The following is a 112,679-nucleotide window of genomic DNA, read 5'->3' as shown; positions in this document are numbered from 1 at the left end:
GCCAGGAGCCTGCTCACCGAGGTCGGGCTGGCCGACACCGATCGGATCATGGCGCTCTATCCGCACCAGATGTCCGGCGGCATGCAGCAGCGCGTGATGATCGCCATGGCGCTGATGTCCGACCCCGACGTCCTCATCGCCGACGAGCCGACCACCGCCCTCGACGTGACCACGCAGGCCGAGATCCTGGCGCTGTTCCGCCGCGTGCAGCGTGAGCATCGGACCGCCTGCGTGTTCATCACCCATGACATGGGCGTCGCCGCCGAGATCGCCGACCGGATCGCCGTCATGTACCGGGGCAGGCTGGTGGAGGTCGGCGACAAGATGGACATCCTCCGCAAGCCTACGCATCCGTACACCAAGGCGCTGCTGGAATGCGTGCCACAGCTGGGTGTCAGCCGCCGTACCGGATTCCCGACGATCTCGGAGACCAGGCTGCGGGCCGCGACCGAAGCCGACGGCGTGCCCGCCGGCGGGAGCGTGACCGAGACGCCGGCGCTCGGCGACGAGCCGGCGCCGGTGACCGGCACCCCGCCCCTGGTCATCGAGGACGTCACCAAGGTCTACCGGATCGGCCGCCGGGCGAGCGTGCGCGCGGTCGGCGGCGTCTCGCTGGAGATCGCGCCCGGCGAGTTCTTCGGCCTGGTCGGCGAGTCCGGCTCGGGCAAGACGACGCTCGGCCGCATGGTCAGCGCCCTGGAACGGCCGACCTCGGGCAGCATCTCCTTCGGCGAGCACCGCATCACCGAGGCGGGGCTGCGCGGCGACGAGCGCGCCTTCCGCCGCGCCACCCAGCTGATCTTCCAGGACCCGCAGAGCTCGCTCGACCCCCGGCACACCGTGGCGCGCATCATCGCCGAGCCGCTGCGCGAGCTGACCCCGCTGCGCGGCGCGGACCTCGACCGGCGGGTGGCCGAGCTGATCGACGAGGTCGGCCTGCCCGCCGACTGCGCCCGCAAGCTGCCCTCGCAACTGTCCGGCGGCATGCGCCAGCGCGTGTCCATCGCGCGCGCGGTCGCCGCCGAGCCGAAGCTCATCGTCGCCGACGAGCCCACCTCCGCCCTCGACGTCTCCGTCCAGGGCCAGGTCATGAACCTCCTCCTGCAGCTGCGCCGCTCGCACGGCATCAGCTTCCTGTTCATCACGCACAACCTCAGCCTGGTGCTGTCGGTGGCCGACCGCGTCGGCGTGATGTACAAGGGCGACCTCGTCGAGGTCGGCGCCCCGGAAACCATCGCCTCCTCCTCCACCCACGAGTACACGCGCCGACTCCTGGCCGCGAACCCCGACTTGTCGGCATACGTGGGATAGCCCCGGGCCGACCTTCTCCTTCTGTCCCCCCTTTTAGAGCAAGAGCGAGAACCCATCATGAACGTGCTCAAGAGCCTGAGGGCCGGGCTCGTCTCCGCCGCCGCGGCGAGCGCCCTGCTGCTCTCCGGCTGCGCGGGCGGCGCGACGTCGTCCTCCTCGTCCTCCTCCGCCGACGCCGGCACCCCCGTACGCGGCGGCGACCTCGTGGTCGCGGTGCCGACCGACCCGCAGTCGCTGGACATGGTCGCCAACCCCGGCCAGGTCACCGCCCACATCGGCAACATGCTGTACGAGAAGCTCTTCGAGGTCGACAAGACCTTCGCGGCCAGGCCGATGCTGGTCGACACCTACAAGCGCAGCGACGACCGGCTCACCTACACCTTCGAGCTGCGCGCCGGTGTCACGTTCCAGGACGGCGCCCCGCTCACCGCCGCCGATGTGGTCGCCAGCCTGGAGCGCTGGCTGAAGAGCCACGTCACCGGCCAGCAGGTGGCCGCCGACGTCAAGAGCCTCAAGGCCACCGGCGACCGCACGGTCACGCTGGAGCTGAAGAAGCCGCGTTACCCCCTGATCGACGAGCTGGCCAGCCCCGGCGCGGAGATCTACGAGGCCAAGAACCTCAAGGACGTGCCGGCCACCGGCTTCGCCAAGGAGGGCGCGGTCGGCACCGGGCCGTACAAGCTGAAGAGCTGGGACATCGGGCAGCAGGTCGTGCTGGAGCGTTACGACGGCTACAAGTCGCGCGCCGAGGAGGACTGGGGCGGCCAGGCCGGCGCCAAGCACGCCTACCTCGACACGGTCACCTACAAGGTCGTCGCCGACCAGGACGCCGTGGTCAACGGCCTGCAGACCGGCCAGTGGGCGCACGCCATGCCGGGCGACGACCAGTACACCCCGCTGAAGAACAACCCCGCCGTGGTCGTGTCGAACCTGGCCGGGGCCAACCAGAACGTGCTGATCCCCAACTTCAACAAGGGCTCCAAGTTCTCCGACGTGCGCGCCCGGCAGGCGCTCAACCTGCTGATGGACAAGCCCGCGCTGAACGCCGCCACCGGCGGCGGCCCCGACCTCACCGTCGAGGTGGGCGCGCTGGTCTCGCAGGACAACAAGGGCCTGTACTCCACCGCCGGCGACGACGTCTACAAGCAGCACGACCCGAACCGGGCCAAGGAGCTGTTCGCGCAGGCCGGCGTCAACGCCGGGGACACCGTGCGGATCCTGACCTCCAGCAGCTACCCGCAGTTCAGCCAGTGGGCGGTGCTGCTGCAGGACCAGCTCTCCAAGATCGGCATCAAGACGAAGATCGACACCTACGACTTCCCGACGATGCTCGGCACGATCACCAAGGACCCCGGCGGCTGGGACGTCACCACCCTGTTCTTCAACGCCGCGCTCACCTCGCCCTCGCAGATGCCCGCGCTGACCCTCGGGGCGTTCAACGGCTCCGGCTCGCCCGAGATGGCCAAGCTGATCGAGGACTACAACGCCGCGACCTCCCCCGAGACCGCCAGGACGCTCATGGACCAGCTCCAGGCGTTCGTGTGGCAGCAGCTCCCGGTCATCACGATCAGCCAGTCGAAGCTGTACGCCGCCTACTCGCCCAAGCTCAAGGGGTACGACACGTTCTACCGCGTGTTCTGGAACTCCTGGCTGCGGAAGTGAGGGGGGAACATGGCGGGACTCCTGCTCCGGCGGCTGCGTGACCTGGTCGTCATCCTGCTGATCGTGGGCACGATGATGTTCTTCGTCATCCGCCTGATCCCGGGGGACCCGGCCATCGCCATCCTCGGCCCGACGGCCAGGCCGCAGGACGTCGAGGCGCTCCGGCAGAGCATGGGCCTGACGGGCTCGCTGTGGGAGCAGTACCTGAGCTGGCTCGGCAACGTGGCGGGCGGCGACTTCGGCTCGTCGATCACCTACCACGCGCCGGTGGTGGGGGTGGTGGCCGAGCACTTCGTCCCGACGCTGACCCTGGCGGTGCTCAGCACCGTCCTCAGCTTCGTCGTCGCGGTGCTGGTCACCTCGTGGAACGCGGTCTCGCCGCGCAACCCCGTGGCCCGCGCGCTCAACCTGCTCTCCTCGCTCGGCATGGCGATCCCCGACTTCTGGATCGCGCTGATCCTGGTGCTGGTGTTCGCCGTGTCGCTGCGCTGGTTCCCCTCCAGCGGGTACGCCGACCTCTTCGCCGATCCGGTCGCCGGGGTGCCGATGCTGGTGCTGCCGGTGGTGTGCCTGGTCATCGGGCAGTCGGCGCTGTTCACGCTGACCCTGCGGGAGAGCGTGCTCGGCGAGCTGCCGCAGACGTACCTGCGCACCGCGCGGGTCAAGGGCCTGTCGGAGCGGCAGGTCATGCTCAGGCACGTGCTGCCGAACGCGCTCATGCCGCTGATCACCCAGCTCGGCAGCAACTTCGCGATGATGGTCGGCGGCATCGTGATCATCGAGTCGATCTTCGTCATCCCCGGGCTGGGCTCGTTGCTCATGGGCGCGGTCTCGACCCGGGACTTCCCGCTCGTCCAGGGCGTGACGCTGTTCGTCGCGCTGATGTTCGTGGTCGTCAACCTGGTCGTCGACCTGTCCTACGCCCTCCTCGACCCCAAGGTGCGTGTTTCGTGACTTCCGAGGCCGTCGCCGGGCGCGTCGGGACGGCCGGGCGGCCCTCCGCGGCCTCCCGCGCCTGGCGCCGCAACCGGGTGCTGATCACCGCCACCGCGCTGCTCGTCCTCGTCGTGCTGGCCGTCGTGCTGCTGCCGGTGTTCCTGCCGGACGCGAACGCGACCGACCCGGTGCACCGGCTGCTGCCGCCCTCGGCCGACCACCTGCTCGGCACCGACTCCTACGGCCGGGACGTGCTGAGCCGCCTGGTCTCCGGCGGCCGGGCCTCGCTCGGCCTCTCGGCGCTCATCACGCTCTGCGCGGCGTTCACCGGCATGGTGATCGGCCTGGTCAGCGGCTTCTACCGGACCGTGGACGCGATCGTCATGCGGATCATGGACGCCTGGATGTCGTTCCCGGCGATCATCCTGGCCATGGCGCTGGCCATCGGGCTCGGCGCCAGCATCTGGACCGAGCTGATCGCGCTGACGGTCATCTTCACGCCGTTCACGGCCCGGGTGATCCGCAGCCGGGTGCTCGGCGTGGCGGCGCGGCAGTACATCGGGGCGGCGCGGGTGTCCGGCATGCGGCCGGCGAAGATCCTGTTCGTGCACGTGCTGCCCAACGTGCTGCCGCTGGCGCTGGTGCAGGTCGTGATCCTGTCGGCCTCGGCGATGCTGGTGGACGGCGCGATGAGCTTCCTGGGGCTGGGCATCGCGCCGCCCACGCCGACGTGGGGCAACATGATCGCCGAGGGGCGGTCGTACCTGACGCAGGCGCCGTGGCTGATCGTGCTGCCGGGTGCGGCGATCATGTCCTGCGTGCTGCTGCTGAACCTCATCGGGTCGAGCATGCGCAACGTGGTGGACGCGCGCGCTCGGTCGATGAGCGACCTGCAGAAGCTGCGCACCCGCCGTCCGGCACAGTGACGGCACTGTGACGGCGGGCGCGCGCGGGGACCCCGGCGATCGCCGCCGGGCGTCCCCGCGCCCGCGTCAAAAGCTCCCGACCCGGCAAGTCGCAGGTCAGTGGCTCCCGGCCCGGCGAGTCGCAGGTCAGGGGGTCCAGACGCCGTCGGCGCGCACGTCGCGGTCCAGCCACAGGTCGGCCAGGGCCGCGCGCACCTGCGGGCCGTGCTCGCTCCACAGCCGCAACGCGCCCAGGTTGTCCTCCAGCTGGGCCATCCTGCTCACCCCGAACAGCACGTTGGCCACCGCCGGATGCTCCAGGCAGAACACGATCGCGACCTGGGCGGGCGTCGCGCCGAACTCGTCCGCGACCCGGGCGACGGCGTCGGCGGCCTGCCTGACGGCCTCCCGGATGCCGCCCGGGTCCGCGCCGATCTTCCGTTCGGGGAACTTCCTGCCCACCAGGATGCCGCCCTCGAAGACGTCGCTGGCCTGCAGCGCCAGCGCCCCGGAGGCGAAGTGCCGGCCGTAGAAGCCGCCCTCGGCCATCGAACGCCGGGCGATGCTGTACTTGAGCTGGGCGAAGCTCGGCGGCGTCAGGCCCTCCTCGGCGGCGAAGCTCAGCGCGAGGTCGACGTCCTCGGCGATCCAGTTGTTGACGCCCCAGCTCGTGAAGCGGCCGGCCGCGATCTGCTCGGCGACGTCGGTCACGATCCGCCGGATGTCGGGTCGCTGCAGGTAGTCGCCCACCACGACGGTCTCGGCGCTCTCGACGCCGACGCGGTCGAAGCTGACGTCGAGCTGCTCGCGGAAGCCCGTGCGCGGGTACTCCCACAGCCACAGCTTGCCGCAGAGCTGCCAGTCGTCCCGGCTCGCGCCGGCCTCGCGCACCGCCCGGCCGAAGATGAGGTCCGTACGGGCCTGCTCGGCGTGCGGGCCCATGTTGTAGTGGGCGACGTCGAAGAGCGTCACCCCGGCGTCGAGCGCCGCCCTGATCAGGGCCACCGCGTCGCCGAACTCCATGCGGTCCCAGGTGTTCCAGGAGCCCAGCCCGAACAGGGACGTCGTCGTGCCGCCCGGTCCGAGGCGCCGTGCCGGAACCCGCTGTGTGTCGCTCACGTCGATCCACTCCTGCCGGATGAAGCTTTTTTTGTCTACGCTTGTATAATAATAAACCCAGGACGCCCGCGCAGCCCCGTCTGCGAAGGCCCGCACCGAACAGGAACCCCCACATGAGCGAACCTGTCGTTCCCAGGAACGTCCTCGTCACCGGCGGCGCGAGCGGCATCGGCCGCGGCGTCGCCGAAGCCTTCGCCGCGGCGGGCGATCGGGTCGTCATCGCCGACCTCGACGAGGCGCGGGCCAGGGCGGTCGCCGCCGAACTCGGCGCCCACCACGTCCAGGTGGACGTCGGGGACGCCGCCTCCGTCGAGTCCGCCGTCGCGGCCGTCGCCGCCGAGCACGGCGACATCGGCGTGCTGGTCAACAACGCCGGGCACACCGCGGGCGGCGGCCCGCTCATCGGGCTCGACGTGGACGTCTTCGACGCCTGCGCCCGGGTCAACTTCCGCGGCACGTTCCTGATGACCCGGGCCGTCGGGGCGCACATGGTGCAGCGGGGCGTCCGCGGCTGCATGGTCAACATCTCCTCCATCGGCGCCCGCCAGCCCACGCCCGGCCTCGGCCACTACGAGGCCACCAAGGCCGCCATCGACGCCCTGACCCGCTCGGCCGGCATCGAGCTCGCCCCCCATGGCATCCGCGTGAACGGCGTCGCCCCCGGGCCGGTGCTCACCCCGATGACGGCCATGTTCGCCACCGACGACGCGGCCAGGAAGGCGTGGGAGGCCCGGATCCCGCTGGGCTCGATCGCCCAGGTGGCCGACATCGTCCCCGCGGTGCTCTTCCTGGCCTCCGACGGCGCCCGCCACATCACCGGCGTCAGCCTCCAGGTGGACGGCGGCCAGCTCCTGGCCTGACCCCGTGGCCGCCGGGACCGGACGCGATCGGCCCCGGCGGCTACGCGGGCGCGACGATCCCGCCGGTCCGCCAGCGGGAGTAGGTCGAGGTGAACGTCGAGGTGAGCACGTCGTACCGCCAGGTCAGGACGAACGCCTTGGGACGGTTGCGCTGGTCGAGATCGAGGTGCCAAAGGATCGTGGTCTCCTTGAGCCGGCTCTCCTCCCATTGGGCCATGTCCAGCAGCTCGCTCTTGAGCGTGTCGGGAGCGTCGGGCGTGCGGAGGGCGCCGGAGTAGCGGCGGCCCGCCCTGCTCACCTGCCCGGTGGCGGACACCAGGTTCAGGACGACGCCGACGCCGCCCGTGGCGACGATCATCTTGAGGTAGTCGACGACGACACGTTCGGAATCGGTGGGCACGCGTTTCCGACCGATGTAGACCGTGTCGCCCGCGTCGGAGAGGTACGTCACGTCCGGGCTCTGTCCTCCCAGATCCGGCCCGGTGATCCGCAGCGCGAAGTCGCAGGAGCGGGAGGGCAGGTCCGACTGGAAGCGGAGCCTTCCCCTTGCGTCCGCGGCGAAGGAACTCTGGGACAGCCCGCCGGAGAAGGACAGGTCCGCCATCTGGGTCACCGTGACCGCGGTCTCCACCGCCATGGCGAGCGCTGTCGGGTCGGCGGGCGGGGGCGGGGTCGGGGGATCGCTCTCGTGGGCAGGGGAACGCGTGGCGGACGCGGCGGGCGTCCCGGAGGCGGCCGGCGTCCCCGAGCCCGTTGGCGTTTCCCCCGGTGACGAACCGCCGGACGCGCCCGGACTCGCCGTCCCGCCATCCGCCGCACTCGTCGCCCCCTTGGCCGCCGGGCTGCCCGTGTCTCCAGGGCCGCCGGTAGGCAGCCGTCGCCACCACAACACCCCACCGGTCAGCGCGGTCCCCGCCAGCGCCGCTCCCGCGCCCAGCAACCCACGCCGCGAAAACCCGCCGGCACCGCCCTGCCCCCGGCCGCCTTCGGCCCCCGTCCCGGTCCTCTCGCCCTCACTCCCGGTCCCGACCACGGCGACGCTGTCGCCACCGGCCCCGGCGCTGTCGCCGCCGGGTTCGGGGCCTTCGTCGCCGGAGGGGGGAGCGGCGGCGCGGGCGCCCGCGCCGAGGGCTTCCAGCTCGCCGGGCGCCATCTCACCGCCCTCCGCCGCGCCTGTCGCCGCGGGCCCGCGTTCGGTCGCGTCCGGCGTCACGGGGGCGGGTGGGGAGGAGGTCGGCGGGGGGAGGGCGGGGGTGGGGTCGCCCAGGAGGTGGAGGAGGAGGGAACGGGCCGTGGGGCGGGCGTCGGGGGGTTTGGCGAGGCAGTGGGACACGATCGAGCGGAGCGGTTCCGGCAGGTCGCCGAGGTCCGGTCGCTCGTGCAGGATGCGGTACGCCACCGCCGCGAAGGGCGACGTCCCGAACGGGGGACGCCCGGTGCCCGCGTACGTGATCGTCGCCCCCCACGCGAACACGTCCGAGGCCGGGCCGGCCGTCTGCCCGGAGAACTGCTCGGGCGACATGTACGGCGGCGTGCCCACCGCGCCGCCCCGGGTGGCCGTGGCGTCCGTGAGCCGGGCGATGCCGAAGTCGATCACGCGCGGCCCGTCCGGCCCGAGCAGCACGTTGCCCGGCTTGAAGTCCCGGTGGACGACCCCCGCCCGGTGGATGGCGGCCAGCGCGGTGGCGGTGCCGATGGCCAGCCGGGTCAGCGCGGCCCCGCGCAGCGGCCCGGCCGTCCCGACCGCGCCGTGCAGCGTCGGGCCCTCGATGTACTCGCTCGCCACGTACGGCGGGTCGTGGTCGAGGTCGGCCACCAGCACCCGCGCGGTGCAGAACTCGTCCACCTTGCGCGCGGCGGCCAGCTCCCGGGCGAAGGACCTGTCGATCTCCCCGGTCATGACCTTGACCGCGGCGCGCCCGCCGTCGGCGTCCTCGCCGAGGTAGACCACTCCCTGGCCGCCCTGCCCCAGCCGGCCGGCCAGGCGGAAGGAACCCATCTGCCGGGGATCTCCCGGACGAAGCGGACCGAAAGCCACGTAAGCCTCGCAAGATCGGGTGTGAGCCGAGAGTAACCCACGGGCCGGGCCGGTGGTGTGGGGGCCGCGTCACGACCGGGGATCAGTCCAGGGACACCCCTTCGCGCAGGTGGACGATCCGGCCCGCGGTCACGGTGGCGTCGACCGCGACCTGCGGCAGGTCCGCCGGCGCGACCTCCAGGGGGTCGCGCTCCAGCACGCAGAAGTCGGCGGCCTTGCCCCACTCCAGCGACCCCTTCCACGTCTCCGCGCCGTCCTGGACGGCGGGCGCCGTGGTGTAGCAGCGCAGCAGGCGGGCCATCAGCCGGGGGCGCGGCGCCCGCTCGCCGAGCAGCCCGCACGCCGCCGCCACCTGCGCCCGCCAGTCGGGCGTGGTCACCGGCCCGTCGCTGCTCAGGGTGAACGTCACCCCGCCGGCCAGCAGCTCCTGCAGCGGCCAGGCCGTCCCGGCGACCTCCGGGCCGAGCGCGCCGGCCACCCAGTCGGCGGTGGCCGCCGCGATCATCGGCTGCGTGGTGAGGCCCATGCCGAGCCCGGCCATGCGGGCGATCTGGGCGGGGTTCACCAGGTCGCCGTGGATGACGTAGTGCCGCCTCGCGGGCCCATGCTCGCCCGCCAGTTCAGCCACGGTGTCCACGAACGCGTCGATGGACCGGTCGCCGGTGGCGTGCACGCCGACCTGGAGGCCCGCGCGGTGCGCCAGCCGGATCATGGCGCGCAGGTTGTGCTCGCGCGCGGCGTCGTCCGCCCCCGCCACCAGCAGCGATCCGTGGCCGCCCGAGGTGTAGCGGTGGCAGGTCCAGGCCGAGCCCATGGGCGGGATGCCGTCGGCGAAGATCTTGAGCCCGGTCACGTTGAGCCAGGCGGGGTCGGTGCGGGGGAGGGGCGCGTCCAGGCCGGCGGCGACGTCCTCCAGGGTGCTGGGGCCGTCGAGGGTGCCGAACAGCCGCAACGCGGTCACCCGTGCCCGCAGCTCGCCCTCCTTCGCCAGCGTCGCGTAGGTGTCCAGGACGGCCTGCGAGAAGCAGCCGGTCTCGCCGTCGTCCTCGCCGGGGCCGAGGCCGGGCTCGGTGTAGCTGGTGATGCCGAGCGAGGCGCAGATCCGCCCGGCGCGCAGGATGGCGGCCCGCCTGGACTCCTCGTCGGCCAGCAGCCGGCCCTGGTGGGCGGACAGGCCGTTCTCGCTGATCAGCGTGTCCGGCCAGACCGCTCCCAGCCAGGCGGCGTGCAGGTGCGAGTCGTTGATGCCGGGCAGGACCGTGCGGCCGGCCAGGGAGAGCACCCGGGTGCCGGGGCCGGCGTGCGCCAGGGCCTCCTCGTCCGTGCCGACCGCCACCAGGCGGCCGGCGCGCGCCGCCAGGCCGCTCGCCCGCCCGTCGCGGGCGTCGAAGGTGAGCACGTTGCCGCCGACCGCCACGAGGTCCGCGTACTCGTCCGCTGACACCGGGTTCCTCCTGAGGGGCTGTAATTGTTTGTCAACGAGTGTAGATTAACCACACTTAACGGTCGAAAGCCACGAAGGTGACCATGCCTACGAGAACCGCCGCCGCCGTCCTCACCGAGCACGGCAAGCCCCTCAGCCTTCAGGACGTCCCGCTGCCCGACGCCGTCGAGCCCGGCGCCGCCCTGGTGCGCATCACGTGCACCACCCTGTGCGGCACCGACGTGCACCTGTGGGCCGGCCAGATGACGTTCCCCGGGATGCTGCCGATGATCCTCGGCCACGAGATGGTCGGCGAGGTCGTCGAGGCCGGGCCGGGCACCACCGACGCCCTCGGCCGCCCGATCGCCCCGGGCGACCGCATCGGCTGGTCGGAGTCCACCTGCGGCCACTGCTACGGCTGCGCGGTGCTGCGCCAGCCGGTCGCCTGCGCCAACCGCGGCTACGGCTTCACGCAGCGCGCCGACCGCCCCCCGTACGCCACGGGCGGCCTGGTCGAGTACTGCTACGTGACCCCGGGCGCGGCCAAGCTGCTGCTGCCCGCCGACGTCAAGGACACCTGGGCCTCGATGTCGGGCTGCGCGGCCAAGACCGTGCTGCGCGCCGTGGACCGGGCCGGCGGCATCAGGACCGGCTCGACCGTGGTGGTGCAGGGCGCGGGCGCGCTCGGCATCTTCGCCACGGCCGTCGCCAGGATCGCCGGGGCGGGCACCGTCATCACCGTGGGCGGCCCGGACGACCGGCTGGCCGCCGCCCGGCGCTTCGGCGCCGACGCGACCGTCTCGACCGACCTGGGCAAGGACGAGCGCGTCGCGCGGATCAGGGAGCTGGCCGGGGAGCGCGGCGCGGACTACGTGTTCGACCTGGCCGGCGCGCCCACCGTGGCCGAGGAGGCGGTCGCGGTGGCCGCCCAGCGCGGCACCGTGGTGATCGTCGGCTCCACCGGCTTCGAGCTCGCGCCCGTGCCGCTCGGCGCGGTCATGGGCAAGGAGCTGACCGTCGTCGGCTCGCTCAACGGCGACATCGCCGACTACCACCGCTCGATCGAGTTCTTCCAGACCTTCGCCGCCCGCATGCCGTGGGACGAGCTGTTCAGCGAGCCCGTCGGCCTGGCTCAGGCCACCGCCTGCGTCGAGTCGATGTCCAGGCTCGGCGAGATCAAGGCCGTCGTCGACCCCCGCCTGCCCTAGGAGACCTGCCGTGCAGACCATCCCGCGCCGCCGCATCGGCCGCACCGGACCGGAGACGGGCGTGCTCGCGCTCGGCTCCTGGCACACCTACGACCGCATGGACTTCCACGACGCGGTCGCCATGATCCGCGAGGCCGTGGACCGCGGCATCGACCTGTTCGACGTCGGCGTCTACGGCTTCCCCGGCATGCCGCCCGTGTTCACCGACGTGATCTTCTCGGCCCTGGTGCGCGCGGCCGGGCTGCGCCGCGAGGACTACCTGCTCTCCTCCAAGCTGTGGCTGGAGGGTTATCCGGAGCACAGCCTGCGCGACCAGCTGCTCAACGCCCTGTTCCGGGCCGGCGCCGACCACGCCGACCTCGTGGTGCTCGGCGACCTGCGGCACGACGGCGTGGACCTGCACCGGCTCGTCCTCGACCTGGCCGGCCTGGCGAAGGAGGGCCTGATCCGGAGCTGGGGCGTCAACAACTGGTCGGCGTCGAACGTGCAGACGCTCATCGACGCCGCCGCCGGCGAGGGCGTCGAGGGCCCGGCCATCGCGCAGCTGAAGTACAGCGTCTCGCGCCGCTCGATCCCCGACGGCGTGCCGTTCGCCCGCATCTTCGCCCAGGGCGTCACGCTGCAGTCCTCCGACGTGCTGGAGGGCGGCGTGCTGCTGGGCAAGGGCGTGGACCGGCAGGTCGGCCGCGACCCCGGCGGCATCAGGGAGCGCATCGCGGCCTCGGCGGCCGAGCTGGCCGCGATCGCCGCCGACCTGGACGCCACCCCGGCGCAGGTGTGCGTGGCCTTCACGCTCACCCACCCGGCCAACACCACCACCCTGTTCGGCGCGACCAGCCTGGAGCAGCTGCGCGACAACCTGGCGGCCGTGGAGCTGGTCGAGCGGGTCGGCGCCGAGGAGCTGCGGGCGCTGGTGGCGCCGCTGTGGGCCGACCGGGACGCCGTCGATCCGGAGGGGCCGTGAGCACGCCGCCGAGCAGGGGGTACGAGGGCTTCGGCGGCACGGCCCGCGAGCTGGCCTCGCAGTCCACGCCCTGGTGGCCGCGGCCGCGGCGGGCGCGTCCCGGAGCGCCCAACGTGGTGGTCGTGCTGGTGGACGACCTGGGGTTCAGCGACCTGTCGCCGTTCGGGTCGGAGATCGACACGCCGCACGTGCAGGCGCTGGCCGAGTCGGGCTACCGGTTCAGCAACTACCACAGCACCCCGCTCTGCTCGCCCTCCAGGGCCGCCCTGATGACCGGGCTCAACCCGCACCGGGCCGGGTTCGCGATGGTGGCCCACGTCGACCCGGGCTATCCCGGCTACCGGATGGAGATCCCGCGGGAGGTGCCCACGCTGGCCGAGTCGTTCCGGGCCGGCGGGTACGCGACGTTCATGGTCGGCAAGTGGCACCTGACCATCGAGTCCAAGCTGCACGACGGCGCCGACAAGAGCTCCTGGCCGCTCCAGCGCGGCTTCGACCGCTACTACGGCTCCATGGACGGCTTCACGTCCCTGTTCCACCCGCACCGCCTGATCAGCGACAACGGCCCGATCCCCGACGAGGGCTTTCCGGACGACTTCTACCTGACCGACGCCCTCACCGACCGCGCCATCGGCATGATCAACGGCCTGCGCGCCAACGACGCCGACAAGCCGTTCTTCCTCTACTTCGCCCACCAGGCCGTGCACGGCCCGGTGCAGGCCAAGCCGGCCGACGTCGCCAAGTACCGCGGCCGCTACGACGCGGGCTGGGCCAGGATCCGCGAGGAACGCTTCGCCCGCCAGCTCCGCGACGGCCTCTTCCCCGAGGGCACCCGGCCGTCCGACCCGGACCTGGCGCCGTGGGAGGAGCGCACCGAGCTGTACGCCCGCCACATGGAGGTCTACGCCGCCGCCGTGGACGCCGTGGACCAGAGCCTCGGCCGGCTGGTCGAGCACCTCAAGCGCATCGGCGAGTACGACAACACCGTCATCGTCGTCACCAGCGACAACGGCGCGACCGCCGAGGGCGGCCCCGAGGGCACCCGCAGCTACCTCAGCCGCTTCGTGCGCCTGGCCGGCCTGCCCGACGACTGGTGCCACGACGTGCCGCGCGACCTCGACCTCGTCGGCGGCCCCCAGGTCCACGGCCACTACCCGCGCGGCTGGGGGAACGTCTCCAACACCCCGTTCCGCCTTTACAAGGGCCACGCCTACGCGGGCGGCATCCACGTGCCGTTCGTGTTGTCGTGGCCGGCCGGGCTGCCCAGGCAGGCCGGCGACCCGGGCGTGCGCGACCAGTACGCCTACGTCACCGACGTCGCGCCCACCCTCCTCACGCTGGCCGGCCTGGAGCTTCCCGAGGACGTGGACGGCGTGCCGTTCGACCACTTCCTGCGCGAGCGCGACCGGCCGAGCCGGCACCGCTCGCAGTACGTCGAGAGCGGCGGGCAGCGCGGCTACTTCGAGGACCACTACAAGCTCATCGCCCCGCACCTGCCCGGCACGCCGTTCACCGACGACGGCTGGGAGCTGTACGACATCGCCCGCGACCCGGCCGAGACCACCGACCTGGCCGCCGAGCAGCCGGAACGGGTGGCCGACCTGGCCGCGAAGTGGCGGGCGGCGGCCTGGCTCAACACGGTCTTCCCGCTGGCCGACACGCCGGACATGCTCAACACCCGGCCGCCGGCCGAGCTGGCGCTGTCGGAGCCGGTCACGATCCACCCGGGCACCCCGGTGCTGGAACGGTTCCGGTCGAGCAGGCTCACCGCCCTGCGGTCGTTCACGATCGAGGCGTGGCTGGAGCGGCGGCCGGGCGACGAGGGCGTGATCGTGGCCCACGGCGACCAGGGCGGCGGCTACGTCCTGTACGTCGAGGACGGCGAGCTGCGGCTGACGTACAACGCCTACGGCGTGCCGGTGCGGGCGGCCGGTCCGATCCCGGCGGCGGGGCCGGTGACCGTCACGGCCCGCTTCACGGCGCTGCCGGAGGTGCGCTGGGACGTCGAGGTGCTGGTGGACGACAAGCCGGTGCTGGCCGTCGAGCGGGTCCCGCAACTGCTCGGCATGGCCCCCTTCACCGGCATCAGCGTCGGCTTCGACTACGGCGGCCCGGTGGACTGGGAGCTGCACGAGCGCCGGGGCGTGTTCCGCTACCGGCGCGGCCTGGACCGGGTGCGGTACGTCCCGGGGGAGAAGGCGCCCTACAACCCGGAGATCATCGCGCTGGCCGAGGACCTGGCGCAGCGCGCGATCGAATGACGGGTCACAGGTGGTAGGCGTACTCGCCGAACTCCCAGTCGGTGACGTGCCGCTGGAAGCGGGCGACCTCGTCGCGCTTGTAGGCCAGGAAGGCGGCGGTGAAGTCCTTGCCGAGCAGCTCGGTGAGCTCGCCGTCGGCCTCCAGGGCGTCCAGGGCCTCGGGCAGGGTCATCGGCAGCACCGGGGCCTTGGAGGCGTCGTAGCCGTACCCGACGAGCGGCGCGGGCGGCTCCTGGGCCGCCCGCACCCCCAGCAGCGCGGCGGCCGCGGTCCCGGCGACCAGCAGGTACGGGTTGGCGCTGGCGTCGCCGAGCCGCAGCTCGAAGCGGGCGCCCGCGCCGCGCTCCGGCGGGACGCGGAGCATCGCGCTGCGGTTGTCGAGCCCCCAGTCGACGAGCCAGGGGGCCAGCGTGTCGGGGCCGAACCGCTTGTAGGAGTTGACCGTCGGGTTGGCCAGCGCCGCCAGCGCGGGGGCGTGGGCCAGTACGCCCGCGATCGCGTGCCGCGCGGTCGCCGACAGCCCGTACGGCGCGGCCGGGTCGTCGAAGGCGTTGCCGCCGTCCTCGCCCAGGCACGACAGGTGCAGGTGGAACCCCGACCCGCCCTCGTCGTTGAACGGCTTGGCCATGAACGTCGCCAGCCTGCCCTCCACCCGCGCCAGCTCCTTGACCGCGGCCTTGAACCAGAAGGCCCGGTCGGCCGCGTCGAGCGCCTCGGAGTGCCGCAGGTTGATCTCGAACTGGCCGCTGCTGAACTCGTGGTTGCCGGCCGTCACGCCGAGGCCGAGGTCGCGCAGGTGCCGCAGCGTGCGGGTGAGGTGGCTGTCGGGGTCGCCGCGGCGGCCGGCGGTGTAGACGTTGCCGGTGGCCTCGGCGTAGCGCTGCCAGCCGCCCGCGGGGGCCGGGTCGCACAGGAAGTACTCCAGCTCGGGCCCGACGACCGGGCGCAGGCCCTGCTCGGCGCACCGGGCCAGCACGGCGCGCAGCAGGTCGCGGGGCGACTCGGGGGCCGCGGCGCCGGTGGCCGGGTCGACGACGTCGCCGTGGCACCAGGCCACGCCGGGCTCCCACGGCAGCGGCGCGAGCGTGGCCAGGTCGGGAACGACGGCGATGTCGGGCAGCCCCGCGTCCAGGCCGCCGCTGATGTCGGCGGTGCCGCCGCGCGGGGTGGAGTGGTAGACGGCGCGGCAGAAGGCGAGGCCGTGACCGAGGGCGTCGGGCAGCGCCTCCAGCAGGACGTCGCGGGCGCGGTCGGTCCCGGTCAGGTCGGGGTAGGTCACGCGGACCACGTCGACGCCCCGCTCGGTCAGGCGGTCGATGTGCTGCTGCACCGGTCTCTCCTAGGGTCGTTTGACGCCAAACGTAACGGCCCCGTATTGGCTGCCGCAAGAGCTGTTGACCGATCGGCCTGGATGTTCATATTTTATTTGGGACCAAACGAGTTCCAGGAGGACCATCTTGGCCGGCGTCCGCGGCTACTTCCATCCCAAGACGGCCACGGGCCGCTCGTCCCTCGTCCCGGAGCCGCCCTGGCACTACTCCGGCGACCTGCTCACGATCGAGTACCGCACCGACCCCGGCCGGGTGCGTGAGCTGCTGCCCGAGCCGCTGGAACTCGCCGCCGAGGACCCGGGCGCGGTCGCGCTCATCTGGGCCGACTGGCAGTCCTGCGCCGCCTCCGGCGAGGAGCTGCTGGACCCGGTGCGCTCGCAGTACAAGGAGGCGTTCGCCGTCGTCCGGTGCTCCTACCGGGGGCGGACCTACTCCAGGTGCGTCTACATCTGGGTGGACAAGGACTTCGCCCTCGCCAGGGGGGTGCACCAGGGCTATCCGAAGAAGCTGGGGTCGATCCACCAGACCAGGCCGCACCCGTACGGCCCCGCGCCGCGCATCGAGGCGGGCGCCCGGTTCGGCGCGACGCTGGCCGCCGCCGACCGCCGCCTGGCCCAGGCCGTGGTGACCCTGCGCGAGCCGTCGCCGCACAACGGGTTCGTCAACGGACACCCCATGGCCCACCACCGCTGGCTGCCCGCCATCGGCAAGGGCGGCGGGCTGGCGCTCGACGAGCTGGTCGAGTCCGGTGCCGCCGCCTTCGAGGCCGGCCAGGCGTGGGCGGGCGACGCCGAGCTGGAGCTGTTCGACGCCCCCACCGAGGAGCTGTCCCGGCTGGCCGTCCGCGAGCCCATCGGCGCCTACTTCCGCCAGGTCGGCGTGGTGTGGGACGGCGGCACGCTGCTGGAATCCGGCACCTCCGGCGCGCACTAGCCCCTTGAGATTGGAAGCACCCGACATGTCCGAACAGATCACCGTCGCCGGGGTCACCGTCGACACCCGCCACTGGATCGGCGGCCGGCGCGTCGCCTCCGCGCGCACGTTCACCGACCTCTCGCCCATCGACGGCGCCGCGCTCGGCGAGATCGCCCGCGGCGGCCCCGACGAGGTGCACGCCGCCGTCACCGCCGCCCAGGACGCCTTCCCCGGCTGGGCCGCCACCCCGCGCGCGGGCCGGGCCGCCGTGCTGCGGGCCATCGCCGACGGCGTCGAGAAGCGGCTGGAGGAGCTGGCCGCCGTCGAGACCCGCGACAACGGCGCCCTGCTGCGCTCGCACCGCCGCGGCGTCATGCCGCGCGTGGCGCACAACTTCCGCTTCTTCGCCGACTGGCTGGAGGGCCTCGGCCATGACGACTTCGACACCCGCGGCCACGCCAACCACGTCTCCTGGGACCCGGCCGGCCCCTGCGCCCTGATCACGCCGTGGAACGCGCCGCTCATGCTGGCCACCTGGAAGATCGCCCCCGCGCTCGCCGCCGGGAACACGGTGGTGCTCAAGCCCGCCGAGTGGTCGCCGCTCACCGCCTCCCTGCTGGCCGACGTCGCCGCCGCGGCCGGGCTGCCGAACGGCGTGTTCAACGTCGTCCAGGGGTTCGGCGAGGAGGCCGGGCAGGCCCTGGTCGAGCACCACGGCGTGCGCCGCGTCAGCTTCACCGGCTCGGTGCCGACCGCGCGGCGCATCGCCCGCTCGGCCGCCGCCAACCTCACCCCGCTCAGCCTGGAGCTGGGCGGCAAGTCGCCGCTGCTGGTCTTCGCCGACGCCGACCTCGACCTCGCCGTGGACCTGGCCGTCGAGCAGTACGACAACGCCGGGCAGGTCTGCCTGGCCGCCACCCGGCTGCTGGTCGAGGCGCCGATCGCCGAGGAGTTCGTCCGCCGTTTCACCGAGCGGGCCACGGCCCTGGTCCAGGGCGACCCGCGCGACGAGGCCACCGACGTCGGCCCCAACATCCACCCGCGCCAGGTGGAGAAGATCGACGGGTTCGTCCGGCGGGCCCTCGCGGCCGGGGCGCGCGCCGTCATCGGCGGCGAGCGCGGCGACGGCCTGTACTACCGGCCCACCCTGCTCACCGACGTGGCCCAGGACAGCGAGATCGTCCAGGAGGAGGTCTTCGGCCCGGTGCTGACGCTGCAGACGTTCGAGACCGAGGAGGAGGCCGTCCGGCTGGCCAACGACACCCGCTTCGGCCTGGCCGCCACCGTCGCGACCGGCGACCGCGACCGCGCCCGCCGGGTCACCGGACGGCTGGTGGCGGGCACGGTGTGGGTCAACTGCTTCTTCGTGCGCGACCTGCGCGCGCCCTTCGGCGGCTCCCGCGAGTCCGGCGTCGGCCGCGAGGGCGGCACCTGGAGCTTCGACTTCTACTGCGACCTGAAGAACACCGTCACCGCGCCGAAGGGCTGGAACGACCATGGGTGAGATCGTCGGCGCGGGCCTGCTCGCGCACGTCCCCACCATCGTGCTGCCCGAGCCCACCCGGCTGGAGCTGAACGAGGGCAAGGAGATCACCCTCGTCACCGGCCTGCGCGAGCTGCGCCGGGACGTCTTCGAGCGCGACGACTACGACACCGTCGTGGTGCTGGACTCCCACTGGGCCACCACGGTCGAGTTCGTGGTCACCGCCCAGGCGCGCCGGGCCGGGCTGTACACCTCCGAGGAGCTGCCGCGCGGCATGTGCCGGATGCCGTACGACTTCCCCGGCGACCCCGAGCTGGCCCGCAACGTGGCCTCCTTCGCGGGCCGGCACGGCACCTGGATCACCCCCATCGACGACGAGTACCTGCCGATCTACTACGCCACCACCAACCTGTGGAAGTACCTCGGCGAGGGCCTGCCCGGCAAACGCTGGGTGAGCATCGGCGTCTGCCAGACCGGCGACATGGAGGACCACCTGCGGCTCGGCCGCGCGCTGGCCGACGGCGTCGCGGCCACCGACCGGCGGGTGCTGGTGATCGCCTCCGGCGCGCTGTCGCACACGTTCTGGCCGCTGCGCGAGCTGCGCGAGCACGAGTCCAGCGACCCGCGGCACGTCTTCACCCCCGAGGCCCGCGCCGCCGACCTGCGACGCATCGAATGGTTCCGGCAGGGCCGGCACGACGAGGTCCTGCGCACGATGCCGGAGTTCCGGACGTACAAGCCCGAGGCCCGCTTCCACCACTACGTCATGCTGGCCGGCGCCCTCGGCGAGGAGCGCTGCACGGCCCCCGCCCGCCAGTACGGCCAGTACGAGAACTCCGTCGGCACCGGCCAGGCCCTGCTCTGGTTCGACCGCCCGTCCGGCGGCTGGACCGCACCCCGACAGGAGAACGCCCATGCCTGAGTACCGCCGCGTCCTGCTGGACGGCGCCGTCACCGAGACCGTCCGCGACGGGGACGAGCTCGTCGCCGCGGACGGCCGCCGGATCGGCGCCGACGAGGCCGCGCACCTGCCGCCGGTCGTCCCCACGAAGATCATCGCGGTGCACCTGAACCACCGCAGCCGGGTCGAGGAGTTCCGGACCCGGCTGCCGGACGCGCCGACCTACTTCCACAAGCCCACCTCCTCGCTCAACTCCCACCGGGGCGCGGTCGTGCGGCCCGAGGGCTGCAAGTGGCTCAACTACGAGGGCGAGATCGCCATCGTCATCGGCCGGACCTGCCGCAACATCGCCCCCTCCGAGGCCGGCGCGCACATCGCGGGCTACACCGTGGCCAACGACTTCGGGCTGCACGACTTCCGCGACACCGACGCCGGCTCGATGCTGCGCGTCAAGGGCTCCGACACGCTCTGCCCGCTCGGCCCCGGCCTGGTGACCGGCTGGGACTTCCGCGGCAAACGCCTGCGTACGTACGTCAACGGCGAGGTCGTCCAGGACGGCAACACCGACGAGATGACCTGGGACATGCACTACCTGGTCGCCGACATCGCCCGGACGATCACCCTCTTCCCCGGCGACGTGCTGCTGTCGGGCACCCCGGCGGGCTCGCGGCCCGTCCGGCCGGGGGACGTGGTCGAGGTCGAGGCCGAAGGGCTCGGCCGGCTGACCAACCACGTCGTGACCGGGCCGGTGCCGATCCGCTCCGACGTCGGCGCGCAGCCGACGGAGTCGGAGGAGGTGCGCTCGACCGCCCTCGGCGGCGACTGGGAGTTCCGCGGCATCCGCCCACCACACCGCCCGTAGCGTCGGGGGCGGCGGCCCGCCGCTGGTGAGCCGCGGGGCGCCTGTGAGCGTCCGGGAGGCGGCGGCCCGTCGTCCCCCGGAGGTTCACAGGGGGTGGCTGAGGATGCGGCGGCCCTCGTCGCGGAAGCCGCGCCTGCCGTAGTAGGCGAACAGGTGGCTCACGTCGGCGCCGTTCGGGGCGATCACGATCTCCAGGGCCGTGCAGCCCTGGGCGGCGGCCCACCGGCGGCTGTCCTCGATCAGCCGCTCCGCCTCGCCCCGCCGCCGCGCCTCCGGCACGACGAACAGGTCCTCCAGCTCGGCGTACAGCCCCTGCTCCAGCCCGAACGTGGTCGTGGTGATGCCGAACGCGACCAGCCGGCCCTCGCCCCCGCCCCCGCCTTCGCCCTCGCTCTCGCTCACCGCGACCCGGACGCCGGGCGCGGCGATCAGCCTGGCGAGGTTGGCCTTCAGCGTCTGCGCCGGGGTGGTGAAGCCGTCCTCGGCGTAGAAGGCGACGGCGAGGTCGTGGAGTGCGGGCAGGTCCTCAGGGACGGCGGCGCGGATCATGACAGCCATGATGCCCCGACTCGCGGACGAGCGCGTCGAACAGGGCCTGCTGGGCCGGATCGCGATGTGCGGTGTCCTCGGGATGCCACTGCACGGCGGCGAACCAGCCGGGCGCGCCGTCGAGCTCAAGGGCCTCCACCGTGCCGTCGGCGGCGTGCGCGGCGGGGGACAGGCCGTCGCCGAGCCGCTCGACCCGCTGGTGGTGGAAGCAGGACGCCTCCACCTTCGCCGTCCCGGCCGCGCGTTCCAGCAGGGTGCCGGGGCGCAGCGACACCGGGTGCACGACGTGCCGGTGGCCGCCCTCGGGGCCGCCCATGTCCTGCTCCAGCGTGCCGCCGAGGGCCACGTTGACGACCTGGAGGCCGCGGCAGATCGCCAGCGTGGGCAGTCCGGCGGCCAGGGCGTGGCGGGCCAGGGCCAGGTCGAAGGCGTCCTGGTCGTCGTCCACGTCGTAGACGTCCTGGTGGGTGTCGGGGGCGCCGTAGCGGTGGGGGGCGACGTCGCCGCCGCCGGGCAGGAGCAGGCCGTCGAACCTGGCCATCCGGGCCGCCGCGCCGTCGGTGCCGTCGGTGCCGTCGGTGCCCGCCGGGTGGATGGTCGCCGGTTCGCCGCCCGCCCGCCACACGGCCTCCACCAGGGCGCGGGCGCTCACCTCGGCGGCATAGCGCAGGGCCGAGGCGGTGGCGGAGAAGCGGGCGGGGATCGCGATCAGCGGTCTCACAGCTGGATCCAGGTGGTCTTGAGCTCGGTGTACTTCTCCAGCGCGTGCGCCGACTTGTCGCGGCCGTTGCCCGACTGCCGCATGCCGCCGAAGGGCACGGTCAGGTCGCCCTCCTCGTAGCAGTTGACCCAGACGGTGCCCGCCCTCAGCGCGCGGGCGACGCGGTGCGCGGTGCCCAGGTCGGAGGTCCACAGGCCGGCCGCGAGGCCGTACTCGGTGTCGTTGGCCAGGCGGACGGCCTCCTCGACGTCGTCGAAGGCCAGCACGGACAGCACCGGGCCGAAGATCTCCTCCCTGGCCAGCCGGGAGCCGGGGTCCACCCGGTCGAAGACGGTGGGTTCGAGGTAGGCGCCGCCGGTGCCGGCCAGGATCCGGCCGCCGCCCGTACGCAGCCGCGCGCCCTCGGCGAGACCGGCCTCGACGTGGCCGCGCACCCGTTCCAGGTGGGCCTCGCCGACCAGGGCGCCCATCTCCGTGGCCGGGTCGAGCGGGTCGCCGACGCGCAGCGCGCGGGCGCGGGCGATCACGGCCTCCGTCACCCGGTCGGCCACCGACCGGTGGACCAGCAGGCGGGACGGCGCGGTGCACATCTCGCCCTGGTTGAAGAAGATGCCCCAGGCGGCGGTGGCCGCGGCGGCCTCCAGGTCGGGGGCGTCGGGAAGGATGATGTTGGGCGACTTGCCGCCCAGCTCCAGCCACACGCGCTTGAGGTTGGAGTCGGCCGAGTAACGCAGGAAGTGCCGCCCGACGGCGGTGGAGCCGGTGAAGGCCAGCACGTCCACGCCGGGGTGCAGGCCGAGCGCCCGCCCGGCGGTGGGGCCGTCGCCGGCGACCACGTTGAGCACGCCCGGCGGCAGCCCCGCCTCGGTGGCCAGCCGTCCCAGCTCCAGGGCCGACAGCGGCGACAGCTCCGACGGCTTCAGCACGACCGTGCACCCCGCGGCCAGGGCGGGGGCCACCTTCCACGAGGCCAGCGTGAGCGGGAAGTTCCACGGCACGACCGCGCCGACGACCCCGGCGGGCTCGCGGGTGACCAGGGCGAGGGCGTCGGCGGGCACGTGCGGGGCCTCGTCGGCCAGCTTGCCGGCCAGCTCGCCGTACCAGCGGAAGGTGGTGATCGCGGCGCGCAGCTCGATGTCGTGCGCGTCGGTGATCGGCTTGCCCATCTCCAGGCTGACGAGCAGCGCCAGGTGCTCGCGCCGCTCCTCGATCAGGGACGCCAGCCGCACCAGCGCCCGCCCGCGCTCGGCGGGCGCCATCCGCGGCCACGGCCCGGAGTCGAACGCCCGCCGCGCCGCCGACACCGCGAGCCCGACCTCCGCCTCGCCGCCGTCGGCCACCTCGGCCAGCACCCGGCCGTCGCGCGGCGAGCGCACCGTGAAGGACGCGCCGCCGGGCTCGTCGGCGCCGTCGATGTGGTGCGCGGACGGCGGCGTGACCGCCGCGGCCCGGCTCAGCCACTCCTCGTGGGTCACGACGCGCCCCGCTCCCCGGCGGCCACCGCTTGTTCGGTGGCGAACGTCTGGTCGAGCGTCGGCATGTCGCCGTTGACCGGCATCGTCGGCCCTTCTGTCGCGGACGGGTGCTCCGAAAATGTACGGTCCCAAACGATTAGTCGTCAATGGCCCGCCGCCGCGTGCGGGGAACCCGGCCCGGTGGCCCGCTCGTTGGCCGGTCGTCACTCCGAGTCCGTGGAGGATCCTTGTTACGACTCGCCTGCCTCGCGCTCGTCGCCGTCCTGGCCACCGGCTGCACCGTCGCCGACACCGGTCCGCCGGCCGCGCCGGAGGAGACCGAAGAGGTCATCGACGACGAGCCCGACGGCGAGTCCGACGCCGCGGCGCAGGACGAGTCCGCCCGCATCGCCGTCTGCGTGGACACCGGCACGCAGGCCAGGGCCGACTACCGCCCGTGCGAGGACGAGCGCCGGGGCTACGCCTGGTACTTCTACGCCGGCGACGCCACCGTCCCCGCGGTGGGCGAGCGGGCCGACGGCGGCACCTACGAGGACCCCGGGGACGACGAGCTCACCAAGGCGTCGCCGCAGGGCGGCCCCGGCGCGGAGACCGCCATCGAGACGCCCTCGGAGTGGGTCGAGGTGTGCGTCGCGAAGCCGTCCCGGCGGCGCGTGGTCAACAACTTCTGCGAGGACCGGCAGGGCGGCTACGGCTGGTACTACATCGCCATCGACGGCCGCGTGCCGCCCGTCGGCCAGCGGGCCGACAACGGCGCCTTCAGGTTCTACGGCGGCGACAGCTACCGGGCCCGCGAGTCGGGCGGCGACGCGGCGGACGCCGCGATCGGCTACGAGGAGACCGTCGAGGAGTAGGGCCCACCGGCCGAGGGGCGAGGGGCGAGGGGCGAGGGCCGGGACGCGCCCGCCTACCTGGGGCCGCCGGAGAGCCGGCGGGCGTTGTGGACGACCTTCGGCGGCCGGCCGCCGAACAGCTCGCTGACCGTGACGAACCGGTAGCCGCGGGCGGACAGGCCCTTCAGCACCCGCGGGAGGGCCTTGACCGTGGTCGGGTGGATGTCGTGGAACAGGATGACGCTGCCGGGGCGGACCCGCTTGAGCGAGACGCGGGCCACCCTGGCGCTGTCGCGGTAGCGCCAGTCGAGGGTGTCCACGCTCCACAGGACCAGCGGCCGGTGCGCCTGCCGCCGCACGTCGCCGTCCGTCGCGCCGTACGGGGGGCGCACCAGGCCGGGCACGACGCCCGCGGCCGACTTCACGGCCTGGTCGGTGCGGGCGAGCTGGGACCTGATCGCGGCCGGCGACAGCCGGGTCAGGTCGGGGTGGGACCAGGTGTGGTTGCCCAGCTCGTGCCCCGCCTCGGCCGTGCGCCGCACCACGTCGGGGTGGACGCCGACGTTCTGTCCGACGACGAAGAACGTGGCGTGGGCCTGGTACTTCGCCAGGTGACGCAGCAGCGTCCCGGTGTAGGGCCCCGGGCCGTCGTCGAAGGTGAGCGCCACACACTTGACCTTGCGGCAGTCGGGCTTGCCCGCCTCGGCGGGTTCGGCGGGTTTGGCGGGCCCCGTGGGCTCGGTGGTCTCGGTGGGCTCGGCGGACGGCCCGGTCCGGTCCGGCTTGTGGCCGGGCTTGTGGTCCTGCTTGTGGTCCTGCTTGTGGTCGGGCTTCGGCTCGGGGGAGGCCGACGGCGCAGGGTGGGTGGGGGAGGGCGTGGGATGGGCCGGGGTGGCCCCCGTGAGCGCGGTCGTGACGGCCAGTGTCGCCGCGGTCATCCCGATACCGGACAGGTACCGCTTCATGCCGCCGTTCATGACGTTCCCCCTCATGCACCACCCCCGGTGCGTCATCCCCTGAGAGCGGCCCAGAAGGACCGTTCCAGAGAGTTGGACACCAGATCCGCCCGCAAGGTTCGCAAGAGTGGTCATCGGCGGATGAAGGTTTCTCCCATGCTCATTGGGCAGAAGTGTCCGCACGTGACAGCACAGACCGTTCAATGAAGAAGTTGACGCCTTGTCAGGCACGGGAGGCATCGAGGATGCGGAACGGCCGGACCAGCACGACGCTCGCCCTCGCGGGGCTCCTGCTCGCCGGATGCGCCTCCGGCGGCGGCGGCGCCCAGCCTCCGGGCGGCCCGCGGCAGGCCGAGGGCCCGGTGGCCAAGCTCGCGATCACCCCGGCGGACGGCGCCGAGAAGGTCGCCCCCGACACGGGGATCAGCGTGCGGGTCACCGGCGGCAAGGTCACCAAGGTGACCGTCGCGGACGCCAAGGGACGCCAGGTGACCGGCTCGACGGCGGCCGACGGCACCTGGCGGCCACGGTGGCCGCTGCGCCCGGCGACGTCGTACACGGTGAGCGCGCAGGCCACCGGCACCGACGGCAAGGCCGTCACCGGGCGGTCGTCCTTCACCACGCTCAAGCCCAGGCGGGCCCTGCAGAGCGGCATGTCGCCGCTGGACGGCGAGAAGGTCGGCGTCGGGATGCCGGTCCAGCTCCTGCTGTCCCACCCGGTCACCTCCAGGCAGGCCCGCGCGGCGGTCGAGCGCTCGCTGGCGGTGGAGATGTCCGAGCCGGTCGAAGGCGCGTGGAGCTGGGTGAGCGACCGCGAGGTGCAGTTCCGGCCGCGCGAGTACTGGCCGGTGGGGGAGAAGGTCAAGGTCGTCGCCCACCTGGCCGGGCTGCGCGCGGGCGAGGACCTGTGGGGGACCAGGGACCGCAGCCTGTCCTTCACCGTCGGCCCCCGGCACGTCACCAAGGTGGACGCCGACCGCCACCGGGCCGTCGTCACCGCGGACGGCAAGGTCGTCCGGACGATCCCCGTCAGCCTCGGCAAACCCGGCGACGACAGCTACTCCGGCACCATGATCGCCCAGGAGAAGGCCGCGGAGACCGTCATGGACTCGGCCACCATCGGGGAGCCGGGCGAGTACCGGATCAAGACCAAGTGGAACGTCCGGATGACCTACAGCGGCACCTTCTTCCACGCCGCGCCCTGGTCGACGGGCGCGCAGGGCAACTCCAACGTCAGCCACGGCTGCGTCAACGCCAGCCCCGCCGACGCCCGCTGGTTCTACGACTTCACCCAGCGCGGCGACGTCATCCAGGTCACGGGCACCTCGCGCAAGCTGCGATTCGGCAACGGCCCGACCCCGTGGGCCAAGTCGTGGACGGAATGGCTCGCCGGCAGCGCCACGGGCAAACCCGTGACCGGCTAGACCGTCATCTGACGGCAGGACCTGCGCGAACATCAGAATGTCGCCTTGCCCGCGGGGGCCCGCACCACGATCATGTCGCCAATGGACGCCGACGTACCCCTGGACTACTACCTGATCTACGCCGCCGACCGTGGCCGCGGAACACTTCCCCTGGGCATCCTGGTCGAGGAGTTCGTGCTCTGCGACGACTACACCGCCGCGGGCATCGACTGCGCGGAATGGACCGCCGAGTGCGGCGAGTGGCGCGAGTCGCCCGGATCCAGCCGGGCCATCCGCGCCGACCCCGCGTTGCGCGACCGGGTGCTGCCCGTGACCCGGCGCGACGCCCGCGAGACCTACTCGATGCTCGGCGGCGGCGCGCTGCCGGAGGAGGCCGAGCTGCGGGCCTTCTTCCAGTACCGCCAGGCGCTCCCCGCCGCGGCCCCGCTCGACCTGGGCGGCTCCCCTTCGGCGCAGACCCGGCGCTACCGCATCCTGTTCGCGGGCGAGCTCGGCGAGCGCGGCCTGGCGAACGTCAGCACGGTCCTGCGCCTGGAGCCGCCGCGGGAGAACCCGCGGGCCAGGATCGCCGGCACCGCCACGGCGACCGCCGCCGGACACACCTTCACCTGGGAGCTGCGGCGTATCGGCCCCGGCATCGCCTGGTGCCTGGACGTCACCGTACGCCTGAGCGCCGGCCCGCTGGCCGCCATCGGCGCCCTGCTCCACCACCACCGGCAGGCGATCCGCGGCCAGGGTCTGATCCCGGTCACGATCGAACGCTTCGCCTGACCCCGGACAGCGGGGAAGTCGCCTGGTGCGTGGCCGGTCAGGGGAAGGGCCGGGGGCGGCGTTCGCGCGGCGTGCGGCCGGTCAGGGGATGGGCCGGGGGGAGCCGTTCGCGTGGCGTGTGGCCGGTCAGGACGACCGGCCACCGCCGCGCCCTTACGTGGGGGCCGGTGCCGTGATCATCGGCCGCCGGGGCGGCGCGGCGCGGGCGTGCTGTTGTCGAACGCGGCGAACACCTCGTCCTCCGGCGCCGATTCGAGCAGTTCGAGCAGCTCCATGGCGATGACGGAGTTGCCGAGTTCCGCCGGCCGCGCGGGTGCGAGCACGGACAGGTCGACGAGGTCCTGGTGGTGGGTGACGATCCGCGGTGCCATGGCTGCTCCTTCATCGGCTCCGGCCTGCCCGTGGCGTTCCTGGTGCGAGGCGAAGTGCTCGACAGGCAGGTCTCACATTGACGGACTTTCGCCGGCCCGCCAATGCCCTTCCGGCCCACCGCCGTGCCGAACGGATGATCCGGCGTGCCGCAAGGCCGGGCAGTGCCTCGCTGACCAGGCGCGTCACGCCCGTCGTGCCGTCTGTGGAAAAGGCATTCCCATCCGGCATGGTCTCGGCTTTTCATGTATAGCCAGTAGGAAATGTTGACTTAGCGTCCGGGGTTCCGTAGCTTCGTACGCATGAGCCAGGGCCTCTACCTGACCCGGCGCCCGCACGTGGACCACGGCCACGTCGCCAGCGCGCAGTGTCGCTGATCACGCACCTCCGGCAGACCTCCCTACCCCCTGCGCAGTTCTCCCCAGAGGAACTCATCGTGATCAACATCAGACGTGCACTCCTCGCCGTGCTGCTCGCCACCGTGACCGTCGGCTGCGGCGCGGCCGAGGGCTCGGCGAAACCCGGCGAACCGGAGGTGAAGGAGCTCCGCTACCAGGGCAACGCGGGCACCGTCACCTTCCCCGAACTGGCCGCGGAGCTCGGCTACCTCGGCGACGTCAAGCTCAAGTGGGTGGGCAACACCACCTCGGGGCCGCAGGACATCCAGTCCGCGGCCACCGGCCAGACCGACTTCGGCGGCGCCTTCGACGGCGCCGTCATCAAGCTCAAGGCGGCCAAGGCCCCGATCAAGGCGGTGATCGGCTACTACGGCTCGGACGAGAAGTCGTTCAACGGCTACTACGTCAAGGACGACAGCCCCATCAGAACCGCCCGCGACCTCATCGGCAAGAAGATCGGCGTCAACACCCTCGGCGCCCACCACGAGGCCGTCATCAAGGAGTACCTCAAGCGTCAGGGGCTGACCCCGGCCGAGATCGAGCAGGTCCAGCTCGTGGTCATCCCGCCGGTCAACACCGAGCAGGCGCTGCGGCAGGGGCAGCTCGACGTCGGCACGCTCGGCGGCGTGCTCAAGGACAAGGCGCTCGAACGCGGCGGGCTGCGTCCGCTGTTCACCGACGTCGAGCTGTTCGGGCCGTTCACGGCCGGGTCCGTCGTGCTGCGCGAGGACTTCATCGCCAGGAACCCCGGCACCGTTCGGACCTTCGTCGCCGGTTTCGCCAAGGCCATCGCCTGGGCGCAGACCCGGCCGCGCGAGGAGGTCGTCGCCAAGTTCCAGCAGATCATCGCCAAGCGCGGGCGCAACGAGAGCACCGACGTCGTGAAGCTCTGGAAGAGCACCGGCATCGCGGGCAGGGGCGGCGTCATCGACAGCCGGGAGTTCCAGCGGTGGATCGACTGGCTCCAGCGCGAGGGCGAGATCCGTCCTGGCCAGGTCAAGGCCACCGACCTCTACACCAACGAGTTCAACCCCTACGCGAACGGGAGCGGCTCATGACCGCCACGATCAGCGAGACCGGCGTCCAGACCAAGATCGGCATCCGGAACGTCTCCAAGGAGTTCACGGTCAGGGACGCGGGCGAGCCGTTCACCGCCCTGTCCGGGATCGAGCTGGACGTCCGCGAAGGGGAGTTCCTCACGCTGGTCGGGCCCAGCGGCTGCGGCAAGTCCACCCTCCTCGACCTGGTCGCGGGCCTCACCGAGCCGACGTCGGGCCAGATCGTGGTCAACGGCGCACCCGTCACCGGGCCCGGCCTCGACCGGGGGATCGTCTTCCAGCAGTACGCGCTGTTCCCCTGGCGGACCGCGCTGGCCAACGTGGCCTTCGGGCTGGAGGCCAAGGGCGTGCCCAGGGCCGAGCGTACGGAACGGGCGCGGCGGCACCTGGAACTGGTCGGACTGTCCGGCTTCGAGGACCGCTACCCGCACGAACTGTCGGGCGGCATGCGCCAGCGCGTCGCCATCGCCCGCAGCCTGGCCTTCGACCCCGACGTCCTGCTGATGGACGAGCCGTTCGCCGCGCTCGACGCGCAGACCCGCGAGTCGCTCCAGGAGGAGCTGCTGCGCATCTGGCAGCACACCCGCAAGACCGTCGTGTTCATCACGCACGGCATCGACGAGGCCGTCTACCTGGGGCAACGCGTCGCCGTGATGACCTCCAGACCGGGCCGGATCAAGGAGATCATCGAGGTGGACTTCGACTCGCGCGAGGGCGACCTGCGGGCCGACCCGCGCTTCGGCGAGTACCGGCACCACGTGTGGGGGCTGCTGCGCGACGAGGTCGCCGCGGCGCAGGTGCAGGAGCGGAAGGCGGCGATCCGGCATGACTGACGCCCGCGCCGACGAACGGACGCGTCCCGAGGGCGACGTCCACTGGTACGACCTCCCCGACGACGACCCCGACCCCGCCACCCGGGACGAACCCGCCACCCGGGACGAACCCGCCGCTGTCCGGCCCACCGCTGTCCGGCCCACCGAGGGGGAGGACCGGAAGGCGGCGTCGGCCGGGACGAGCCGGAAGACGGCCCCGGCCGGGACGAGCCGGAAGGCGGCGACGTGGCGGCGGGCGGGCGGGCCGGCGCGGCGGGCGGTGCGGAACTCGGCCGCGATCCTGCTGCTCCTGGCCGCCTGGGAGGTGCTGCCCCGCCTCGGCGTGGTGGACCCCGTGTTCGTGCCCCCGTTGTCGGAGAGCCTGGCCGCCGGCGCGGACCTGCTGCTCACGGGCCGGCTCCCGGAGCACCTGGGGGCGTCGCTGGCGCGCTCGCTGTCCGGGTTCGGCCTGGCGATCGTGCTGGCCATCCCGCTCGGGCTGCTGATCGGCTGGTACAAGCCCGTCGCCGACTTCCTCACCCCGCTGCTGGAGGTGTTCCGCAACACCTCGGCGGTCGCGCTGCTGCCGGTCTTCACGCTCATCCTCGGCATCGGCGAGACGACGAAGGTGGCGTTCGTCCTGTACGCCTGCTCCTGGCCCATCCTGCTCAACACCGTCAGCGGCGTGAAGACCGTCGAACCCCTGCTGATCAAGTCGGCCCGGTCGATGGGCCTCGGCCCGGTGCGGCTGTTCCAGAAGGTGATCCTGCCGGCCGCCGTGCCCACCATCTTCACGGGGGTGCGCCTGGCGGGCGCGTACTCGATCCTCGTGCTGCTGTTCGCCGAGATGGTCGGCGCCAAGGCCGGGCTCGGGTACCTCATCCTCGACGCCCAGTCCAGCTTCCGCATCCCCGACATGTACGCCGGCATCATCACGATCTCCGTGGTCGGCCTGCTGTTCAACCTGCTCCTGATCGGCGTCGAGCGCCGCTTCTCCACCTGGAGGACCACGTGACGAGAAAGCTCCACCTGAACGCCTTCCTCATGGGCGTCGGCCATCACGAGGCCGCCTGGCGGCACCCCCGCACCGAGCCGAGCCGCCTGACCGACGTCCGCCACTACCAGGAGCTGGCCAGGATCGCCGAGCGCGGCAAGCTCGACTCGCTCTTCCTCGCCGACGGCGTGGCGCTGCAGGGCGACGTCCGGCACAACGCGCTCGGCGGGCTGGAGCCGCTCACGCTGCTGGCCGCGCTGGCCTCGGTGACCGACCACATCGGCCTGATCGCGACCGTCTCCACGACGTACAACGAGCCCTTCCACGTGGCGCGCAAGTTCGCCTCCCTCGACCACATCAGCGGCGGCCGGGCCGGCTGGAACATCGTCACCTCCGCCAGCGAGGCCGAGGCGCTCAACTTCGGCGTCGAACGCCCCACGCACGCCGCCCGCTACGCCAGGGCGGACGAGTTCCTGGAGGTCGTCGGCAAGCTCTGGGACAGCTGGGAGGACGACGCCATCCTGGGCGACCGCACCGGCGGTCGCTACGCCGACACCGGCAAGATCCATCCCGTCGAGCACATCGGCCGCCACTTCGCCGTCCGGGGGCCGTTGAACACCTCCCGTTCCCCGCAGGGCCGTCCGCTGCTGGTGCAGGCCGGGTCGTCGGAGGACGGCAAGGAGTTCGCCGCCCGGCACGCCGAGGCCGTCTTCACCGCCCAGCAGACCCTGGAGGAGGGCCAGGAGTTCTACAGCGACCTCAAGCGACGGGTGGCCGCCCACGGCAGGCAGCCCGGCGACGTGCTCGTCCTGCCCGGCGACGTGCTCGTCCTGCCCGGCATCTCGCCGATCATCGGCTCGACCGAACGGGAGGCGCTGCACCTGGAGAAGGAGCTCGAAGACCTGATCATCCCCGCCTACGGCCTGGCCCAGCTCTCCCACCTGACCGGCATCGAGCTGACCGAGGACGACCTCGACCGGCCGCTGCCGGACGTGGCCGTCGAGACCGAGGGCGCGCAGAGCCGGCGCAAGCTCGTCATCGACCTGGCCAGGCGGGAACGCCTGACGGTCAGGCAACTGCTCAACCGGCTGGCCGGCGGCCGCGGCCACCGCGTGGTCGCCGGGACGCCCGAGCAGATCGCCGACCAGCTCCAGGAGTGGTTCTTCACCGGGGCCGCCGACGGCTTCAACATCATGCCGCCGCTGCTCCCGTCGGGACTGTCCGACTTCGTGGACCACGTCGTGCCGGAGTTGCAGGTCAGGGGCCTGTTCCGGTACGAGTACGAGGGCCGTACCCTCCGCGACAACTACGGCCTGACCCGGCCCGTCTCCCGGTACGCCGCCGGGCTGGCGGCGGCGGTGGCCGGATGAGCGTCGTCGCGCTGGTCGGCAACCCCCGCGAGGGCTCCAGGACGCGGACCGTGGCCGTGGAGGCCGCCGAGGCCGTCGCGCGGCGGCTCGGCCTCCCGGGCGCGCACGACGTGATCGACCTGTCGGCGCTCGGGCCGCACCTGCTCGCCCCCGGGCCCGCGCCCGGCGTGGAGGTGGCGCTGGAGCTGGTCGCCGAGGCACGGGTGCTGGTGGTGGCCAGCCCCACCTACAAGGGCACGTACACCGGGCTGCTGAAGGCGTTCCTCGACCGGTTGCGGCCGGAGGCGCTGGCCGGGGTGGTGGCGTTGCCGCTGCTGGTCATGGGGGATCCGAAGCACGCGCTGGCGGTCGAGGTGCACCTGCGTCCGCTGCTGGTGGAGCTCGGCGCGACCGTGCCGACACCGGGGCTTGCGGTGCTGGAGTCGCGGCTGCCCGAGCTGGAGGAGCTGCTGGGGCGCTGGGCGGAGCGGGTCGCGCCGCAGGTGGCCGCGGCCCTCGCGGTCGGCCATCCGGCCACCGCCTGAACGACGGCGGGCCGCCTGAACGACGGCGGGCCGGCTGAAGGACCGCGGTGCCATTCGCCTGGGGGTGAGGGTGCCGCGTGGGAGCGGGCGGGCGGGGGTGCGGGGTCAACGCCAGTCGCCGGACTGGAGCGCCCCCGCCGCCTGCGGTCCCATCGTGACCAGGCCGCCGTCCACGAACACCGACGACCCGGTCATGTACGAGGCGGCCGGCGAGGCCAGGAAGGCGATGACCGCGGCGACCTCCCGGGCGTCGCCCGGCCGCGGGATCGGGTACCCCGGACGGCTCCCGGCCCGCGGCGGCCGGTCCTCCTGCCCGGTCATCGGGGTGGCGATCTCGCCGGGCGCGACCGTGTTGACCGTGATGCCGTGCGCGGCCAGCTCCAGCGCCAGCACCCGGCTGAGCAGCTTCAACCCGCCCTTGGCCGCGCAGTACGGCCCCGCCCCCACCCTCGGGTACTCCTCGTGCACGCTGGTGACGTTCACGATCCGGCCGCCGCGCCCCTCGGCGACCATCCGCCGCGCCGCCCGCTGCGCGCACAGGAACGGCCCGTCCAGGTCCACCGACAACACCGAACGCCAGCGCTCGTAGTCCATGTCGAGCAGCGGCTCCGACGACCCGGTGCCGGCGTTGTTGACCAGCACGCCGAGCCCGCCCAGATCCCCGGCCAGCTCGTCGACGACGTGCGCGGCGCGGACCGGGTCGGTCAGGTCGTGGCGGCGCACGGCCGCCGCCTTGCCCGCGTCCCGTACCAGCGCGGCGGTCTCCCGTGCGCCGTCCTCGTCCTCGTGGTAGGTGATCCCCACGTCGAACCCGTGCTCGGCCAGCAGCACGGCGGTGGCCCTGCCGATGCCGGAGTCGGCGCCCGTCACAATGGCGACCCGGTCGTAGGTGTCGGTCATGCCGTCCTCCTGCCCCGCACCCCGGCGCCTAACGCGGCCGTCTCACCAGGGGGCGGGGGCCGGTGGGGGGATCGCCGGAGGGCGGTCGTCGCAGGTGAGGGTGTTGGGCAGGAGCCAGGGGGCGAGCCAGCCGTCGTTGCCGCCGCCGTCCGTCAGCGTGAACTCCGAGCCGGACGGGGTGAAGTGGAAGGTGCCGCAGTTGTTCACGGGGACCGCGCCCACGTTGCGGGCGTCCACGTTCTCGAAGGCGGCCGAGCCGGCGGCGCGGGCGCTGAGCACCGAGGTGCCGGTGCCGTCCACCCGGACGTCCTTGAAGCGCAGGTTCGTGATGGAGTAGAGGTCCTTGACGGGCCAGTCGGCGACCAGCATGACGGCGTTGTAGGTGTTGTCCAGGTAGTGGTCGCCGGTCACCCGGATGTCGGCGTCGATGTTCCGCTCCAGGGCGTAGAACCAGATGGCGCCGAGGCCGATCTTCCAGTTCAGCTCGTACGTGCCGGCCCGCACGGTGGTGTTGCCGGTGATGTCCAGGCGGCCGGCGAACGGCTCGGCGCCGAAGCGGGAGCCGACCTGCAGGGCGCTGCCCTCGCGGACGGGGTCGGCGATCAGGTTGGCCGACACCGTGTTGTCCGTGCCGCCGTAGATCGCGATGCCGTTGGCCAGCACCGGCGTCTGGACCGTGTTGTGGTCGAAGGTGTTGCGCGCGTCCGCCGTGTGTTCCGACCACATGGCCAGGCCGTCGTCGCGGGAGTTGCGGACGAAGTTGTCCGACACGACCGTGCCGGTGACGCCGGTGTGCAGGTTGAGCCCGTCGGCGATCTGGTCGGCGATCACGTTGCCGGTGACGCGGGTGCCGCTCATCGGGCCGTCGAACCAGAGGCCGACCTTGGTGTGGTGGATGTGCAGGTCCTCGATCGTGGAGTCGCTCATCGCGCCGCCGACGCCGTTGACCTGGTCGGTGTCGACGCGCTCGCGGACGTCGCCCTCGATGGCGAACCCGGACAGGTGCACGTTGCGGCTGCCGCCGTCCGCGGCGTCCCTGCCGTAGAAGCCGACGCCGGTGTGGACGGACCCGTCGGGCGCCGGGGCGTCCAGGGTGACCTCGCGGCCCTTGATGATCGTGTACCAGCTTCCGGCGCCCGTGATCGTCACGTCGTCCACGATGATGTGCCGGTTGACCTGGTACGTGCCGGGCGGGACGTACACCTTCAGGTGGGCGCGCCTGGCGACGGCGACGGCCCGGTCGAAGGCGGCCGACGACTCGCGGCGCCCGGACGGGTCCGCGCCGAAGGCCAGCACGTTGGCCGAGACCGGCTCGATCCGCGGCGGGGCGACGAGCTCGGAGTCGAGCAGGTCGATGACCGTCCAGGCGGCTCCGGCGCTCGCCGTCAGCCGGATCCGGTCGCCCGCCCGGTACGTGCGCCCGAGCAGCAGGCGCTGCTCGTCGTAGAAGTGGCTGGGCCGGAACGGCTTGGCGATCGCCGGGGCCGGGGTGGTGGCGCTGGGCACGCAGGAGCACTCGGTGATCCACCAGTCCGGGTGCAGCAGGTCGGCGCCGGGGTCGTTGGTGAAGGGGTACTGGTTGTACAGCCAGGAGTACTGCGAGGTCAGCGTCATGGTGGCCCGGTGACGGCCGTTGACCGCGACGTCGAGCGGCGCGGTGATGCCGCCGCCCGTGGGCGCGTCGGGGATGCTGTAGCGGACCGTGATCGCGTTGGCCGCGGCCGGCAGGGTGAACTCGACGTGCCGGCCGGGCGTCAGCCGGACCGCCCGCCGTCCGGACGCCTCGGCGGGCAGCGTGTAGGCGGTGCGGTCGGGGCCGATGACCGTGCCGTCCGTCGAGGCGTTCTCGGCCTCCTGCTCGGCGAAGCCGACGCGCGCGCCCCGGCCGGCGACCAGGGCCGGGTCGAGGGCGGCCCTGGTGACCACGGGCCCATGTGCCGCCACGGCCTGCGCGGGGACGGCGAGCGAGGCGAGGGGGAGGCCGAGGGCCGCGGCGAGCACCGCCACGACCCTCCGGGATGTGCTCGTGCCTGACATCCGAAGCTCGATTCTCTCGGGGGGTGAGGTGACAGTAGGACCCCACGACCCCGCGACACAAGGCTCCTGCGAAGGAGTTTCGGAGCTTTGTTGTCGAGCTGCAAGTGTTTATCGGTTTCTTGCGACAGTCGTGCAAGTTGCTTGCGTCAGGGGAGCCAGCTCACCCGGCCGTGCAGGGCGGCGTACCCGACGAAGGCCACCACGTCGATCAGCGTGTGCGCGATCACCAGCGGCATCGCGCGCCCCCACCGCTGGTACAGCCGTCCGAACACCAGCCCCATGACCACGTTCCCGACGAACCCCCCGAACCCCTGATACAGGTGGTACGACCCCCGCAACACCGACGACACGGCCACCGCCCGCCACGGACCCCAGCCCGCCTGGTCCAGCCGGTGCAGCAGGTAGCCGCTGACCAGCACCTCCTCCAGCACACCGTTCTGCGCGGCGGCCAGCAGCAGCACCGGCACCCGCCACCACACCTCGGGCAACTGCCCCGGCACCACCGTCAGGTTGACGCCCAGCGCGTAGACCACCAGGTAGAAGGCCAGTCCCGTGCCGCCGATCGCGGCGGCGAGCAGCGCGCCGCGCAATGTGTCGCGGCCCGGCTCGCGCAGGTCCACCCCGATCGTCCGCAACGACTCGCCCGACCGCACCAGCAGGTACGCCACCAGCGCGACCGGCGCCACCGAGATCGCGATGTCCACGAGCTGCAAGGTCAAGTCCAGCCACGGCCGCCCGGGGGCCAGCGAGCCGACCAGCACGGCCTGCTGCCCCTTCAGCTCCTTGGGCGCGGTCAGCGAGCCGATCAGCCGGACCAGCGACAACACCGCGCTGGCGCCGAGCGAGACCGACAGCACGACGAGGATCTCGGCTCTGATGAGCCTGGGGCCGAGGGCCGGACCGGGTGCGAGTGACTGGGTGTGCATGGGCCGCAGAGTAGCCGCCCAGCGCTCCGATCCGGATAAAGCACCCCTTGTCGGCGGGTCCCGTGAATCGGCCCCAGCCGATGTCACACTTCCCGTCCCGGGTTCCTCTCAAAGGGCATGAACGACATGATTCTCGTCACCGGCGCCACCGGGACGTTCGGACGCCCGCTGGTCGAACTGCTCACCGCCCGAGGGGCCAAGGTACGCGCCGTCACCCGTTCGGCGGCCGGGGTGCGCCTGCCCGCCGGGGCCGAGGCCGTCGAGGGCGACCCGGCCCGCCCCGAGACCCTCGCCGGCCACCTGGACGGCGTCACCGCCGTCTTCCTGCACCCGCGCGCCATCGGCGACGGGGCGCCCGGCCTGCTCGCCCGTGCCGCCGAGCGCGGGGCGCGGCGGGTGGTGGCCCTGTCGGCGATGAACGTCGACGAGCCCCTGGACGAGCAGCCCTCCCGCTTCCGCGGCGACCGGAACAAGGAGGCCGAGGCCGCCGCCGTGGACAGCGGCCTGGAGTGGACCAGCCTGCGCGCCGCCTCCTTCGCCGGCAACGCCCTCCAGGCGTGGGCCCCGCAGATCCGGGCCGGGGACGTGGTCCGGTACGTGCACGCGGGCTTCCAGGAGGTGCCGATCGACGAGCGGGACCTGGTCGAGATCGCCGCCAGGACGCTGCTCGGCGGGTACGCCGGACGCCGGCTCGAACTGACCGGGCCCGAGTCGCTGACCCACGCCGCGATGGTGGCCGTGCTCGGCGAGGCGATCGGCCGGCCGCTGCGCTTCGAGGAGATCCCGCCGGAGGCCGCCGAGCGGCGTCTGGTCGCGGGCGGCCTGCCGGAGCCGTTCGTCCAGGCCCTGCTGGCGCGCTACGCCAGGTACGCCACGCGCCCCCAGCACCCGGTCACCGGGGACGCGGCCGCGGTGCTCGGCCGCCCGCCCCGCACCTTCGGCGCCTGGGCCGCCGCCCACGCCCCGGCCTTCGCCCGCCAGAACGACCGGGCCGACGACCGCTTGCCCGCCCAGCAGCCCGTGGACGACCGGGCCGAAGACCGCTCGCCCGCCCGGCAGCCTCAGGACGACCCGGCCGCGGGCCACGCGTCCGGGCTCCGGCCGCAGGGCTGACCAGCCGACACCGACCGGAGGATCCCGTGCCGCACTCCACCGCCTACGTCGTCACCGCGCTGGTGACGATCGCCTGCAACGCCTTCTCCGGGTTCGCCGCCATGACCCGGCTCGCCCCGGTGATGCGGTCGCTCGGCCCCGCGCTCGACCGGACCGGGGTGCCGCGGTCGTGGCTGGTCTGGCCGATCGGCACGCTGAAGGCGGCCGGCGCGGCCGGGCTGACACTCGGCCTGCTGGGCGTGCCCCTGGCCGGGACGGCGGCCGCGGCCGGGCTCGTCCTCTACTTCGTCTGCGCCCTCTACACGCACCTGCGCGTGGCCGACCGCTCGCCGCAGTTCTACCTGGCGATCGCGTTCCTCGCGCTGGCGGTCGCCACCCTGGCGCTGGATCCGGCGCTGGTGCTGCGGCCCTGAGCGGTCAGCCGCGCTCGGGGACGGCCATCTCGCCGAGCAGCGACCAGTCGTCCTGCGGGACGTTCGCGTTGACGATGCGCGGCGTCTCGGCCAGGTAGCCGGGCAGCACCTGCTGGGCCTGCTTGAAGTGCGCCGACCTCACGTGCGCCGCCCCGGCGGCGTCGTCGCGGAAGGCCTCGACGAGGACGTACTCGGCCGGGTCGTCGAGGCTGCGCGACCAGTCGAACCACAGGCAGCCCGGCTCGGCGCGGGTGGCCTCGGTGAACTCGGCCGAGATCTCCGGCCAGCGGCCGGCGTGCTCCGGCAGGACGCGGAACTTCGCGGTGATGAAGATCATGACGGGAACTCCCCGAGGTCGGCGGCGTTACGGCACGAGACTAGCCGCACACCGCCGCCCGGCCACGGCGGGCCTCACACGCGTCGCGTCGCCGCCCGGCTACGGCGGGCCTCACGTGGGTGGGCGCTCGGTCACTGCCCGGTCACGGCGGGTCTCACGCGCGTCGCGTCGCCGCCCGGCCACGGTGGGTCTCACGCGTGTCGCGTCGCCGCCCGGCCAGGGCGGGTCTCACGCGTGTCGCGTCACCTGATCACGCCGCAGGCGGTGCGGCCGCCCGCGTCACCGGTCCTGTGGGTGGCCTCGTCGGGGCCGTCCGGGGCGTAGCGGGTGGGGATGTTGGCCAGGTTGTCGGGGAGCGCGTGCACGATGACCGCGCTGCCGTCGGCGTCGGTCAGCTCGCGCAGGCCGAACCGGTCGGTGACGACCGACGCGGCGCCCGTCCCGTCCTTGCCGACCAGCAGCGGCGGCAGATCGCCCGAGTGCCCGGCGTGGACGGCGCCGGCCAGGTCGAGGTGGCCGCCGGCGGTGAAGAAGGGGGAGACCTGGCCGGTCGCCGGATCGACGGCCTTCGGGTCGCACAGGCCCGTCGTGTGGATGTGGAAGCCGTGGAAGCCGGGCGTCAGGCCCTTGACCGAGACCGAGACGCGCGCCGTCCCGAACCCCTCGCGCAGGATGCTGAGCCGCCCGACCGCGACGCCGTTCGTGTCGCGGATGACCACGGGCCGCGGGTCACCCGGGCGTGCGGCGGTGGCGTCGGCCACCGCGCTCACGCCGATGGCGGCGACCCCGGCGGCGAGCGCGAGGCAGAGCGCCAGATGTGTCCGGCCGAACGTCCGAGCCTTGGGCATGGCGGAACCGTCCCTCGTGAGGCGGAGATGTGCGGACTCATCGAGGGTACGGTCGCGCCGCGCCGCCTGTCGTATAGCTCTTGAGTCACTCGTCGGGGTTATGGACCGGGAACCACGGGGGTCCTCCCCGCGCCCTGGTCGTCGAGGTCCGGCTCCCCGAGGCCGGGCTCGCCCGCGTCGGGACGGTCCGCGTCCCGGTCGGGACGGGCGGGCGCGCAGGCGTCGCCGCAGCCGCCGAAGCGCCCGGTGTCGATCGGCGTGAACCGCGTGGCCGGCACGCCCTTCAGCGCCGCCCTCATCGTGTCGTTCCAGATCGGCCCCGGCAGCGAGGCCCCGGCCACGATGGGGAAGTGCCGGCCGCCGATCGTGGTGTTCACCAGCTTGTACCGCTGCGAGCCGCGCGGGTCGCCGATGCTGACCGCGCCCGCCAGGTCCGGGGTGAACCCGGCGAACCACGCCGTGGCGTACCCGTCGGTGGTGCCGGTCTTGCCCGCCGCCGGGCGGCCGATGCCGCCGACGCGGCTCATCGTGCCCTTGGTGAACACGCCCGACAGGATGTGCGCGGTCGCGTCGGCGACGCCCGGATCGAGCGCCTGCCGGCACGACGGCCGGTACGAGGCCGGCCGGCCGGTGGCGGCATCGGTGATCTTGGTGATGGCCATCGGCGCGCAGTATCTGCCCCGGGCGGCGATGGCGGCGTACGCGGTGGCCACCGTCACCGGGTCGGTCTCGTTGATGCCGAGCGTGAACGTCTCGTACTCCTGCAGCTTGCGGCCGTCGGCGCGGGCGATGCCGAGCGACTTGGCCGTCTCCACCGTCCGGCACAGCCCCACCCGCTGCTCCAGCGCCATGAAGAAGGTGTTCACCGAGCCCCACGTGCCGGTCCGCAGCGTCTTGAAACCGGGGGAGCCCTCGTCGTTGGTGACCGTCCAGGACGGGTCGCCGACGCCGGCGCCGGCGCAGTTCTTGAAGGCGGCCGTGGAGGGGGCTTTGTAGCCGTTGCCCACGGTGATGCCGTCGTCCACCTTCATGCCCTGCTTGAGCGCCTCGACCAGGGTGAACGTCTTGAACGTCGAGCCCGCCTGGAAGCCGATCAGCCCGCCGTGCCGCGCGTCGGCCACCGCGTTGAAGGAGATCTGCTTCTTCCTGGCCGAGGAGCCGTAGCCGCGGCTGGCGGCCATGGCCCTGATCGCGCCGGTGCCGGGCTCGACCAGCGCCTCGGCGGCCAGGGCGTGGTCGGTGGCGTCGACGTGCTTCCTGATCGCCCGGTCGGCGGCGGCCTGGGCCTTCGGGTCGAGCGTGGTGTAGATCTTCAGGCCGCCCTGCGCGAAGGCGCGTTCCCTGGCCCGCCGCGTGCCGCCGAAGGCCGGGTTGGCCAGCAGCTCGTGCCGGACGTACTCGCAGAAGTACGGATAGTCGCTGTCACCGCAGCCGTTGGGCAGCCGGACGTCCTTGAACCCCAGCTTCCTCGCCTTGGCCGCGGCCGCCTGCTCCGGCGTGATCCTGCCCAGCTCGGCCATCCGGTCGAGCACCACGTTGCGCCGGGCCAGCAGCAGCGCGCGGGCCTTCCTGCCGCGGCTCGGGTCGGTCGTGTTCGGGTCCTGCACGGCGCCCGCCAGCGTGGCGGCCTGGGCCAGGTCCAGCCGGGACGCCGGGACGCCGAAGAACCGCCGGGCCGCGGCCTGCACGCCGTTGGCCCCCGCGCCGAAGTAGGCGATGTTGAGGTAGCGGCGCAGGATCTCGTCCTTGCCGTACTTCTGCTCGACGCCCATCGCGTAGCGCAGCTCCTTGAGCTTGCGGGCGTAGCTGGCCTCCAGGGCCTTGTTCTTGTCCTGCTCGGTGCCGGCCGCGTTGAGCAGCACCTGCTTGACGTACTGCTGGGTGATGCTGGAACCGCCCTGGCTGAGCCGGTCGGAGCTGAGGTTCTTGACCAGGGCGCGCAGCGTGCCCTCCAGGTCGATCGCGCCGTGCTGGTAGAACCGGTCGTCCTCGATGGCGACGACCGCCGTCCGCATCACCTCGGAGATCTGGTCCAGGCGGACGATCTCGCGGTTCTGGTCGTAGAAGCGGGCGATCACGTTGCCGCGGGCGTCGTACACGGTGGAGGTCTGCGCCAGAGGCGGCTCGGCCAGCGCCACCGGCTTGAGGTTCAGCTGCTCGGTGGCGGAGACGACCAGCGTGCCGGTGCCGCCGACGGCGGGCAGCGTGATCGCGGCCGTCAGCAACCCGGCCGACATCGCCGCGACCGTGAGCCGACCGACGTTCGACAGGCGATTGGGCATGCGGGAGCACCTCCGGGCGGGAACAGGAGCAAGCCCGGACATGACAGCACAGGACGAAAGGCGGCGTCCAAGACCGATATCGGCCATCCGGTGATATCGGGATCGATATCACGCCAGCGTACGGGCCACGCGCGAACCCCCGTCGCGCGTGGCCGTCCGCCGGCCGGAGAGCGGCCGGAGAGCGGTCAGAGCAGGGACGGCGCGGCCGGCTGCACCTGGTTCTCGACGTGCTCCTTCAGCCGGATCAGATCCTGCCGCAGCTTGCGCGCGGGATGCGCGCCGAGCAGCCCGGCGATGGCGTGCCCGGCCGCCCCCGCGATGGGGTTGTAGCACAGGTGCACCTGGACGCGCGTCCGGCCGTCGGCCTGGGCGTCCACGCGCAGCACGCCGGTGTGGGCGATGAGCTCGCCGTCGCCGGACTTCCAGGCGATCTCCGCGCCCTCCTCGCGCTTGGTCTCGGTGGCCGTGAAGCGGATGCGCGTCCCGGCCGGGCCCCTGATCACCCAGTGGGAGCGCAGCTCGTCGGCCGACAGCCGGACCTCCTCGACGTCCGGCATGAAGCGCGGGAACAGCGAGTAGTCGCTCACCAGCGGCCACACGGCCGCCACCGGCGCCGCGATCGAGACGGCCGCGTTGACATCGATCGCCTCGCGACCGGCGTTGACGCCGGTGAGGCGGCGCAGCGGCAGGTTCGTCGCCGCCCGCACGGCCAGCGCGGAGGCGGCGCAGCGGGTCAGCCAGGACAGCGGCCTCGGCAGCTTGCCGGTGACCGCCCAGATCGAGGCCGCCGCCCCGCCCGCGACCAGCCTGGCCGAGGGCGACCAGCGCTGCTGCAGCAGCTCCGGCACCGCCTTGCGGCGGCGGCCCTGGCCCTGCAGCCGGGGCGCGTCGGTGCCGTCCCTGTGCACGTGCCAGTTGGTCTCCACCCGCTTGACGCCCGGGATGCGGCGCACCTTCTGGCGGGCGCGCTCGTCCTCGCCCGCGAGCACGTCGCCGGAGAGCGTCACGACGCGCTCGCGCACGTCGACCTCGACGGCGTGCGGGTGGCTGATGTGGCGGCCCAGTTCGGCGCGTACGCGTTCGTGCAGGACGCGGTCGTCGGCGGTGCCGCCGGTCAGGCGGTACCTGGCCGCCGCGGCCGACCCGCGTCCCCTGTTGGACAGGTCGCGGCCGAGCACGCCCAGGCCGTCGCGCACCTCGTGGGTGGCGTGCGAGCCCTTGTCCCGCACGCGGGCGCGGCGCGTCCGGCCCCGGTCCGGATCCAGCAGGTACGTCACCGCGGCCCCGGCGCAGGCGCCGAGCACGGCCGCGACGAACGGGTGCGACCGTCCTCGCGACTCCGTGTGCACGATCTGGATGCGCCGCGGAGCCGGTTGCCGCGATTCCCCGTTGAAGGAGCTGATGCCCCGAAAAGCAGTCGTGCGCATGACCACAATCCCCCTCGCTCGCACTTCCCGCTGGCCGTGGCCTACCCCGCAGGTCACAGCGCTAACGGAGGGCGGTCCGGAGGCGTTGGTCGCCCGCGATACCGGGCAGAAAGCACGATAGGGGATTTAAGGGGAGTTCTGCCATGAAGAGCACGGCTCGCACCGCGACGCAGGCGTTCTGGATCGACGCCGGGCACGGCGGGACGCAGGAGCACTACGGCGAACAGCTACGCAGGTGGCGGCACGCGTTCGCGGCCACGGGCGGGGAGCCGGGCGCGAGCGGCGTCACGCTGGACCCGCTGCACTTCGCGCTGGCCGCCTGGGAGGTCGCCACCCGGCCGGTCGCCGACTCGCCGTACGTGCGCACCCACCCCCGGGTCCTGGACGCGGCCTGCCACCGGGCCGAGGACGGCCGCGACCCGCTGGCCGTGGTCGAGCTCGCCGCGCCGCCGCCCGTCCCGCTGCCGGACGGCTGGTCGAGCTGGCGGCACCAGGGCGAGCAGCCGTACGCGGCCGGCGCGGAGGGCACGCCGACCGCCCTGAGCACGCTGGAGCTGCGCATCCCCCTGTCCGGCGACCGGCTGCCGACGCCCACCCGGCCGCGCGCCGAGGGCCTGCCCAACCTGGACGACGCCCAGGCGTCGCTGGAGGCGTTCGTCGCCGAGCTGAACGCGGCGGTCACCCCGTTCCTGCGCGAGCTGGAGGGCGCCGAGGGCGCCCCCGAGACCGACGGCGCCACGCTGGTCCAGTGGCTGCGCACGCAGATCGAGGCCGACAAGGCCACCGCGGAGGCGGCCGGCGCCGGGCCCTGGCGCTACCTCACGGCCGCCGGCCCGGCCACCGCCCCGGTACGCCAGGGCGCGGGCGGCGCGCGGCGGCTGGAGTTCGGCGGCGGGCGGACGGTCACCCGCGTCGGCTTCCACGACGACGACCTGCTCCACCCGGTCGAGGCGATCCACATCGCCCTGCACGACCCGGCCGACGCGATCGCCCGCTGCGGCGCCGAACTGGCGTTGCTGAACGAGCACACCCCGCCGCTGTCGGCCGGGGACGCTCTCTGCCCGGTGTGCGGCGAGGCCGCCGGCTCTCCCTGCCAGACGCTGCGCCACCTGGCCTACGGCTACCGCCTGCGCCCCGGCTGGCGGCCCGAATGGAGCCCGTCCCGCTGACGGCTCCCGGCTCCGGTGTCTACATGTAGTTGCCGTCGCCCTGGGCGCGGACGCCGTCGGGGCGGGGCAGGGCGCGGCCGGCGTGCAGGCCGAGCTGCTGCTGGCGGGCGGCGGCCTGCTGGAGCTGGAGCCCGGCCTGGATGCCCTGGAAGACGCCCTCCAGCCAGCCCACGAGCTGCCCCTGCATGACCCGGATCTCCATCTCCGTCGGCGTCCCGCCGTCCGGGGTGGGCCGCAGGCGCTCCAGCTCGTCGCGCAGCTCGGGCGCGACCGCACCGGCGACCTCCCGGATGGCCTGCTCGTAGATGCGGTGCATGCGCTCCCTGGCGCGCTCCTCCAGGTGCACCCCCTTGGCCTCCTCCAGCAGGCTGCGGGCCATCGCGCTCACGCGGAGCAGCCGGGCGGGCTCCTCGACGCTCTCGATGTCCGTCCTCACGGCATCGCGCAGGGTGTGCTCGCGCTGCTCGTCCCCCGATGCTGGATGCGGCGTCGTCGTCATGTCCTCAGTCCTCGTTCACGCAGGTGAGCGGCTCGCTACCGCCAGCAACAGCTCTTCCCGGTGCCCCGCCGTTCACTCGTGGGAGCGGCCGGAATCCTGGGTAGGGGTCACCCTCATGAACCGGCGAGACGACGATCCCGAGGACGAGTTCTTCGCTCCGGTGCTGCGCGAGCCGCCGCCCCCGGACGAGATCAGCCGCTCAGGCGTGGTGAGCGACACCGGCGTGCCCGGCGTGCACGGCGGCGGCGAGGGGGACTGGCCGCGCAAGCCGCCGCCGTCGAACGCGCTCGGCCTGCGCCTGCTGGCCGCCGCGCTGCTGCTGCTCGCCGGGGTCGTGCTGGCGGTGCTCGCGGTGCTGGCCGGACGGCTGCCGCTGGCGCTGCCGCCGGCGATCCTGGCGGTGGCCGCCGCCGCGTACCTGGTGGTGTTCGCGCGGCGGCGCGCGCGCGACGACGGCGGCCCGCCCACCTTCGGCTAGCGCGACGCCGGGGCGACCACCTGGGGTTTCGGTCCTTCTGTGGGGGTAAACGCCCGCTGAGGGGAAGAAGGAGCCGAGATGTCTCTCATCGACCGTGACTGTGTCCGCAGGCTGCTGGAGTCGGAGCACGCCGACGCGACGCTCGTGTTCGTCCGGGGCGACTGCGTCGTGCTGCGGGCCGCGGAGATCGACGACGCCCACCGGGGGCTGGTGATAGCCAGCCGCGAGGACGTCATGGCCCAGCTCCCCGACGGCGCCGCGACGGACGGGCAGGCCCTCGACGACCTCGCCGTGCGGCTGGACAACGTGGTGCGCGACCTCGGCGCCTGACGCGGGCGCGGCCGCATGTCCTGAATCTGCAAGCCGCCACGTCCACCTGGGGAAAGACGGTGTCGGCCCGGCCGGGATTCACTGCCGGGAACACGACACGAAAGGGGCCGTTCAGATGCCCGACAACCCCACCGGCGAGTTCTGGAAGGACCTGCGGCCGATCGAGAACTCCTTCCGGCCGGACGCGCTGCCCGAGGTGTACCTGTCCAAGGTGGCCACCGACGACGACCGGTACTACGTGCCGTTCACCGAGACCGTCGGCTCCCGGCCGCTGTGGATCAACGTCAAGGACAACAGCTGGGCCGACATCCTGCGGGCCAAGGAGGCCGGGCTGGTCAACCGGCACTACCACCCGCACGAGGTGTTCGCGTACACGATCTCCGGCAAGTGGGGCTACCTGGAACGCCCCTGGACGGCCACCGCGGGCGACTTCGTCTACGAGGCCCCGGGCGAGGGCCACACGCTGGTCGCCTACGACAGCGGCGAGCCGATGAAGACGTTCTTCATCGTCAAGGGCCCGCTGGTCTGGCTGGACGAGAACGGCGACCCCGACGGCTTCTTCGACGTGCACGACTACATCAAGATGTGCCGCGAGCACTACGAGAAGGTCGGCATCGGCGCCGACTACGTCAACTCCCTGTTCCGCTGATCGCCGCCCCGCCGCATCCCCCGAAATGAGAGCGTCATGACCGACCTCGCGGCCGCGCCGGACACCAGGGCCGCCGACCGGTACGAGAACCGCCTTCTCGTCATCCTCTTCCTGTCCTTCGGCTTCGTCTTCTTCGACCGGCAGGCGCTGTCGTTCCTGGCGCCCTACATGGACCAGGACTTCGGCCTGTCCAACGCCGAGCTGGGCACGCTGTCCGGCGTGCTCGCGCTCACCTGGGCGCTGGCCGGGATGTTCGCCGGCCGCCTGTCCGACGCGCTCGGCAGGCGCAAGCCCATCCTGGTCGTGGCCGTGGTGCTGTTCTCGCTGTTCTCGGCCTCGTCCGGGCTGATGGGCGGGTTCGCCGGGCTGCTGGCCGCCCGCGCGCTGATGGGCACGGCCGAGGGCGCCGTGCTGCCGATGGCGCAGTCGCTCATGGTCGAGGCCAGCCGGGAACGCCGCAGGGGCTTCAACATGGGCCTGTTGCAGGGCTCGTCGGCCGGGCTGCTCGGCGGCATCCTCGCGCCGCTGGTCGTGGTGTGGATCGCCGAGACCTACGACTGGCGGGTCGCCTTCTACGTCACGATCGTGCCGGGCCTGGTGATGGCGCTGCTGATCGCCAAGTTCGTCCGCGAGCGGTCGCCGCGGGCGGCGGCCGAGGCGCCCGCCAAGGAGCCGCGGGTGCCGCTGGGCGAGGTGCTGAAGCTGCGCAACATCGTCGTCTGCATGCTCATCGCCTGCTGCTACCTGACCTGGTTCGTCACCATCATCACCTTCACGCCGACGTACCTGACCCAGGTGAAGGGCTTCGGGCCGGGCACGATGAGCGGCGTCATGACGTGCCTGGGCGTGGCCTGGGTGCTCTGGGGCTTCGCCACCCCGGCCATCTCCGACCGGCTGGGACGCAAGCCCGCGCTGATCGGCTTCACCGCGCTCGCGGTGTTCTGCCCGCTGGCCGTGGTCTACGTCGAGAGCCCCGTGCTGCTCGGCGCGATCATGATCGTCACCTACACCGGGCTCGGCTGCTTCACGCTGTTCATGGCCACCATCCCGGCCGAGACCGTGCCGCGCGGCGCGCTGGCCACCGCGCTCGGCGTGATCATGGGCGTGGGCGAGCTGGCGGGCGGCTTCCTGGGCCCGATGGTCGCCGGTTGGGCGTCCGACCAGTGGGGGTTGCAGGCCGCGATGTTCATCGCCGCCGGCGGCGCGCTGGTCGTGGTGGGGCTCGCCTTCGCCCTGAAGGAGACGGCCCCCGCGGTGCTGCGCAGGGCGGCCGCGTGAGGGCCGCGGTCTGGCACGGGGCCAAGGACGTGCGGGTCGAGGACGTCCCCGTGCGCGAGCCCGGCCCCGGTGAGGCGGCGATCGCGGTGGCGTACTGCGGGATCTGCGGCAGCGACCTGCACGAGTACGCCGACGGCCCGCACGCGATCCCCGTGGGCGAGCCGCATCCGGAGTCCGGCGTGCGCGCGCCGATCGTCCTCGGCCACGAGTTCTGCGGCACGGTCACCGGCCTCGGCGCGGGCGTGACCGGCCTGGCCGTGGGCGACCGGGTCGCGGTGGAGCCGCACTACCGGTGCGGGAACTGCCCGCGCTGCCTGGCGGGGGAGTACAACATCTGCCGTCATTTCGGGTTCGCCGGGCTGATGGGGCACGGCGGGCTCGCCGAACGGGCGACGGTGCCCGCGTACATGCTGCACCGGCTGCCCGAGTCGGTGCCGCTGGAGCAGGCGGCGGTGTTCGAGCCCGCGGCCGTGGCCCTGCACGCGGTGCGGCGGGCCGGGATCCGCGCCGGCGACACCGTCGCGGTCCTCGGGCTCGGCCCGATCGGGCTGCTCGTGGCCCGCTTCGCGGCGCGGGCCGGCGCGGGCCGCGTGGTGGCCGCCGACCGCTCGCCCGCCCGCCTGGAGCTGGCCCGCCGTCTCGGCGTCGAGACGGCGACGGGCGACGGGCTGGCCGAGACGGTCGGCGGGGAGGGCGCGGACGTCGTCTTCGAGGCCGTCGGCTCGGAGGGCACGCTGCGCGCCTGCCTGGCCGCCACCAGACGCGGCGGCCGGGTGGTGTTCCTCGGGCTGACCGGCACGGTCTCCCTCGACGCCTTCGCCCTGGTCAACAACGAGCAGACGATCGTGACCAGCGTCGGCTACCGCGACGCCTATCCCGAGCTGATCCGCATGGTCGCCGAGGAGGGCGTGGACCTGGCCGCGATCGTCACCGCGACCATCCCGCTGGAGCACGTGGTCCGCGACGGGTTCGAGGCGCTGCTGCGCGGCGAGGACCAGGTCAAGGTGCTGGTACGACCCGCTCAGGACGAGGGGCGGCTCCGGTGACCGACGGACTCGCCCCAGGGCTGTTCGCCGGGCGGCACGCGTTCGTGACCGGCGGCACCTCCGGCATCGGCGCGGCGACCGCCGTGCTCCTCGCCGAGCTGGGCGCCGCCGTGACCGCGCTCGGCCTGCCGCCCGCCGACCCGGCCGAGCTGCCCGCGCACCCGCTGGTCCGGGTGGTGGAGCACGACGTGCTCGACCGGGGCGGCCTGGCCCGCCTGCTGTCGGCCGGCGACCCGCTCGACGCGCTGGTCAACTGCGCGGGCGTCAGCCACGACCGCGAGGAGTACGACCTGGCCCGCTGGCAGCGCGTCATCGAGGTCAACCTGACCGCCACCATGGTCGCCTGCCAGGCCGCCCGCCCGGCGCTGGCCGAGCACGGCGGCGCGATCGTGAACGTCTCCTCCATGTTCGCCTTCTCCGGCAGCAGGGACCGGCCCGCCTACAGCGCCAGCAAGGGCGGCGTCTCCCAGCTCACGAAGTCGCTGGCGGCCGAGTACGCCGCCGACGGCATCAGGGTCAACGCCGTCGCCCCCGGCTTCGTGGTCACCCCGCTGGCCCGGGGCGTGCTCGACGACCCGCCGGCCCTGGCCCAGGTGCTGGCCCGCATCCCCGGCGGGCGGCTGGGCAGGCCGCGCGAGGTCGCCTCGGTGGTGGCGTTCCTGTGCTCGCCGGCCGCGTCGTACGTCACCGGGGCGGTCGTCCCCGTGGACGGAGGCTATCTGGCTGTGTGACATCTCACCTAAGCTGTGTGTCCCCTGACCGGCACGAACGCGAGGAGGGTCGCCTTGTCCGCCGTCTCCGTGATCTCCCAGGCCACGACCGAGCACGTCGAACCCGCCGAGCGCATCCATTTCTGGGAGGACTACAACCGCAGGGCGCTGGTGGGCCTGTCGTGCACGTCGTACTCCGAGCACGGCCTGCTGGCCAGGCAGACCAACATCGAACTGGCCGGGCTGCGGCTGGCCGAGATCGCCGGGAACGCCCACGCGATCGAGCGCAGCCCGCAGACCGTCAGGTCCACGCCGAAGGACTCGGTGTTCGCGACCCTGCTGCTCAAGGGCGAGGCGGTGTTCCTGCACGAGAACGGCTGCCTGGCCGCCACGGCGGGCGAGCTGGTCGTCTACGACACGCGCCGGCCGTACCTGTTCGGGTTCTCCTCCTCGATGCGGCAGATCCTGGTGGACGTCCCGCGCGAGCTGTTCGCGCAGGCGTGCGTGGCGGGCGGGCTGCCGGGGCCGATGGTGTTCGGCAGGGCGACGGCGCGGGAGGGCGTGCTCGTGGCCGCGCTGCGCTCGATGATCGGCGGCCTGGCCGCCCTGCGCTCCGCGCCCGACCCGGCCGAGGCCGAGCGGGCCGTGCTCGACCTGCTCAGGCAGCTCGCCGAGGAGCGCACGGGCGGGCGTCCCGGGCCGGACGCCTACCGGTCGCAGCTCATCGTCGCCGAGGACTACATCGACCGGCACCTGCACGACCCCTGCCTGGGGGCGGCGCAGGTGGCCGGGGTCATGGGCATCTCCGTGCGGCACCTGGCGCGCATCTTCGAGTCCACCGGCCGCTCGCCCGCCCGGCACATCGTGGAGCGGCGGCTGGTCCGGGCGCACGCCGAGCTCACCGGGCCGCGCGCGCTGGAGACCACGATCGCGGACGTGGCCCACCGGTGGGGCTTCTCCAGCCAGGCCCACTTCGCCCGCCTCTTCCGCGCCCGGTACGGCCTGACCCCGAGCGAGGCCCGCGCCGAGGCCACCCGGTAGCCGGAAGGCCCGCCAGGGCGCCGGTCGGCAGCCGGGCGGCCCGTCAGGGGAGCCGGCCGGTGTGCGCGAGGTCGGCCTCCATGCGCGCGGCCGTCCGCCTGAGCTCGGGCAGCACGTCGCGCAGCAGGTGGTCGCGGCTGGCCCGGCCGGCGTGCGTGGCCACGTTGACCGCCGCCACCACGCCTCCGTCCGGCCCGCGCACGGGGACGGCGATCGACCGCACGCCCTCCTCCAGCTCCTGGTCCACCAGCGCGTAGCCGTCGGCGGCGGCCTGCCGCACGGCCGCGGCCAGCTCGTCCGGCGAGGTGATCGTGTGCCGGGACAGCGGCTTCGGCTCGATGGCGGCCACCCGCGCGGCGGGCTGCCCGGCCAGCAGCACCCGGCCCATGGACGTGGCGTACGCCGGGAAACGGGTGCCGACCGTGATGTCCACGCTCATGATGCTGACCGTGGGCACCCGGGCCACGTAGAGCACGTCGTCGCCGGACAGCACCGCGACCGACGCCGACTCGCGGACGCGCGCCACCAGGTCGGCCAGGTGCGGCTGGACCACCTCGCCGAACGTACGCCCCGACAGGTGGGCGTAGCCGAGTTCGAGCACCTTGGGCAGCAGCACGTGGCGGTCGCCCACGGCGGCGGCGTAGCCGAGGCCCTGCAGGCTCTGCACCGCGCGCCGGACGGTGGCCCGGGGCAGGCCGGTCACCCTGGCGGACTCGGCCAGCGTGCAGCCGCCGCGCGCCGACCCGAGCGAGACCAGCACGGCCAGGCCGCGGGCGAGCGACTGCAGATAGCCCATGCCCAGCTCCTCCTTGACGGCCCGCGAGCCGTCCAGCCCGGCGGGCGCGCGGCGCGGCTCCCGGGGGCGGGCGGCCTGGGCCGCCAGGACGGCCTCCATCTCCGCCACCGTCGCGCGCAGGCGGGGCAGGGCGTGCTCGCGCAGCCCCGCCACCGTGTGCCTGCTGGTGTGGCTGACCACGCTGACCGCGCAGACCGCCGTGCCGCCGGGGTCGCGGACGGGCAGCGCGACCGCGATCAGCCCCGGCTCGATGAGCTGGTCGTCCTCGGCCCACGGCGCGGCGGGGTCGAGCAGGGCCAGCCCGGCCGCGCACCGCCCGGCGGGCAGCAGGTCGCCCACCCGGAAGGCCACCGACATCGTCCGCCGCCGGGTGAACTGGCCGACGAAGCGCACGCCGTCGCCGTCGGGCACGGCCAGCGAGACCGACTCCTCCAGCTCGGCGGCCAGCCGCTCGGCCAGGGGCGACAGGCTCTCCTGGAGGCCGTCGCAGGCCAGGTAGGCCGCGCCCAGCTCCATCAGCGGCGGCGCGAGCAGCACGTCGCGGCCCTCGGCCCGCAGGTGGCCGAGGTGCACGAGCGTGGCCAGCACGCGGTCGACCGTGGACCTGGCCAGCCCGGTGGCGCGGACGAGGTCGGTCGCGCGCATGGGCCGCCCGGGGTCGGCGGCCAGCACGCGCAGCACGGCCAGGCCGCGCTCCAGGGTCCCGGCCGGTTCCATCGGCGACTCCTCGTCCAGGTGGGGGCTTTGACAGGAACGCCCCGGTTACAGATACTCGAACCCATAATAGTGAACTAAAGTTCGCAGAGCGAACACCTTCGGGCGGGCACTCGGCGGACATCCTCGGCTGAACGGAGCGTCGTGCGGAGAGACAAGGTGGTCGCGACGGCCGCGGAGGCGCTGGCCGGCGTGCGGGACGGCGCGTCGTTCGCGGTCGGCGGCTTCGGGCTCAGCGGCATCCCCAACGTGCTGATCCAGGCCCTCTACGACACCGGCGTGACCGGCATCGGCGTCGTGTCCAACAACTGCGGCGTCGACGGCGGCGGCCTCGGCATCCTGCTGGCCGCCGGGCGCATCGCCCGCGTGACCGCCTCCTACATCGGCGACAACAAGGAGTTCGCCCGGCAGTACCTCGGCGGTGACCTGGAGGTCGAGCTGACGCCGCAGGGCAGCCTGGCCGAGCGGCTGCGGGCCGGCGGCAGCGGCATCCCCGCCTTCTACACCCCGGCCGGGGTCGGCACCCCCGTCGCCGACGGCGGCCTGCCGCTGCGCCACCACCCCGACGGCGCCGTCGCCGTCGCCTCGCCGCCCAAGGAGGTGCGCGAGTTCGACGGCCGGGAGTACGTCCTGGAGCGCGGCATCCGCACCGACTTCGCGCTGGTCCGGGCGGCCAGGGGCGACCGGTCCGGCAACCTGGTCTTCCACCGCGCCGCCAGGAACTTCAACCCGCTGGCCGCCATGGCCGGGCGCGTCACCGTCGCCGAGGTCGAGGAGCTGGCCGAGCACATCGACCCCGACGAGGTCCACCTGCCCGGCGTGTTCGTGCAGCGCGTGCTCCCGCTCACCCCGCAGCAGGCCGCCGACAAGGGCATCGAGAAAAGGACAGTCACCGAATGAGCTGGACCCGTGACCAGATGGTCGCGCGGGCGGCGGCCGAGCTGCGCGACGGCGACTACGTCAACCTCGGCATCGGCCTGCCCACCCGCATCCCGTCGTTCCTGCCGCCGGGCGTCGACGTGGTCCTCCACTCCGAGAACGGCATCCTCGGCGTCGGCCCCTACCCCGCGCCCGCCGACGTCGACCCCGACCTGATCAACGCCGGCAAGGAGACGGTCACCGTGCTCCCCGGCGCGTCGTTCTTCGACTCCTCGCTGTCGTTCGGCATGATCCGAGGGGGTCACATCGACGTGGCCGTGCTCGGCGCGATGCAGGTCTCGGCCCGCGGCGACCTGGCCAACTGGATGGTCCCCGGCAAGCTGGTCAAGGGCATGGGCGGGGCCATGGACCTGGTGCACGGCGCGCGCAAGGTCATCGTGATCATGGAGCACAACGCCAAGGACGGCTCACCCAAGATCGTCGAGGAGTGCTCGCTGCCGCTGACGGGCCGGCGATGCGTGCACCGGATCATCACCGACCTCGGCGTCCTCGACGTCACCGAGCAGGGGCTGGCCCTGGTCGAGAGCGCGCCGGGCGTGGGCCTGGACGAGCTGCGCAACCGTACCGACGCGGAGGTCACCGCATGAAGGACGTCTACATCGTCGACGCCGTCCGCACGCCGTTCGGCCGCCACGGCGGCGCGCTGGCCAAGGTGCGCCCCGACGACCTGGCCGCGCACGTCGTCGCGGCGCTGGTCGAGCGGACCGGCCAGGAGAGCGCCGACGAGGTGGTCCTGGGCAACGCCAACGGCGCGGGCGAGGAGAACCGCAACGTCGCCCGGATGGCCGCCCTGCTGGCCGGGCTGCCGGTCACCACGCCCGGCGCCACCGTCAACCGGCTGTGCGGCTCCGGCATGGAGGCGATCATCCAGGCGTACCGGGCGATCGCGGTCGGCGACGCGTCGGCGGTGATCGCGGGCGGCGTGGAGTCGATGACCCGCGCGCCCTGGGTGCTGCCCAAGCCCGACCGCGCCTTCCCGGCGGGCGGCGGGGAGCTGGTCTCCACGACGCTCGGCTGGCGGCTGGTCAACCCGAGGATGCCCGCCGAGCACACGGTCGCGCTCGGCGAGGGCGCCGAGCTGATCGCCGACAAGCACGGCATCACCCGCGAGGAGCAGGACGCGTACGCGCTGGGCAGCCACCGGAAGGCGGCCAAGGCGGCCCTCGACCGCGAGATCGTCCCGATCGCCGGCCTGACCAGGGACGAGGGCATCCGCGACGACACCTCGGCCGAGGCGCTGGCCCGGCTCAAGCCGGTGTTCAGAAGGGACGGCGGCACGGTCACGGCCGGCAACTCCTCCCCGCTGAACGACGGCGCGGCGGCGCTGCTGCTGACCGACGAGGAGGGGCTGCGCGGCCGCGAGCCGCTGGCCCGCCTCACCGCGAGCGCCGTCAGCGCGCTGGAGCCGCGCTACTTCGGGCTCGGCCCGGTCGAGGCCGTGCGCAAGGCGCTGGCCAAGGCGGGCAAGGGCTTCGGCGACCTGTCGACCGTCGAGCTGAACGAGGCGTTCGCCGCGCAGGTGCTGGGCTGCCTGGCCGAGCTGCCCGAGCTCGACCCCGCCCTGGTCAACCCCGACGGCGGCGCGATCGCGATCGGCCACCCGCTCGGCGCCTCCGGGGCCCGCGTCACCGGCGCCGTGGCCCACCGGCTGGCCGCGGCCGGCTCGGGCGTCGGGCTCGCCTCCCTCTGCATCGGCGTCGGCCAGGGGCTGGCCGTCGTACTCGAAAGGTAGCGTCCATGTCCGAACCCCTCACGCAGGCCGACATCGACCGCGAGATCGCCGCGCTGAGCGAGTCCCGCGGCGAGCGGCCCGCCGACCACCCCGCGCGCGACTACGCCCCCTACCGCAGCACCCTGCTGCGCCACCCCAAGCAGCCGCTGGTCGCGCTGAAGGACCCGGAGGCGAGCGAGCTGTCCGGCCCGGTGTTCGGCGTCACGGACGTGACCGCCCTCGACTCCGACCTGACCCGGCAGCACCTCGGCGAGCCGCTGGGCGAGCGGATCACCGTGACCGGCCGGGTGCTCGACCGCCAGGGCCGGCCCGTACGCGGCCAGCTCGTGGAGATCTGGCAGGCCAACTCCGCCGGGCGTTACCTGCACCAGCGCGACGACCACCCCGCGCCGCTCGACCCCAACTTCTCCGGCGTCGGCCGCTGCCTGACCGACGACGACGGCCGCTACCACTTCACCACGATCAAGCCCGGCCCCTACCCCTGGCGCAATCACCTCAACGCCTGGCGGCCCGCGCACATCCACTTCTCGCTGTTCGGCACGGCCTTCGCCCAGCGGCTGGTGACCCAGATGTACTTCCCCGGCGACCCGCTCTTCCCCTACGACCCGATCCTGCAGTCGGTCACCGACGACGGCGCCCGGCAGCGGCTGGTCTCCACCTACGCGCACGACCTGTCCAAGCCCGAGTGGTCGCTCGGCTACCGGTGGGACATCGTGCTCGACGGGCCCGCCGCGACCTGGATGGAGGAAGGCCGATGAACCCCACCCCCTCGCAGACGGTCGGCCCGTTCTACGGCTACGCGCTGCCCTTCCCCGGCGGCGGCGACCTGGCCACCGGCGGCATCACCGTGCACGGCCGCGTCTACGACGGCGCCGGCGCCCCGATCCCCGACGCGCTGCTGGAGTTCTGGCAGGCCGACCCCACGGGCGACCTGTCGGGCGCGCCCGGCTCGCTGCGCCGCGACCCGGTCAACGGCGCGGTCATCGGCCGGCACGGCGTCGACTTCAGCGGGTTCGGCCGCGTCCCCACCGACGCCGACGGCCACTGGACCCTGCGCACGGTCGAGCCGGGCAACGGGTACATCAGCGTGTGCGTGTTCGCCCGCGGCCTGCTCCACCACCTGTTCACCCGCATCTACCTGCGGCCCGACGCCTTCCTCGACTCGCTGCCGCCCGACCGGGCGCGCACGCTGGTCGCGGTCGAGGAGCGGGAGGGCGTCCACCGCTTCGACATCCATCTTCAGGGCGAGAAGGAGACGGTCTTCCTTGACTTCGGCTGACCCCGGCACCGGGAACCCGGGCGCGTCCTCCGCGGGCGCCCTGGGCGACTTCGGGCTGCTCGCGCCCATGCGCGGCGGGGCCGAGGCGACCGGCGACGTGGCGGTCCTGCAGGCCATGCTCGACGCGGAGGCCGCGCTCACCCGGGTGCTGGCCGCGCTCGGGCGCGCGCCGCGGGAGGCGGCCGACGCCGTGACCGCCGCGGCCCGCGCCGAGCTGTTCGACCCGGCCGGGCTCGCCACGCGGGCGCGTTCGGGCGGCAATCCGGTCATCCCGCTGGTGGAGGACCTGCGCGCGGCCGCCGGGCCGTACGCGGAGCACGTGCACGCGGGCGCGACCAGCCAGGACATCCTCGACACCGCGCTCATGCTGGTCGCCCACCGGGCACTCGGGCCGGTCCTGGACGACCTCGACCGGGTGGCCGCCGGACTCGCCACGCTGGCGTGGGACCATCGCGACACCGTCATGGCCGCCCGCACGCTCACCCAGCAGGCCGTGCCCACCACGTTCGGGCTCAAGGCGGCGGGCTGGCGGAAGCTGGCCCTCGACGCCCGCGACCGCCTCCGAGTCGTCCGCGAAGCGCTTCCCGCCCAGCTCGGCGGCCCCGCCGGCACCCTCGACCGGTTCGCCGCCCCTGACTTGGACGAGGGAGGCGCGGGGGCGCTGGAGGTGGCCGGCCGGTTCGCCGCCGAGCTGGGACTGGCCGCGCCCACGCTGCCCTGGCACGTGCTGCGCACCCCGGTCGCCGACCTGGCGGGGGCGCTGGCGTTCACCGCGGGCGCGCTGGGCAAGCCGGCCGCCGACGTGCTGGTGATGTCGCGGACCGAGATCGGCGAGGTGTCCGAGGGCGTCGGCGGCGGCTCGTCGTCGATGCCGCACAAGCACAACCCCGTGCGGGCCACGATGATCGCCGCGGCGGCCCGCCAGGTGCCCGCCCTGGCCGCCGTCCTGTACGCCTCGCTCGCCGCCGAGGACGAGCGCCCGCCCGGCGCCTGGCACGCCGAATGGCAGCCGCTGCGCGAGGCGCTGCGCCTGGTCGCCGGCGCCGCCCGCGACGCCGCGGAACTGGTCGCCGGCCTGCGGGTCGATCCCGGGCGCATGCGCGCCGCCCTGACCGTCGCCGGACCGCCCGGCGCCGCCGCCGCCCTGGTCAAGCGGGCGCTGGAGGAGAAGTGACGTTGTTGCAGCACCGGGTGGACGGCCCGGAACACGCGGAGCCGATCGTCCTCGGCCCGTCGGTCGGCACCTCGACCCGGGTGTGGGAGCCGCAGGTCGCCGCGCTGGCCCGCAGGTTCCGCGTGGTCCGCTTCGACCTGCCCGGACACGGCGGCTCCCCGTCGTCCGGCGTGTCCACGATCGACGGCCTGGCCGGGCTCGTCCTGGACCTGGCCGACGACCTGGGCCTGGACGCCTTCCACTACGCCGGCATCTCCATCGGCGGCGCGATCGGCGCCACCCTGGCCCTGCGCCACCCCGGACGCCTGCTGTCCCTGGCGATGATCTGCTCCTCGGCCCGCTTCGGCGAGCCGGACGGCTGGCGCGAGCGGGCCGCGCTGGTCCGTGAGCGGGGCACCGCGCCGCTGCTGGAGCCCACGGCCAAGCGCTGGTTCGCCGGGCCGGGCGACCCGGCGCTGCTCGACGACCTCGCCGCCGCCGACCCCGCCGGCTACGCCGCCTGCTGCGACGCCCTGGCCGGCTACGACCTGCGCGCCGAGCTGCCCGGCATCGCCGTCCCGACGCTGGTCCTGGGCGGCCGCGACGACCCGGCCACGCCGCCCGCGCACGCCAGGGAGCTGGCCGACGGCATCCCCGGCGCGACGCTCGTGGAGGTGCCGGGAGCGGCCCACCTGGCCGGCGTCGACCAGCCCGAACGGGTCACCGCCGCGCTGCTCGCCCACCTGCCCGCCGCCCCCGGCATGCGGGTGCGCCGAGAAGTGCTCGGGGACGCCCACGTCGACCGGGCCGTCGCCCGCACCACCGCCTTCACCAGGGACTTCCAGGACCTCATCACCCGCTACGCCTGGGGGGAGATCTGGACCAGGCCCGGCCTCGACCGGCGCACCAGGAGCTGCGTCACCCTCACCGCGCTGGTCGCGCACGGGCACCTCGACGAGCTGGCCATGCACGTCCGCGCCGCCGTGCGCAACGGGCTGACGGCCGACGAGATCGGCGAGGTGCTGCTGCAGAGCGCGATCTACTGCGGGGTGCCGGCCGCCAACGCGGCGTTCGCCGTCGCCCAGCGCGTCCTTACCGAGATATCAGGGGAGCCCGCATGACCATCACCCGTGAGCTGCTGATCGGCGGCAAGAACGTCCCCGCCCTGAGCGGCCGTACGACGCCCGACCTGGCCCCCTACACCGGCGAGGTGTACGCGACGGTGGCCGCCGCGGGCGTCGAGGACGTCACCTCAGCCGTGGACGCGGCGCAGGCCGCCTTCGACGGCTGGGCCGCCACCAGCCCGTTCGCCCGCCGGGCGATCTTCCTCAAGGCCGCCGACCTGCTCCAGGAGCGCGGCGAGCAGGCTGTGGCGCTGATGGCCGCCGAGGTCGGCGGCACCCGTCCGTGGGCGCTGTTCAACGTCGGGCTGGCCGCGAACATGCTGCGCGAGGCCGCTGCCGCGATCACCGCGCCGCGCGGCGAGGTGCTCGCCGCGCAGGAGGAGGGCGTGCTCGGCCTGGCCGTGCGCGAGCCGCTCGGCGTGGTCGCCGCCTTCTCGCCGTGGAACGCGCCGATCATCCTCGGCGTGCGCTCGGTGGCCGCCGCCCTGGCCGCGGGCAACACCGTCGTCATGAAGCCCAGCGAGGACGCCCCCATCGCGTGCGGCCTGTTCGTCGCCGACCTGCTGCACGAGGCCGGGCTGCCCGCGGGCGTGCTCAACGTGGTCACCAACGACCCGGCCGACGCCGCCGTGGTCGCCGAGGCGCTCATCGCCGACCCCCGCGTCCGCGCGGTCAACTTCACCGGCTCCACCGAGGTCGGCCGGATCATCGGCACCCACGCCGCCCGCCATCTCAAGCCCGCCCTGCTGGAACTGGGCGGCAAGAACGCCATCATCGTCCTGGAGGACGCCGATCTCGACCACGCGGTCGACGCCGCCGCGTTCGGCGTCTACATGAACGCGGGCCAGATCTGCATGTCGGGCGACCGCGTGCTGGTGCACGAGTCGCTGGCCGAGGAGTTCGGCCGCCGGTTCGCCGACAAGGTGCGCGCGCTGCCCGCCGGCGACCCGTCCCGGCCGGAGACCGTGATCGGGCCGCTGGTCAGCGCGGACGCCGCCCGCCGGGTGGCCGGGCTGGTCGCCGACGCGGTCGCCGAGGGCGCGACGGTGCTGGCCGGCGGCGGCGAGCCCGACGGCGCGGTGCACCCGGCCACGGTGCTGGCCGATGTGCCGAAGCACGCCCGTCTGTACTACGGCGAGGCGTTCGGCCCGGTGTGCGTGCTCGGCACCTTCGCCACCGACGACGAGGCCGTGGCCCTGGCCAACGACACCGAGCACGGCCTGACCGCCGGGATCATCACCGAGAACGGCACCCACGGCCTGCGCGTGGCCCGCCGCCTGCGGACCGGCATCGTGCACGTCAACGACCAGTCCGTGGGCGACGAGCCGCAGGCGCCGTTCGGCGGGGCCGGCTCCTCCGGCTACGGCCGGTTCGGCGGCCGGTGGGGCCTGGAGGCGTTCAGCAACACCCGCTGGATCACCCTGGCGACCGAACAGGCCCACTACCCGTTCTGACCACCCGGCCGATTCCCGCGAGCTGACCGCCCGGCCCACCCCTGGAAGGGGCGGGCCGGGTGGCCCGCCGGCGGGTCAGTGGGCGTACGCCTGGAACTCCGCCGCCCGCACCTGCTCGCGCGCCGGGCTCGCCGTGGCGCAGTCGGTCGCGGAGCCGGGGTCGGCGTCCTGCTCGCCCGCGTAGCGCGGGTTGCCGGTGCACTGGCTGCTGACCACCCGCAGCATCAGGTGGGTGGCGCTGGTCGGCGGCACCCGGAAGGAGCGCACCAGCAGGTCCGCGCCGCGCGGCCGGGGCAGCGTGGCGTCGAACGCGTCCGCCGGGCTGGTGTAGACCTTCCTGAAGCTCGCCGGGTCGGCGCAGTTCGCGGCGCAGGCCAGCACCTCGAACGCGCGCAGCGCCGAGAACCTGTTCTGCCCGCCCGGATCGGCGGCGTCGCCGACGTCGGGCCGGAGCATCGCGCTCACCTGGACCCTGCGCACCGTGACCGGACTGTCGCCCGCCAGGTCCACGACGACCGACCGGCCGGCCGGCGCGCCGGTGCGCGAGGCCCAGTTCGTGGCCTCGGTGTCGTCGATCAGCCGGGCCTGGTTGACGCCGTCGCCGGCGGCCGTCGCGCCCGCCGCGGCCGAGGCGAGGTTGCGCGGCAGCGGCAGCGGGAGCGGCAACCTGGCCCCGGCCACCACCGGGAACGTCAGCCGCGCGTGCCCGAACCCGGCGCCCGCCACCACGAACCGGTACGTGCCCGGCGTCATCTCGACGGTGTCGCCCAGCGGCGTGGCCGGATCGGTGTCGGCGACCGGCACCGCGCGGCCCTCGTAGTCGCCCACGTAGAGCCGCAGGGCCGCGTCCCTGGCCTCGCCGAGCGGCTTGAGCTGGAGCGAGCCGTTGCGGCCCGCCGGGTCGACGAAGCTCGGCGTCGGGTCGGGGTCGTTCGGGCCGTTGCTGGCCGCGCCCTTGCCCAGGCCGTGCTCGGCGAACGCCCGCCACAGGATGTCCTGGTTCGCGCCGTCGAAGCGGATGGCGTCGGCGGCCAGGATCGCGTCCCGGTGGTCGACGTAGCTGACCGCGCCGGAGGCCATCAGCAGCAGGGCGTCGTACGAGAGCTGCGCCCACCGCCGGTTGCCCGGGCACCGGTCCACCGCCACCTTCCCGTCGGCGCAGTCGCGCTGCCGGGCCGGCGTGCCCTTGCCGTACCGCTTGACGAACGCCTCGCGGACGTCGAACTGGGTGGCGGTCCAGATCTCGCCGTCGGCGTGCACCTGCGTGCCGACCAGGTCGTAGGCGAGGTCGCTGTAGTTCAGGGGCGACCTGGACATGTCGTAGTTGCGGATGCCGCGCGTCCGGTCGCCCGTGACGTACGGGCCGATCACGTACGGGGTCGCTCCGGAGGAGCGGAAGCCGTACTCGTCCAGGTACTCCATGGCGAACAGGTCGGAGGTGCTCTCGTTCATGGCGCCCGCCTGCGCGCCGCTCCAGCCGGCGTTCGGGCCGGCGATCATGCGGCCGGAGATGGCGTGGCTGTACTCGTGGCCGATGACCGACATGTCGTAGTCGCCGTCCACGCAGGGGGAGTAGAACGAGCCGGCGATCGGCTGCCACAGGTACATGTTGGTGATCGGGGCGACGCCGTCGGGGCCGGTGATCTGGTTGGCGTTGTCGCGTACCGACGCCACGCGCGCCCCGGCCTGGGCGTTGCCCAGCTCGGGGTCGTTGCCGAGCCCGCCGCGGTCGCCGTTGTCCACCTGCATGTTCCAGGCGGACTCGGTGAAGCCGAGCCGGTAGGACCAGTCGTGCATGCGGTTGTGCATGGCGTTGAGGTTGGCGATGGCGGCCTCCAGGTCCGCCTCGCCCGGCTGGTCGAACGTCGCCGGGTCGCACTTGGCCCGGTGCCAGGTGTTGCGCCACGGATAGACGTAGTCGCGGTCGGGGGAGGGGGCGTTCGCGCGGGTGCCGACGGTGAACGGGTCGCCGTTCGCGCGGTTCTCGTACGTCCGGGCGGCGTTGCCCGCGCTGGTGTGGGTCGGCGCGCCGGTGGCGTGGTCCACGTCCCAGGCGCGGCCGGTCGCCGGGTCGCCGCCGATGGCGAGGTCGCAGCCGGGCCCGGCCGCCTGGCACCAGGTCCGCCGGGTGTCGGTGGCGGAGTAGTCGCCGGGCGGGTTGGCCGGGAAGGCCGCCCAGCGCGGGTTCTCCGGGTCGAAGTGGTCGACCAGGTTCTCGCGGGTGAGGATGCCGCCGGTGACCGCGTCCACGTGGGTGGTGTACGCCGCCGCCTCGCCCTTCCCGCCGCCGATCAGCACCACCTGGTACGCGCTGTGCACGCCGTCGGGCGCGGGCACGGCCACCTTCGTGACCTGCTTGGTCGTCGCCGTGGCCAGGTCCACGCCGCCGTCGCGGGCCGCGATCTCCAGGGCCCGCGCCTCGCTGATCACGGCGGCCGGGGGCGCGGCCTGCCCGCGGGCGAGCGAGGAGGTCACGTGGCGCACCTTCCCCCGCACGACGCCGACCGCGACGAGCCCGTCCACCCCGGCCGGCAGCCCGCCGAACCGCTGGCGCAGGAGCACGGCGTGACCGGCGCCGAGGGGGTTGACCGCGACCTTCTCCAGCCCGGCGACCTCCTCCGCCGACAGCCCGAACAGCGGCTCGTTGGCGGCCAGGTAGGCGCGGGCGGCCCGTTCGGGATCCTCGCCCAGGCCCTCGGCGAGCGGCGCGGCGCCGGTGACGACGGCGGGGGTGCCGAGGGCGTTCCAGCGGATCTCCGCGCCGGCGGCCCGTGCGCCGAGCCCGGCGGGCGGCGGGACGCGGCCCTGCCGGTTGTCCAGGTCCGGCCTGCCGTGCTGCTCGGCCTGGAAGTCGTGGACGATCGGGGCCTGCCCGCCGGGTTCGCCCCGCGCGGCGCCGGTCAGGGGCAGGGCAGAGGCGGTGACCGCGAGGGCGATCACGGCGCTGCGTAACCAGGGTCTGGTGGACACGATTCCTCCTGGGAACGGAAGACGCGCGGTTGACGCCCGTCCCGCCAGAGGTAACACCGCCCCGGGGTCCTGACAAGATCGGACAAAGCCTCCAGGACTGTCCAGTTCTTGACACCGTCGCTTATTCAACCTATAGGTTGATAAACCAATGGGTTGAACAAGGAGGAAGAGATGCTTCTCCGAGAAAAGGTCGCGGTGGTCTACGGCGGCGGCGGCTCGATCGGCGGCGCGGTGGCCCGCGCCTTCGCCCGCGAGGGCGCCCGCGTCTTCCTGGCCGGCCGCACCCGGGCTTCGCTCGACAAGGTCGCCGACGACATCCGCGCGGCCGGCGGCACGGCGGAGACCGCCCTCGTCGACGCGCTGGACGAGCAGGCCGTCGACGCGTTCACCGGCTCGGTGGCCGCCCGCGAGGGCCGCATCGACGTCTCGTTCAACGCCGTCTCCGTCCAGGACGTGCAGCGCCCGCTGGCCGAGATCTCCGTCGAGGACTTCCTGCGGCCGATCCAGGTCGCCGCGCGCACCCAGTTCCTCACCATCAGGGCCGCCGTGCGGCACATGGCCGGTTCGGGGGTCGTCCTGCTGTTCGGCGGCGGCGGGCCGCAGACGCAGCCGGGGCTGGGCGGGTTCAAGGTGTCGCTGGACACCATGGAGGGCATCCGCCGCCAGTGGGCGTGCGAGGCCGGGGCGCAGGGCGTGCGCGTGGTCACCCTGATCACCGGCGGCGTGCCGGAGAGCATCCCCGACTCGTTCCCGGGCAAGGCCGCGCTGGAGGCGGAGCTGCGCGAGCCCACCCTGCTCGGCCGGCTCGCCACCCTGGCCGACGTGGGCGACGTGGCGGCGTTCGTCGCCTCCGACCGGGCCCGGACCATGACGTCGGCGACCGTGAACGTCTCCTGCGGCGCGATCGTGGACCATTAGGGTCGGGACCGCCCAGGAAGGAACGTACGCACCGATGCCCGACGACCAGCTCAGCCTCACCTTCGCCGCCCTGGCCGACCCCACCCGGCGGGCCATCCTCGCCCGGCTGGCCGACGGCGAGGCGACGGTCAACGAGCTGGCCGAGCCCTTCGAGATGAGCCTGCAGGCCGTGTCCAAGCACCTGAAGGTGCTGGAGCGGGCCGGGCTGATCAGCCGCGGACGCGACGCGCAGTGGCGGCCCTGCCGCCTGGAGACGGAGCCCCTGGAGGGCGCCTCCGCGTGGATCGACCGCTACCGCGAACGCTGGACCGGCAGCTTCGACCGGCTCGACCAGGAGATCGGCAAGCTCCGGCACAGCGAGGAAGGACGTGACCATGGCTGAGACCGAATTCGTCATCGAACCCGGCCGCCAGGACATCATCATGATCCGCGCCTTCGACGCCCCCAGGGACGTCGTCTTCCGGGTCGTGACCGACCCGGCGCTGATCCCGCGCTGGTGGGGCCCCCACTGGCTGGACACCCGGGTGGACGCCATGGAGGTCGCGCCGGGCGGCCGGTGGCGCTTCGTCAACACCGACGCCGGCGGCCGGGAGTACGCCTTCGGCGGCGTCTACCACGCGGTCGTGCCGCCGGAGCGGTACGTGCGCACGTGGGAGTTCGAGGGCACGCCGGGCGAGGTGGCCCTGGAGACCGTCCGGCTGGAGGAGGCCGGCGGCCGTACCCGGTACGTGGCCCGGTCGGTGCACCCGTCCGTCGAGGCGCGCGACGCCATCGTCCGCGCCGACGGCCCCAAGGGCGGCGCCCAGTCCATGGACCGGCTGGCCGAGCTGCTGGGAGCGCGCTGACGCCTTACTGCGGGCAGGCCAGCCGGCAGCCGCCGAAGCGGGCCTCGTCCGGCTCCGGGAAGCGGGACTTCGGCGCCCCGCGCAGCGCCTCGGCCATCGAGGCCCGCCAGATCGGGCCGGGGACGGTGGCGCCGTCCACGGTGTCGTAGCGGCGGCCGCCGACGGTCAGGCCGGTGAGCGTGGGCCGATCGCGCCCGGCGGTGGGCGGGCGCCGCTGGGACCCGTCGGGGAACGTGCGGGGCTCGGACTCGTCGGGAAAGCCGAGGCTGACGGCGGCGGCCAGATCGGGGGTGTAACCGGCGTACCAGGCCGACCCGAGGTCGGGGATCCTGCTCGCCAGGGCCGCCGCGTCCCGGCCGAGGCCGCCGGTCCGCAGCAGGCCGGTCACCGCGTCGGCGACGGCCGCGTCCAGAACCTGCTCGCACCGGGGGCCGAGGGCGTGCAGCACCTTGCCGGAGCCGTCGCGGACCTCCTTGACCGCCCTCGGCGCGCAGCGCAGGCCGTGGGCGGCCAGCGTGGCGTAGGTGGCGGCGACGGTGACGGTGTCCGCCTCGTTGATGCCGAGCGTGAAGGTCTCGTACTCCCGCAGCGGTGTCCCGTCGCGGTGGGCGAGGCCGAGCCGCTGCGCCGTGCGCACGGTCCGGCAGAGGCCGACCCGCTCCTCCAACCGCAGGAAGAAGGGGTTCGGCACGGCGCGGGCGGCCGAACGCAGGGTCGTGAACGCGCCGCCGTCCTCGCCGCCGGGGCCGACGACCGTGTGGGCGGGGTCGCCGACGTTCTCGCCCTTGCAGTTGGTGAAGGAGTTGTAGCCGGTGGCCTGGAAGGAGCGGGCGCGGGGGAAGCCGTCGTCGTAACGGAAGCCGCCGGACAGCGCCGCCGCGAGCGTGTACGCCATCGCCGTGGAGCCCTGCGACAGGGCGTGCGCGCCGTCGCCGCGGCTGGCGGCCAGCGCCCTGATCTCGCCGCTGCCGGGCGCCACCATGGCCTCGACGGCGACGGGCGCGTCACCCGGGCGGACCCGCGCCTCGACGGCCCGTTGCGCCGCCTGCTGCGCCCGCGGATCGAGCGCGGTGGCCACGACCAGGCCGCCCCGGGTGAGCAGCCGCGGATCGATCGCGGTCAGTTCGTCGTGCACCCGGCGGCAGAAGGCGGGGTGGCGGCTGGCCGCGCAGTCGGCGGCGAGGTTCTCGACGACCTGGCCGCCGCCGTCGGTGATCACGCTGTCCCGCACCACCAGCGGGGCGACGGCCAATCGCTGCCTGGCCGGCGCCGGATCGGCCGTCGCGGACAGCACCGCGACGGCGCCCCAGACGGCCGCCGCCACCCCGGCGACGACGCCGAGGGCGAGGAGAAGTCGCTTCATCGGCGTCCTTCCGGAAGGGGGGTGCGGCCGGCCCGTCCATCATGGCCGACCGCACCGCCCCCGTGCACCGGAGCTAGACGATCACACCCGCTGCCACAGGGCGGGCACGTTCGGCGGCTCCCAGCCGGGCAGCGCCGTGTGCGGCTGGAGGCAGCGGTAGGTGACGTTGTTGTAGACCACCTGGTCACCCGACTTGTACGCGGTGCCCGCCGTCCAGTTGCCGGTCGGGCCCTGGGTCGGGGTCACCGTGGGGGTCACCGTGGGGGTCGGGGTGGGCGTGGGGGTCGGCGTCGGGGTGGCGGTGGGGGTCGGCGTCGGGCCGCCGGGGCCCACCTGGAGGTCGACGCAGTTGTAGAAGGCGTTCTCCGTGTCGGCGATGTTCCAGATGGCCAGCAGCTTGATGCGCCCGGTCCGGCCGCCCAGGCTGACCGTGTGCGTCACCGTCGCGCCCGGTTCCCTGCCGTGGTCGTTGAACGAGGCGATCCGGGTGCTGCCGACGTAGTAGTCCCACGTGCTGGTCGCGTGCCGGGCCTCGATGAGCCACTTGAAGTTGACCGTGTCGCCGACGGACGCGGCGGGCCAGGCCTTGCTGTCGTCGTCCAGCGGGGCCCACCGGGCGTCGCCGCCGCTGCAGTTGCGCAGGCCCTTCGGGCCCTCGACGCTCTGCGGCTCCCAGATGATCTGGCCGCAGTTCTTGACCTTGCCGGCCGCGCAGTTGGCCTGGCGGCTGGGCGGGTCGGAGATGTAACCGTGCGCCGAGGCCGGCGGGGAGAGCGCGACGACGGTGGCGACGGAGACCGCCGCCATGGCTAAGAAGGTCCATACTCTGCGCATGTCACCGTTCCTTCATGCTGGGGGATAGTCCCAAATATAAAGGAAAGTTTCCTAACGGTAAATGGCACAGTCAGCGCTTTTCCGCCCCGCAGTCAGGCTCTCGTCGCCTTCCGCCGGTAGCGAGGGCTCTGCGCCTGGTGGCGGGCGGCGCGCAGATGGGAGCGGCCAACAGGTGGTGACATGTCGTGACTTCGCCTAGGCTGAGGGTGCCGAGGGGAGTACTTCGCAAGCGCCGGCCCGGTCAGTACGGACGTCCCAGACGTCCCCGGGCGGCCGCCCGCGCGATCGGCGCACGGGCGAAGGAGACCTCGAACGATGACGCGCGTTCGAGGAGGACCCATGCCCCCGGGCACATTGCAGGCTGCCCCCGCCCTGAGCACCATCGCCACGCCCACCCTCTGGCTGGTCGCGATCGCCGGGCTCGTGCTGCTGCTGGCGCTGGATCTTCTCTTGACCAGGCGCCCGCACGAGGTCCGCATGCGCGAGGCGGCCGGCTGGTCGGTGTTCTACCTGGTGCTGCCGGTGATCTTCGGCTTCTACCTGTGGGCGGACCACGGCGGCGGCGTCGCCGTGGAGTTCTTCACCGGGTTCGTGGTGGAGAAGTCGTTGTCGGTGGACAACCTGTTCGTGTTCATGCTGCTGCTGGCCGCCTTCGCCGTCCCGCCGGCGCTGGCCCGGCAGGTCCTGCTGTACGGGATCGTCGGGGCGCTCGTCCTGCGCGGCATCTTCATCTGGCTCGGCGCCGCCGCCCTGCAGAGCGGCACGTGGGCGTTCCTGCTGTTCGGCGCGATCCTCATCGTCACCGCCGGGAAGATCCTCAAGGACGTGCTCGGCGGCCACGAGCAGCAGGTGGACATCTCGTCCATGCGCAGCGTCCGGCTGGTGCGCCGGTTTGTGCCGGTCACCGACGACTACCGCGGCTCCCGGCTGGCCGTGCGCGAGGGCGGGCGGCTGGCCCTGACGCCGCTGGCCCTGGCCGCCGTCGCCGTCCTGGGCACGGACATCGTCTTCGCCGTGGACTCCGTGCCGGCCGTGTACGGCGTGACCGAGGACCCGTTCCTGGTCTTCGCCACCAACGCCTTCGCGCTGATGGGTCTGCGGGCGCTGTACTTCGTGCTGCAGGGCGTCCTGGCCAAGCTGCGCCACCTCAACCACGGGCTGAGCGTCATCCTGGCCTTCATCGGGGTCAAGCTCATGCTGCACTGGGCGCACGGCGTGTGGGACTGGATGCCGCAGATCCCGACGCTCGCCTCGCTCGGCGTGATCGTCGCCGTCCTGACCACGGTCACCCTGACCAGCCTGTACGCCAACCGCCGCGACCGCGAGAAGGAGGCCGCGAGCTAGTTCACCGCTCCGACGCCTGGGTGCCCCCGACGCGAGAGCCGGCCGTCATGTCGGCATGACGACATGGTCGCGAGACGCTTTCAGGGAAGGACCCCGCGCCCATGACGATCTCTCTTGACACGAGCCGGTACACGGTCGGCATGGCCACGAGCCCCGCCGACCTCCAGGCGGCCCAGCGGCTGCGGTACGAGGTCTTCGCCGAGGAGATGGGGGCGCGGCTCGACAGCCCGGTCTCCGGCCTCGACGTGGACCGGTTCGACGCCTACTGCGACCACCTCCTGGTGCGGGAGGGGCGGCGGGTGGTGGGGACGTACCGGCTGCTGCCGCCGGGGCGGTCCGACCGGCTCTACTCCGACGGCGAGTTCGACCTGCGCGCCCTCGCCCCCATCCGCAACAACCTGGTCGAAGCGGGACGTACCACCGTGCACCCGGACCACCGGGACGGCGCGGTGGTCGCGCTGATGTGGGCCGGGATCGCCCGGTACATGGTGAGCGGCGGCCACCAGTGGCTGGCGGGCTGCTGCTCGGTGCCGCTCGACGACGGCGGCGCGCTGGCGGCCGGGGTGGCCGGACGGGTGCCGCTCGGCCCCGAGGAGCACCGGGTCACGCCGCACGTGCCCTGGGCGGCCGACGGCGCGCCGCGCTCCGACCGGTTCGTGCCGCCCGCGCTGCTCCGCGGCTACCTGCGGCTGGGCGCGTGGGTGTGCGGGCCGCCCGCGCACGACCGGGACTTCGGCACGGCCGACTTCTTCGTGCTGCTCTCGATGGCCCAGGTGAACACCCGCTACCTGCGTCACTTCCTGGGCGGGACGCCGTGACCGGCCCCTGGCTGCGTACGGGCCCGTGCACGCCGGACATGTGCGTGCGGGCGGCGGTCGTCGGCGCGGGGGCGGCCCGCCGGGCGCTGCGGCTGCTCGCGGCGGCCCTGGTGGTGCTGGCCGGGGTGCCGGTGGCGCTGGCGTTCCGCCACGCCCGCCCGGACGTGCGGGCGCGCGTCACCGGACGGTGGGCCCGGCTCCTGCTGCGCGCCCTGGGCATCCACCTGGACCTCGTCGCCGAGGATCCGGCGGAGGCGCCCCGGCCGCCGACCATGGCCGGGGCCGGGGCCGGGGCCGGGGTCAGGGTCGGGGGCGAGTGCGGGGCCGCGGGGTCGGGGGGAGGTGGGGAGGCCGGGGTGCTGGTCGTGGCGAATCACGTGTCGTGGCTGGACCCGCTGGTCGTCGCGGCCGCGGTGCCCGCGCGCCCGCTGGCCAAGCGGGAGATCGCCGCCTGGCCGGTCGTCCGGACGCTGGCCGCGGGCTCGGGCGCGCTGTTCATCGACAGGGAACGCCTGTCCGCGCTGCCGTCGGCGGTCGCCGCCGTGGCCGCGGCGCTGCGGGCGGGCGACACCGTCGTGGCCTTCCCCGAGGGCACCACGTGGTGCGGGCTCGGCATGGGCGACTTCCGGCCGGCGGTGTTCCAGGCGGCGATCGACGCGGGCGCCGCCGTACGGCCCGCGACGCTGCGCTACCGCGAGGACGGCCGGCCCTCGACCCGCGCCTGCTACGTGGGCGAGGACTCGCTGCTCGCCTCGGTGCTCCGGGTGACCGCGACCCGGCGGCTGGCCGTCGAGGTGCGCCTGTTGGCCCCCCTGCGCGCCACGCCGCCGGCCGGCCGCCGGCGGGCGCGGGCCGTCCTGGCCAGGGACGCCGAGGCCCTGGTGCGCGCCGCGATGGACGGCCCTCCCACGCGGGGGAGGACCGCCGCTCACTTGCCGAAGCCCGCGGTCAGCCCGCTGAGCAGCTGACGGCGGCCCACCACGTAGAGGATCAGGATGGGCAGCGTGGTCAGGACGACCGAGGCGAGCACGGCGGGCACGTTCACGCTGTACTGGCCCTGGAACGTCCACAACGCCAGCGGCAGCGTGCGCTTGTCCGGGCTCTGGGTCAGGATCAGCGGCAGCAGGAAGCCGTTCCAGATGGTCAGCGCGTTGTAGATGGTCACCGTCACCACGGCCGGACGGGTCAGCGGGAAGGTCAGCCGCCAGAGCATGCCCCAGTCGGTGGCGCCGTCCAGCCGCATCGACTCGAACAGCTCCTTGGGCACGTCCCTGATGAAGTTGGACAGCACCAGCACCGACAGCGGGATCGCGAACGCGATGGAGGGCAGGATCATGCCCAGCAGCGAGTCGTACAGGTGCAGCCGGATGATGATCAGGTAGATCGGGATGATCGTGGCCTGGAGCGGGATCGCCAGCCCCATCAGGAACAGCGAGTTCACCCCGCGCAGGAACCGCCCGCCGCCGCGCACGATCGCGTACGCCGCCATGAACGACACCCCGACGGCCGGGATCACCGCGCCGAGGGTGACGAGGAGGCTGTTCAAGAAGTACAGCGCGAAGTCCGACTCCAGCACCAGCTGGTAGGCCCCCAGCGTCGGCTCCGCCGGCGGCGCGAGCGGGTTGGAGGCGTAGTAGGAGCTCTGCTCCTTGAAGCTGGTGATGACGATCCAGTAGATCGGCACCACCACGATCGCCAGCCAGATCCACCCGGCGACCCCGGCCACCCAGTTGCGGCGGGCGGCGGCCGGGCCGCCCGCCCGCCGGGACGCCCCGGCGGCCCGCCGCGCCGGCTTGGTCAGCGTCGTCGCCATGTCAGGCCCCTTCCAGCTGGCTCGCCGAGGCGTCGCGGCCGCCCAGGCGGCGCAGCAGCAGCGCCAGCGCCAGGCCCACGAGGACGAGGATGACCGCGATCGCGCTGGCCGGGCCCATCAGGTTGGCCTGGAACCCCCGCTTGTACATGTCCAGGGCGAGCACCCGGGTGGCGTCGCCGGGCCCGCCCGCGGTCAGCACGAAGATCAGGTCGAAGAACGTCAGCGACCCGACCACCATCAGCGTCGAGGACGTGATGATCGTGTACTTGAGCTGCGGCAGCGTGATGCTGAAGAACGTGCGCACCCGGCCCGCGCCGTCGAGCTGGGCGGCCTCGTACATCGAGCGCGGGATCTGCCGCACGCCGCCCTGGTAGATCAGCGAGTGGAACGGGATGAACTGCCACGACACCACGAAGATCACCACGCTGAAGGCGAGGACGGGCTCGCCCAGCCAGTCCTGGGCCAGCAGGTCGAGGCCGAGCCCGGCGCCGAGCCCGAAGTTCGGGTCGAGCAGCGCCTTGTAGGTGATGGCGATGGCGGCCGAGCTGAGCAGCAGCGGGATGAAGTAGAACACCGACAGCACGGCCCGGTAGCGCTGCCGGCCGGCCAGGAACACCCCGAGCAGGATGCTGGCCGGCGTCTGCACCGCCCAGGACGCGGCCATCACCAGGAACGTCACCCACAGCGCGTGCGGCAGCCCGGGGTCGGCGAGCACGGCCTGCCAGCTCGACAGGCCGGCGAAGCCGATGTCGCCCAGCCCGTCCCAGGAGGTGAAGCTGAGGACGAGGACCCCGATCAGCGGGATCACGCCGAAGGCGACGAAGAGCAGCAACGCCGGGACGGCCAGCCAGGCGAGGGAGCCGCGGCCCCCTCGCCCGGCCGCCGCCGGCGCCCGCCGCCCGGCGGGGATAGGGATCACGCTCACTTGCCGATGACCGCGTTCATGTTCGTCTGGAACTGCTGCGGCGAGATGGACAGCTGGAACAGCTTGGCGATGTTGTCCAGCAGCACCTCGGCGGCGGTCGGGCTGAGCGCCTGGTCCCACGACTGGGCGAAGGTCTTGGCGTTGCTGGCGATGCCGTAGACGAACTTCAGGAACTCGGCGTCGGGGGAGGAGGCGAAGGCCGCGTCGGCGCCCTTGACGATCGGCACGGCCCCCGTGTCCGCCCACTCCTTGACCTCGGTCTGGTCGAGCACGCCGCTGGTGAAGAACTTCTTGGCGATCTCCTTCTGCTCGGGGGTGGCCTTGGCGGAGATCGACAGGTACTGGCCGGGGTTGCCGACGGTGTTGCTCGGGTCGCCCTTGCCGCCGTCCACGGGCGGGAAGTTCATGTAGCCGAGGTGGCCGCCGGGGACGAAGTCGCCGCCGTCGTTCTTCATGCCGCCGTACGTCCAGCCGCCGTGCAGCATCATCGCGGCCTTGCCGGTGTAGAGCAGCGCCTGGTCGGCGTTGGAGTCGGCGGTGATGGAGGAGAAGCCCTTGATGAAGCCGTTCGCCTTGATCAGGTCCTGCATCTTGGTCAGGGCGTCGAGGGCGGCGGGGTGGGACCAGGCGTCCTTCTGGCCCTCGAACACCGCCTGGAACACCTCGGGGCCGCCGATCCGGTCGAACAGGAACTCCAGCCACATCATGTTGGTCCAGCGCGACTGGCCGCCGAGCGAGAACGGCGCGATGCCCTTGGCGTTGATCTTGGGCACGATGTCCATGATCTCGCCCCAGGTCGTCGGCGGCTGCACGCCGACCTTCTCCAGGACCTCCTTGTTGTAGTACAGGACGATCGGCTGCACGGTCTCGCACGGCATCGCGTAGATCTTGCCGTCCACGGTGGCCGCGCCGAAGGAGGAGGGGAACAGCCGGTCCTTGACGGCGGCGTTCTCGGAGAACCAGGACGTGAGGTCCTCCACCTGGCCGGCCTGCACGTAGCTGCGCAGCGTGCCGCCGCCCCAGCCCCAGATCAGCGTGGGGGCCTGGCCGGCGCCGATGGCCGTCTTGATCTTGGTCTTGTAGGCGTCGTTCTGGAACGCCGTGCCCTCGATCTGGGTGGTGGGGTTGGCCTTGTTGAAGCGCTCGATCGCCCGGCGGCGCACGCCTTCCTGCGGCTCGACCGACAGGTACCAGTAGGTGGCCTTGGCGCCGCCGCCGCCACCGCCGGTCGGGCCGCCGCCACCGGCGCGGGTGGGGCCCGACGTGCCGCAGGCGGCGAGCGCGGCTCCCAGGGGCAGCCCCATCGAGAGGCTGAGGAAGGTGCGGCGAGAGGTTGTCCTGGTCTCCACGCTGATCTCCGTACTCGAATGCCGTGGCCTGGCCGCGGCTCGGTTGTCCTTGGGACGCGTTGGCCGGCGGTCGGATCGGCAAACCCCCCAATGCCGCTCGTCCGCTCGCCGTTGAGTGAACTAGTCGAAACATTTGCGACATGACCGCGCGGCACGTCAATCTAGATTTCGACCATTTCCCTGTCAAGACCTCTGTCGCGGAAACGGAGCTGGGCGGCGGCCGGGGCTGTGTAGTAATCTCGCGCGGGCATCTAGCTGGCTATTCTGCCCCAGTTGCGGCATTGTGCAGGTGGCAGGCCCAGCTCCGAAATGTTTCGAAACTTTGCGGCAGAACTCTTGAAGGAGTGCAGTTCATGACGGCTCTAGATCGGACCCCGGCGGATCGGGTCCTCGGTCCGTGGCTGGACCCGGCGCTTCCCGTGGCCGAGCGCGTCGAGGCCCTCCTTCAGGAGTTGACGCTGGAGGAGAAGGTCGCCCAGCTCGGCAGCCGATGGGTGGGCAACGACATGGCGCACGAGGAGGCGGCCCCCGCCCCCGACCCGGACGGCACGGGCACCCACAACGTGGCCCCCATGCAGGACGTTTTCGCCGCCTCCGGCACCGTGCCCCTGGGGGAGGCCGCCCGGCACGGGCTCGGCCACCTGACCCGCGTGTTCGGCAGCGTCCCGGTGACGGTGGCCGAGGGCGCCGCCGAGGTGGTGCGGCTGCAACGCGAGGTCGTCGGGCTGTCCAGGCTGGGCATCCCCGCCCTCGTGCACGAGGAATGCCTGACCGGTTTCACCACCTACGGCGCCACCGTCTACCCGGCGGCCATCGCCTGGGCCGCCACCTTCGACCCCGGCCTGGTCGAGCGCATGGCCGCGGCCATCGGGCGGGACATGCGCGCCGTGGGCGCCCACCAGGGCCTGTCCCCGGTGCTCGACGTGGTCCGCGACTACCGGTGGGGCCGGGTCGAGGAGACGATGGGCGAGGACCCGTACCTCGTCTCGATGCTCGGCGCGGCGTACGTGCGCGGCCTGGAGAGCGCCGGCGTGATCGCCACGCTCAAGCACTTCGCCGGGTACTCGGCCTCGCGGGCCGCCCGCAACCACGGCCCGGTCCCGATGGGCCGCCGCGAGCTGATGGACATGATCCTGCCGCCGTTCGAGGCGGCGATCACCCTGGGCGGCGCCCGTTCGGTGATGAACTCCTACTCCGACGTGGACGGCGTGCCCGCCGCCGTCGACTCCTGGCTGCTGACCGAGCTGCTGCGCGAGGAGTGGAGGTTCACCGGCACCGTCGTGTCCGACTACTGGGCGGTCCCGTTCCTGGCGACCATGCACCAGGTGGCCGCCGACCCGGCGGACGCGGGCGCGCAGGCGCTGGCCGCCGGCGTGGACGTCGAGCTGCCCGACACCCTCGGCTTCGGCGCCCACCTGGTCGAGCGGGTGCGCCGGGGCGAGCTGCCCGAGTCGCTGATCGACCGCGCCGCGCGCCGGCTGCTCACCCAGAAGGTGCAGCTCGGCCTGCTCGATCCCGGCTGGACGCCGGAGGGCTCGGTCGCCGGCGCGCCGGACGTCGAGCTGGACTCGGCCGCCAACCGCGCCCTCGCCCGCGAGCTCGCCGAACGCTCGATCGTGCTGCTCGACCCCGGGACGGCGCTGCCGCTGCGCGCGGGCCTCGGCCGGATCGCCGTCGTCGGCCCGTGCGCCGACGACCCGCGCACGTTCATGGGCTGCTACGCCTTCCCCAACCACGTGCTGCCCCGCTACCCCGGGCTCGGGCTCGGCGTCGAGGCCCCGACCGTGCTGGACGCGCTGCGCGCCGAGCTGCCCGGCGCCGAGATCGTGCACGAGCCGGGCTGCGCGGTCCAGGGCGGCGACCGGTCCGGCTTCGCCGCGGCGGCCGCCGCCGCCCGCGCGGCCGACCTGTGCGTCGCGGTCGTGGGCGACCTGGCCGGGCTGTTCGGCCAGGGCACGTCGGGCGAGGGCTGCGACGCCGAGGACCTGCGGCTGCCCGGCCTCCAGGCCGACCTGCTGGCCGAGCTGTTCGCGACGGGCACGCCGGTCGTCGTGGTGGTCGTCTCCGGCCGCCCGTACGCGCTCGGCGAGGCGCACGCCGGAGCCGCCGGGCTGGTCCAGGCGTTCATGCCGGGAGAGGAGGGCGGCGGGGCGATCGCCGGTATACTGAGCGGTCGTGTCCAGCCTGGAGGCAAGCTTCCCGTGCAGATACCCCGCCATCCTGGCGGGCAGCCGGGCACCTACCTGCAGCCCCCGCTCGGAGCCGACAGCAAGGGCATCAGCAACCTCGATCCCACCCCGCTGTTCCCCTTCGGGCACGGCCGCTCCTACACCTCCTTCGAGGTCGGCGACCTGCGGATCAGTGCCGCCGAGGTCCCGACCGACGGCGAGTTCACCGTCTCGGTCCGCGTCGCCAACACCGGCGGCCGGGCGGGCGACGAGGTCGTGCAGCTCTACCTGCACGACGTCCTCGCCCAGGTCACCAGGCCGGTGAAGCAGCTCACCGGCTTCGCCAGGGTGCACCTCGAACCGGGCGAGAGCAGGCGGGTCTCCTTCCTCGTCCACACCGACAGGACCGCCTTCACCGGGCGCGACCTGCGGCGCGTCGTGGAGCCGGGAGACGTCGAGGTGCTCGTCGGCACGTCCGCCGCCGACCTGCCGTGCCGCGGCGTGGTCCGGCTGACCGGGCCGACGCGGCCCGCCGGCGCGGGCAGGCGGCTGGTCACACCCGTGGAGATCCGAGGAGGAACAGATGCCGGCTCCTAGGCGCGCCACGCTGGCCACCGTCGCGGCCTCGGCCGGCGTGTCCGTCGCCACCGTCTCCAAGGTGCTCAACGGCCGCAGCGACGTGGCACCGGCGACCCGTTCGCTGGTGCAGTCGCTGCTCCAGCAGCACGACTACGTGCCCGCCACGCCGCGCCGCGGCGAGGCGGGCGGCCCCGCCACGGTCGAGGTGCAGTTCGACGACGACCTCAACGCCTACTCCACCGAGATCATCCACGGCGCGATCGAGGCCGGCGACGAGCTGGAGACGTCGGTCGTCGTCAGCATCAGGAAGAGCCACCAGCGCACCGGCGGCTGGGCGCGCGACCTGGTCGCCGCCGGGCGGCGGGCGCTCATCGTGGTGACCAGCGAGCTGACCGGCGCGCAGCTCGGGGCGCTGACGCGGGCCCGGCTGCCGCTGGTCGTGATCGACCCGCTCAACCTGCCGACCACCAGCGTGACCAGCGTCGGCTCGACGAACTTCGCCGGCGGCCTGACCGCCACCCAGCACCTGCTGTCGCTGGGCCACCGCCGCATCGCCTACATCGGCGGCCCGCCGACCTCGGCCTGCAACCAGGCCCGCCTGCACGGCTACCGCGCGGCGCTGGAGGCGGCCGGCGCGCCCGAGCCGCCCGGCTACGTGCGCACCGCCCACTTCCACTACCAGGACGGCCTGGTCAACGGCGCGAGCGTGCTCGACCTGCCGGAGCCCCCGACCGCGATCTTCGCCGGCTGCGACGAGATCGCGCTCGGGGTCATGGAGGCCGCCAGGTCGCGCGGCCTGCGCATCCCGGAGGACCTGAGCATCGTCGGCTTCGACGACACGCAGATCGCCCGGATGGCCTCGCCGCAGCTCACCACCGTGCGCCAGCCGCTGCGCGAGATGGGCCGGGCGGCCCTGCGCACCGCGCTGCGGCTGGCGGCCGGCGAGCGCATCGACTCCCACCACGTCGAGCTGGCGACCGAGCTGGTGGTGCGCGGCTCGACCGCCCCGGCGGCGCCTACGGAAGGCTGAAGGCCAGGAACACCGACCCGTACGGGTTCGGGTACGGCGTGAAGGAGTACCCGGACTGGACGAACAGCATGCCGTGCGACACCACGGCCCCGCCGCCGCCCGAGACGGCCCCGCCGCGCCCGGTCAGGCCGTTGACCCCCTGCACCTCCTGCATGGTGTCGTAGGCCCACACGACCTCGCCGGTGCGCGCCAAGTAGGCCCGCATCTTGCCGTCCATGCTGCCCTCCCAGACCAGGCCGGGCGTGCTGGAGACGGCCGGGGTGTGGCCGAGCCGGCAGACGTTCGGGTACTGGGCCGCGCCGCCGGTGGCGCAGCCGTCGGCCGGGTTGGGCGTCTCCCAGAGCAGGTGCCCGGTGGCCGGGTCGAGGGCGAACAGGGTGCCGGGCTGGGCCATGTACGTGGCCACGTACAGGCGCTGCCCGTCGAAGGAGGTGCCCCACTGGACGCCGGACAGGCCGCCGCCGGGCATCGGCTTCGACAGCTGCCGCTGCCAGACGATCTTCCCGGTACGGGCGTCGAGCACGTGGTACACGCCCGCCTTCTGCCCGATGCCGACCAGGGCGCGCCCGCCCGCCCTGAACAGGTTGGGCGCGGCCCCGAGGTCGAAGTCGAGCGCGGTGCCGTCGGGGAGGTTGGGGCAGTACTCGCGGTCCTCGGGGGTGGGCAGCGAGCACTCCAGCCGCCAGGTGTCCACGTCGGTCATCCGCCGGGTCCAGCGCGGGCGGCCGGTGTCGATGTCCAGCGCCAGCACCGAGTCGTAGTGGCCGGCGCTGCCGGTGTAGTTCTGGCCGGTGCCGACGTAGAGGGTGCGGGTGACCGGGTCGAGGGCGGGGGAGCTCCACACGCCGCCGCCCGAGGGGGCGTACCGGGGGACGCCGTTGGGCCAGGTGCCGTCCTGGCGGGCCTTCGGGACGGTGTTGAAGCGCCAGACCGGGCGGCCGGTGTCGGCGTCCATGGCGTCGAGGTGGCCGCGGAAGGTGCAGCAGGCGTGCTCCTTGCCGAGGATGTTCTCGCCGCTGGAGACGCCGACGTAGACGCGGTCGCCGAAGACCAGGGGCGAGCTGGTCACGATCGCCGTGACGGTGTCGTCGAGCCGGCGGGCCCAGGCCAGCCGGCCGGTGCGCTGGTCGACGGCGTAGAACCAGCCGCGCACGTCGCCGAAGTACACCTTGCCCCTGGCCACGGCCGGGCCGTCCTGCACCTGCGTGCGGCCGGTGCCGACGGTGGTCAGGTCGAACTCCCAGCGGGCGGCGCCGGTGGCGGCGTCCCTGGCGTAGAGCTTGCCTTCGGGGGAGCCGAAGTACACGGTGTCGCCCACGACGGCGGGCTGGCTGCGCGGCGTGCCGGCCTCCTTGGGATAGGCGAAGGCCCACTTCAGCGCGAGGCCGCCGACCGTGCGCGGGTTGATCGCGCGTTCGGCCGCGTTGTGCCGCCAGCCCAGCGGGCCCTGCTGCCACATGGGCCAGTCGCCGCCGGTCGCCGCCTGCGCGGGCGCGGGGCCCTGCAGCAGCGCGAGGCAGAGCGCGGTCAGCAGCCGGATCATGAGGTCGCCTCCTTGTTCCAGAACGCGCACTGGTGCTGCCTGGCGATCTCCCGCGTCACCTGGCTGTCACCGGCCGGGGCCAGGGACATGACGGCGGGGTCGGTGCGTGTGTACCGGGGCCACAGCGGGGTCCCCTCCGCGGTCGGGTCGCCGGTCCGGGCGAAGCCCGTCCACTGGGCGACGAGCTGGGCGCCGAAGGAGCGCTGGTTGGCGTCCAGGTCCTTGACGTCGGAGTACAGGAAGGGCGCCTCGCTGATGTGGAAGGCGCCGTTCGGCTTGGTCCGGTCGAGGAAGAACAGCGGCGGCGCGTCGGCGTTGTCCACCTGGAAGGCGTACACCGGGAGGTGCGCGGCCAGCCGTTCGTCGTTGAGCAGCGCCGGGCAGACCGAGTTGCTGTCGGCCACGATCGTCCGGTACGCGATGAACGCCGCCGGCGCGGGGAACCTGGCCAGCGGGTAGCGGGCGAGCACCTCGGGGGCGAGGGGGCCATACTGCTGGCGGACCAGGGTCTCGTACTCGGCCGGGGTGTTCGCGGCGGGGAGCTGGACCTCGTCGCGGCCCACGCCGTGCATGAGGGCGACCTTGTTGACCTTGCCCCTGGCGAACGCCCGGGACGGCGACATGGTCAGGATGTGGCCGTCCACGATGGGGGCGATCGTCCCGCGGTCCGGGCCGAGCCCGTCGCCGGACTGGTCGAGCAGCGCCTTGACCGGCTTGGCCCGCAGGCACGCGGCCGGGTCGGCGGCCTGCTCGCAGCCCAGCGCGGCGGCGAACCGGCCGCCCTGGGCCTGCGCCTCGGCCTGCGTGGGCAGCTCGGCCTTGCAGTCCTGCGGCTGCCAGAAGGTGTTCACGCCGCGCAGCGAGTTGTACTCGCCGCTCTGCACGATCCCCTTCTCGAACAGGCCCTTCGCGGTCGGCGACGCCGTGTGCGCGCAGACGCTCGACCCGCCGGCGCTGGCCCCGAAGATCGTCACGTTGCCGGGGTCGCCGCCGAAGCGGGCGATGTTGCGCCGCACCCAGCGCAGCGCCTCCTGCTGGTCGGACAGGGCGTAGTTGCCGGCGTTCCGGCCGAAGGCCCGGTGGGACAGGAAGCCCAGGACGCCCAGCCGGTAGCCGACGCCGACGTGCACGACGTCGCCGGCCTTCGCCAGGTAGGAGCCGTCGGAGGGGGCGCCGTACCGGAAGCCGCCGCCGTGGAACTCCACCATGACGGGCAGGTTCCGCGCCCCTTCGGGGGCGGCGACGTTGAGTTTGAGGCAGTCCTCGTCCTCGGAGGGGGAGCCGAGCAGCTCCGCCTGCGGGCAGGGGCTGCCCCGCCCGGTGCCGGAGAACACGCCGGGCCAGGGCGTGGCCCGGCGCGCGGGCGTCCAGCGCAGGTCGCCGACAGGCGGGGCGGCGTAGGGGATGCCGAGCCAGGAGCGCAGGCCCTCGCCCGCGATCCCGCACACCTGGCCCGAGTCGGTGGTGACGGTCGTGCCGGGCGCGCAGGCGGGCGCGCCGCGCGGGGCCGCCTGCGAGGGCGGCGTCGTCAGGCTGAGCGACGCGATCACGACGAGCGCGCTCAGCCCTGGTCGGAGCTTCAACATGCGCAAGTTCCCTCGATGGATTGACACGGGATCTTGCGCATCGTGTCAAGGCGAGTCAGCCGGATCAATGGCGGCCGTCATACCGGACCGCCATCTCGCCCGCGTGATCACCGCGCGCCGCCTCCGGCTAGCGGTCGCTCCACTTGATCTCGTACGGCTTGAGCGTCAGCTCCTTGCCATCGACCGTCGTGGTGACCTGCTTGTCCGTGGTGTTGACCGCGAGGAGCTGCCGGGGCTGGGCCAGCACCCGCACCCGCGGGTCGGAGGAGGTGACCGGCTCCAGCTCGGCCCCCGCCGGGAACCAGCGGGTGAAGTCGCTGACCAGCTTGCCGGTGGGCATCAGCGCGCCCGTGCGCGGCTCCCACATGCAGGCCCGGCACTCGCCGTCCTTGGCCTGCGGGTTCCAGTACAGGGCGGTGCTCGCGCCGCTCCGGGCGAACTCCATCATCGAGACGGCCTGCACGGCCAGCCGCATGGGCTCGTCCCAGACGGTGCCGTCCTCGGGCACGAAGTACCACTCCGACCACCACACCGGCAGGTCGCCGGTCTTCTCGCGCAGCCACTTGGTGATCGCGCCGAACTTGCCCAGGGCGCCGAACGCGTCGGGCAGCAGCTCGTGGGTCTCGGTGGGGGAGGCGCCGTCCACGACGACGAAGTCGGCGCCCTTCTTGTTCTTGAACCAGTACTCGAAGGCGTCGAGGGCGTGCTGGTTGACCGCTCCCCACGGGCCGCGCAGCTCGGTGTCGCCCTTGCTGTCGCTGTCGAAGCCCAGGTACGGCCCGCCGATCTTGGCGTCCGGACGGACCGCCTTCACCGCGTCGTACACCTTGTTGTACAGCTCGGTGTAGCCCTTGTAGTCCGCGGGCTTCTTGTGGTCCCGCCAGAAGCCCTTGAACTCGTTCCAGACCATGAAGTACTTGACGTCCCGGTAGCGCTCGGCCACGGTCGCCGCCAGCTTGGCGAAGTCGTCGAAGTGCTCCGGGTACGGCGCGTCCTCCAGGTGCTCCTTCCAGGCCGACTCCTCGGTCGGGCCCTCGGGGCCGCCCTTCATCCAGTCGGGGGCGCAGCACAGCGTGAGCACGCCGGTGCCGCCGGACTCTCGCATGAAGTTCGTCCGGCTGTCGAGGTCCTCCCAGAAGTACTCGCCCCGCCGCGGCTCGGGGTTGAGCGCCCCGAAGCCCATGATGTGCTGGTTCTGCAGCATCGGCGTCTCGGACAGCGCGCGGGCGACGTCCTGCTCCAGGCGCGGGGTGATGTTGTTGGCGCTGACGCCGGTGTGGGTCAGGCCCCAGCGCGGCCAGTCGGCGTCCACGGGCGGCGGCTTCAGCGCCTCGGCGGTGGCGGCGGGCGAGGACGCCGGCGGCGGCTGGGCGCCGGTGGTCTCCTGGCCGGCGGTGGCGCCGAAGGAGCAGCCGGCCGCGAGCAGCGCCATGGCGGCGAACCCGATGACGCAGGTGGCCAACCGGCCAGAACGCCGCGCCGCCGCCCTCCCGCTTACTGTTGACACCTGAATCCCCACCTGGTCCTCGGCGCTTTTTGCCTAGAGCGTTCCATGCCCCCGCAAACGCGGCAAACCAGTGGGCCGGATTCACAGCCAAGCGTTATCTCGCGGACACGGCGGCGCTTCCGGCGCCCCTGGCGCGCCGGAAGGCCGCCGCGTCCTGTCCCTAGCGGCCCTGCAGGCCCTTGACGTTGTCCCCGAACGTCCAGCCCTTCGAGCCGTCCCAGTTGATCGACCAGGTCATCAGGCCCTTGAGCTGGCCGTTGAAGGCGTTCCAGCCCTGCGAGACCAGCGAGGGGGCCATGTACCCGCCGCCGGCGCCCGGCTGCGCGGGCAGGCCCGGCACCTGCTTGTCATAGGGCACGGTGATCGTGGTGCCCTGGATGGTCAGGCCGTTGTTCAGGCAGGTGGTCTGGACGGTGAAGCCCTGCACGGTGCCGGCGGAGTAGGAGTCGCCGGAGCAGCCGTACATGCTGCCGTTGTAGTACTGCATGTTCAGCCACCACAGGCGGCCGTTGTCGGCGTACTTCTTGATGATCGGCAGGTACGCGCCCCAGATCGACCCGTACGTCACGCTGCCGCCCGTCACGTACGCCGTCTCCGGCGCCATGGTCAGGCCGAACCCGGCCGGCATCTGGGCGAGCACGCCGTCGATGATCCGGATGAGGTTCGACTGCGAGGCGGAGAGCTGGGTGATGCTGCCGCCGCCGGTCAGGCCGGTCTCGATGTCGATGTCGATGCCGTCGAAGTTGTACTTCTTCAGGATCGGCACGACGGTCGCCACGAACCGGTCGGCGACGGCGCTGGAGCCGAGGTCGATGCCGGCCGCCGCGCCGCCGATGGACATGAGGATCGTCGCGCCCGCGGCCTTGGCCTGGCACATCTCGGCCGGGGTGGCGACCTTGACGGTGGCGTCCATGCCGTCCTCCCACAGCACGGTGCCGTCGGAGCGGATGACGGGGAACGCGGCGTTGATCACGTTGTAGCCGTGCGCCTTGATGCGCGGGTCGGTGATCGGGATCCAGCCGAGCGGCGGGTGCACGCCGTTGATCGCGCCGTCCCAGTTCTCCCAGTAGCCCTGGATCACCTTGCCGGCCGGCCGCGGCTTGGTCGGGCAGGTGGTGTCGGTCGGCGTCACGGTCGGCGTGACCGTGGGCGTCACGGTCGGGGTCACGGTGGGGGTGACCGTGGGCGTCACGGTCGGGGTGACCGTCGGCGTGATCGTGGGGGAGGCGGTGCCGCCGGGGCCGTCGAAGCTGACGTCGTCGGCGTAGTAGGTGCCCTGCCCGTACCAGCCGTGCAGGAAGATGACCGCGGTGCTCTGGCTCGCGGTGGTCGTGAACGACACGGTGAGCTGCGTGTACGCCCCCGCCGACGACGTCCAGGAGGAGGAGCCGCCGGTCACGCCGAGGTAGACGTAGCTGCCGCGCACCCACGCGCTCAGCGTGTACGTCGTGCTCGGCCGCACCGACACCGACTGGGTGCACTGCGCGGTGTCGGACCCGCTGGCCGCCGCGGCCAGCGCCTTGGTGCCGGAGTGGACCGGGGTGGAGACCACCGACCCCAGCCCGCCGGTGCACGACCACGGCGACAGGGATCCGGTCTCGAAGTCCGGATTGGTGAGGAGGTTGGCCGCCTGGGCGGAGGTCTGGACGACGAGGACGCCCAGTGCCGCCAGGACGGAGGCCAGCAGCACGACGAGGAGACGGCGCGTTCGCTTCATGGTGGACAACCCTTTCGTCGCCCGAGCGCGGGCCCGCGACCAGCGGGTTCATCGGATTATGTAAAGAAACTTTAAAGTTGTCCACGGAGCTTGCATACCATTTGGGTCATATCGCGGACGTGCCGTCCGGGCCCCCGCGGACCCGGACGGCACGTCGGGGACGGGCTCAGTTCACGTTGAGGGTGAACGTGCTCGTCGTGTTGCGGATGTCCGTCGCGTTGTCGCTCAGCCGCAGATTGCCGAACGTCGCCGAGCCGACCGCCGGGCCCTGCCCCGGCTCGGGCAGCTCGTTGACCCAGATGCCGAAGCCCGACTTGGCGTCGAAGGCGTCGCCGCTGCGGTGCGCCCCCGAGATCGACACGTTCGTGAACACGGTGTCGGTGACCGGGTTCAGCGGCGTGCTCGGGCTGGAGTAGCCGGTCTGGAACATGATCCCGCTGTAGGTCGGGTCCACGATGTCCACGTCGGTGACCCGGATCGCGGTGAACTTCTTGGACGCGGAGAAGATCCACATCGCCGGGAACGTCTGCTGCCCCCAGAAGTGCCCGCCGGCGCGGACGAGCGAGATGTTCTCGAACTTCGTCTGGCCCGGCCCGAAGTCCCGCATCGGGATGCCGAAGTCCAGCGAGCTGATCGTGATGCCCGAGTAGACCAGGGTGTCGGCGATGTAGGCGTTGCGCACGACGTTGTTCTGGCCGCCGTACACCGCGACGCCAGCGGCCCGCCAGGTCAGCAGCGAGGTGATGTTCTCGAAGACGTTGCCCGACTGGTCGGCGTTGACGTTGTCGATCGCCGCGAACAGCGCGAAGCTGTCGTCGCCGGTGGCCCGGGTCTCGACGTTGGTGATCAGGTTGTTCGTGCTGCCGTTGGTGAAGTTCGCGCCGTCGGCGAAGGTGTTCCTGATGCGCGAGTTCCTGATCGTGACGTGGTCGACGTTCGTTCCCCAGAACATGCAGATCTGGTGCTCGACCCAGATGTCGTCGATCGTGATGTTCGAGACCTTCGACAGGTCGAAGATCTTGCCGGGGCCGTCGATGCGCGAGGTGTAGTTGCCGAAGTGGGCGAACCCGGCGAACGTCGAGCCGTTCGACGACGCCTCGGTGCGCCAGCCGACGTCGGTGCCGTCCTGGCCCGAGGGCGAGACGAACCTGGTGTACCAGGGGCCCGCGCCGACCACCTTGACGGCCTTGCCGTACACCTGGAACTTGCCCGTCGTCTGGTACGTGCCCGCGGGCAGGTAGACGCCGGTCAGGTTGGCGTCCTGGCGCACCTTGTCCAGGGCGTTCTGCACGTCCTGCTGGGAGAACCCGGCCGGCACGGCGTAGTGCGCGGGGTCGGGGTTGGCGGCCGGCGAGACCTGCTCCAGGCTGACGAAGTCGACGGCGTAGGTCGTGCTGTTGGCCGGGTCCTTCTGCAGCCTGATCCTGCTGCCCTTGGGGACCGTGGCGTTCAGCATGACGTTGGCCTCGTCGTAGATGTGGCGGGCCGGGCCGGCGCCGGGGGAGTTGCCGGGGCTCGCCTCCGCGCCGTACAGCCAGGCGTACTTCGAGGTCAGGTCGATGGCCTTGTGGAAGGCGCCGTTGACGTAGATGTTCAGGGTCGAGCTCGTGCCGCCGCCGCCCGGGGCGTCCGGGATGGAGAAGCGGGTGACCAGGGTGTTGGTGTCGGCCTTGGTGGTCCACTCGACGTAGGAGCCGGTCTGGTTCAGCGTCACCGCGCGGCGGCCCGACGCCTCGCCGGCCACCGTGCCGACGTCCCTGCTCGGGCCGACGACCTGCGCGCCGCCGCCGGTCACGCCGTCCTCGGCCTCGTAGGTGTCGTACGGCATGTTCGCGCCGCGGCCGACGAAGAGCTGCTGGACGCTGGTGTTGTTGGCCTGCTTGACCGGCAGCTCGTTGGCGTCGTTCGCGATGACGGTCTTCACCGTGTACCTGCCGTTGGCGGCCGTCCAGGTGCCCAGGGACACGGGGGCGGTGGTGGCGCCGGCCGCGATCGCGCCGCTGTGGGCGCCGGTCAGGGTTCTGACGACCGTGCCCGCCTCGTTCGCGACGGTCAGCGTGACGCCGTGCGCGCCGGCGGCGGAGGCCACCGTGCCCTGGTTCCTGATCGCGACCGAGAAGGCGACCGTGCTGCCGGCGGCCGGGTTGCCCGGCGTCCAGGAGACCGGCGCGGCGACCAGGTCGGAGGTGTCCACCGGCTTGACGACCAGCGGGAACGGGCCGGTGAGGGAGTTGTTGGACTCGTTCTGCTCGATGACGGTCCCGGCGTCGTCGGCCTTGGCGGTGACCGGGTAGCTGCCGGCGTCCCGGGCGCCGATGTTCGCGGTCACGGTCGCCGAGGCGCCCGCGGCCAGCGCGCCCACGTTCGCCGTGGCGACCTTGCCGGCGCCGAGGGAGAAGGCGACGTCGGTCGCGGCCGACGCCGCGTTGCCGGCGTTCCTGACCACGGCCGACAGCGTGACCGCGTCGGTCTCCACCGGCGCCTGCGGCGACCAGGACAGGGAGGTCACGGTCAGGTCGGGGTTCGGCGCGGGCACGCCCATGACCTGCAGCTCGGCCACCTGCCCCGCCGGGGCCCCGGTGTTGGCCGTGAACGAGAGCCGCACGTCGGCCACCCGCGCGCCGACCGGCACCGTCACCGTGTTGCCCGAGCCCGGGTCGAACGTGTAGGCCGCCGAGGAGACCAGGTTCGTGAACCCCGAGGCGCCCTGCTCCCTGCCGAGCACCTGGAACGTCTGGGTGCGGGTGCTCCACACGGCGGCCGGGTCCAGCCTGACCACGACCGAGGAGACGTCGGCGTTCGCGCCGAGCTGCACGGTCAGCGTGTTCGGATAGCTGCCGCCCGCGCCCTCCCAGTACGTCGTCACGCTGTTGTCGTTGGCGTTGGCGGCGACGTAGGTGTGCACGTAGGAGGAGGCGGTGATCGGCTTGCCGGCGGCGAGGTTGGAGCCGCCGCCACCGCTGCCGGTGCGGGTGACGGTGTTGCTCGCCGGGGACTGGTTGCCCGCCGCGTCCCTGGCCTTGACCTGGTAGGAGACCGTCAGCGTGCCGGGCTGGGTGTCGGTGTAGGTCAGCACGTTCCCGGCGACGCTGCCGCGCAACGCGTTGTTGGCGTAGACGTCGTAGCCGGTCACGCCCACGTTGTCGGTGGCGGCGGTCCAGGTCAGCTTGATCTGCCCGGCGACCGGCTCGGTGAAGGCCAGGCCGCCGGGCGCGGACGGGGCCTGGGTGTCGCCCGAGCCGGGGCCGCGCACCTCGAACTCCGAGACCTGGGCGGCGGGCCAGCCGGTGTTGGCGGTGACGGTCACCCGGACGTACCGGACGGTCGCCGCGGTGAAGGTGATCGTCGCCGCCGGGGCGAACGTGCGCACGGCCGAGGCCGAGAGCGTCGTGAGCGGCGAGCCTTCGGTGCCGCCCTGCACCGTCAGCGTCTGCGTCCTGGACTCCCACGTGGAGGGCAGCTTCAGGACCACCTCGTTCACGCTGACGGCCGAGCCGAGGTCCACCTGGATCCACTGGGGGAAGGCGTTGTTGGCGCTCTCCCAGTAGGTGGCCTGGTCGCCGTCGGTGGCGTTGCCGCCGCCGTAGACGTCGGTGGTGCTGCTCACCGTGACCGGTTTCCCGGCCGCCAGGTTCGGGCCCGCGGCCGCGGCCGGTGGGGCCGTCCAGCCGATCAGGGCCAGGGCGACGGCCACGGCCGCCGCGAGCGGTCGTAAGAGGGAGGGCTTGCGTCTCATGGGGGGTGTCACCTCTCGTCGGGCTGGGAGGGTTGCCCGCACCTTAAGTTGACTCCTAGAAATCCGCAATGTTTCTACTTCGTTTCGCAAATAATCGACTATGACGTGATTTCGCGGGCCCGGCGAACGAAGCAGGTCGTGACCCGTGCGGAAGCGGCGGAAAACCCGCTCATCGCCCGCAAGGATGGGCGCAAGCTGTTGCAAGTCTTTGCGGGATTGGCCGTATAGTTTGCGCATGACCCGACGACTCGGAGACGTGGCCAAGAAGGTCGGCATGAGCGAGGCGACCGTGAGCCGGGTGCTCAACGGCAAGCCCGGCGTGTCGGAGGCCACCAGGGAGGCCGTGCTCACGGCCCTCGACGTGCTCGGGTACGAGCGCCCCACCCGGCTCCGCGGCGACCGCGCCCGGCTGGTCGGCCTGGTGCTGCCCGAGCTGCAGAACCCGATCTTCCCGGCGTTCGCCGAGGTCGTCGGCGGGGCCCTGGCCCAGCAGGGCTTCACCTCCGTGCTGTGCACCCGCACGGTCGGCGGGGTGAGCGAGGCCGACTACGTCAGCCTCCTGCTCTCCCAGCAGGTCAGCGGCGTCGTCTTCGCCGGCGGCCACTACGCCCAGGCCGACGCCTCCCACGAGCACTACGAGCTGCTCTACGAGCGCAGACTGCCGACCGTCCTGGTCAACGCCGCCGTCGAGCACCTGGGGTTCCCGCAGGTGTCGGCCGACGACGTGGTGGCCGCCGAGATCGCGCTCGGCCACCTGCGCAGCCTGGGTCACGAGCGGGTGGGCCTGGTGCTCGGGCCGCGCGACCACGTGCCGTCCCGGCGCAAGCTCGCCGCCGTGGCGGGGCAGGTCGATCCCGCGCTGGTCGAGCACAGCATGTACTCGCTGGAGGGTGGCCACGCGGCGGCCGCCAGGCTGGTCGCCAGGGGCGTGACCGGCATCGTGTGCGCCAGTGACATGCTCGCGCTCGGCGCGGTGCGGGCCGTGCGCCGGGCCGGCCTGTCGGTGCCGGCGGACGTCTCGGTCGTCGGGTTCGACGACTCGGCCCTGATGAACTGCACCGACCCGCCGCTGACCACCGTGCGCCAGCCGATCGACGCCATGGGCCGGGCCGCCGTCGACCTGCTCATCGCGCAGATCGACAAGCACGTGGTGCCCGCCGACGAGCTGCTCTTCGACCCGGAGCTGGTGGTCAGGGCCTCGACGGGACGGGTTCGCGGCTCGTCCTGAGAACGACTTCCGGTGACCTAGTCGTTATCTTGCAACCCTATGTCGAAACATTGCGGACATCTGAGGGATCTGCCATTGTGAGCGCACAGCGGGGCGCCTCACCGTCCCCCGGCTTCGTCAAGCTTCGGAAGGGTCAGATCGATGAAGAGATCGGACTATCGCAGGACTGTGGGGCTGCTCGTGGCGGCAGGCCTGAGCATGAGCGCCGTGGCCTGCGGCAGTGGCGACGACACCAAGCCCGAGGCGCAGGGCAGCGCCTCCGGCGCCGCGCAGGTGAGCATCACCGTCGCCTGCCAGCCCGCGAAGTCCGCCCCCAAGGAGCGGCAGGCCTGGGACGACGACGTGGCCGCGTTCATGAAGGCCAACCCCGGCGTGACGGTCAAGAGCACCGACCAGCAGCCCTGCTTCGACCCCAAGACCTTCGGCCCGAAGCTGGCCGGCGGCCAGATGGAGACCGTGTTCGTGGTGCCGGTCACCAACTACGGCGACGTGATCGCCAAGGGGCAGGGCCTGGACATCACGCCGTACACCGGTGAGATCAAGAACTGGAACGACCTGCGCCAGGACGTCCGCGACCTGGTCACCAAGGACGGCAAGGTCTACGGCGTCCCCAACGTCCACTACAGCGTCGGCCTGGTCTACAACCGGGCGCTGTTCACCAAGGCCGGGCTCGACCCCAACAGCCCGCCCAAGACCTGGGCCGAGGTCCGCGAGGCGGCCAAGAAGATCGCCGCGCTCGGCGGCGGCGTCATCGGCTACGGCGAGTACTCCGGCGGCAACACCGGCGGCTGGCACTTCAACCAGGCCCTGTACGGCCGCGGCGGCGACATGGTCTCGGCCGACGGCAGGACCGCCGCGTTCAACTCGCCCGAGGGCAAGGCCGTGCTGCAGTTCCTCAAGGACCTGCGCTGGGTGGACAAGAGCACCGGCGCCAAGCTGTTCAACGCCTGGGAGCCCCTCATGCAGGCCATGGGCTCGGGCAAGGTCGGCATGATGCTCGGCGCCCCCGACGTCGTCACCGACGTGGTCAACAAGTTCAAGGGCGCCGCCACCGACTACGGCATCACCGGCTTCCCCGAGGCCAAGGCGTCGCTGAGCGGCGGCGAGGCGTTCTTCGTCAACCCCAAGGCCACGCCCGAGCAGGCCAAGGCGGGCCTGGCCTGGGTGAACTTCCGCTTCAACACCGTCGGCAAGGGCCGCTTCGACTTCGCCCGCGGCAAGTCGCTCGGCAACCCGGTCGGCGTGCCCGACAACGACGTCTACGGCGCCTCGCCCACCGGCAAGGCCATCCAGGACGCCCGCAAGGCCAACGCCACCCTGCCGGTGGAGAACTACCAGCCGTACGTGGACGCCTCGGCCACCATCCCGCCCAAGATGGAGCCGCCGCACGCCCAGGAGCTCTACGCCATCCTCGACGTCGCCATGTCGGCCGTGCTGAGCCGCGAGGACGCCGATGTCGACCAGCTCCTCGCGGACGCCGAGACCAAGGCGAACGCCATGCTCGGCAAGAGCTGAGCGGAACGTGAGACCGGGGTGCCGCACCCGCCGGCGCCCCGGTACGTCGAGTCGGTGATCGGAGACACCCCATGAGCATTGCGACCGCCGGAGCCGCGCGACGGCCGAGGCCGCCCTCGCCGTTGCGCCGGGCGTTGCGGAGGAACCTGACGGCCTACGGGTTCATGGTCGGGGCGCTGTTCTGCTTCGTCCTGTTCTCCTGGTATCCCATCGTCCAGGAGTTCATCCTCAGCTTCCAGAAGACCGACCTGGTCAACGAGCCGGAGTGGGTCGGGCTGGACAACTTCAGGGCCGCCTTCGCCGACCCCGCCTTCGGGCCCGCGTGGCTGAACACGCTCATGTTCACCGTCCTCGCGCTGGTGCTCGGCTACGGGTTGCCGTTCGCGGTGGCGATCCTGCTCAACGAGCTCCGCCACTGCCGGGCCTACCTGCGGTTCGTGGTGTACCTGCCGGTCATGCTGCCCCCGGCCGTCGCGGTGCTGCTCTTCCGCTGGTTCTACGACCCAGACGTCGGCCTGTTCAACCAGATCCTCGGCTTCTTCTCGCTGCCCGGACTCAACTGGATCTACTCGACCGACACCGCGCTGCTCTGCCTGGTGCTCGTCTCGACCTGGATGAACATGGGCTCGGCGACCCTGATCTACCTCGCCGCGCTGCAGAACATCCCGCCCGACCTCTACGAGGCCGCCGAGCTCGACGGCGCCGGCGTCTGGAAGCGGATCAGGCACATCACGATCCCGCAGACCCGGCTGATCCTGCTGCTCATGCTGATGTTGCAGATCGTCGCGACCATGCAGGTCTTCATCGAGCCGTACCTGCTCACCGGCGGCGGCCCCGAGAACGCCACCGCCACCGTCGTCTTCCTGATGTTCCAGCAGGCGTTCACCTACAGCGACTACGGCGCGGGCGGCGCGCTGGGGATGATGCTCATGGTCGTGCTGCTCGCCTTCGCCGCCGTGCAGCTCCGGCTGACCCGCGAGGAGAAGGGCTGACCATGTCGAACGCCACCCTGCGACGCCCCGCCGCGCCGCCCTCGCCAGGACGCCGGGCCAGGAGACGGCCGCCCAGGCGCATCGAGGTGCAGTTCCGCACGATCATCTCCCCCCACCAGCTCAACAGCCGGTGGGGACGGCGGGTCTACTGGACGGTCCTGGTCGCGACCGTCGTCACGTTCACGGTCGTGTTCCTCCTGCCGATGTACTGGATGATCACCGGCGCGCTGAAGTCGGCCGAGGAGTTCGCCCAGGTGCCGCCCACGCTCTTCCCGAAGGAGCTGAACTTCGGGAAGTTCCTGGAGTCGTGGGAGCTGTTCGACATCGGCACGCTGCTGAGGAACACCGTCCTGTACGCCGGCGGCGGCTGGCTGATCACCATGTCGGTCGACGTCGCCGCCGCGTACGCGCTGTCGAAGCTGCGCCCGGCGTTCGGCAACGTCATCCTCGGCGCCATGCTGGCCACGCTGATGATCCCGCCGATGGTCGTGCTCATCCCCACCTATCTCGCCATCCACGACGTGCCGGTCCTCGGCTGGGACCTGCTGAACAACCCGTGGGGCCTGTGGCTGCCCGCCGCGGCCAACGGCTTCAACATCTTCCTGCTCAAGAGGTTCTTCGACTCCATCCCCCGCGAGCTGCTCGAAGCCGCCCAGATCGACGGCGGCGGCCCGTTCCGCATCCTGTGGTCGGTGGTGCTGCCGGTCTCCCGCCCGATCCTCGGCGTGACGTCGATCTTCACGATCGTCACCTCGTTCAAGGACTTCATCTGGCCGCTGCTCGTCATGAGCGACAGCGAGAAGATGACGCTCAGCGTGGGCCTGGCCCAGACCGCCGGAGCCGTGTCGCAGGACCAGGTCATGGGCGGCCTGGTGATCGCCAGCATCCCGACCGTCATCGTCTTCTTCATCTTCCAGCGGCACATCATGGCGGGACTCACCGCCGGCAGCCTCAAGGGCTGAGTGCCTCCACCTATGGCAAGGAGTTGTCTTCAGCATGTCCGAAACGTGGTGGCGGGGAGCCGCGATCTATCAGGTCTACCTGCGCAGCTTCGCCGACGGCAACGGTGACGGCGTGGGCGACCTGGCGGGGCTGCGGGCACGTTTGCCGTACCTGTCGGCGCTCGGGGTGAACGCGATCTGGCTCAACCCCTGGTATCCGTCGCCGCTGGCCGACGGCGGGTACGACGTGGCCGACTACCGGGACATCGACCCGGTGTTCGGCACCCTGGCCGAGGCGGAGGAGCTCATCGCCGAGGCGCACGCCCTGAACATCCGGATCATCATCGACGTGGTGCCGAACCACAGCTCGACCGCGAGCGCGTGGTTCCAGGAGGCGCTGCGCGACCCGTCCGTGCGCGACCGGTTCTGGTTCCGGGACGAGCCCGGCGAATGGCAGTCGATCTTCGGCGGCCCCGCCTGGACCCAGGTGCCCGACGGCCAGTGGTACCTGCACCTGTTCGACCCCGGCCAGCCCGACCTCAACTGGACCAACCCGGACGTCCACCGCGAGTTCCACGACGTGCTGCGGTTCTGGTACGACCGCGGCGTGGACGGCATCCGCATCGACTCGGCCGCCCTGCTCGCCAAGCCCGACGGCCTGACCGGCTCGTACGAGGACCTGGACGAGGTGCACGACGTCTACCGGAGCTGGCGCCTGATCAACGACGAGTACGACGGCCGCGTCCTGGTCGGCGAGGTCTGGCTGCCCGACCAGCAGCGCCTGGCCCGCTACCTGCGCTCCGACGAGCTGCACACCGTCTTCAACTTCCCGTTCCTGGCCTGCCCCTGGGAGCCCGCCGGGCTGCGCCAGGTGATCGAGCAGACCCTCGCCACCCACGCCCCGCTCGGCGCCCCGCCCACCTGGGTGCTGTCCAACCACGACGTCGCCCGCGTCGTCACCCGGTACGGCCGCGCCGACACCTCCTGGGACCACGGCGACCGCAGGGACGGCGCCCCCGCCGACCTGGAGCTCGGCTACCGCCGGGCGCGCGCGGCGGCGCTGCTGGCCATGGCGCTGCCCGGCGGCATCTACATCTACCAGGGCGAGGAGCTGGGCCTGCCGGAGGTGGACGACATCCCCGACGAGCTGCGCCAGGACCCGATGTGGCGGCGCTCGAACCACACGGTGAAGGGCCGCGACGGGTGCCGGGTGCCGCTGCCGTGGTCGGGCGACGAGCCGCCGTTCGGCTTCGGCACGGCCACGCCGTGGCTGCCGCAGCCGGACGCCTGGAACAAGCTCACCGTCGAGGCCCAGACCGCCGACCTGGGCTCGATGCTCAACCTCTACCGGGACGGGCTGCGCATCCGCGCCGAGCGGCTCGGCGACGGCACGCTCACCTGGCTCGACCTCGGGCCCGACGTGCTCGCCTTCACCCGGGACTCCGGTCTGACCTGCGTGGTCAACCTGGGCGCCGACCCGGTGCCGCTGCCCGCCCACGGCAGGGTCCTGCTGGCCAGCGGCGCCCTGGACGGCGACCGCCTGCCCACCGACACGGCGGCCTGGATCGCCTGACACCGCCCGGCCCGTCCGGGGGTCCGTGCCCGGCCGGTCGGCGGACGCGGGGCTTCCGGCGGGTCAGCTCTGGAGGCGGAGGTCGGCGAACAGGGCGCGGTGGTCGGAGCCGGGCAGGTCGAGGACGCGCACGTCCACCGCCCGCGCCCGTCCGTCCGTGAGCACGTGGTCGATCGCCACCAGCGGCGGGATCCGGCGCATCGGCCACGTGGGGACCAGCCCCTTGCCGGTGGCCGCCGCCGCGTCGGTGTAGCCGGTGCCCAGCAGCCGCCGGAACACGGCGTGGTCCAGCGTGGCGTTGAAGTCCCCGGCCAGGATGCGAGGCGCGCCCGTGGACGGCGCGGGCGGCAGCGTCCCGACCCCCGCCGCCCACTCCGGCACCGTCGAGGGCACCGGCGCCACCGGATGCACGACCACCACCTCCACCGCGCCGCCGGGCAGCGCCGCCTCCACGACCGGCATGTGGTGCCCGACCGGCTGGAACACGCCCGTGCGCTCGCGCAGCGGGTGGCGCGCGTACACGCCGCTGCCGACCGGCCCCCACGTCTCCGGCTTGGTGACCTGGTACGGCAGCAGCGTCTCCAGCCCGGCCGCCGCCAGCCGGTCGCGTTCCGCCCAGGTCAGCTCCTGGAGGCTGAGCACGTCCACGTTCAGCGTGCGGACCAGGTCGACGATCGTGCGGGCGTCGCCGCGGCCGCCGTTGAGGTTGGCGGTCAGCACGCGCAACGGGCGGCCGGTCGCGGCGTCCGTACCGCCGGGCAGGGCGCGCGGGAGCACCAGCCAGGCCAGGCACACGCACACCGCCAGCATGACCGCGACCGCCGCCCGGCTGCGGGCCAGCGCCGCCGCCCCCAGCATCAGCAGCGCCGCCACCCCGAAGTACGGCGTGAAGGACACCAGCGGGACCAGCAGGACACCCGACTCCAGGCCGCCGAGCCGGACCGCCGTCCCCGCCGCGAACAGCACCGCGACCGCCGTCGCCAGCCGCCGCCGCCAGACCCGGCGCGGACGCGTCCGCACGGGCTCCTTCACCACTTCGTCCGTGAGCACAGCCGAACCCTAGGCCGCGATTCTTAAACCTGGATGAGCGTCAGGCGGGACCGAGGCTCCACGCGCTCAGCAGGGCGTCGCCGCCGGTGCCCACGACCACGGGACGGCCCTCCAGCTCGGCCAGCGCCAGGGCCCGCACCTCGGCGCCCGGCCCGGGGCCCAGCTCCCCGACGACCTTGCCGTCGGTCAGGCTCCAGACGCGGACGACCGTCTCGCCGCCGCCCGGCGCGTGCGCGACGACCGCGACGGGCCTGCCGCCGAGCGCGCCCACGACCAGCGCGGAGGCCCCCCGGTCGTCGGGGCTGCGGCGGCTGAAGTTCCACTTCTTCCTGCGCCTGCCGGTCGCCAGGTCGTAGACGCGCAGGGTGGCGTCGAGGTGGGTGGAGACCAGGACGGGACGGCCGTCCAGCTCGCCGCAGGCGAGCAGCTCGATGCCGCCGATCTCGCCGGTCTTGTAGGTATGTGTCACCTTTCCGTCTGACAGGCGGCGCACCCGGACGCGGTTGGCGCCGTCGCCGGTGACCAGCACCTCGTCGTCGCCGAGGCGGCCGAACGCCAGGCCGTTGACGCCCTGGAAGTGGTCGGTGACGGCGGGGCCGATCTGGCGGCCGGTGGCGAGGTCCCACAGGCGGACGACGCTGTGCAGGTCCCTCAGGCTGTCGTACTTCTGGGTGACGGCGACCGCGCGTCCGGCGGTGGTGACGGCGATGACCGGGTCGGCCGCCTTCTTCGTGTGGAGAGCGCCGCCCGCCGGGTTCCACAGCCGCATCGCGCCGTCGCCGTGCCCGGACGCGGCCTTGCCGTCGGCGCAGGCCACGGCGGTCGCGGCGGCGCCGCCGTCGCCCAGCCTGCGCACGGGCGCGGACGCCGGGCCGAGGTCCCAGACGAGCACCGTGCCCTTGGACGTGCCGCAGACGACGGTGGCGCCGGCGGCGGCCAGGACGGCCGGCGTCCCGCTGCCCGCCGGCAGCGCCACGGGCTCCCTGACGGGCGCGCCGAACGGCTCGGCGGCGGGGGGCTGAGTGGGGGACTCCGTGGGGGATCCGGTGGGCGACCCAGTGGGCGACCCAGTGAGGGACGTGCTGGGCGCTGGGCTCGTCGCCGCTGTCGTGGGCGTGGTCTGCGTCGTCGGCGTGCCCGTCGCCGGGGGGCCGGTCGGGTCGCCGGTGGGGCGGGGGGACGGGTCGTCGGCGAGGCCGTTCGCGGGGCGCAGAAGAAGGAAGGCGGACGCCGCCGCAGCCACCGCGGCCGTCGCACCGCCGACCACCACGGCCCGCCGGCTCACCCGCCGATCCGTACCCGGCCTGGTCGCCTCCCCACGAAACGCCGGCCCCGTCGCCCCAGCCAGGGCCGGCGGAACCGTCGCCCCAGCTCCGACCCCGGCAGGCGGAACCGTCGCCCCAGGCCCGCGCGGCGGAACCGTCGCACCGGCTCCGGGTCCGGCCGGACGGGCCGTCGCTCCGGCTCCGGGCGGGGGGATCGGCGCACCGGGCGGAGGGGCCGTCGCCGGGCTTCCCCCGCGCATGTCCGGCCCGCCACCGGCTCCCGGATGCGCCGGGTGCTGGGGTGCGGCCCCCTCGGAACGGAGGGGGGCCGAGCCCGGAACGCCGGGCGGGTACGACGCAGCCGACCCGGCGGTGCCGGGGGCGCTGATGAGGTGGCGGAGGAGGGCGGCGGGGGTGGGACGGGCGGCGGGGTCCTTGGCGAGGCAGGACCGGATCGGGTCCACCAGGCGGGCCGGCACGTCCGTGAGGTCGGGCGTCCCGCTCATGACCTTGTGCAGGATGGCGGCGACCGTCTCACCCGCGTACGGCGGATGGCCGGTGGCGGCGAACACCATCGTCCCAGCCCAGCTGAACACGTCGGACGCCGGCCCGACCCGCTCGCCCGCGAACTGCTCGGGCGACATGTACGCCGGCGTCCCCATCGGCGCCGAGGCCTGCGTCGTCGCGCCCAGGGCCTTGGCGATGCCGAAGTCGATGACGATCGGCCCCTCGGGCCCCATCAGCACGTTGCCCGGCTTGAAGTCCCGGTGCACGATCCCGGCCTCGTGGATGGCGGCCAGCGCGGTCAGCGTGGAGATCGCCAGCCGGTCCAGGGCGCCCCCCGTGCGCGGCCCCGACTCCCGGACGAGCCTCTGCAGCGTGTCGCCCGCGACGTACTCGCTCACGATGTACGGCCGCCCGTCGGCCACCCCCACGTCCAGCACGGCGGCCGTGCAGAAGGCGGCCACCCGGCGCGCCGCCTCGGCCTCGCGCAGCAGGCCCCGGGTGACGTCGTCGTCCTGGGTCAGGTGGCTGTGCAGCAGCTTGATCGCGACCTCGCGGCCCACGCCGTCGACGCCCTTGTAGACGACCCCCTGCCCGCCCGAGCCGAGCACGCCGAGCAGCCGGTGGTCGCCGATCCTGTCGGGATCGCCCGGCCGGAGCGGACGGACTTCCGGCATTCCGCTCCTCCCCTCGGGCGCGTACCGGCATATGCCGGCGAACCACACCATAGGGCCGCCTGGGCGAGCCCCGGAAGCCGGGGCCCGCGCCGGATGGCAGGATCGAAGCCGGCACCGCACAGGAAAGGCGTCCCGTATGGCTCCCAGGATCGCGACCGCCCGCCGCGTCGATCTGCCCGAACTGCTCGACTTCCTCCGCCCCCGGCACCACGGCCTGCTCTCGACGACCCGCGCCGACGGGCGTCCCCAGCTCTCGCCGGTCTCGTGCGGCGTCGACGACGAGGGCCGGATCGTGGTCTCCACCTACCCCGAGCGCGCCAAGGCCGCGAACGCCCGGCGCGACGAGCGCGTCTCGATGTGCGTCCTGTCCGACGACTGGGACGGCCCCTACGTCCAGGTGGACGGGCGAGCCGAGGTGCTGGACATGCCCGAGGCCCTCGACGCCCTGGTGGACTACTACCGGTGCATCGCCGGCGAGCACCCCGACTGGGAGGAGTACCGGCAGGCCATGCGCCGCCAGAACAAGTCGCTGATCCGGATCACGATCGACCGCTGGGGGCCGATCGCGACCGGCGGCTTCCCGGCGAACCTGACCCCCGGCGACTGAGCGCCCGACCAGGAGCGAGCCACCAGGAGCCCGCCGGCAGGAGCGCGCCGCCCGGGGGCCGCCGCCCGGGGCCCGCCGCGTCAGCGGGCCAGCACCTCGCGCAGCACGTCGGCGAACTCCTTCGGACGGTCGACGAAGCCGGTGTGCTCGCCGGGGAACACCACCGGCGGCGCGCCGAGCAGGTCGGCCAGCGCCTGCGAGGTGCGGTGCGTGAGCAGGCCGCCCGAGTCGGCCCCGACGCCCACGACGACGCGGGCCGGCCCGGCCTTCAGCGCCGCGACGTCGGGCACGTAGCGGGTGGTGCCGCGCAGCTCGTGCAGGAAGAAGTGGGCGGCGTCGGCCAGGTCCTGCTCCGGCGACTCGCTCGGCGGCGGGGCCGGGGCGTCCTCGCCGGGTTGGAAGCCCGCGGTGGCCATGAACTTCCCGAACGCCGCCCCCGGGCCCTCCCGGCGGAACGTCTCGATCATGTCGTCCACCTCGGCACGGCGCCGGGCCACGTCGGGCAGCAGCTCCAGCACGGGCGGCTCGTGCGCGACGAGGGTGCGCACGCGGGTGGGGTGGCGGGTGACCAGGGCGAGGCCGGTGACCGCGCCGCCGCTGCTGCCGAGCACGTCGGCCGACTCGGCGCCGAGCGCGTCGATGATCGCGAGCGCGTCGCCGGCCCGCAGGTCGGGGGTGGAGTCCTGGCCGGGGTCGTCGAGCGTGCTGCCGGCCACGCCGCGCGGGTCGTGGGTGACGACGGTGTGCTCGCCGGCCAGCTCCTCGGCCAGCGGGGCGAAGGGGGCGGCGTCCATCGGCGCGCCCACGAGCAGCAGCAGCGGGCCGCTGCCGCGGACGTGGTAGCGCAGGCGCCCGCCCGGTATGTCGAGAATGTGCGTGGTGCTCATCGGTGTGGGTCCTTCCGCGGAGTCGGGTGACACCAGGTTGGACCACCGGGGGCGGGAGAACTCATCGGTCCGCGGGCTCCCTGTCGCAACGTGCCGATCAGAGCTCCTTGACCTCGTCGAACAGCTCCTCGACGGCCGCGACGATCCGCCGGGTCGCCAGGGAGGCGGTGTCCGGGCCGTCGAACGGGTGCGCCCCGCCCTCGGCGACGCCCTCGACGGTGGCGAGGTGGGCCCCCGGATGGCAGACGACGTCCGGCTCGGGCAGGTTGGCCAGCAGGAACTCGCCCCGGCTCGCCCGCGCCTGCGACGGGTGCGCCCCCCGCCGCACCCACCGCAGGCTCCCCGACCGGTCCAGACGGTAGACGCCGGGGCCGTGGGCGGCCGACACGCGTACGGGGGTGTCGCGGGCCAGGCGGACCCGGACGTGGAACGGCCCGCCCGGCCGGGCCGAGCGCAGCAGCGTGCGCTGGTTGAACTCCTGCGCGTCCCCCAGCCAGGTCACCGGCCCGCCGAGCATCACCGACAGGTGGGCCAGCACGAACGGGGGCAGCCCGGCGGCCTGCTGGTTGACCGACGCCACCTCGGTGCCCTCCTGGTGCCGCCACTTGATCGCCGTCAGGTGGACCCGTTCGCCCGGGGTGAGGATGGCCTCCACGCTGAACAGGCCGGCCGCGCCGTACCTGCGCCAGGCCCAGGACGCGATGCGCTCGGCGCACTCGATGAGCAGCGCGGCGGCGGGCGTCGGCCAGGGGCGCGACCAGTCGTCGCCCGTGCTGCGCATCGGCCCGGCGCCCAGCTCGGCGATCCCGGCCGAGGTGTGGGCGGGCCGGTCGGCGTACACCCGGACGCCGCCGTCGCGGTCGGGCACGCTGAGCACCGCGATCGTGCACGGCCACCCCGGCACGTACGCCGCCACCCGGTACGGCCCGAGCAGCCGGGCCGCGCGCGGCATGTCGTCCTCGCCCGCGACGACCACGGTGCCGTGCCGGTCCGCCCGCCGGCCCGCCTGCACCACGACCCGCTCGGTGCCGACCGCGCGCCGCAGCTCGGCCAGTCCGGGCAGCCGCTCGACGTGCACGCAGGGGACGCGGGCCACCGCCGGCACGCCGGCCGCCCGCAGCAGGTCGTCCAGCAGGTGCTTGGCCTCGATCGCGGCCCGCACGTCGGCGTCGATGGCCGCGACCACCCCGCCGGGGCCGGCCAGCTCGCGCAGGCGGGCGTTGTCGTACCAGGTGAAGACGACCGGCGGACGGTCCAGCTTGAGCAGGTGCCGGGCGGCCTCGTGCCGGACGCGGGGCAGCCAGGCGTGCCGCTCGGCGACCGACCGGGTCCTGGTGCGCTCCTCGGCGGCGACGACCATGCCGGGCAGCGCCGGGTCCCACGCCGAGTAGCAGCCGATGCTCAGCGCCGGGCGCAGCACCTCGACCGGGGCCGGGCCGGTGTAGCCGGTGCGCAGCGCGGTGCTGAACCGTTCGACGCAGACCAGCGGGCGGCCCGCCAGCGCGGCCGTCAGCTCCTCCTGCGCCGCCTCCTCCAGGCCGGTCTCGTGCCGGTCCGCGCCGTGCAGCCCGTCCATCAGCCCCTCCCTCGCCGTCCTCCGTACGGGGCCGTCCCGCGAGGGGCACGGCCCGCACTCTTGACGGTGAGCCACGTCCGGCGCACCGTCGAGGCCACAGTGATGTGAAGCGATGTGAAGATGAGATGCCGCCCCGCCGTACCCACCCAGTCGTCAACCGGGCGCTGGCGGCGTTGATCGAGCAGGCGGGCTGGACCCACGCGGCCACCGCGCGGCACGTCAACGCCGTCGCCGCCGAGAGTGGCGAGCGCGTGCACTACGACCGCTCGGCGGTCGGCCACTGGCTGACCGGCACGATCCCGCGCCCCGAGGCGGTGCGCGCGGCGGTCGAGGCGTTCCGCCGCCGCCTGGGCAGGCCCGGCCTGCGCCCGGCGCATCTGGGCTGGCCGGAGCCGGGCGGGTCGCCGTCCGCCGACGATCCCTGGCGCGGCGACCCGGTCGCCCGGCTCGCCGTGCTGGGCGAGGACGACCTGCTCAACCGGCGCACGTTCACCCTGGCCGCGTTGTCCGGCTTATCGGGCTTATCGGTCCTGGCCGCGCGGCGGGCGGGCGGCCGCGCGGCGGCCCGCCGGGCCGGCGCGGGCGACGTCGAACGGATCCGCGCCACCACCCGCGCCTTCGCCGACCTGGACGACCGCTACGGCGGCGGCCACGCCCGCGCCGCGGTCGCCGCCTACCTGTCCCGCGAGGTCACGCCCCTGCTGCACGGCACGACCGGCCGCCGCAGGCCCGACCTGTTCACCGCCGCCGCCGAGCTCAGCTACCTGGCCGCCTACATGGCCATGGACGCCGGCGCCCACGCCCTGGCCCAGCGCTACTACATCAGCAGCGTGCGTCTCGCCGACGAGGCCGCCGACCTGCTGCTGCGCGCCACCGCCCTGCGCAGCATGGCCGTCCAGGCGGCCGAGCTGGGCCACGACGGCGAGGCGCTGGCCCTGGCCGAGGCGGCCGCGTCCGCGCTGGCCGGGCACGGTCCCGCCCGCACCCAGGCGTGGATCACCGGCATGCGCGCCGAGACCCACGCCGCCGCCGGCACCCGCTGGGACGCGCTCAGGCTGCTCAGCCGTACCGAGACCCAGCTCGAACGCGCCGACTCCGTCCCCGAGTCGGAATGGACGGGCAACTACCGGCGCGAGTCCCTGGAGCACCAGATCGGCCTGACCCTCACCCAGCTCGGCGACCACGCCACCGCCGCCCGCCACTTCGCCGCGTCCATGCGGGCCAGACGGCCGGTCGAGCTGCGCACCCGTGCCCTGATCGGGCTGCGGGCCGCCCACTCCCTCCTCCGCGCGGGGGAGGTGGACCAGGCGGCGGCCACCGTCCTCGACCTGAGCGACGACATCCGGCTGATCTCCTCGGCCAGGGTCCGGGAGGAGCTGCGCGGCCTGCGCGCCGCCTGGCAACCCCACCGCGGCAACCCCCTGGTCAGCCGCGCGGACCGCTCGGTCGCGGGCTGACCCCATGGCACCGTCGTCCAGCCGGCCCGGTCGCCGGGCCGGGCTCTAGGATCGCGGCGTGATCAGGAACGCGTACTGCTCCTTCTGCGGCGCCGCCTTCGCCCCCGGCCAGCCCTGGCCCCGCACCTGCGCGGCCTGCGGGAACACCAGCTACCTCAACCCGCTGCCGGTCGCGGTGACGCTGCTGCCCGTCGACGACGGCCTGCTCGTCGTACGCCGGGACGTCGAGCCGCGCCGCGGCCGGCTCGCCCTGCCCGGCGGGTTCATCGACCTGGGGGAGTCCTGGCAGCAGGCGGCCGTGCGCGAGCTGCGCGAGGAGACGGGCGTGGTGGCCGAGGCCGCCGACGTCACGCTCTTCGACGTGGTCAGCGCCCCGGACGGAACCGTGCTGATCTTCGGGCTCGGTCCGCGCGTCACCGCGTCCGCGCTGCCGCGGATGGAGGCCACGGACGAGACGAGCGAGTGGCTGGTCATCGACGGGCCCGCCGAGCTGGCGTTCCCCGCCCACACCCGGGCGGCGGCCGCCTACTTCACGGGACGGGCCCGTCGCGGCCCGGAGTGAGCGGCCCGGAGTGAGCGGCCCGGAGTGAGCGGGCCGGAGTGAGCGGGGTGGGCGGCCGGTGGGTCAGCTCAGGTCGAGGCCCGGGTAGAGCGGGTGGGCGGCCAGCAGCTCGGCCGCCGCGGCGCGGGTCTTCTCGGCGGTGCTCTGCGGCAGGTCGTACTTCGCCTTGGAGGTGGCCGACGGCGTGGTGTCGGTCAGCACGCCGACGATCAGCTCGGCGACCTGGTCGAACTCCTGCGTGCCGAACCCGCGCGAGGTGAGCGCCGGGGTGCCGACCCGGATGCCCGAGGTGTACCAGGCGCCGTTGGGGTCGCGCGGGATCGCGTTGCGGTTGGTGACGATCCCGGCGTCGAGCAGCGCCGACTCCGCCTGCCGGCCGGTCAGCCCGTACGTGGACACGTCGAGCAGCACCAGGTGGTTGTCGGTGCCGCCGGTGACCAGCCGTACGCCGCGCCGCGCCAGGCCCTCGGCCAGGGCGACCGCGTTGCCGGCCACCGCCCGCGCGTAGTCGGCGAACTCGGACTGCCGCGCCTCGGCCAGCGCGACGGCCTTGGCCGCCATCACGTTGCCGAGCGGGCCGCCCAGCACCATCGGGCAGCCCCGGTCGATCGAGTCGGCGTACTCCCGTTGGCACAGCACCAGGCCGCCGCGCGGCCCGCGCAGCGACTTGTGCGTGGTGGTCGTCGTGACGTGCGCGTACGGCACCGGGTCGTGCACGCCGGTGAACACCTTGCCCGCGACCAGCCCGGCGAAGTGCGCCATGTCCACCATCAGGACCGCGCCCACCTCGTCGGCGATCTCCCGCATGCGGGCGAAGTCGATGCGCCGCGGGTAGGCCGAGTACCCGGCGATCAGGACCAGCGGGCGGAACTCGCGGGCGGTCGCGCGCAGCGCGTCGTAGTCGAGCAGGCCGCTCTCCGGGTCGGTGCCGTAGGAGCGCTGGTGGAACATCTTGCCGGAGATGTTGGGACGGAAGCCGTGGGTCAGGTGCCCGCCCGCGTCCAGCGACATGCCGAGGGCCCGCTGGTCGCCCAGGGCCTTGCGCAGGGTCTCCCAGTCGTCCTCCGACAGGTCGTTGACGTGCCGCGCCCCGGCGGCGGCCAGGGCCGGGGCCTCCACCCGGTGGGCCAGGATGCCCCAGAACGCCACCAGGTTGGCGTCGATGCCCGAGTGGGGCTGGACGTAGGCGTGCTCGGCGCCGAACAGGGCCTTGGCGTGGTCGGCCGCCAGCTGCTCGACGGTGTCGATGTTCTGGCAACCGGCGTAGAAGCGGTGCCCGATCGTGCCTTCCGCGTACTTGTCGGACAGCCACGTGCCCATCGTGAGCAGGACGGCCGGGGAGGCGTAGTTCTCGCTCGCGATGAGCTTCAGCGAGGCGCGCTGGTCGGCCAGCTCGGCGCGGATCGCGCCGGCCACGCCGGGCTCCACGGCGGCGATCACGTCGAGCGCGTTGCGGTAGGCGGCCGACACGGTGGCCGCGTCGTGGGCGCCGTAGGAATGGGGGTGCTCTTCAGCCATGACTTCTCCCGAGCCGTCGAAGTGAGGGCACCCAGGCGCGCGGCGACGTCCAGGACCGCTCCCCGGTGGTCAGTCCCACCTTACGATCACGCCGGTCACGATCCGAGGCTTGACACCACGGTCATCGGCCGGAGCCGCGCGACGAGGGAGGCGCTTGAGTCTCCACCAGGGGGAGACGCCAAGGTGGAGCCATGGACGGCGGCACCCTCTACACGATCGGCGACCTGGCGCGGCGGACCGGACTGCCGGTCAGGACCATCAGGTTCTACTCCGACCGCGGGATCGTGCCGCCGGTGGAACGCAGCCCGGCCGGCTACCGCCTCTACGACGCCGCCGCCGCGGCCCGCCTCGACCTCGTCCGCACGCTGCGCGACCTCGGGGTCGACCTGGTCACGGTCCGCAAGGTCGTGGACCGGGAGCTGACGCTCGCGCAGGTCGCGGCGGCGCACGCCGAGGCCCTGGCGGTGCGGATCCGCACGCTGCGGATGCGGCGCGCGGTGCTGACGGCGGTGGCCCGGCGCGGCTCGGGGCCTGAGGAGATGGAGCTCATGCACAGACTCGCAGGACTGTCGGAGGACGAACGCCGCCGCCTGGTCGGCGACTTCCTGGACGCCGCCGTCCCGGACGCCGGGCCGGGACTGGCGGGGATGCGGGTCTCGCTGACCCCCGAACTGCCGGACGACGCCGAGCCGGAGCAGGTGGAGGCGTGGCTGGAACTGGCCGAACTGATGGCGGACCCGTCCTTCCGCGCGAAACTGCACGACCTGACCACCGACCACGCCACCGACCATGCCGCGGGCCATGGGGAAGGGATGCTGCCGGACGCCGTGTCGCGGGGCGTGTGGGCGGCAGGGAAGGCGCTGGCGGTGGGCCTGGATCCCGCCGCGCCCGAGTCCGCGCCGATCGTGGCGGCGGTCGCCGGCGAGTACGCACGCCTCCTGGGCCGTCCCGACGACGCCGGCCTCCGGCAGCGGCTGCTGGCCAGGCTGACGGCGGCGAACGACCCCCGCAGGGAGCGCTACCTCCGCCTGCTCGCCGTGATCAACGCCTGGCCGCCCCCGGCCCCGTCGGCCCCGGCCTTCGACTGGCTCGACACGGCCCTTCGCACCCACCCGGCCCCCTGAACCCAGGCCCGGAAGACACCACCGGGCGGGGCTCAGCCGCGGGCTGGGGCCTCGGCGGTGGTGGGGCCGGTCTCGGGCAGGCCCCGGGTCAGCAGGCGGGCGCCGATGCCGAGCAGCGCGCTGACGACCAGCGTGACGCCCATCGGCAGCCCGGTGTCCGCGCCGCCCAGGCCGACCAGCGGCGAGACCAGCGCCCCGAGCGCGAACTGCAACGCGCCCATCACGGCCGCCGCCGTGCCGGTCGCGTACGGCGCCCGCCCCACCGTCAGCGCCGCCGCGTTCCCCATGATCAGCGTGACCGAGCTGACCAGCGCGAACAGCACCGGCAGCACCACCACCGCGGCCACCCCCGCCCCCAGCAGCACCAGCAGCACGGCCGACAGCCCCAGCACGACCCCCTGCCCGGTCCGCAGCAGCCCCTCCGGGCTGAACCGGCGCACCAGGCGGGCCGCGGCCAGGCCGGTCAGCGTCATGCCCAGCGCGTTGGCCGCGAACGTCACGGTGTAGGCGGGGGTGGACAGCCCCAGGACGTTCTGCACGACGAAGGGCGAGGCCGAGATGTACCCCATCAGCCCCGCGAAGCCGAAGGCGAAGGAGAAGGCGTAACCGAGATAGCCCCGGTCGGCGAACAGCCGCCGCACTGTCCGCCCGGTGGCGGCCAGGCCGCCCGCGTGCCGGCGTCCGGGCGGCAGCGTCTCGGGCACGACGAGCGCCGAACCGAGCAGCATCACCGCCGAGATCCCGGCCATCACCCAGAACTCCGCGCGCCACCCGGCGGGCGACAGCGCGCCGCCGATCAGCGGGGCCACGACGGGCGCGACGCCGACCACCGAGGCCAGCAGCGAGAAGATCCGCGCCGCCGCCCGGCCGGACGTCAGGTCGGCCGCCACCGCGCGGCCGATGACGATGCCCGCCGACCCGGCGAACCCGTGCACGAAACGCAGGGCGACGAGCGTCCGGATGTCCGGCGCGAGCGCGCACAGGACGCAGGCGGCCAGGGCCGCGGCGGTGGCCAGCAGGATCGGCCGGCGGCGGCCGAACCGGTCGGACAGCGGCCCGATGACGAGCTGCCCCAGCGCCAGCCCGGTGAGGAACGCGGTCAGCGTGAGCTGCACGCCGGCCGCGCCCGTCCCCAGGTCGGCCGCCAGATCGGTGAACACGGGCAGGTACATGTCGGTGGCCAGCGGCGCCACCGCCGACAGCAGGCCGAGCACGACCAGCAGCGGCCCGGACACCCCGGTCCTGGTCACGAGACACGCCCCGGCGGGCGGTGACGGTGGCGGTGGGGAGTGGCGAACTCCATGGTCATGATCTCCAAGACGGCCGCGCGGCTAGAGACCTAGGATGTTCCGTGATCCGGCCACGGCTAACCGCGCCACCGGAACCCGAGCGCGAGACGTCACCGCAGGTCCACCCGCCGGCGGAGCCCGGGTGGCCCGCGTCGCCGAGACAGGAGCACCGCATGACCGCCCGGCTGCCCGCCCTTCCCCCGGAAGACCTGGACGACGCCCAGACCGAGGTCTACCGCGCCATCACCGGTGGCCCCCGGGCGGCGGGCCCCCAGGTCTTCCCCCTCGCCGACGAGCGAGGACGGCTGCGCGGCCCGTTCAACGCCATGCTGCTGAGCCCGCCGGTCGGCGGCGCGCTCCAGGCGCTGGGCGCGGCGGTGCGCTACGGCTCGGTGCTGCCGGACCGGGCCAGGGAGCTGGCGATCCTCGTGGTCGCCGCCCACTGGGGCAGCGACTTCGAACGCGACGCGCACGAGGCGGTGGGCCGGTCCTGCGGCCTGACCGAGGCCGAGCTGACCGCGGTGCGCGAGGGACGTCGGCCCGGCCTGACCGACCCGGCGGAACGCGCCGCCGTGCTCGCCGCCCGCGAGCTGACCCGGACGGGGACGCTGGGCGAGGAGGACTACCGGGCGGTCACGGCGGCGCTCGGCGAGCGCGGTCTGTTCGAGCTGACCACCCTGGTCGGCTACTACGCCACGCTGGCCCTCCAGCTACGCGTCTTCGCGGGCGAGCTCCCCCCGGAGCGCCGCGAGCGCTGAACGGCGGCGCCCACCGGCCCTCGTCCTTGCCGGGTCACGTGCTCGATGGCGGGGACGGGAGCTGCGGCGGGTCGAGGCGGTGGCCCAGCCCGCCGACGAGCCGGGTGACCATCGCGCCGCGGGCGGCGAACAACCGGCTGCGCGGCTCCAGCCGCACCCCGAACTGCTTCTTCGTCTCGTACGCCGCGCCGCCGAGCCGCAGCCTGCGCGCGCCCGAGCCGACGGCGGCCCGTACGCACGCCGTGAGCAGCGCGTGGTAGACGGCGGTGCCCTCGGTGAGGGCGTAGTCGCGCCCGATCCACCGGGCGACCAGCTCGTCGCCGTCGCGCAGCAGGGCGACGCAGCCGGCCGGCGCGCCGTCGCGGCGGGCGGCCAGGACGGTCAGGTCCGCGCCCAGGGCGCCGGCCGCCTCGGTGAACAGACGCGGCCGGTAGAAGACGTGCGGCCCGTGGCGGAGGTCCACCGCGGCCACCATCGGGCCCAGCCGGTCCAGCAGCCGGTCCGGCTCCCCGCCCGGCCCGGCCGTCAGCGGCCGCACCTCGATGCCCTCCCGCGCGGCCCGGCGCTGCGTGCGCCGGATCTCGGCCCGCCTCTTGCGCGGCAGATGGTCCAGGTACGCCTCGTACGACGGCCACGTCAGGTCCAGCAGCGTCTCCGGCAACCAGCCCAGGCGGCTGTAGCCCGGCTGCCCGGCGGCGTACGGCAGGTGGTCCACGACGCAGAACAGCAGCCCCTCGCGCCTGACCAGCGACCGCACCGCCCGCAGCAGCACCCGCCGCTGCGGCCCCTCACCGCCCAGCAGCCCGGACGTCGCCGTCATCGGCGCCTGGACCTGGAGGAACGGCCACCTCCTGGTCAGCCGCCCGAACCGGGACTCCAGCACCGGGTTGTGCAGCCGGTGCTCCAGCGCGCACACCGCCGCGGCCACGAGCCCGCCGTCCTTGCGGACCAGCAGGTAGCGCGGCCGGTGCCCGGACAGGACGCGTTCGGCCAGGGCCAGCCAGTGATGCCGCACGAAGGGCACGCCGTCGGCGAGCGCGTCCCACTCCCCGGCCCCGACCTCGCCGATGGAGGCCGCCACCTCAACGCTGTACATCGCCCGCCTCGCCCGCCCGCCCGGCGGTGAGCACCCGCCACAGGACCGGCCGGGGCGGGTGCGGGCGCAGGGACCTCGCGCCGCTCATCGGTCCGCCTCCCGGCCGGCCCGGTCGTCCGTCCGGCGTTTGCGGGCCCAGAACGGGCCGAGGGCCAGCGCGTCCGCGCCGGTCCTGAGGTAGCAGGCGACGGCGTCCTCGGGCGTGCACACGATCGGCTCGTCGTCGTCCCGGAAGGAGGCGCCGGCCAGCATCGGCACGCCGGTCAGCGCCTCGAAGCGGGTGATCAGGGAGTGGAAGAGCGGGTTGGCGGCCCGGCTCACCGTCTGCACGCGGGCGCTGCCGTCCACGTGCGTGATCGCGGGCACCTCGCCGCGGCGGTGGTCCAGCACGTCGAACCCGAGCAGCATGACCGGCGAGGGATGCCCCCCGGCGAAGTAGTCCGCGGACCGCTCGGCCAGGCACGACGGCGCGAGCGGCAGGAACGGCTCCCTGCGCCTGACCCGTTCGTTCATGCGCGCGGCGGACGTGGGGTCGCGCGGGTCGGCCAGCAGCGAGCGGTTGCCCAGGCCGCGCGGCCCGCACTCCGTCCGGCCCTGGAACCAGCCCACGATCAGGCCGTCGGCGATGCGGGCGGCGGCGTGCCCGGCGATGTCGTCCGGCCGCCGGTAGTCCACGCCCGCGTCGCGCAGCGCCTTCTCCATGCGCTCCGCGGTGAAGCCGGGCCCGGCGAACACGTGACCGCCCGCCGGGCGGGGCCGGCCGTACCGGCCGACGCTCACCTCCAGCGCCGCGCCGAGCGAGGCGGCGGCGGGCTGGGCGAACAGCTCCTCGAAGCCGGACTCGGCCAGCAGGCGGCCGTTCAGCATCGGGTTCATCGCGGTCTCGCCGGCCACCGCGAGCCGGGTCGCCCCGGTCGTCTCGCGCAGCCATCGGGCCAGGTGCAGCCCGGCCCGCTCAAGGGTGGCCTGGAGGGCGAAGGCGATGTCCACGGCGTGCTGGGTGAGGATCTCCCCGGCGGGCGGGGGCGGCGGGCCGAAGGCGTCGAGGAACCTCGCCGAGACGGTGTGCCGCCCGCCGCCCGCGTGCGGCTCGAACCAGCTCAGGTCCAGCTCATGGCCGCCGTACGGGGTCAGGCGAAGCAGATCGGCGAAGGGCTGCACGTAGGTGTCGCCGCCGTACGCCGCCAGCGCCATCACCTTGTCCTCGTCCAGGCCGGGACGGAAGCCGAGGTAGCCGGTGACCGCCGCGTACAGGGCGCCCAGCGAGTGGGGGTGACCGACGTGCCGCAGGTGCCTGATCCGGTCCCCGTCGGCGACGGCCAGGCAGGTGCCGGTCCCGTCCATCGTGAGCACGGCGGCCGAGTCGAACGGGCTCACGTGGAAGGCGCCGGCCGCGTACGCGCGGTGGTGTTCCACCTGGTGCACCCCGAACCCGGCCGGCCCGGTGTGCCCGGCGGCCTCCCTGACCTCCCAGCCGGGCGGGGAGCCCGTCCGCGGCCCGTGGAAGGCCACGTGGTCCACCTCGTCCAGCCCGATCCCCGCCTGTTCCAGGCAGTAGGCGACCGCCCGGCGGGGGAAGCGGCCGTCGTGCCGGACGCGGGTGAGCCGCTCCTCCTCGGCGAACGCCACGATCTCGCCGTCGCGCACCAGCGCCGCCGCGGAGTCGTGCGCCCGGGAGATGCCCATCACGTACATGTCGTCACTCCGAGTTCCGCGAGATCAGCATCCGGCGCATCACATGGGCCTTCACGGGCACCCCGAGGGCCAGCGCCACCAGGCCCCCGGCCGCCCCCGACCACGGCACGACGACGACCGCCAGCGAGGCAGTGGCCACCAGCCCGGCGAACGCGCCCGCCGACGTCACGGCGAGCACGTCGTTGTTCGTGTTCTCCACCAGGTAGGCCGCGTACATCACGGTCAGGAACAGGGCGAGCACGACGACGACCAGCCCGGCCAGGACCACCGGCGACGCCGCGAGCCCGTCCGGCGCCCACCGGAGCAGGGCCGCGCAGGCGACGGTGGCGGCGGCCCCCGCCCAGCCTGCCCGGCCCAGGAGATGTGCCGCCCGCGCCCGCCCGGCCCGTCCGGCGAGCCCGCGCAGCCGCCGCGAGGTCGCCGGCTGCGCGACCCGCAGCAGGTAGATGACGAGCTGGCAGACCGCGACCGCCGGCAGCAGCGCGAGATACAGCACGCCGCTCTGCCCCGCCCGCCCCGAGGCGCCGAGCACCAGGTACACGACCGCGAAGCAGAGCGCGTCGCACAGGTCGGCCGCCCCCAGCAACCAGGCGGCCCGCGACAGGGGACGCAGCAACGCCCGCCGCCCATGACCGGCAGGCGGGCGCAGCCAGTCGCGGGGGAGCGCCGCGAGCGCCCCGCAGGTCACCGCGACCGTCCCGGCCAGGACGAGCAGCAGGTGCGTCTGCGGCGGCCAGCCGGTCCACAGGGTGGCGGCGGTGACGGCGAGCACCACGCCGCCGCTCGCCACGAACGCCATCGTGTCCAGCACGGGCCGGCCGCGTACGCGGTGCAGCCCGGAGACCGTCATCAGCAGGCCCGTGCAGGCCGACCACGCCCCGGCCGCGAGACAGAGGGCCGCCGTCGACAGCGGCGCGGTCACCGCGACGGGAACGAGCACCGCCAGCAGCACCGCGACCGGCGCGGCGGACATGGCCACCGTCAGCCTGGCCACCGCCGGACCGGTCCGCCTCACCCGCGCCAGCGTCTTCAGCGCGGCCTTCTCCGGCGCGTCCGCGACCAGGAGCAGCCATCCGCACAGCCCGAGCGCGGTGGCGTAGTGGCCGAACGCCGCCCCGTCCCACACGGCCGCCGGCGCCGCCGCGGCGACCTGCGTACCGGCCCGGAACGCGCCCCGCCCCGCCAGCAGCCGCAGCACCGCCGCCGGCCGGAGGCGGGCCGCGGCATGGGCGTCGGCACTGGTCTGGGTCAACGTGGTCCCCCGTGGGTCGCCTGACGGCGTGGTGGCGTTCGTGCGCCGGGTCAGAGCGTCCGCCGTGCGGCCGGAATACCGGCCGGGGGGCCCAAAACAGATCAGTCAGCGGACGCCGGCGGTGGTCAGGCGGCGCCGGAGCGTTGTGCGGCCTGGTAGACGGCCATGGCCTCGTTGCCGAAGAAGGGGCCGAACATGAAGTCGGGGGCGAAGTCGTACTTGAAGCTGTTGACGGAGTTCAGCCAGCCGAGGCCGCTGGAGGTGTCGAACCCGTCGAACCACGGCCCGCCGCTCGACCCGCCGGTCATCGCGCAGCGCAGCCCCTGGTCGCGGGTCCTGACCGGGTCCTTGAACACCCGTCCGCTGCAGAACACCAGGTCGGAGCCGTCGAAGGGGGCGGCGGCCGGGTAGCCGAAGGAGAACATCTGCCGTCCGGTGGGCTGGTTGAAGGCCACCCCCTGGCCGCCGACGACGTCGGTGAGCGTGCGTCCCTGTAAGGGCGCGACCACGGCGGCGGCGACGTCGAAGTTGATGTCCTCATTGGTGTTCCACTGCTGGGTGGTCAGCAGCCGGGTGGCCACCCACGTGCCGAACGGGCGGCGGCCGTCGTCGAAGCCGGGGACGAACACCCAGTTGCGGTGGGCGGCGCCGTTCATCTTGACGCAGTGGCCCGCGGTCATCACGACGCTCTGGTTGGCGCTGGTCACCGCGGTGCCCGAGCAGGAGGCCGTACGCCCCTCGGCGGTGGTGAAGAAGACCCGGCCGACCGTGCGGGCGACGCCGCCCCCGTCCGCCCACGCCTGGCCCGGACTGTCCTGCGCGGGCGCCGCCCGGCGGGCCGCCGCCGCCGTGCTCCCGGCGAGCGAGGAGGCCGCCGCGCCGGTCCGGGAGCCGGTCCAGGAGGACGTCGTGATCCGGCGGCCGCCCGTGACGCCGCGGGTCGCCCAGGGCGTGCCCCGCGTCGGCCCGGAGGACGTCCCGCGGCGCGGCGTGGGCGCGGAGAGCGGCCTGGCCGCCCGCATGCGCTCCGGCGTCCAGTACTCCATGACGGTCCTGCGCTGCGACGACGAACCGGCCCCCGACCAGCCCACGGGCCCGCGGTCCAGGGCGGTCCCGGCCTGCGCGGGGACCGGCGCGCCCGCCACGGCGAGCGCGACGACGGCGAGCAGGGCGACTCTGCGGTGCATGACGTACCTCCGAAACCGGAACCGGGATCTGCCGTCAGGAGGTACGCGCGCCGCCCCCGCGCGGGCTCAAGCCATGCGGAATCGGGTATGGCGCGGCCGGATTACACACCCGGTTACACACTCTGGACCATGCCGCCCGGCCGCCCCGCTTCCTAGCCTGGGGGCCATGACTGGTTGGACGGAGACGGTCCTGCTGCGGGCGGCCGCTCTCGGCCCGCGGGTGGCGGTCGCCGAGGCCGCGAGCGGCGCCACGCTCACGTACGGCACGCTCGCCGTCCGCGCCCGCCAGGCCGCCCAGGGCCTGCGGCGGCGCGGCCTGCGCCCCGGCGACCCGGTGGTCGTGCTGCTGCGCGGCGGCTGTCATCTGCCCGTCGCCGGGTACGCCGTGCTCGCCGCGGGCGGCGTGGTCGTGTCCATCCCCGGCGGACCGGCCGCCACCGGCGCCCGCATCATGATCACCGACCGGGACGACGCCGACGCCATCGCCCAGGAGGCCGACATCCGGCAGGTCTACTCCTTCACCGGCATCCCCGGCACGGCCGGCTTCGACAGCCTGCTCGGCGCCGACGGCCCGATCGAGCCCACCGCCCGGCTCACCACCGCCCGCAAGGTGGGCGCCGCCGACGTCGTCCTGGTCGCCGGGGCCGACCTGCGGGCCTACGACATGGTGCTCGGGGCGGGCGCGCGGCTGGTCGCGGCGCACGAGCCCGACCCCGCCGAGTGCCGCCGGATCATCACCGAGCACGACGTCACCCTGCTGATCGACGCGCGGCTGCGGGTCGTCCCGGTCCGCGCCGCCGGTCCCGCGCTTGGGGCAAACCTCTGACAGCTCGTGAGGGCGGTGTCACACTGGGTGCCAATCCTGGGGTCCAGACACATGAGGATCATGGTGACGTTGCTCAGACACAACCTTCCCGCCGAGCCCGACAGGTTCATCGGGCGGGAACGGGATCTGGAGGAGTTGTGCGGGCTGGTCGGTGAGGTCAGGCTGCTGACGCTCAGCGGCGTCGGAGGCACCGGCAAGACCCGGTGCGCGCTGCAGATCGCCGCCCGGCTGGTCCCGTCCTTCCCCGACGGGGTCTGGCTGGCCGAGCTGTCCAGGCTGACCCGGGCCGACCTGCTGGTCCACGAGATCACCAAGGTGCTGGGCGTGCACGAGGAGGGCGTGCGGCCGCTGCTCGACACGCTGGTCGACTTCCTGCGCGGCAAGAAGCCGCTGCTCGTCCTGGACAACTGCGAGCACCTGGTCGAGGCGTGCGCCGAGCTGGCCGAGCGGCTGCTGACCTCCTGCGAGGACCTGCGGCTGCTGGTGACCAGCCGGGAGCCGCTGAAGATCCCCGGCGAGCTGGTGTGGCGGGTGCCGCCGCTGGCGCTGCCCGGCCCGGCGGAGGCGGCCGAGGAGGTCGAGCGGGTCGAGTCCGTGCAGCTCTTCCTCGACCGGGCGCGGTCGGCCGGGTCGGGGCTCGCGGTCACCGGCGCCAACGCCGGCGACATCGCCCGCCTCTGTCACGCCCTCGACGGCCTGCCGCTGGCCCTGGAGCTGGCCGCGGCCAGGACCGCCGCGATGTCGCCCGGCCAGATCTCGGCCCGGGTCAACGACCGGTTCCAGCTGCTGACGGCGAGCGGCCGCACCGCGCCGGCCCGGCAGCGCACCCTGCTGGCCACCCTCGAATGGAGCCACGACCTGCTCTCCCCGCAGGAGCAGGTGCTCTTCCGGCGGCTCGCGGTGTTCAGCGGGCCGTTCACCCTCGACCTGGCCGAGTCCGTCTGCGCG

General features: G+C 73.5%; 97 protein-coding genes and 1 riboswitch (2 of these 98 cut by a window edge). Of the genes, 58 read left to right on the top strand and 39 right to left on the bottom strand.

What is annotated here, in order from left to right:
- The 4 genes in view from ACWEJ6_RS07745 to ACWEJ6_RS07730 are tightly spaced (at most 57 nt apart) and all read left to right on the top strand, a layout consistent with a single transcriptional unit that may run on beyond the window.
- On the top strand, positions 1-1,311 hold the 3' portion of the coding sequence (locus tag ACWEJ6_RS07745; RefSeq protein WP_452422209.1) for a dipeptide ABC transporter ATP-binding protein. It extends 426 nt beyond the left edge of the window; only the last 1,311 of its 1,737 coding nucleotides appear in the window; its start codon lies beyond the left edge, outside the window; it ends in the stop codon at positions 1,309-1,311.
- 57 nt (positions 1,312-1,368) lie between these two features.
- On the top strand, positions 1,369-2,973 hold the full coding sequence (locus ACWEJ6_RS07740; RefSeq protein WP_387672889.1) for an ABC transporter substrate-binding protein: 1,605 nt from the start codon (positions 1,369-1,371) through the stop codon (positions 2,971-2,973).
- 9 nt (positions 2,974-2,982) lie between these two features.
- Positions 2,983-3,927 carry an ABC transporter permease gene (locus tag ACWEJ6_RS07735; protein ID WP_352329439.1) on the top strand — a complete coding sequence of 315 codons (945 nt, stop codon included), beginning with the start codon at positions 2,983-2,985 and terminating at the stop codon, positions 3,925-3,927.
- Positions 3,924-4,835, top strand: coding sequence for an ABC transporter permease (locus tag ACWEJ6_RS07730; RefSeq protein WP_452422207.1), 912 nt, complete (start codon positions 3,924-3,926; stop codon positions 4,833-4,835). Before ACWEJ6_RS07735 ends, ACWEJ6_RS07730 begins: the two co-directional genes overlap by 4 nt.
- 126 nt (positions 4,836-4,961) lie before the next feature.
- On the opposite strand, the gene ACWEJ6_RS07725 is transcribed toward ACWEJ6_RS07730, so the two are convergent.
- Positions 4,962-5,933 carry an aldo/keto reductase gene (locus ACWEJ6_RS07725; RefSeq protein WP_387672895.1) on the bottom strand — a complete coding sequence of 324 codons (972 nt, stop codon included), beginning with the start codon at positions 5,931-5,933 and terminating at the stop codon, positions 4,962-4,964.
- A gap of 113 nt (positions 5,934-6,046) precedes the next feature.
- Here ACWEJ6_RS07725 and ACWEJ6_RS07720 point away from each other — a divergent pair, with 113 nt between their 5' ends.
- A complete protein-coding gene (locus tag ACWEJ6_RS07720) occupies positions 6,047-6,793 on the top strand; it encodes an SDR family NAD(P)-dependent oxidoreductase (protein ID WP_452422204.1) in 747 nt (248 codons plus the stop codon).
- Between the two features lie 40 nt (positions 6,794-6,833).
- Here the strand turns inward: ACWEJ6_RS07720 and ACWEJ6_RS07715 are convergent, their stop codons facing one another.
- Both ACWEJ6_RS07715 and ACWEJ6_RS07710 read right to left on the bottom strand, forming a co-directional pair.
- Entirely contained in the window at positions 6,834-8,792 is a 1,959-nt protein-coding gene (locus tag ACWEJ6_RS07715; protein ID WP_452422202.1) for a serine/threonine-protein kinase, read from the bottom strand.
- Positions 8,793-8,913: 121 nt separating this feature from the next.
- A complete protein-coding gene (locus ACWEJ6_RS07710; protein ID WP_452422200.1) occupies positions 8,914-10,275 on the bottom strand; it encodes an amidohydrolase in 1,362 nt (453 codons plus the stop codon).
- Between the two features lie 83 nt (positions 10,276-10,358).
- Here ACWEJ6_RS07710 and ACWEJ6_RS07705 point away from each other — a divergent pair, with 83 nt between their 5' ends.
- Genes ACWEJ6_RS07705 through ACWEJ6_RS07695 form a run of 3 tightly spaced genes read left to right on the top strand, consistent with a single transcriptional unit; the run spans position 10,359 to position 14,687 of the window.
- Complete coding sequence (locus ACWEJ6_RS07705; protein WP_397160416.1) at positions 10,359-11,462, top strand: zinc-binding dehydrogenase; 1,104 nt, start codon at positions 10,359-10,361, stop codon at positions 11,460-11,462.
- Between the two features lie 10 nt (positions 11,463-11,472).
- On the top strand, positions 11,473-12,426 hold the full coding sequence (locus tag ACWEJ6_RS07700) for an aldo/keto reductase (protein WP_452422197.1): 954 nt from the start codon (positions 11,473-11,475) through the stop codon (positions 12,424-12,426).
- The gene (locus tag ACWEJ6_RS07695) at positions 12,423-14,687 is read left to right on the top strand and encodes an arylsulfatase (RefSeq protein ID WP_452422195.1); all 2,265 of its coding nucleotides are present in this window, start codon (positions 12,423-12,425) and stop codon (positions 14,685-14,687) included. The genes ACWEJ6_RS07700 and ACWEJ6_RS07695 overlap by 4 nt, the downstream gene beginning before the upstream one ends.
- Positions 14,688-14,691: 4 nt before the next feature.
- Here ACWEJ6_RS07695 and ACWEJ6_RS07690 read toward each other — a convergent pair whose 3' ends face one another.
- A complete protein-coding gene (locus ACWEJ6_RS07690; RefSeq protein WP_452422193.1) occupies positions 14,692-16,017 on the bottom strand; it encodes a glutamine synthetase family protein in 1,326 nt (441 codons plus the stop codon).
- A 127-nt stretch (positions 16,018-16,144) separates the two neighbouring features.
- Here ACWEJ6_RS07690 and ACWEJ6_RS07685 point away from each other — a divergent pair, with 127 nt between their 5' ends.
- The 4 genes from ACWEJ6_RS07685 to ACWEJ6_RS07670 are packed head-to-tail and all read left to right on the top strand — an operon-like array spanning position 16,145 to position 20,179.
- Positions 16,145-16,951, top strand: a complete 807-nt coding sequence (locus ACWEJ6_RS07685; RefSeq protein WP_452422191.1) for an acetoacetate decarboxylase family protein — start codon at positions 16,145-16,147, stop codon at positions 16,949-16,951.
- Positions 16,952-16,976: 25 nt separating this feature from the next.
- A complete protein-coding gene (locus ACWEJ6_RS07680) occupies positions 16,977-18,437 on the top strand; it encodes an aldehyde dehydrogenase (protein WP_452422189.1) in 1,461 nt (486 codons plus the stop codon).
- Positions 18,430-19,338, top strand: coding sequence for a 3,4-dihydroxyphenylacetate 2,3-dioxygenase (locus ACWEJ6_RS07675; RefSeq protein WP_452422187.1), 909 nt, complete (start codon positions 18,430-18,432; stop codon positions 19,336-19,338). The genes ACWEJ6_RS07680 and ACWEJ6_RS07675 overlap by 8 nt, the downstream gene beginning before the upstream one ends.
- On the top strand, positions 19,331-20,179 hold the full coding sequence (locus ACWEJ6_RS07670; RefSeq protein ID WP_387672920.1) for a fumarylacetoacetate hydrolase family protein: 849 nt from the start codon (positions 19,331-19,333) through the stop codon (positions 20,177-20,179). Before ACWEJ6_RS07675 ends, ACWEJ6_RS07670 begins: the two co-directional genes overlap by 8 nt.
- Positions 20,180-20,263: 84 nt before the next feature.
- Here ACWEJ6_RS07670 and ACWEJ6_RS07665 read toward each other — a convergent pair whose 3' ends face one another.
- The 3 genes from ACWEJ6_RS07665 to ACWEJ6_RS07655 are packed head-to-tail and all read right to left on the bottom strand — an operon-like array spanning position 20,264 to position 22,924.
- Positions 20,264-20,728: a GNAT family N-acetyltransferase gene (locus ACWEJ6_RS07665; RefSeq protein ID WP_452422184.1), complete on the bottom strand. Its 465-nt coding sequence runs from the start codon at positions 20,726-20,728 to the stop codon at positions 20,264-20,266.
- Positions 20,706-21,449: a gamma-glutamyl-gamma-aminobutyrate hydrolase family protein gene (locus ACWEJ6_RS07660; protein WP_452422182.1), complete on the bottom strand. Its 744-nt coding sequence runs from the start codon at positions 21,447-21,449 to the stop codon at positions 20,706-20,708. Before ACWEJ6_RS07660 ends, ACWEJ6_RS07665 begins: the two co-directional genes overlap by 23 nt.
- Positions 21,446-22,924, bottom strand: coding sequence for an aldehyde dehydrogenase (locus ACWEJ6_RS07655; RefSeq protein ID WP_452422180.1), 1,479 nt, complete (start codon positions 22,922-22,924; stop codon positions 21,446-21,448). The genes ACWEJ6_RS07660 and ACWEJ6_RS07655 overlap by 4 nt, the downstream gene beginning before the upstream one ends.
- Before the next feature lie 227 nt (positions 22,925-23,151).
- Here ACWEJ6_RS07655 and ACWEJ6_RS07650 point away from each other — a divergent pair, with 227 nt between their 5' ends.
- A complete protein-coding gene (locus ACWEJ6_RS07650) occupies positions 23,152-23,778 on the top strand; it encodes a hypothetical protein (protein ID WP_452422178.1) in 627 nt (208 codons plus the stop codon).
- 53 nt (positions 23,779-23,831) lie between these two features.
- Here the strand turns inward: ACWEJ6_RS07650 and ACWEJ6_RS07645 are convergent, their stop codons facing one another.
- Entirely contained in the window at positions 23,832-24,749 is a 918-nt protein-coding gene (locus ACWEJ6_RS07645) for a polysaccharide deacetylase family protein (RefSeq protein ID WP_452422176.1), read from the bottom strand.
- A 209-nt stretch (positions 24,750-24,958) separates the two neighbouring features.
- Here ACWEJ6_RS07645 and ACWEJ6_RS07640 point away from each other — a divergent pair, with 209 nt between their 5' ends.
- Entirely contained in the window at positions 24,959-26,137 is a 1,179-nt protein-coding gene (locus ACWEJ6_RS07640; protein WP_452422174.1) for an Ig-like domain-containing protein, read from the top strand.
- Between the two features lie 81 nt (positions 26,138-26,218).
- Complete coding sequence (locus ACWEJ6_RS07635; RefSeq protein ID WP_358292460.1) at positions 26,219-26,908, top strand: hypothetical protein; 690 nt, start codon at positions 26,219-26,221, stop codon at positions 26,906-26,908.
- Between the two features lie 176 nt (positions 26,909-27,084).
- Here the strand turns inward: ACWEJ6_RS07635 and ACWEJ6_RS07630 are convergent, their stop codons facing one another.
- Complete coding sequence (locus tag ACWEJ6_RS07630; RefSeq protein WP_452422172.1) at positions 27,085-27,279, bottom strand: hypothetical protein; 195 nt, start codon at positions 27,277-27,279, stop codon at positions 27,085-27,087.
- A 434-nt stretch (positions 27,280-27,713) separates the two neighbouring features.
- Here ACWEJ6_RS07630 and ACWEJ6_RS07625 point away from each other — a divergent pair, with 434 nt between their 5' ends.
- Genes ACWEJ6_RS07625 through ACWEJ6_RS07605 form a run of 5 tightly spaced genes read left to right on the top strand, consistent with a single transcriptional unit; the run spans position 27,714 to position 32,433 of the window.
- Complete coding sequence (locus tag ACWEJ6_RS07625) at positions 27,714-28,733, top strand: ABC transporter substrate-binding protein (protein ID WP_452422170.1); 1,020 nt, start codon at positions 27,714-27,716, stop codon at positions 28,731-28,733.
- Entirely contained in the window at positions 28,730-29,566 is an 837-nt protein-coding gene (locus ACWEJ6_RS07620; RefSeq protein WP_358292467.1) for an ABC transporter ATP-binding protein, read from the top strand. The genes ACWEJ6_RS07625 and ACWEJ6_RS07620 overlap by 4 nt, the downstream gene beginning before the upstream one ends.
- The gene (locus ACWEJ6_RS07615) at positions 29,559-30,560 is read left to right on the top strand and encodes an ABC transporter permease (RefSeq protein ID WP_452422168.1); all 1,002 of its coding nucleotides are present in this window, start codon (positions 29,559-29,561) and stop codon (positions 30,558-30,560) included. The genes ACWEJ6_RS07620 and ACWEJ6_RS07615 overlap by 8 nt, the downstream gene beginning before the upstream one ends.
- Positions 30,557-31,909, top strand: a complete 1,353-nt coding sequence (locus ACWEJ6_RS07610; RefSeq protein ID WP_452422166.1) for an LLM class flavin-dependent oxidoreductase — start codon at positions 30,557-30,559, stop codon at positions 31,907-31,909. Before ACWEJ6_RS07615 ends, ACWEJ6_RS07610 begins: the two co-directional genes overlap by 4 nt.
- Positions 31,906-32,433 carry an NADPH-dependent FMN reductase gene (locus tag ACWEJ6_RS07605; protein WP_452422164.1) on the top strand — a complete coding sequence of 176 codons (528 nt, stop codon included), beginning with the start codon at positions 31,906-31,908 and terminating at the stop codon, positions 32,431-32,433. The genes ACWEJ6_RS07610 and ACWEJ6_RS07605 overlap by 4 nt, the downstream gene beginning before the upstream one ends.
- 105 nt (positions 32,434-32,538) lie before the next feature.
- Here ACWEJ6_RS07605 and ACWEJ6_RS07600 read toward each other — a convergent pair whose 3' ends face one another.
- From ACWEJ6_RS07600 to ACWEJ6_RS07590, 3 genes are all read right to left on the bottom strand, one after another.
- On the bottom strand, positions 32,539-33,333 hold the full coding sequence (locus ACWEJ6_RS07600) for an SDR family oxidoreductase (RefSeq protein WP_387672954.1): 795 nt from the start codon (positions 33,331-33,333) through the stop codon (positions 32,539-32,541).
- A 42-nt stretch (positions 33,334-33,375) separates the two neighbouring features.
- Complete coding sequence (locus ACWEJ6_RS07595; RefSeq protein WP_452422162.1) at positions 33,376-35,340, bottom strand: glycosyl hydrolase family 28-related protein; 1,965 nt, start codon at positions 35,338-35,340, stop codon at positions 33,376-33,378.
- 176 nt (positions 35,341-35,516) lie between these two features.
- Positions 35,517-36,296, bottom strand: a complete 780-nt coding sequence (locus ACWEJ6_RS07590) for a CPBP family intramembrane glutamic endopeptidase (protein ID WP_358292488.1) — start codon at positions 36,294-36,296, stop codon at positions 35,517-35,519.
- 117 nt (positions 36,297-36,413) lie between these two features.
- Here ACWEJ6_RS07590 and ACWEJ6_RS07585 point away from each other — a divergent pair, with 117 nt between their 5' ends.
- Positions 36,414-37,409: an NAD(P)H-binding protein gene (locus tag ACWEJ6_RS07585; protein ID WP_452422160.1), complete on the top strand. Its 996-nt coding sequence runs from the start codon at positions 36,414-36,416 to the stop codon at positions 37,407-37,409.
- Between the two features lie 26 nt (positions 37,410-37,435).
- Positions 37,436-37,822 (top strand): DoxX family protein, encoded by a 387-nt coding sequence (locus ACWEJ6_RS07580; RefSeq protein ID WP_452422158.1) that lies wholly within the window; start codon positions 37,436-37,438, stop codon positions 37,820-37,822.
- 4 nt (positions 37,823-37,826) lie between these two features.
- Here ACWEJ6_RS07580 and ACWEJ6_RS07575 read toward each other — a convergent pair whose 3' ends face one another.
- From ACWEJ6_RS07575 to ACWEJ6_RS07560, 4 genes are all read right to left on the bottom strand, one after another.
- Positions 37,827-38,159 (bottom strand): putative quinol monooxygenase, encoded by a 333-nt coding sequence (locus tag ACWEJ6_RS07575; RefSeq protein ID WP_452422156.1) that lies wholly within the window; start codon positions 38,157-38,159, stop codon positions 37,827-37,829.
- Positions 38,160-38,401: 242 nt separating this feature from the next.
- Complete coding sequence (locus ACWEJ6_RS07570; protein ID WP_452422154.1) at positions 38,402-39,007, bottom strand: superoxide dismutase family protein; 606 nt, start codon at positions 39,005-39,007, stop codon at positions 38,402-38,404.
- A gap of 98 nt (positions 39,008-39,105) precedes the next feature.
- Positions 39,106-41,289, bottom strand: a complete 2,184-nt coding sequence (locus tag ACWEJ6_RS07565; protein ID WP_452422152.1) for a transglycosylase domain-containing protein — start codon at positions 41,287-41,289, stop codon at positions 39,106-39,108.
- Between the two features lie 185 nt (positions 41,290-41,474).
- On the bottom strand, positions 41,475-42,716 hold the full coding sequence (locus ACWEJ6_RS07560) for an SRPBCC family protein (protein ID WP_387672983.1): 1,242 nt from the start codon (positions 42,714-42,716) through the stop codon (positions 41,475-41,477).
- A 143-nt stretch (positions 42,717-42,859) separates the two neighbouring features.
- Here ACWEJ6_RS07560 and ACWEJ6_RS07555 point away from each other — a divergent pair, with 143 nt between their 5' ends.
- Positions 42,860-43,885 (top strand): DUF6221 family protein, encoded by a 1,026-nt coding sequence (locus ACWEJ6_RS07555; protein ID WP_452422149.1) that lies wholly within the window; start codon positions 42,860-42,862, stop codon positions 43,883-43,885.
- Between the two features lie 19 nt (positions 43,886-43,904).
- On the opposite strand, the gene ACWEJ6_RS07550 is transcribed toward ACWEJ6_RS07555, so the two are convergent.
- On the bottom strand, positions 43,905-44,384 hold the full coding sequence (locus ACWEJ6_RS07550) for a proteasome activator (protein WP_452422147.1): 480 nt from the start codon (positions 44,382-44,384) through the stop codon (positions 43,905-43,907).
- A 115-nt stretch (positions 44,385-44,499) separates the two neighbouring features.
- Here ACWEJ6_RS07550 and ACWEJ6_RS07545 point away from each other — a divergent pair, with 115 nt between their 5' ends.
- The 7 genes from ACWEJ6_RS07545 to ACWEJ6_RS07515 all read left to right on the top strand — a co-directional run bounded on the left by ACWEJ6_RS07545 (position 44,500) and on the right by ACWEJ6_RS07515 (position 49,916).
- Positions 44,500-44,862 (top strand): hypothetical protein, encoded by a 363-nt coding sequence (locus ACWEJ6_RS07545; protein WP_397192181.1) that lies wholly within the window; start codon positions 44,500-44,502, stop codon positions 44,860-44,862.
- Between the two features lie 78 nt (positions 44,863-44,940).
- Entirely contained in the window at positions 44,941-45,192 is a 252-nt protein-coding gene (locus tag ACWEJ6_RS07540) for a hypothetical protein (RefSeq protein ID WP_352352674.1), read from the top strand.
- 115 nt (positions 45,193-45,307) lie between these two features.
- Positions 45,308-45,841 carry a 2,4'-dihydroxyacetophenone dioxygenase family protein gene (locus ACWEJ6_RS07535; RefSeq protein WP_352324601.1) on the top strand — a complete coding sequence of 178 codons (534 nt, stop codon included), beginning with the start codon at positions 45,308-45,310 and terminating at the stop codon, positions 45,839-45,841.
- A gap of 36 nt (positions 45,842-45,877) precedes the next feature.
- Positions 45,878-47,119 (top strand): MFS transporter, encoded by a 1,242-nt coding sequence (locus tag ACWEJ6_RS07530; protein ID WP_452422144.1) that lies wholly within the window; start codon positions 45,878-45,880, stop codon positions 47,117-47,119.
- On the top strand, positions 47,116-48,165 hold the full coding sequence (locus tag ACWEJ6_RS07525) for a 2,3-butanediol dehydrogenase (protein WP_452422142.1): 1,050 nt from the start codon (positions 47,116-47,118) through the stop codon (positions 48,163-48,165). The genes ACWEJ6_RS07530 and ACWEJ6_RS07525 overlap by 4 nt, the downstream gene beginning before the upstream one ends.
- Entirely contained in the window at positions 48,162-48,896 is a 735-nt protein-coding gene (locus tag ACWEJ6_RS07520) for an SDR family NAD(P)-dependent oxidoreductase (RefSeq protein WP_364336828.1), read from the top strand. Before ACWEJ6_RS07525 ends, ACWEJ6_RS07520 begins: the two co-directional genes overlap by 4 nt.
- A 54-nt stretch (positions 48,897-48,950) precedes the next feature.
- Positions 48,951-49,916, top strand: a complete 966-nt coding sequence (locus ACWEJ6_RS07515) for a helix-turn-helix domain-containing protein (RefSeq protein WP_364336830.1) — start codon at positions 48,951-48,953, stop codon at positions 49,914-49,916.
- A 43-nt stretch (positions 49,917-49,959) separates the two neighbouring features.
- Here the strand turns inward: ACWEJ6_RS07515 and ACWEJ6_RS07510 are convergent, their stop codons facing one another.
- The gene (locus ACWEJ6_RS07510) at positions 49,960-51,429 is read right to left on the bottom strand and encodes an IclR family transcriptional regulator domain-containing protein (protein WP_452422140.1); all 1,470 of its coding nucleotides are present in this window, start codon (positions 51,427-51,429) and stop codon (positions 49,960-49,962) included.
- Between the two features lie 141 nt (positions 51,430-51,570).
- On the opposite strand from ACWEJ6_RS07510, the gene ACWEJ6_RS07505 reads away from it, so the two are divergent.
- From ACWEJ6_RS07505 to ACWEJ6_RS07470, 8 genes are read left to right on the top strand one after another with little or no spacing between them, the layout of a single operon-like run.
- Positions 51,571-52,326 (top strand): CoA transferase subunit A, encoded by a 756-nt coding sequence (locus ACWEJ6_RS07505; RefSeq protein ID WP_452422138.1) that lies wholly within the window; start codon positions 51,571-51,573, stop codon positions 52,324-52,326.
- Positions 52,323-52,952: a CoA transferase subunit B gene (locus tag ACWEJ6_RS07500; RefSeq protein ID WP_352328076.1), complete on the top strand. Its 630-nt coding sequence runs from the start codon at positions 52,323-52,325 to the stop codon at positions 52,950-52,952. Before ACWEJ6_RS07505 ends, ACWEJ6_RS07500 begins: the two co-directional genes overlap by 4 nt.
- On the top strand, positions 52,949-54,097 hold the full coding sequence (locus ACWEJ6_RS07495; RefSeq protein ID WP_387673002.1) for a thiolase family protein: 1,149 nt from the start codon (positions 52,949-52,951) through the stop codon (positions 54,095-54,097). Before ACWEJ6_RS07500 ends, ACWEJ6_RS07495 begins: the two co-directional genes overlap by 4 nt.
- Positions 54,098-54,102: 5 nt before the next feature.
- The gene (gene pcaH / locus ACWEJ6_RS07490) at positions 54,103-54,855 is read left to right on the top strand and encodes a protocatechuate 3,4-dioxygenase subunit beta (protein WP_352328074.1); all 753 of its coding nucleotides are present in this window, start codon (positions 54,103-54,105) and stop codon (positions 54,853-54,855) included.
- Entirely contained in the window at positions 54,852-55,376 is a 525-nt protein-coding gene (gene pcaG / locus ACWEJ6_RS07485; protein ID WP_452422135.1) for a protocatechuate 3,4-dioxygenase subunit alpha, read from the top strand. The genes pcaH and pcaG overlap by 4 nt, the downstream gene beginning before the upstream one ends.
- Entirely contained in the window at positions 55,363-56,550 is a 1,188-nt protein-coding gene (pcaB, locus tag ACWEJ6_RS07480; protein WP_452422133.1) for a 3-carboxy-cis,cis-muconate cycloisomerase, read from the top strand. The genes pcaG and pcaB overlap by 14 nt, the downstream gene beginning before the upstream one ends.
- 2 nt (positions 56,551-56,552) lie before the next feature.
- Complete coding sequence (pcaDC, locus tag ACWEJ6_RS07475; RefSeq protein WP_387673244.1) at positions 56,553-57,650, top strand: bifunctional 3-oxoadipate enol-lactonase/4-carboxymuconolactone decarboxylase PcaDC; 1,098 nt, start codon at positions 56,553-56,555, stop codon at positions 57,648-57,650.
- A complete protein-coding gene (locus ACWEJ6_RS07470; protein ID WP_452422131.1) occupies positions 57,647-59,107 on the top strand; it encodes an aldehyde dehydrogenase family protein in 1,461 nt (486 codons plus the stop codon). Before pcaDC ends, ACWEJ6_RS07470 begins: the two co-directional genes overlap by 4 nt.
- A gap of 75 nt (positions 59,108-59,182) precedes the next feature.
- On the opposite strand, the gene ACWEJ6_RS07465 is transcribed toward ACWEJ6_RS07470, so the two are convergent.
- Positions 59,183-62,077, bottom strand: a complete 2,895-nt coding sequence (locus ACWEJ6_RS07465) for a M36 family metallopeptidase (protein ID WP_452422130.1) — start codon at positions 62,075-62,077, stop codon at positions 59,183-59,185.
- A 171-nt stretch (positions 62,078-62,248) separates the two neighbouring features.
- Between ACWEJ6_RS07465 and ACWEJ6_RS07460 the strand changes: the two genes are divergently transcribed.
- The 3 genes from ACWEJ6_RS07460 to ACWEJ6_RS07450 are packed head-to-tail and all read left to right on the top strand — an operon-like array spanning position 62,249 to position 63,840.
- Positions 62,249-62,995 carry an SDR family NAD(P)-dependent oxidoreductase gene (locus tag ACWEJ6_RS07460; protein ID WP_387673015.1) on the top strand — a complete coding sequence of 249 codons (747 nt, stop codon included), beginning with the start codon at positions 62,249-62,251 and terminating at the stop codon, positions 62,993-62,995.
- A 34-nt stretch (positions 62,996-63,029) separates the two neighbouring features.
- Entirely contained in the window at positions 63,030-63,377 is a 348-nt protein-coding gene (locus tag ACWEJ6_RS07455; RefSeq protein ID WP_387673018.1) for an ArsR/SmtB family transcription factor, read from the top strand.
- On the top strand, positions 63,370-63,840 hold the full coding sequence (locus tag ACWEJ6_RS07450) for an SRPBCC family protein (protein ID WP_452422127.1): 471 nt from the start codon (positions 63,370-63,372) through the stop codon (positions 63,838-63,840). The genes ACWEJ6_RS07455 and ACWEJ6_RS07450 overlap by 8 nt, the downstream gene beginning before the upstream one ends.
- 4 nt (positions 63,841-63,844) lie before the next feature.
- Here ACWEJ6_RS07450 and ACWEJ6_RS07445 read toward each other — a convergent pair whose 3' ends face one another.
- Complete coding sequence (locus tag ACWEJ6_RS07445) at positions 63,845-65,203, bottom strand: hypothetical protein (protein WP_452422125.1); 1,359 nt, start codon at positions 65,201-65,203, stop codon at positions 63,845-63,847.
- A gap of 81 nt (positions 65,204-65,284) precedes the next feature.
- Positions 65,285-66,037 carry a lytic polysaccharide monooxygenase gene (locus ACWEJ6_RS07440; protein WP_452422123.1) on the bottom strand — a complete coding sequence of 251 codons (753 nt, stop codon included), beginning with the start codon at positions 66,035-66,037 and terminating at the stop codon, positions 65,285-65,287.
- A gap of 339 nt (positions 66,038-66,376) precedes the next feature.
- On the opposite strand from ACWEJ6_RS07440, the gene ACWEJ6_RS07435 reads away from it, so the two are divergent.
- The 3 genes from ACWEJ6_RS07435 (at position 66,377) to ACWEJ6_RS07425 (ending at position 69,167) form a co-directional block, all read left to right on the top strand.
- Positions 66,377-67,381, top strand: a complete 1,005-nt coding sequence (locus ACWEJ6_RS07435) for a TerC/Alx family metal homeostasis membrane protein (RefSeq protein WP_452422121.1) — start codon at positions 66,377-66,379, stop codon at positions 67,379-67,381.
- A 101-nt stretch (positions 67,382-67,482) separates the two neighbouring features.
- Positions 67,483-68,199, top strand: a complete 717-nt coding sequence (locus ACWEJ6_RS07430) for a GNAT family N-acetyltransferase (protein WP_452422119.1) — start codon at positions 67,483-67,485, stop codon at positions 68,197-68,199.
- Positions 68,196-69,167, top strand: a complete 972-nt coding sequence (locus tag ACWEJ6_RS07425; protein ID WP_452422117.1) for a lysophospholipid acyltransferase family protein — start codon at positions 68,196-68,198, stop codon at positions 69,165-69,167. Before ACWEJ6_RS07430 ends, ACWEJ6_RS07425 begins: the two co-directional genes overlap by 4 nt.
- Here the strand turns inward: ACWEJ6_RS07425 and ACWEJ6_RS07420 are convergent.
- From ACWEJ6_RS07420 to ACWEJ6_RS07410, 3 genes are read right to left on the bottom strand one after another with little or no spacing between them, the layout of a single operon-like run.
- Complete coding sequence (locus ACWEJ6_RS07420) at positions 69,128-70,012, bottom strand: carbohydrate ABC transporter permease (protein ID WP_452422115.1); 885 nt, start codon at positions 70,010-70,012, stop codon at positions 69,128-69,130. The genes ACWEJ6_RS07425 and ACWEJ6_RS07420 overlap by 40 nt on opposite strands.
- A 1-nt stretch (position 70,013) precedes the next feature.
- A complete protein-coding gene (locus tag ACWEJ6_RS07415; RefSeq protein WP_452422113.1) occupies positions 70,014-70,937 on the bottom strand; it encodes a carbohydrate ABC transporter permease in 924 nt (307 codons plus the stop codon).
- Positions 70,934-72,286: an extracellular solute-binding protein gene (locus ACWEJ6_RS07410; RefSeq protein WP_352328308.1), complete on the bottom strand. Its 1,353-nt coding sequence runs from the start codon at positions 72,284-72,286 to the stop codon at positions 70,934-70,936. Before ACWEJ6_RS07410 ends, ACWEJ6_RS07415 begins: the two co-directional genes overlap by 4 nt.
- Positions 72,287-72,639: 353 nt before the next feature.
- On the opposite strand from ACWEJ6_RS07410, the gene ACWEJ6_RS07405 reads away from it, so the two are divergent.
- Together ACWEJ6_RS07405 and ACWEJ6_RS07400 are read left to right on the top strand one after the other, a co-directional pair.
- Positions 72,640-75,051, top strand: a complete 2,412-nt coding sequence (locus tag ACWEJ6_RS07405; protein WP_452422111.1) for a glycoside hydrolase family 3 N-terminal domain-containing protein — start codon at positions 72,640-72,642, stop codon at positions 75,049-75,051.
- Positions 75,038-76,063: a LacI family DNA-binding transcriptional regulator gene (locus ACWEJ6_RS07400; RefSeq protein ID WP_364336868.1), complete on the top strand. Its 1,026-nt coding sequence runs from the start codon at positions 75,038-75,040 to the stop codon at positions 76,061-76,063. Before ACWEJ6_RS07405 ends, ACWEJ6_RS07400 begins: the two co-directional genes overlap by 14 nt.
- Here ACWEJ6_RS07400 and ACWEJ6_RS07395 read toward each other — a convergent pair.
- The 5 genes from ACWEJ6_RS07395 to ACWEJ6_RS07375 all read right to left on the bottom strand — a co-directional run bounded on the left by ACWEJ6_RS07395 (position 76,050) and on the right by ACWEJ6_RS07375 (position 86,152).
- Positions 76,050-77,606 (bottom strand): outer membrane protein assembly factor BamB family protein, encoded by a 1,557-nt coding sequence (locus tag ACWEJ6_RS07395; RefSeq protein ID WP_452422108.1) that lies wholly within the window; start codon positions 77,604-77,606, stop codon positions 76,050-76,052. The genes ACWEJ6_RS07400 and ACWEJ6_RS07395 overlap by 14 nt on opposite strands.
- On the bottom strand, positions 77,603-79,192 hold the full coding sequence (locus ACWEJ6_RS07390) for a carboxylesterase/lipase family protein (protein WP_452422106.1): 1,590 nt from the start codon (positions 79,190-79,192) through the stop codon (positions 77,603-77,605). Before ACWEJ6_RS07390 ends, ACWEJ6_RS07395 begins: the two co-directional genes overlap by 4 nt.
- A gap of 127 nt (positions 79,193-79,319) precedes the next feature.
- A complete protein-coding gene (locus ACWEJ6_RS07385) occupies positions 79,320-80,654 on the bottom strand; it encodes a xylan 1,4-beta-xylosidase (protein ID WP_452422104.1) in 1,335 nt (444 codons plus the stop codon).
- Positions 80,655-80,859: 205 nt separating this feature from the next.
- Positions 80,860-82,416: a carbohydrate binding domain-containing protein gene (locus ACWEJ6_RS07380; protein WP_452422102.1), complete on the bottom strand. Its 1,557-nt coding sequence runs from the start codon at positions 82,414-82,416 to the stop codon at positions 80,860-80,862.
- A gap of 166 nt (positions 82,417-82,582) precedes the next feature.
- On the bottom strand, positions 82,583-86,152 hold the full coding sequence (locus tag ACWEJ6_RS07375) for a galactose-binding domain-containing protein (RefSeq protein ID WP_452422100.1): 3,570 nt from the start codon (positions 86,150-86,152) through the stop codon (positions 82,583-82,585).
- 235 nt (positions 86,153-86,387) lie between these two features.
- Here ACWEJ6_RS07375 and ACWEJ6_RS07370 point away from each other — a divergent pair, with 235 nt between their 5' ends.
- The 5 genes from ACWEJ6_RS07370 to ACWEJ6_RS07350 all read left to right on the top strand — a co-directional run bounded on the left by ACWEJ6_RS07370 (position 86,388) and on the right by ACWEJ6_RS07350 (position 92,401).
- Positions 86,388-87,380, top strand: coding sequence for a LacI family DNA-binding transcriptional regulator (locus tag ACWEJ6_RS07370; protein WP_352325891.1), 993 nt, complete (start codon positions 86,388-86,390; stop codon positions 87,378-87,380).
- 141 nt (positions 87,381-87,521) lie between these two features.
- On the top strand, positions 87,522-88,895 hold the full coding sequence (locus tag ACWEJ6_RS07365) for an ABC transporter substrate-binding protein (RefSeq protein ID WP_452422098.1): 1,374 nt from the start codon (positions 87,522-87,524) through the stop codon (positions 88,893-88,895).
- Positions 88,896-88,966: 71 nt separating this feature from the next.
- Entirely contained in the window at positions 88,967-89,887 is a 921-nt protein-coding gene (locus ACWEJ6_RS07360; RefSeq protein WP_352325894.1) for a carbohydrate ABC transporter permease, read from the top strand.
- A 2-nt stretch (positions 89,888-89,889) separates the two neighbouring features.
- Positions 89,890-90,849: a carbohydrate ABC transporter permease gene (locus ACWEJ6_RS07355; RefSeq protein WP_387673065.1), complete on the top strand. Its 960-nt coding sequence runs from the start codon at positions 89,890-89,892 to the stop codon at positions 90,847-90,849.
- A 34-nt stretch (positions 90,850-90,883) separates the two neighbouring features.
- The gene (locus tag ACWEJ6_RS07350; protein ID WP_452422095.1) at positions 90,884-92,401 is read left to right on the top strand and encodes a glycoside hydrolase family 13 protein; all 1,518 of its coding nucleotides are present in this window, start codon (positions 90,884-90,886) and stop codon (positions 92,399-92,401) included.
- A gap of 63 nt (positions 92,402-92,464) precedes the next feature.
- Here the strand turns inward: ACWEJ6_RS07350 and ACWEJ6_RS07345 are convergent, their stop codons facing one another.
- Together ACWEJ6_RS07345 and ACWEJ6_RS07340 are read right to left on the bottom strand one after the other, a co-directional pair.
- Positions 92,465-93,451, bottom strand: coding sequence for an endonuclease/exonuclease/phosphatase family protein (locus tag ACWEJ6_RS07345; protein ID WP_452422093.1), 987 nt, complete (start codon positions 93,449-93,451; stop codon positions 92,465-92,467).
- 40 nt (positions 93,452-93,491) lie between these two features.
- Positions 93,492-95,897, bottom strand: a complete 2,406-nt coding sequence (locus ACWEJ6_RS07340) for a protein kinase domain-containing protein (protein ID WP_452422091.1) — start codon at positions 95,895-95,897, stop codon at positions 93,492-93,494.
- Between the two features lie 136 nt (positions 95,898-96,033).
- Between ACWEJ6_RS07340 and ACWEJ6_RS07335 the strand changes: the two genes are divergently transcribed.
- Positions 96,034-96,504 (top strand): PPOX class F420-dependent oxidoreductase, encoded by a 471-nt coding sequence (locus tag ACWEJ6_RS07335; RefSeq protein ID WP_452422089.1) that lies wholly within the window; start codon positions 96,034-96,036, stop codon positions 96,502-96,504.
- An 80-nt stretch (positions 96,505-96,584) separates the two neighbouring features.
- Here the strand turns inward: ACWEJ6_RS07335 and ACWEJ6_RS07330 are convergent, their stop codons facing one another.
- Positions 96,585-97,391 carry an alpha/beta fold hydrolase gene (locus tag ACWEJ6_RS07330; RefSeq protein ID WP_452422087.1) on the bottom strand — a complete coding sequence of 269 codons (807 nt, stop codon included), beginning with the start codon at positions 97,389-97,391 and terminating at the stop codon, positions 96,585-96,587.
- 97 nt (positions 97,392-97,488) lie between these two features.
- Entirely contained in the window at positions 97,489-98,967 is a 1,479-nt protein-coding gene (locus ACWEJ6_RS07325) for a hypothetical protein (protein WP_452422085.1), read from the bottom strand.
- 125 nt (positions 98,968-99,092) lie between these two features.
- On the opposite strand from ACWEJ6_RS07325, the gene ACWEJ6_RS07320 reads away from it, so the two are divergent.
- Both ACWEJ6_RS07320 and ACWEJ6_RS07315 read left to right on the top strand, forming a co-directional pair.
- On the top strand, positions 99,093-100,424 hold the full coding sequence (locus tag ACWEJ6_RS07320; RefSeq protein WP_452422083.1) for a hypothetical protein: 1,332 nt from the start codon (positions 99,093-99,095) through the stop codon (positions 100,422-100,424).
- Positions 100,425-100,482: 58 nt separating this feature from the next.
- Positions 100,483-100,986: an NUDIX domain-containing protein gene (locus ACWEJ6_RS07315; RefSeq protein WP_452422081.1), complete on the top strand. Its 504-nt coding sequence runs from the start codon at positions 100,483-100,485 to the stop codon at positions 100,984-100,986.
- Between the two features lie 63 nt (positions 100,987-101,049).
- On the opposite strand, the gene ACWEJ6_RS07310 is transcribed toward ACWEJ6_RS07315, so the two are convergent.
- Positions 101,050-102,504, bottom strand: coding sequence for a glycine hydroxymethyltransferase (locus ACWEJ6_RS07310; protein ID WP_452422079.1), 1,455 nt, complete (start codon positions 102,502-102,504; stop codon positions 101,050-101,052).
- Between the two features lie 22 nt (positions 102,505-102,526).
- Positions 102,527-102,613, bottom strand: a riboswitch (ZMP/ZTP riboswitch).
- An 82-nt stretch (positions 102,614-102,695) separates the two neighbouring features.
- On the opposite strand from ACWEJ6_RS07310, the gene ACWEJ6_RS07305 reads away from it, so the two are divergent.
- Positions 102,696-103,628 carry a MerR family transcriptional regulator gene (locus ACWEJ6_RS07305; protein WP_452422077.1) on the top strand — a complete coding sequence of 311 codons (933 nt, stop codon included), beginning with the start codon at positions 102,696-102,698 and terminating at the stop codon, positions 103,626-103,628.
- Positions 103,629-103,660: 32 nt separating this feature from the next.
- Here the strand turns inward: ACWEJ6_RS07305 and ACWEJ6_RS07300 are convergent, their stop codons facing one another.
- A complete protein-coding gene (locus tag ACWEJ6_RS07300) occupies positions 103,661-104,878 on the bottom strand; it encodes a multidrug effflux MFS transporter (protein WP_452422075.1) in 1,218 nt (405 codons plus the stop codon).
- Positions 104,879-105,090: 212 nt separating this feature from the next.
- Here ACWEJ6_RS07300 and ACWEJ6_RS07295 point away from each other — a divergent pair, with 212 nt between their 5' ends.
- Complete coding sequence (locus ACWEJ6_RS07295) at positions 105,091-105,675, top strand: carboxymuconolactone decarboxylase family protein (protein WP_452422073.1); 585 nt, start codon at positions 105,091-105,093, stop codon at positions 105,673-105,675.
- Between the two features lie 34 nt (positions 105,676-105,709).
- Here the strand turns inward: ACWEJ6_RS07295 and ACWEJ6_RS07290 are convergent, their stop codons facing one another.
- The 4 genes from ACWEJ6_RS07290 to ACWEJ6_RS07275 all read right to left on the bottom strand — a co-directional run bounded on the left by ACWEJ6_RS07290 (position 105,710) and on the right by ACWEJ6_RS07275 (position 110,905).
- Positions 105,710-106,771: a GNAT family N-acetyltransferase gene (locus ACWEJ6_RS07290; RefSeq protein WP_452422071.1), complete on the bottom strand. Its 1,062-nt coding sequence runs from the start codon at positions 106,769-106,771 to the stop codon at positions 105,710-105,712.
- Between the two features lie 84 nt (positions 106,772-106,855).
- Positions 106,856-108,466: a carbamoyltransferase family protein gene (locus tag ACWEJ6_RS07285; RefSeq protein WP_452422069.1), complete on the bottom strand. Its 1,611-nt coding sequence runs from the start codon at positions 108,464-108,466 to the stop codon at positions 106,856-106,858.
- 4 nt (positions 108,467-108,470) lie between these two features.
- Positions 108,471-109,718: a hypothetical protein gene (locus tag ACWEJ6_RS07280; protein ID WP_452422067.1), complete on the bottom strand. Its 1,248-nt coding sequence runs from the start codon at positions 109,716-109,718 to the stop codon at positions 108,471-108,473.
- 125 nt (positions 109,719-109,843) lie between these two features.
- Complete coding sequence (locus tag ACWEJ6_RS07275; RefSeq protein WP_452422065.1) at positions 109,844-110,905, bottom strand: trypsin-like serine peptidase; 1,062 nt, start codon at positions 110,903-110,905, stop codon at positions 109,844-109,846.
- 166 nt (positions 110,906-111,071) lie between these two features.
- On the opposite strand from ACWEJ6_RS07275, the gene ACWEJ6_RS07270 reads away from it, so the two are divergent.
- Both ACWEJ6_RS07270 and ACWEJ6_RS07265 read left to right on the top strand, forming a co-directional pair.
- Complete coding sequence (locus tag ACWEJ6_RS07270) at positions 111,072-111,731, top strand: AMP-binding protein (protein ID WP_452422063.1); 660 nt, start codon at positions 111,072-111,074, stop codon at positions 111,729-111,731.
- Positions 111,732-111,800: 69 nt separating this feature from the next.
- On the top strand, positions 111,801-112,679 hold the 5' end (the start) of the coding sequence (locus ACWEJ6_RS07265) for a LuxR C-terminal-related transcriptional regulator (protein WP_452422061.1). 1,596 nt of this gene lie beyond the right edge of the window; 879 of the gene's 2,475 nt are visible here — the first part of the coding sequence; it begins with the start codon at positions 111,801-111,803; the stop codon falls past the right edge of the window.

This window comes from Nonomuraea sp. NPDC004702 (assembly GCF_053601695.1).
Note: the sequence above shows the minus strand (reverse complement) of the source record. Positions and strands in the feature narration are given on the sequence as shown.

Excerpts from the sequence above, each read along its gene's own strand:
- ACWEJ6_RS07365 (WP_452422098.1), top strand. The coding sequence starts at position 87,522 with ATGAAGAGATCGGACTATCGCAGGACTGTGGGGCTGCTCGTGGCGGCA.
- ACWEJ6_RS07380 (WP_452422102.1), bottom strand. The coding sequence starts at position 82,416 with ATGAAGCGAACGCGCCGTCTCCTCGTCGTGCTGCTGGCCTCCGTCCTG.
- ACWEJ6_RS07330 (WP_452422087.1), bottom strand. The coding sequence starts at position 97,391 with ATGAGCACCACGCACATTCTCGACATACCGGGCGGGCGCCTGCGCTAC.
- ACWEJ6_RS07290 (WP_452422071.1), bottom strand. The coding sequence starts at position 106,771 with ATGTACAGCGTTGAGGTGGCGGCCTCCATCGGCGAGGTCGGGGCCGGG.
- ACWEJ6_RS07560 (WP_387672983.1), bottom strand. The coding sequence starts at position 42,716 with ATGCGCACGACTGCTTTTCGGGGCATCAGCTCCTTCAACGGGGAATCG.
- ACWEJ6_RS07605 (WP_452422164.1), top strand. The coding sequence starts at position 31,906 with ATGAGCGTCGTCGCGCTGGTCGGCAACCCCCGCGAGGGCTCCAGGACG.
- ACWEJ6_RS07590 (WP_358292488.1), bottom strand. The coding sequence starts at position 36,296 with ATGCACACCCAGTCACTCGCACCCGGTCCGGCCCTCGGCCCCAGGCTC.
- ACWEJ6_RS07635 (WP_358292460.1), top strand. The coding sequence starts at position 26,219 with ATGGACGCCGACGTACCCCTGGACTACTACCTGATCTACGCCGCCGAC.
- ACWEJ6_RS07715 (WP_452422202.1), bottom strand. The coding sequence starts at position 8,792 with ATGGGTTCCTTCCGCCTGGCCGGCCGGCTGGGGCAGGGCGGCCAGGGA.
- ACWEJ6_RS07460 (WP_387673015.1), top strand. The coding sequence starts at position 62,249 with ATGCTTCTCCGAGAAAAGGTCGCGGTGGTCTACGGCGGCGGCGGCTCG.
- ACWEJ6_RS07320 (WP_452422083.1), top strand. The coding sequence starts at position 99,093 with ATGCCGCCCCGCCGTACCCACCCAGTCGTCAACCGGGCGCTGGCGGCG.
- ACWEJ6_RS07585 (WP_452422160.1), top strand. The coding sequence starts at position 36,414 with ATGAACGACATGATTCTCGTCACCGGCGCCACCGGGACGTTCGGACGC.
- ACWEJ6_RS07600 (WP_387672954.1), bottom strand. The coding sequence starts at position 33,333 with ATGACCGACACCTACGACCGGGTCGCCATTGTGACGGGCGCCGACTCC.
- pcaG (WP_452422135.1), top strand. The coding sequence starts at position 54,852 with ATGAACCCCACCCCCTCGCAGACGGTCGGCCCGTTCTACGGCTACGCG.
- ACWEJ6_RS07455 (WP_387673018.1), top strand. The coding sequence starts at position 63,030 with ATGCCCGACGACCAGCTCAGCCTCACCTTCGCCGCCCTGGCCGACCCC.
- ACWEJ6_RS07355 (WP_387673065.1), top strand. The coding sequence starts at position 89,890 with ATGTCGAACGCCACCCTGCGACGCCCCGCCGCGCCGCCCTCGCCAGGA.
- ACWEJ6_RS07340 (WP_452422091.1), bottom strand. The coding sequence starts at position 95,897 with ATGCCGGAAGTCCGTCCGCTCCGGCCGGGCGATCCCGACAGGATCGGC.
- ACWEJ6_RS07570 (WP_452422154.1), bottom strand. The coding sequence starts at position 39,007 with ATGCCCAAGGCTCGGACGTTCGGCCGGACACATCTGGCGCTCTGCCTC.
- ACWEJ6_RS07495 (WP_387673002.1), top strand. The coding sequence starts at position 52,949 with ATGAAGGACGTCTACATCGTCGACGCCGTCCGCACGCCGTTCGGCCGC.
- ACWEJ6_RS07620 (WP_358292467.1), top strand. The coding sequence starts at position 28,730 with ATGACCGCCACGATCAGCGAGACCGGCGTCCAGACCAAGATCGGCATC.
- ACWEJ6_RS07530 (WP_452422144.1), top strand. The coding sequence starts at position 45,878 with ATGACCGACCTCGCGGCCGCGCCGGACACCAGGGCCGCCGACCGGTAC.
- ACWEJ6_RS07295 (WP_452422073.1), top strand. The coding sequence starts at position 105,091 with ATGACCGCCCGGCTGCCCGCCCTTCCCCCGGAAGACCTGGACGACGCC.
- ACWEJ6_RS07665 (WP_452422184.1), bottom strand. The coding sequence starts at position 20,728 with ATGATCCGCGCCGCCGTCCCTGAGGACCTGCCCGCACTCCACGACCTC.
- ACWEJ6_RS07470 (WP_452422131.1), top strand. The coding sequence starts at position 57,647 with ATGACCATCACCCGTGAGCTGCTGATCGGCGGCAAGAACGTCCCCGCC.
- ACWEJ6_RS07285 (WP_452422069.1), bottom strand. The coding sequence starts at position 108,466 with ATGTACGTGATGGGCATCTCCCGGGCGCACGACTCCGCGGCGGCGCTG.
- ACWEJ6_RS07375 (WP_452422100.1), bottom strand. The coding sequence starts at position 86,152 with ATGAGACGCAAGCCCTCCCTCTTACGACCGCTCGCGGCGGCCGTGGCC.
- ACWEJ6_RS07535 (WP_352324601.1), top strand. The coding sequence starts at position 45,308 with ATGCCCGACAACCCCACCGGCGAGTTCTGGAAGGACCTGCGGCCGATC.
- ACWEJ6_RS07405 (WP_452422111.1), top strand. The coding sequence starts at position 72,640 with ATGACGGCTCTAGATCGGACCCCGGCGGATCGGGTCCTCGGTCCGTGG.
- ACWEJ6_RS07705 (WP_397160416.1), top strand. The coding sequence starts at position 10,359 with ATGCCTACGAGAACCGCCGCCGCCGTCCTCACCGAGCACGGCAAGCCC.
- ACWEJ6_RS07675 (WP_452422187.1), top strand. The coding sequence starts at position 18,430 with ATGGGTGAGATCGTCGGCGCGGGCCTGCTCGCGCACGTCCCCACCATC.
- ACWEJ6_RS07615 (WP_452422168.1), top strand. The coding sequence starts at position 29,559 with ATGACTGACGCCCGCGCCGACGAACGGACGCGTCCCGAGGGCGACGTC.
- pcaH (WP_352328074.1), top strand. The coding sequence starts at position 54,103 with ATGTCCGAACCCCTCACGCAGGCCGACATCGACCGCGAGATCGCCGCG.
- ACWEJ6_RS07550 (WP_452422147.1), bottom strand. The coding sequence starts at position 44,384 with ATGACGACGACGCCGCATCCAGCATCGGGGGACGAGCAGCGCGAGCAC.
- ACWEJ6_RS07440 (WP_452422123.1), bottom strand. The coding sequence starts at position 66,037 with ATGCGCAGAGTATGGACCTTCTTAGCCATGGCGGCGGTCTCCGTCGCC.
- ACWEJ6_RS07575 (WP_452422156.1), bottom strand. The coding sequence starts at position 38,159 with ATGATCTTCATCACCGCGAAGTTCCGCGTCCTGCCGGAGCACGCCGGC.
- ACWEJ6_RS07720 (WP_452422204.1), top strand. The coding sequence starts at position 6,047 with ATGAGCGAACCTGTCGTTCCCAGGAACGTCCTCGTCACCGGCGGCGCG.
- ACWEJ6_RS07400 (WP_364336868.1), top strand. The coding sequence starts at position 75,038 with ATGCCGGCTCCTAGGCGCGCCACGCTGGCCACCGTCGCGGCCTCGGCC.
- ACWEJ6_RS07395 (WP_452422108.1), bottom strand. The coding sequence starts at position 77,606 with ATGATCCGGCTGCTGACCGCGCTCTGCCTCGCGCTGCTGCAGGGCCCC.
- ACWEJ6_RS07270 (WP_452422063.1), top strand. The coding sequence starts at position 111,072 with ATGACTGGTTGGACGGAGACGGTCCTGCTGCGGGCGGCCGCTCTCGGC.
- ACWEJ6_RS07740 (WP_387672889.1), top strand. The coding sequence starts at position 1,369 with ATGAACGTGCTCAAGAGCCTGAGGGCCGGGCTCGTCTCCGCCGCCGCG.
- ACWEJ6_RS07500 (WP_352328076.1), top strand. The coding sequence starts at position 52,323 with ATGAGCTGGACCCGTGACCAGATGGTCGCGCGGGCGGCGGCCGAGCTG.
- ACWEJ6_RS07565 (WP_452422152.1), bottom strand. The coding sequence starts at position 41,289 with ATGCCCAATCGCCTGTCGAACGTCGGTCGGCTCACGGTCGCGGCGATG.
- ACWEJ6_RS07645 (WP_452422176.1), bottom strand. The coding sequence starts at position 24,749 with ATGAGGGGGAACGTCATGAACGGCGGCATGAAGCGGTACCTGTCCGGT.
- ACWEJ6_RS07435 (WP_452422121.1), top strand. The coding sequence starts at position 66,377 with ATGCCCCCGGGCACATTGCAGGCTGCCCCCGCCCTGAGCACCATCGCC.
- ACWEJ6_RS07545 (WP_397192181.1), top strand. The coding sequence starts at position 44,500 with ATGAACCGGCGAGACGACGATCCCGAGGACGAGTTCTTCGCTCCGGTG.
- ACWEJ6_RS07335 (WP_452422089.1), top strand. The coding sequence starts at position 96,034 with ATGGCTCCCAGGATCGCGACCGCCCGCCGCGTCGATCTGCCCGAACTG.
- ACWEJ6_RS07275 (WP_452422065.1), bottom strand. The coding sequence starts at position 110,905 with ATGCACCGCAGAGTCGCCCTGCTCGCCGTCGTCGCGCTCGCCGTGGCG.
- ACWEJ6_RS07370 (WP_352325891.1), top strand. The coding sequence starts at position 86,388 with ATGACCCGACGACTCGGAGACGTGGCCAAGAAGGTCGGCATGAGCGAG.
- ACWEJ6_RS07640 (WP_452422174.1), top strand. The coding sequence starts at position 24,959 with ATGCGGAACGGCCGGACCAGCACGACGCTCGCCCTCGCGGGGCTCCTG.
- ACWEJ6_RS07310 (WP_452422079.1), bottom strand. The coding sequence starts at position 102,504 with ATGGCTGAAGAGCACCCCCATTCCTACGGCGCCCACGACGCGGCCACC.
- ACWEJ6_RS07510 (WP_452422140.1), bottom strand. The coding sequence starts at position 51,429 with ATGGAACCGGCCGGGACCCTGGAGCGCGGCCTGGCCGTGCTGCGCGTG.
- ACWEJ6_RS07555 (WP_452422149.1), top strand. The coding sequence starts at position 42,860 with ATGAAGAGCACGGCTCGCACCGCGACGCAGGCGTTCTGGATCGACGCC.
- ACWEJ6_RS07630 (WP_452422172.1), bottom strand. The coding sequence starts at position 27,279 with ATGGCACCGCGGATCGTCACCCACCACCAGGACCTCGTCGACCTGTCC.
- ACWEJ6_RS07430 (WP_452422119.1), top strand. The coding sequence starts at position 67,483 with ATGACGATCTCTCTTGACACGAGCCGGTACACGGTCGGCATGGCCACG.
- ACWEJ6_RS07305 (WP_452422077.1), top strand. The coding sequence starts at position 102,696 with ATGGACGGCGGCACCCTCTACACGATCGGCGACCTGGCGCGGCGGACC.
- ACWEJ6_RS07360 (WP_352325894.1), top strand. The coding sequence starts at position 88,967 with ATGAGCATTGCGACCGCCGGAGCCGCGCGACGGCCGAGGCCGCCCTCG.
- ACWEJ6_RS07735 (WP_352329439.1), top strand. The coding sequence starts at position 2,983 with ATGGCGGGACTCCTGCTCCGGCGGCTGCGTGACCTGGTCGTCATCCTG.
- ACWEJ6_RS07450 (WP_452422127.1), top strand. The coding sequence starts at position 63,370 with ATGGCTGAGACCGAATTCGTCATCGAACCCGGCCGCCAGGACATCATC.
- ACWEJ6_RS07445 (WP_452422125.1), bottom strand. The coding sequence starts at position 65,203 with ATGAAGCGACTTCTCCTCGCCCTCGGCGTCGTCGCCGGGGTGGCGGCG.
- ACWEJ6_RS07540 (WP_352352674.1), top strand. The coding sequence starts at position 44,941 with ATGTCTCTCATCGACCGTGACTGTGTCCGCAGGCTGCTGGAGTCGGAG.
- ACWEJ6_RS07390 (WP_452422106.1), bottom strand. The coding sequence starts at position 79,192 with ATGTTGAAGCTCCGACCAGGGCTGAGCGCGCTCGTCGTGATCGCGTCG.
- ACWEJ6_RS07350 (WP_452422095.1), top strand. The coding sequence starts at position 90,884 with ATGTCCGAAACGTGGTGGCGGGGAGCCGCGATCTATCAGGTCTACCTG.
- ACWEJ6_RS07420 (WP_452422115.1), bottom strand. The coding sequence starts at position 70,012 with ATGGCGACGACGCTGACCAAGCCGGCGCGGCGGGCCGCCGGGGCGTCC.
- ACWEJ6_RS07325 (WP_452422085.1), bottom strand. The coding sequence starts at position 98,967 with ATGGACGGGCTGCACGGCGCGGACCGGCACGAGACCGGCCTGGAGGAG.
- ACWEJ6_RS07670 (WP_387672920.1), top strand. The coding sequence starts at position 19,331 with ATGCCTGAGTACCGCCGCGTCCTGCTGGACGGCGCCGTCACCGAGACC.
- ACWEJ6_RS07680 (WP_452422189.1), top strand. The coding sequence starts at position 16,977 with ATGTCCGAACAGATCACCGTCGCCGGGGTCACCGTCGACACCCGCCAC.